Source organism: Pluralibacter gergoviae ATCC 33028 = NBRC 105706 (genome assembly GCF_001598855.1).
Classification (GTDB): Bacteria; Pseudomonadota; Gammaproteobacteria; order Enterobacterales; family Enterobacteriaceae; genus Pluralibacter; species Pluralibacter gergoviae.
In genome coordinates this window covers 1-112,012 of record NZ_BCZS01000003.1, presented here as the reverse complement: position 1 = coordinate 112,012, position 112,012 = coordinate 1, and the positions used below count along the sequence as shown (strand labels likewise).

The following is a 112,012-nucleotide window of genomic DNA, read 5'->3' as shown; positions in this document are numbered from 1 at the left end:
AAGGAGAGCGAGATGAAAGCGATTATTACCGGTGGCGGCATCGGCGGCCTGTCCGCGGCCATCGCCCTGAAGCAGTGCGGCATCGAGACCTGCGTCTATGAAGCCGTCAAAGAGATCAAGCCGGTCGGCGCCGCCATCTCAATCTGGCCCAACGGGGTGAAGTGCCTCAACTGGCTGGGGATGAAAGAAAAACTGCAGCAGCTGGGCGGGCCGATGGAGTATATGTCCTACCGCGATTTTCGCGGCAATCAGACCATGACCCGCTTCAGTCTCGATCCGCTGGTGCAGAGCGTCGGCGAGCGCCCCTATCCGGTGGCGCGCGCCGAGCTGCAGGCGATGCTGCTTGAGACATACGGCCGCGACGCGGTGCGCTTCGGTAAGCGCGTGGTAGCCGTTGAATCCCTCAGCGACGGCGTGCGCGCCACCTTTGAAGACGGCGAGGTGGCCGAGGCGGATCTGCTGATCGCCGCCGACGGCACCCACTCCGCCCTGCGCCCCTGGGTGCTGGGCCACACCACCGAGCGCCGCTACGCGGGCTACGTCAACTGGAACGGGCTGGTGACCATCGACGAAGCCATCGCTCCGGCCAATCAGTGGACCACCTGGGTCGGGGAAGGCAAGCGGGTATCGCTGATGCCGGTGTCCGGCAACCGCTTCTACTTCTTTTTCGACGTGCCGCTGCCGAAGGGGCTGGCAGAAGATCGCGACAGCGCCCGCGCCGATCTGCAGCGCTACTTCAGCGGCTGGGCCGCGCCGGTGCAGAGCCTGATTGCGCGCATCGATCCGCAGACCATCAACCGGATTGAGATCCACGATATCGATCCCTTCGACACGCTGGTGCGCGGGCGCGTCGCCCTTCTCGGCGACGCCGGGCACAGCACCACGCCGGATATCGGCCAGGGCGGCTGCGCGGCGATGGAGGATGCGGTAGTGCTGGCGATGACCCTGCAGTCGCACTCGCTGGGCATTGAGGACGCGCTGCAGCGCTACCAGGCCCGGCGGGCGTATCGGGTGAAGGATCTGGTGCTCAAGGCGCGCAAGCGCTGCGACGTGACCCACGGCGCGGATATGCAGCAAACCCGCGCGTGGTACGACGAACTGTATCAGGAGACCGGCGACCGGGTGCTGGCGGGGATGCGGGAAACTATCGTCGGCGGCCCGCTGGGGTAAAAACGGTGCGGGCGGCCTGCGCCGCCCGCGTCGCTTATTTCATTACCCTGTCGTCCACGTACTTGCGATCCGCCGGCGCCGGCGGGAAGTACTGATAGAGCCAGGTTTCGCTGATAGCGTCACCCCGGCAGCGCAGGAACATCCGCATCTCCACCGGATCGGTGGAATCATTGGTCGGATACCAGTCAAACAGGATGCGGTAGCCGTCGAACGGTTCAACGTAGAGGATCTCAACCTGTTTCGCCTCGCCGTTAGAGAGCGTGATCACCGGTTCAATACCCTTCGGCGCGGCGGCCTTCAGGTCGCCGCCGACAAAGTCGATGGCAAAGCGGCGCGCCCATTTTTCCGGGTAGTGTTCGCCCGGCGCCCAGCCTTCCGGGAAGCCGCCCATGCCGGTGCGGGTGGCCAGCACCCGGGCCATCGGCGTATGCACCGGCGCCTCGGCGGCCCAGTAAAGGCGATATTTAAAGTCCAGTTCTGTACCGGCTTTGATGGCCTTTTTCGGCTGCCAGAAGCAGACGATGTTGTCGAGGGTTTCCCCGGTGGTCGGGATCTCCATCAGGTTAACGCTGCCCTCGCCCCACTGGCTGCGCGGCTCGACCCACAGGCTCGGGCGCTTGTTGTACCAGCCCATCACGTCCTGATAGTGGGAGAAGTCGCGGTCGGTCTGCAGCAGGCCGAAGCCGCGTGGGTTCTTATCCTGGAAGGCGTTGAACTGCAGCTTCTGCGGGTTGTTGAGCGGGCGGCAGATCCACTCCCCGTTGCCGCGCCACATCGCCAGCCGGTCGGAGTCGTGGATCTGCGGATGAATGGTGTCGCACATCCGCCGCTCGTTGTTGCCGCAGCTGAACATGCTGGTCATCGGCGAGATCCCCAGCTGCTTGATATCTTTGCGGGCGTAGATGTGATTTTCGACGTCCATGATCACCTGGGTCTGCTGGCAGTTGATGGTGAACTTGTAGGCGCCGGTGACGCTCGGGCCGTCCAGCAGGGCGTAGACCGTAAACACGGTGGCGCCGGGCTTGACGGTTTCAAACCAGAAGGAGGTGAAGTCCGGGAACTCTTCCGGGGTATCGGTAAAGGTATCTACCGCCAGGCCGCGCGCCGACAGACCGTACTGGTAGGTGCTGTCCACCGCGCGGAAGTAGCTGGCGCCGAGGAAGGAGACGATATCCCGGCGCGCCAGCTCCGGTGCTTTAAAAGCGCGAAAGCCGGCGAAGCCGAGGTCGGTCTGACCTTCCAGCTGGCGGGTATCGACGCCCGCGTCGTTATACCTGAACAGCTCCGGGCGGAAGTGGATTTCGCGCGCCTGCTGGCTCTGCGGATCGAGAGAGAACATCCGCACCCGGCGGCGAAAGCCCATGCCGACGTGGAAGAACTGGATATCCAGCTGCCGGTCTTCAATATTGTTCCACAGCGAGTGCGCGGCATCGTACTGGATGCTGTTGTAGGCCTGCGGCGTCAGCTCTGCGAGGGTCTTCGGCAGATCTTTCGGCGCTCCGCCCCACGGCTGGCGGGCCAGGTCGTGGGCCATGCCCTGCAGCACCGAATAATCGAAGCGGCGGGTCTGTCCGTCGGCGATGCCGGCATCGTCCGCTAACGCGGCCTGTGAAAAGAGAGAGGCAATACCGCCGGAGGCACCGCACGCGGCGGCCACGGCCATGGAAGATTTGAGAAAGTGTCTGCGATTCATACCCGGATAAGCGTCCTTCTGTCGAAATCTGCGGCAATTAACTGACGTCGCTAAGAGCGCCCACTCTAGACAAAATTGGCTGATAATCCAATGACCGCCGGGTCAAAAAGCGCCCGAACGGGGAAATAAATTATTGCGATGGGATGTGGCTGATTCTGGCGGTAAATTTATGCGGCAAAGCTTCACGATGTACGGCCCCGCCTCTGCAGACAAAAGCGGGGCGGGAAACTATTTCACGCTGACGTCGATACCGGGAAAGTATTTCGCCGCCAGGCGGGTGATGGTGCCGTCGGCGCGCACTTTATCAATCGCCGCGTCCAGCTGCTTTTTGGTCGCCGCGTCGCCCTTGCGCAGACCGAAGCCGATACCGCTGCCGAGGATGGTATCATCCGCCACCGGCTGGCCGATAAAGCCGAAGCCCTTGCCCTGCGGCTTGCTAAGAAAGCCCGCCTGGCCGGCGGCGGACATCACCAGCGAGGCGTCTATCCGGCCGTTGAGCAGGTCTGCCCAGGCCATGTTCTGATCTCTATAAGAGACCACGGTGACGCCATGCTTTTCCCAGTGCTCTTTGGCAAAGGTTTCCTGGATCGAGCCCTGCAGCACGCCGATGGTTTTCCCCTGCAGCCCCTCCGGCGTCGCCTGCATCCCGCTGCCCGCTTTCCCCACCAGTTGGGAAGGGATGCGATAAATAGGCTGGGTGAAGTCGATGCTCTTGCGCCGCTGGTCGGTAATGTTCATCGCCGAGTTGATGGCGTCAAACTTCTTCGCCACCAGCCCCGGGATCAGCGCATCGAATGAACCCTCCACCCAGCTGCACTTGAGCTGGGCAGCTTTACAGATGGCGTTGCCGAGGTCGATATCGAAGCCCTCAAGCTGCCCCGCGCTGTTGCGGCTCTCGAACGGCGGATACTCCGCCTCCACGCCGTAGCGCAGTTCGCCGGCGGCAAACGCGGACAGCGAACCCAGCAGTCCCATCCCCAGAATCAGTGCTTTAACCTTCATTGTCACAACTCCTCAGCGTGTCTGCACGCGGCAGAGGGCCGCAGCCCCTGCCCGCAGCGTGGCCTCATCTTTGGCAAAAGAGAGGCGGATCAGTTTGTTATCGGTGCCGTCGGTATAAAACGCCGACAGCGGAATAGTGGCGACCCCGCACTCGACGATCAGCCGCTTGACCATCTCGCTGTCGGACTCGCGGCTGAAGTGGCCGTACTCCGCCAGCAGGAAAAAGGAGCCCCGGCTCGGCAGCAGGTTAAACGGCGAATCGGCGAGCAGGGACTGCAGCAGATCGCGCTTGCGCTGGTAGAACGCCGCCAGCGAGAGCCAGCTCTGCGGGTCGGCCATATAGTCTGCGAAGGCATACTGCATCGGCGTGTCGGCGGCAAACATCAGAAACTGGTGTACTTTGCAGATCTCGGCCATCAGCGCCGCAGGCGCGACGCAGTAGCCCACCCGCCAGCCGGTCACGTGGTAGGTTTTGCCGAACGAGGAGACGATGACGCTGCGCTCCGCCAGCTGCGGGTGGGTCGCCATGCCGCAGTGCGGCGCGCCGTCAAACACCACGTGTTCGTAAACCTCATCGGAGAGGATGACGATATCGGTATTGCGGGTCAGCGACGCCAGCAGCTGCAAATCATCGGCGCTGAACACCTGGCCGCTGGGGTTGTGCGGGGTATTAATGATGATCATCCGCGTGCGCGGCGTGATTGCCGCCTGCACCTCGTCCCAGTTGACGCTGAAATCGGGCACCGTCAGCTTGATGGCCACCGGCGTCGCCCCCTGCAGCCGCACGATAGGCGCGTAGCTGTCGAAGGAAGGTTCAAAATAGATAACCTCGTCGCCCGGATGCACCAGTCCGCTGATGGCGGAATAAAGCCCCTGGCTGGCGCTGGCGGTCACCAGCACCTCGCTATCGGCGTCGTAGCGGGTGCCGTACAGATCGGCAATTTTATCGGCAATGCGGGTTCTGAGCAGCGGCAGGCCGGTCATCGGCGCGTACTGGTTGTGTCCAGCCGCCATCGCCCGCGTGACGCCTGCCGCCAGCTGCGGGTCGCAGGCAAAATTCGGCGCGCCCTGAGAAAGGTTGATGGCGTTATGCCGGGCGGAAAGTTCGCCGATGACGGTAAAAATAGTGGTGCCAACGTCCGGCAGTCGGGTGCGCGGCGTTACTGAAGCATGAACAGTCATTATCAATCCTTTCGCAAAATCGGTGCATAACTATTCAAACCAAAGCGCCTTGAGGCGACAATCGAAATGTTGTCATAATAGCCATGACAAAATTGCATAGCTGGAGCCGACCATGCCGCGCCACACCCTGCCCGTTAACGCCGTTGAGGCGTTCCTTGCCGCCGCGCGCCACCTTAACCTGACCCACGCCGCCGCCGAGCTGTGCCTGACCCAGGGCGCGGTGAGCCGTAAAATCGCCACCCTCGAAGCGTGGTTTGGCTTTCCGCTGTTTCAGCGCCACGCCCGCGGCCTGCGGCTGTCGCCCCAGGGCAGCGCTCTCTATCCCGAGCTGCTCGCCGCCTTTAATCAGCTGCACGGCGCGGCGGAGCACGCCCGCCAGCAGCAGACGGTGGTGCGGCTGAAGGCGCCGACCTGCGCCATCCGCTGGCTGCTGCCGCGCCTGTCGCAGATTGAGCAGCGCTACCCGGACCTGCAGGTAGCCCTGACCACCACCACCGAGCACGCGGTCAACTTCCGCACCGAGCCGTTCGACGCCGCCGTGGTGTTCGGCGCGCACCAGCAGGCGGGCGATCTGCTGTTCGAAGAGGCGCTGACCCCGGTGGTCAGCCCGCTCGCGGCCAAAGAGCGGGCGCTGAATACCATGACCTTTCTGCATCCGACGCGGGACAAAACCGACTGGTCGCTGTGGCTGACGGCGCGGCCGGAAACCCTGGCCGACGCTATGCAAAAAAATCAACACTTCGACACCATGGACCTGGCGATCACCGCCGCCATCCAGGGCTATGGGCTGGCCATCGCCGACGAAATGCTGATTGCGGAAGACGTGCGCTGCGGGCGGCTGGCGCGCCCCTTTGCCGACAGCGTGAAGACCGGCGCCAGCTACCGGCTGCTGCTGCGCGACGGCGCCCCGCGTCCCGGCATCCAGCAGTTTCGTACCGCCCTGCTGGCCTGCTGAGACGTGCGTTGCTATGCGGTGTCCAGCCAGTCGGTAAAAAAACGGGTAAACGCGGTGACCTGCTGCGGCTGCAGCCTGCGCTGAGGGTAAACGAACTGCAGCCCGACGTTTTTATCGTCGAGGCGGCTGAAGCCGATAAAGCTGTCGGTCAGAACTTCGGTGAGCCGCCCGGCCTCAACGTCCTGCTTGACGTCCCACCACGATTTCGCGGCAATGCCCGCGCCGTTGAGCGCCCACTGGCGCAGCAGCGCGCCGTCGTCGCAGACCATCGCCGGCTCAACGCGCACGGCGTACTGCTCCTCCCGGCGGATAAAGCGCCACTCGTTCATCACCACGCCGCGCGACTCCAGCGCCAGGCAGCGGTGGCGGTGCAGATCGTCAGGCGAGGAAGGCGCGCCCGCGCGGTCGAGATAGGCCGCCGAGGCCACCAGCACCCGGCGATTGACGCGGATGCGCTTCACCACCAGGCTGCTGTCCGGCAGATTGCCGAAGCGCACGCTCATGTCCAGCCGCCGAGCAATCAGATCCTCAACGCGCTCCCCGAGGTAGAGCGAGGCCCGCACCTGCGGATGGCGGCGGCAAAAGGCCAGCAGCGCGGGGCTGAGATACTGTCTGCCGAAATCCGAGGGCGCGGCAATGCGCAGGCTCCCCGCCAGCACGCCCTCTTTCTGCTGGAGGTGCGATTCGGCGTACCTGACCTCCTCCAGCACGCGCAGCGCGGCGTGGTAGAACGCCTCCCCGGCGTGGGTCAGCGCGATGGCGCGGGTCGAGCGGTGAAACAGCTGCGTTTGATAGCGCTGCTCGATAGCCTTCACCCGCGCCGTCATGGTTGCCGGCGACAGGCCCAGGCGGCGGCCGGCGGCGGACAGCCCGCCCGCCTCGACCACTTCCACCAGCAGCGCCATATCTTCCACTTTGCCCATTTTTCAGCTTTTCCGAAAAGATATTGAGGTTTTAGCGCCATTATCAAAAATCATCGCAGGCTGTAAAGTGAATTTACCGTCGCGCAGCACCGGCGCTGCGCACAGTTTATTCACTGAGGAGTGACTATGACCCGTAAAACGCTGATTATCGGCGGCGCTTCAGGTATCGGATTTGCCGTTGCCCGGGCGCTGACCGCCCGCGGCGACAGCCTGGTGATTGCCGGGCGCAGCGCACAAAAGCTTGACGCCGCGCGGCGGTCTCTGGCGACCGGCGGAGGGAATATCGAGACCGCCGCGCTGGACATCAGCCGCGACGCGGAGGTGACGACATTCGCAGGCCGCCTCGGCGCGGTGGACAATATCATCGTCACCGCCGGCTCGCAGGCGCCGGGCGGCGCGCTGGCTGAGCTGGATCTCGATGCGGCGCGGCAGGCCTTCGACACCAAGTTCTGGGGCAGTATTAACGCCGCGCGCCGCCTCAGCGGCAATATTGCCCCGCGCGGCACCCTGACGCTGACCAGCGGCTTTCTCGCCCGCCGCGCCGTCGCCGGGACCCTCGTTAAAACCACCATGAACGCCGCCCTGGAGTCGGCGGTGAAGGTGCTGGCGAAAGAGCTGTCGCCGCTGCGGATTAACGCCGTCAGCCCCGGCCTGACCGATACCGAAGCCTACGCCGGGATGGCGCCCGCGGCGCGGGAGAAGATGCTCAATGCGGCGGCCGAAACGCTGCCGGTGCGGGCCTTTGGCCGGGCGGAGGATATTGCCCGCGGCTATCTGTTTATTATCGATAACCCGTTCGTCACCGGCAGCGTAGTGGATATTGAGGGCGGCGCGCTGCTGGGCTAAGGCCTACTCCAGGGTGACGTGGTGGCGCATCACCCGGCGAAACAGCGCCAGCCGGACGCGCATAAAGCCCTTTTCCACCTTAAAGCCGGCCCGGCGGTGGATGCCGATGCGCAGCAGGCGGTCGCGGCCCCGCACCGCCGCCGGCCACGGCACCGGGCCGTCCAGCACCGTGCTACCGGCGCTGCGGGCAAAGTTGACCCAGTAATCGGCCACCCGGGCGGAGAAAGCAAGATCGCGTTCATTAACGTAGTTTTTCGCCGGCTCCGCCAGGGTCAGCGTATCGAAGACGTAGGGCACCTCGTTGCCGTGCCAGGTGCCGTGGAGGTAGGTCGCGCGCTCCGCTTCCGCCACGTAGTCAAACCAGTAGCGCCAGCAGGGGCGGTTGACCCGCCGCTGGGCCTGCATCACCACGTAGCCCAGCGTGGTAAAGGCCATATCGCGGCACACCTCGCGCCCCAGCGCCAGGTCGCCCCTGACGCCGGGATAGAGCAGCTTAATCAGCCCGAGGCCAAGCCGCCGCTGGCGGCGCAGCTTGGCTATCTCGGCGGCCAGGTCAACGCCAAACACCGCCATGACGCTTGCCTCGTCGCTGTTGGAGCCGACCATCACCGGCATCGGATGTTGCCCGCCGCGGAAAAAAACGTCGAGCATCGGCTGCGGCAGCACCGCGTCGCCGCTGATGGGCACCGGCCCATTTTTCAGCGGCCCCTCCAGCGGCCAGAACGCCTCGGCCGGGATGGCGCGCAGCTGCTCTGCGCTGGCATTTTCAAGGTTGAAGTGGCGGGCCAGCGCCTCGCCGTTTTTCAGCGCCTGCTGCCAGGGCGTGTCCGGGAGGGTATAGCCGCTTTGAATAATCGCCTTATGAAACAGCCCCTTTGCTTTCGGCGAGGCCAGCAGCGACAGCACGCTGCGCGCCCCGGCGGACTCCCCCATCAGCGTGACGTTGCCGCTGTCGCCGCCGAAGGCGGCAATGTTCTCCTGCACCCAGCGCAGGGCGGCTATCTGGTCCAGCAGGGCAAAGTTGCCGATGCGCTCGCCCTCTTCGCCCTCCAGCGCCGGATGGGCGAAAAAGCCCAGCTGCCCCAGGCGGTAATTGACCGTCACCAGCACCACCCCGCGCCGCGCCAGGGCCGCGCCGTCGTAGGGCGGCAGGTTTCCGGCGCCGATGGTGTAGCCGCCGCCGTGCAGCCAGACCATGACCGGTAATTTGTCGCCGCGCGCAGCGGGCGCCCAGACGTTAAGGTAGAGACAATCTTCCGAGAAACTGCCGGGATTGCCGCCGCCCAGCTCAACGCAGTGATCGATATTCTGCCAGCTGGCGGCCGCAAACTCGCGGGCCGGGCGCGTCTCCTGCCAGGGCGTTACCGGCTGCGGCGAGCGCCAGCGCAGCGCCCCGACGGGCGGGGCGGCGAAGGGGATGCCGCGCCAGACGTGAATATCCTTTTCGGCGGCGCCCAGAACGGGCCCCTGGCGCGTGGCGATCGGCGGCGGTGCGGGATGTGGCATAGCGGGATTCCTGTATTCTGCAATCCCGCCAGTGTAAACAGCTCTTATAGCAGCCCGCAACGCCGTTTGCTGCGATCTTCCGCCTGCTGGTAGAGGGTGAACTCGTCGAGCACCGGGCAGCCCAGCGCCGCTTCGAAATCCGCCCGGCTGCCGCTGCCCTGGCTGCGGGCCTGCTCGTCGCTGCCGAGATTGGACTGAAAGATGCCCGCCGCGCTGACCGGCAGAAAGTCCTCATAGGTGATGGGCTGCGCCACCAGCCAGCCGCGCTCGATAAGCGGCTGCGGATCGTCGCCCCGGCCAAAGGCGTGGCGGTGCGCCTCGCCGGCGGGCGTCAGGCGGTAGCGAAAATAGGCCAGCTCCCGGCGGCGCAGAAACAGTTCGCTGTCGGGAAACGCTTTAAAGGCGTCCGCCAGCTGCTGCTGGTGCTGGAGATTGCTTTTGCCGGTGCCCGCCTCGGCCAGCAGCGCGTCGTACAGCTCGCGCCCTTTCGGCGTCAGGGCCACGCCCCGCTGCTCAATTTCGCCGAAGCGCGCGGTGTGGGTGCCCTGATGCTCGCCGGCGAACAGCACCGGCTCGTCGAGCGCCTTAAAGCTGGTCTGGCGCAGGAGGATGGGCACCTCGCGGCGGGGCGGGCCTTCAATCAGCACCTTCGGCGCAATGCCGTATTCCGGCATCAGGGCCTGAACGCGGTCAATATCCAGCGTGCGCGGCGTCAGGTGGTTAATGTGGCAGCCCGGAAAGCAGACCACGTCGGCAATCAGCCGGTGCTCGCGGTGCAGGGCCTGATAGGTGTCGGCATCGACGGTGGCGTGGCGGTGCCAGCGGAACGTTTCCAGCGCCTCGCGCACGAACTCGCGGCCCTCGGCCTCGCTGAAGGCGCCCTGCTCTTCATGCAGCGCGATCAGCGCCCGGCAGCGCGGGGTAAAGATATCGCGGCGGGCGAGGATCGCCGCCGCCGTCTCGCGCAGGCTGCGATTTTCGATAAGCTCCGGGCGCAGCAGCGAGGTAAAAATGCGGAAGGGATTGCGGGCGAGCGCGGCGTCCTCCACCGGGCGGAACGCCGTGGAGTGTACCGGCACTCCCGCCTGGGAAAGGTCGTAATAGCTCACCGGCTGCATTCCCATCACGGCAAACATGCGTCGCAGGGTCGCCAGTTCATCGGCGGTCCCGACGCGGATAGCGCCGTGGCGCTCAACGTTGAGCCGCGCCAGCTCGCCGGCGTTGGCGAGCCGCTCGTGCAGCCGGGGATTGCTCTCCAGCACCGCGAGGTTAACGTCCGCCACCAGCTCCAGCAGCGTGGCGTACTGGGGAACCTCCTGCTGATACATGGCCGACATCGCCTGCGAAAAAAGCTCCCGAATCTCATCAGCCGTGAGGGTGTTCGCCATTCTTTCATCTCTCCTGTGAATACCAGGATGAGTGTATATAAGCCTTATTACTTACGACGGGGAGAATGTCGGAAGTGTGATCGCCGCCAGTCTCGCTTTTGGTTCTGATATCTATTTTTTTAATAACTGAAGGTTATGGTAAATCGGGCATAAATTCACTTTAAATTAACATTGTATTTACACACACTGCCGGTGATGCCATCACAACAATAATTACCGACCCTGACACTGGAGCACCCTATGGCCGAAATCTGGACCCCGCGCGAGGTTGTCCATCGCGACTACAATAGCCATCCGCCCGCTCACGCCCCTGGCTATAAGACCAGCGTGCTGCGTTCGCCGCGCAATGCGCTGATATCCCTGCAAAATTCATTATCTGAAATTACCGGCCCGGTCTTCGGCAGCGACGATCTTGGTCCGCTGGATAATGACCTGATCATGAATTATGCCAAAGACGGCCTGCCCATCGGCGAACGGATCATCGTCCACGGCTATGTGCGCGACGGCTTTGGCCGGCCAATGAAAAATACCCTTGTCGAAGTGTGGCAGGCCAATGCCGGCGGCCGCTACCGGCACAAAAAAGACAAGTACCTGGCGCCTATCGATCCCAACTTCGGCGGCTGCGGCCGGGTGCTGACCGATGAAAACGGCTACTACTTTTTCCGCACCATCAAGCCCGGCCCCTATCCGTGGCGCAACCAGGCCAGCGACTGGCGTCCGGCGCATATCCACTTTTCGCTCTCCGGCGAAGCGTGGGCCCAGCGGCTGATCACCCAGATGTACTTCGAAGGGGATCCGCTCATCAAACAGTGCCCCATCGTCAAGACCATTAACAACGACGACGCCATCCGCACCCTGATTGCCGAGCTGGACACCCACGCCGCCGTGCCGCTGGACTGCCTGGCCTATCGCTTCGACCTCGTGCTGCGCGGCCACCGCGCGACGCTTTTCGAAAACCGCACCCAGGGAGCCGCCCGATGAAAAACTACTTACCGGAAACCGCCTCCCAGACCGCGGGGCCTTACGTACATATCGGCCTGGCGCCGGACGCCGCCGGTTTTCATATTTTTGAGAAGAACTTCGGGCCGGTGCTGGTCAACGACCGGACCGAAGGCGAGCGCATCGCCATCGAAGGTCGGGTGATCGACGGCTCCGGCACGCCGGTGCGCGACGTGATGATAGAGATCTGGCAGGCCAACGCCGCCGGGCGCTACAGCCATCCGGACGACCGGCAGCAGGAAAAAGCGCTGGACCCGGCCTTTCGCGGCTGGGGGCGGGCGTGCTCCGACTTTGACTCCGGCGTATGGCGTTTTGAAACCATCAAGCCCGGCGCCGTCGTCGGGCGCGACGGCCGCATTATGGCGCCGCACGTTAATCTGTGGATCGTGGCACGCGGCATCAATATCGGCCTCAACACCCGGATGTACTTCTCCGACGAGCAGGAGGCCAACCGCGACGATCCGGTGCTGAATCTCATTGAATGGGAAGTGCGCCGCCAGACGCTGATCGGCCAGCGCGAACAGCGCGGCGGAGAGACGGTCTACCGCTTCGATATTCGCCTGCAGGGCGAAGGCGAGACGGTGTTTTTTGATCTGTAGTTGATGCAGCTTCCCCGGCCGGGGAAGCTGAACTCCCCCTTAATTCCCGGCGCCTGGCTTTTGCCGGGCGGCGCTGCGCTTGCGCCGGCCTACGGTGCGCAGGCCACCGTGTTTTACGCGGCTTCATGCGCAATCAGCGCGCTTTTCTTGCCGCCCCACCACCGTAGCCAATCATGGTTACGTCCTTACCGATAACGGCGGCGAAAGAAGCGAATTTTTAGCGGCGCTTTCCGGCAAAAAGGCTCGGGAGAAGTATTAGCCATTGGCTATTACGGATATTAGACGTATTAATGTGATTACCAGGGAATACTAACGATATAATTACCAGGCGTTTGCGACCTCATACATTGCAAGGGAAATTTGACGTATCCTCATGTCTGAAAATTGCTGAATTGCGTCAAACGCCTTCATTTTTACCGACAGTTAGCATGTTGTCATGCGACTTATGTTCAAAAGGATGTGAACAATGCAAATAATGAGAATGAGTTACAACGACCTCTCGAAGGATGGCGGTGAAGCCAAACTACACGTTTACGGCGTTGGAGTTTTTCCCGTTTTTTCCGGGCAAAAACCTTATACAAACGACCCTAATTGCACATATCTTCCAAACAGCGGTATTCCGGTGGGAAGATACTGGATTGTAGATCGTCCGGAAGGCAGCCTTGCCAACCAGGTAAGAGGATGGGCTATAGATGCCTGGTACGGCTCCAACCATTCAGAATGGTTCGCGCTCTTCAATGCACAAACAATGAGTGACCATATTTTTATCAACGGTGTTGCACGCGGTGGGTTTCGCCTTCACCCTCTTCGGCCTGACGGTTCAGGGATAAGCGAGGGATGTATCACATTCTCGCGACGTGCTGATTTTTATTCAGTCAGAAATAGTCTAATCCGTCAGAAAAAAGTCCGGGTGCCCGCCTCTCGCTTCGGGCTAATGGCATACGGTTACGTTGATGTTCAGGGAGAGAGTGACTTTGCAAACTGCAAAATTCGTTAAAATAATCGCCGGCTTCATCGTCTGCTTCGTCATGGCGTTTACGTTCTCTCGCTATGGGATGCCGCTCTATCCAATAACCAGCTGGCTTGTTGACCACTTATACCAGTATTTTAGTCATTACCAGAGCGACACCTACGAAGCGGGTACCGACCCAGTAACCTTTACCTCTCTAGTGGTTGTGCTTTTAATCTGGGCGCTGATTCTTTATTTCCTGTTGCACTGGATAGTAAAAATACTCAGGCAGAGATAACCCAGGAGGAGTTCACAATAGGGCACCGGCCCGCTTTTTGCGAAGCGCTGCCTGCCATATTCGGTTTAACTCTTCTTCTTAACGGCTTCCTGATATTCGCGGTTGCCGCTATGCGCTTCGGCGCGGGGGTTCTGAATATGATCCCCGGCCCTGCTGTCGCCATCATCGCCTGTCTCGCCGCCGGATTTACCAGCAGCTGCCTGCGGTCTGCGATGCTTGCGGTTTCTCCGACGCCTGTCCCAACGGCGGAGCAACCATGTTCAGCTTACTGACGGCCTTCGGCAATGCCGGACGTAGCCTGGCGCCATGGCGGGTAGGGAGCATCAGCAAATGAAGGGAGCCGTCGCGCACCTCCCTTTTGCCGGGCGGCACTGGGCTTGCATCGGCCTACGGTACTGAGCCTGCCATGTTGTGCGAGGCTTCATGCGCAATCAGCCACGCTTTTCTCGCCACTCCGCCGCCGTAGCCGGTCATCGTTCCGTCCTTGCCGATAATGCGATGGCAGGGGATGACGATAGCGATTCGGTTTGCCCCGTTGGCTGACGCCACGGCGCGCGCGGCGCTGGGCTGGCCGATAGCGGCGGCAAGAGACTGGTAGCTCGTCGTCGCACCGTGAGGAATATCGCGCAGCGCCTGCCAGACCCTGAGCTGGAACGCGCTGCCCGGGGCGTCGAGCGCCAGGTCGAAGCTGCCGCGCGCGCCGGCAAAATACTCGCCAATCTCCTGTACGGCCTGGCGGGTGTGGGTATTCTCTCCGGCAAGAATCGGGGCGCGGAAGCTCTGCTGGAGGTCTTTGAACTCGGTCTCCAGCATTCTGCGGTCAACAAACTCCAGCAGACACACCCCGCGCGCGGTCGCGCAGACGAACATCGGCCCCAGCGGCGTAGTAAAGCGGTGGATCAGGATAACGTTGTGCTCTTCGCTCGGCGCGCTACCTGTCAGCTTCTTGCAGGTATAGCCAAAACCGCTGAGGGATTCATAGCCGCTGTCGAAAGCGACATCCGTCGCCGCCCTGCCCGCCTTCAGCTCCTGAAGCGCGACGTTCACGCGCTGCATGCGCTGAAAGGCCTGAAATGTCATACCTTGGTGCTGCAAAAACCAGCGTCTGACCCGCTCGGGGCTGATGCCCCGCTCCCGCAGGACGCCGTCGCTGATACGCTCTTTCGGTGCGGCCCGCGCCAGGCGAAGAGCATGTTCAATATATTCCGGCGCCGAAAAGGCGTTTTCCGTCGGATGGCATATTTTGCAAGGGCGGTAGCCCGCGTCCAGAGCCGATTTAATATCATCATAAAATTCGACGTTCTCACGCTTTGGCTTACGTGCCCGGCAGATGGCGATACAAAAGACGCCGGTGGTTTTGACCCCGACAAAAAATACGCCGGTATAGTCCGGTGCCCTTGCCAGCAGGGCCTGATACCAGATATCACACTGTGCAGAATCAGTGATTTTCATCGCTAAAGAGGTCCAGAAATGAGTGATGTGATTGTACCGCGTTCAGCAATTGCTTAACGCCGATCTGCGCCGCCGCGTGGAGCGCGTTTCCCATAGAGACTCGCCTGACGCCCCACTGCGCGAGCAGGTTGAAGTCGGCCAGTTCGGGTACCGCCATGATGTTCAACGGTAATGCGACACCGCGCGCCAGCGCAACAATATCCCGCTGCTCGCGCAGGCAGGGAACGAACAGCCCGTCGGCACCGCTGGCGGCGTAAAGCCTTCCGCGCAGCAGCGTCTCCTCAAGCGCGTTTTCCCTGTTAAGCAGAAAAGCATCGGTGCGCACGTTGATAAACACATCCGGGCAGGCCTTCCTGACCGCAGCAAGCCTCCGGGCAAACTGGCGGTCATCATCCAGCGTACGGTTACCCTTATGCACGCGGCTGTCCTCAATATTGATGCCGGCGATGCCTGCGTCCGTCAGGCGCTGAATGTTACTACTAATTTCGGCGGCGGTATCGCCGTATCCTGCCTCGACGTCCACGCATAAAGGAACCGTAACGGCGCTCTTAATGCGGCTGACGATGTAAAACAGCTCGTCAAAAGCGAGACCTTCGCCATCGGCGTATCCCAGCATTGCCGAGATGGCGGCGCTTGACGTCCCTAACGCGCGGTAGCCAGCTGCTTCGGCAGCCAGCCCACCCGGGACGTCCCAAACGTTAGCGAGTAATAATGGCTGATTCTGCTGATGGAGTGCCTTGAAATTCATATTTTGCTCCCGTTGTGATGAACACTCAGTGTGCGGTTACGGCAGCAATGATCACAACCGAAAAACGGACGACCATTTTTATTTTGCTTTTTTACATCAACAATCTGTTGGAGAGAATAAAGATGCAAAATAGCTTGTTAACTCAGCGGCTCACTGGCCATCTTCACCTCCTTCCATAACCAGTTGTAACGTAATTACCACCAATGTTAATAAGTTTTTGCTATCAAGTTATCAAAACTAAACAACTTATCTTGAAAGCGTCCCCGATAAGTCACTAACATCCGGTTATGGAAAAAAACGCACTCTTCAGCCAGCGCATTCGCTTGCGCCACTTACATACCTTTGTTGCCGTCGCCCAGCAGGGAACCCTGGGGCGCGCGGCGGAAACCCTTAACCTCAGCCAGCCGGCGCTGTCAAAGACGCTTAACGAACTGGAGCAGCTTATCGGCAGCCGCCTGTTCGAACGCGGGCGTCTCGGGGCGCAGCTGACCCTGATGGGCGAGCAGTTTCTTACCCACGCGGTCAAAGTGCTTGACGCCATCAACACCGCCGGCCAGGCGCTGAGCCGCAAAGAGGGGCTCGGCGGCGACGTGGTGCGCATCGGCGCCCTGCCGACGGCGGCGCTGGGGATTTTGCCGGCGGTGATCGGCCAGTTTCACAAGCAGCAAAAGGAGGTCACTCTGCAGGTGGCCACCATGAACAACACCATGCTGCTGGCGGGCCTCAAGTCTGGCGAGATCGATCTCGGCATCGGCCGGATGTCCGATCCGGAGCTGATGAGCGGCCTCAACTACGAGCTGCTGTTTCTGGAGTCGCTGAAGCTGGTGGTGCGCCCGAACCACCCGCTGCTGCATGAAACGGTGACCCTGAGCAAAGTGATGGAGTGGCCGGTGGTGGTCTCCCCGAAAGGGACAGTGCCGCGCCAGAATGCCGAAGCGCTGGTGCAGAGCCAGGGCTGCAGGATCCCCGCCAGCTGCATTGAAACCCTGTCGGCGTCGCTGTCGCGCCAGCTAACGGTGGATTATGACTACGTGTGGTTTGTGCCCTCCGGGGCGGTGAAGGACGACCTGCGGCGCGGAACCCTGACCGCCCTGCCGGTGCCGACCCAGGGCGCGGCGGAGCCGATTGGCGTGTTGACCCGCGTCGATACGCCCCTCTCCTCCGGCGCTCAGACGCTGCTGAGCGCTATCCGTAAGTCGATGCCGGGCTGAGCCCGGCATCGCCGCTGCATTATCTTTCCCGGTCAACGACCATCTCAGCTTTCTCCATTATAATAAACAGCGCACTCATCACCCCCTACAAATATATCGCACCCTACCGGAGGATATATAATGCGTGATATTTTAAGCGCTTTTATTAATATAGCAGAGTTACATCCTGAAAATACTGCCATTGTGCATAACGACATTAAAATAAGCTATCAGGAACTTAACCGCCGCAGCGATGAATTATACTGCGCACTGCGGCAGGTAGGCGTCGCGCCACAGCATCATATCCCGGTAGTGGCACAGCGCTCCGTCGAGATGATCGTTGCCATCCTCGCCATTTTAAAGACCGGCGCCAGCTATATTCCGATCGATATTCATTACCCGCAAAAGCGCATTCAGCAAATTATTTCCGGCAGCGGCGCGCCGGTAGTTGTCATCAGCCACTGCGCTTTTTTATCGGCCATCAGCGCAGCGGCGGATAATATTATTGCCGTCGATAATATGTCGCCGCAATCCGCACCGGCGCCGCAGCCGATTATTTCCGCCGCAGAGGATCCTGCCTACGTTATTTTCACCTCGGGCACGACCGGCGTACCGAAAGGCGTGGTCATCCCGCACGGCGCCCTGTACAACCTCATCAGCTGGCACAACGCCCGCTTTGGCGTCGACAGCGGGACACGCAGCAGCCTGATTGCCGGGATCGGCTTTGACGTTGCACAGTGGGAAATATGGTCGCCGCTGGTCTGCGGCGCAGTGCTGGTGCTGCCCGATAACGAAGAGATTAGGCTGCGGGCCGAGGGACTGCTGCGCTTTTTCAGCAATCGGGGCATTACCCATGGTTTTATCCCCACTGTGCTGGTGCCCGGGTTTACCGCCCTGAAGCCTCCCCCTGGCCTCGCGCTGCGCTATCTGTTCACCGCCGGCGAAAAGCTCGGCCCCGTGCGCCTCGACAATCTCCCGTATCGGCTGGTGGATTACTACGGTCCTACCGAAGCCACCATCTTTACCACCTGTAATCTTGTCGAGTGCGCGACAGCGCAGCCGCAGGCCAGTATCGGCTATCCCGTCGCGGGTGCGCAGGTTTTTATCCTTGATAACGCGCTGCGCCCGGTGGCCGACGGTGAGCCAGGTGAGCTGTTTATCGCCGGGCCGGGACTCGCGACGGGCTATCTTGCGCAACCGGCGCTGACCGCAGAGGTATTTATCTTTCCACCCTTTATGCCCGGCGTGCGGATGTACCGCAGCGGCGATAGCGCCCGCAGACTGCCCGACGGACGCATTCAGTTTCTCGGCCGCCTCGATGCCCAGATTAAGATCCGCGGCAACCGCATCGAACCGGGGGAGATTGAGAACGTACTGATGCAGGTTCCCGGCGTGAAGGCTGCCGTGGCGCTGGTTGACGAGGACGCCTCAACCGACGAAAAACGCCTCCTGGCCTTTGCGGCGGCGCACGGCGTGGGCGAAGAGACGCTGCGCCGCGCCCTGACGGAGGCGCTGCCGGACTATTTTATGCCGGCAGCGATCCGCATTGTGCCGCAGATCCCACTGACGCCCAACGGTAAAACGGACAGGCAGGCCCTGCTGGCGGGCTATCACAGTACGCACTCACCGGCGTCCACAGCTCCACTGCAGGGGCGCGAAGCGCTGCTGGCGGAGATCTGGCAATCGCTGTTAAAAAGCGGACTGCCCGGCCCCGATGATGATTTTTTCGCCCTCGGCGGCCATTCGCTTCTGGCGGCGCAGCTGGCGGCGGCCGTCGGCGCCAGGACCGGGATCCGCACCTATGTCCGCGATATCTATGAGGCCCCTACCGTGCGTTCCCTGACGCAAACCCTCAACGAGCGGCAACATGCCGGGCCGCCCGCGGCCGACAGCGAACCGCTGCGCGTCCTGCAGGATGACGTTTTCCTCGCCGAGGACCTGACGTTTTGCGCGCCGTATGACGAGGCGCAAATTACCGCCCCGCGCGCGATTTTCCTCACCGGCGCCACCGGCTTCGTCGGTTCTCATCTGCTGGCAGACCTGCTGCACACCACCGGGGCCGATATTTATTGTCTGGTGCGCAGCCCCGATAACCGGCAGGCGGGAGAAAAAATTGCCGCCACCCTGGCGCGCTACGATATTGCGCTTAGCGACGAGCAGCAGCGGCGCATCGTGCCCCTGGCGGGCGATCTGGCAGAGCCTGACTTCGCCATGGCGCGCGACGCTTACCGCGATCTGTACCAGCGAATAGACATTATTTATCACTCCGCCAGCGCGGTAAATTTCATCCAGCCCTACTCATGGATGAAGCGGGATAACGTTCATGGCCTGCGCGAGATTATTCGCTTTGCCGCGGGTAGCCGCCTCAAGCCGCTGATCCTGCTGTCAACCATCTCCGTCTACAGCTGGGGGCATCTGCATACCGGCAAGCGGAAAATGTATGAAGCCGACGACATCGACCAGAACCTGCCCGCGGTCATCACCGATATCGGCTATGTCCGCAGCAAATGGGTGATGGAGAAAATCGCCGATCTGGCAGCCGCGAAAGGCCTGCCGCTGATGACCTTCCGGCTAGGCTACGCCACCTGCCACAGCCGGACGGGCGCCAGCGCCGATTATCAGTGGTGGGGACGGCTGGTGAAAACCTGTCTGGAGAGCGGCACCGTGCCGCTGCTGCACGATCTGCGCGAGGGTCTGACAACGGTGGATTATATGACCCGGGCCATCGCCGCTATCTCCCGAAATCCCCGGGCATTGGGCCATAAATTTAATCTTATTCACGACGGCGAGAACAACCTCACCCTGGAGGCTTTCTTTGAACAGCTGGAAAAGAGCTTTGGCTTCCGCTTCCGGCGCCTGCCCTATCAGCAGTGGCTGGCGCAGTGGGAAACCGACCCCGGCGCGCCGCTCTACCCGCTGCTGAGTCTGTTTAAGGACAATATGACCGGCGGGCGCTCCACGGTGGAGCTTTATCAGGAGACCTATCTGTGGGACTGCCGGAACGTGCGGCACTTTTTGCAGGGCAGCGGCATCAGCGAGCCGCGCTTCGACCGCGAGGTGCTGGCGCGCTACCTTCAGCGATCTCTGGGCCGGGAGGATATCGCCGGGCGCCGGCACCCGGTGCTGTGATAGCGAAAATGCCGGGCTGAGCCCGGCATCACTCATTTCTTCCTCGGCATCATCCGCAGCAGCGTATTGTCTTTCCAGAGGTAATGATGCAGCAGCGCCGCCAGCGCGTGCAGGCCGACGACGTAGTAGCTCAGATTGGCCAGCAGCTTGTGATACTCCTTAAACAGATCCGCCAGCCCGAAATTCGATTCTGCCGCGTGGGGCATCACCAGCCCAAAGGCTATCCACGGATTGCCGCGGTTATACATCAGCCCGAGGCCAAGCAGCGGCAGGAGAATAAACAGCAGCGTGATGATCAGATGGCCGAGGTGCGCCATGCCGGTCATCCACGGCTTCGGCTTTGGCACGATCGGCGGCGCCGGGCGCTTCAGGCGAATAATCAGCCGCGCCATCATCAGCACCAGAATAGCAATGCCGCCGGAGACGTGAACCATGTTAAACCAGGGCCGGTACTCCCGGGGAAAGAAACCGCGCAGGTCCATGGCGCACCAGGTAACAATGACCAGCAGAAAGACGAGCCAGTGGATGGCGATCTGCAGACCGGAGTATTTATCTTTCATCGCATTTTTCCCTCAGAATTCAAGGGCCATAACATAGCGGGCCTGGGTTAAAAATTCATTAAGTTTTGCATCGGTAATTATTGATAATGATTCTCATTTACATTATGGTATTTAAACCCGTTACGGCAGTGACTGGCGTTTATCTCCATTGTGGTATCTGCGCCGCCTTCGGGCGGCTTTTTCAGGAGGGCGGTATGGTGGCAAAAAATAAGACACATTGTCGGCGCATCGGCAGCACGCTGCGCCGTTCGCGCTTTCGCGACGCGTTCAGCAGGCTCAGCGAAGAAAAAAAAGAGGCCGAATATCTGGCCGTTACCCGCCGCAGCGGCCCGCTGCTGGTCCACCTCGTTCCGGCCAGGAAAACTTAATCGCCCTGCTTCGCCGGAAAATAGCGCAGGTAACCCGCCGTACCGCCTCCGCCGTCGGAGGGATGATGAATGCCGTTTGATACCGGCACCTCGGCAAAATCAAAGGGCGATACGCCCTCCAGGCAGGCGGCGTTAACGCCGTACTGCTGCGGGTTCGAGCGCCGCTGGTGAAAGGTGTAAATGCCGCAGACGGCGCAAAAATAGTGGGCCGCCTGGCGGGTATTGAAGCGGTATTCGGTCAGTACCTCCTGCCCCTGCAGCACCTCGATGCCCGACAGCGGCGCCGAGACCACCACCGCGCCGCGCATCCGGCAAAACGAGCAGTCGCAGCGCCGGGCGGTGCGCAGACCATCCGTTAACTCGACGGTGAACTTAACCCGGCCGCAGTGGCAGCTGCCGTTGATTTTTTCTGACATCGCGCGATCCCCCTGTTGTTGAAAAACGCTTTAACCATAGCAAATCATCCGGGCCGCCCGCGCGGGCGGCGCATATCTTTTCAGTTAAATTAATGTTAAATATTTAGCTAAAGCGCCCGACAGGCCAGCGCGGTCCGCAGGCTGGCGTCGTCGCGCAGGCTGCGCCACGCCATGTCAATCTCCTCGGGGATCTCAACGTGGACGATAAAGTCCCGTCCGCGCGGGCCGTAGCCCCCGGCGTCATCCCGCAGGCGCGGCAGTTCGCCGAGCAGCAGCGACAGGTAGCGCTCAACGGACCAGGCGCCGTCGCCGGGCGGCGCGAAGGCGACGCTTTCGCCCGAACGCAGCAGTTCCGGCGCGAAGCCCGGGTGGCTCAGCCAACGGGTCGGAACCCCGCTCTCCCGCTGCGCGCGGGTAAAAGTGGCTATCGTGCGGCGCTGCATAGTTGGGTCCTGAACCACGGCTGCCGCGCCGGGCGACAGCCCGCGTTCGGCCATCAGCGCCAGGCTAAAGCGGGCGTTTTCGCCGCAGTTGGTGGAGCGGTCTTCGACCAGAATGCGGCTGCGGGGCACGCCCCAGAAGCGGTGGGCAATATCGGCAAGAATAGCCGCCTCCGGCCGCCCGGCGGTGTCGATGGCGCAGTAGCGCGGGTGGCGCGCCACCGCGTCGTACAGATACGTTGTCGAGTGGCCAATGCCGCCGCTTATCAGCAGCTCCCGGCCGTCCGCCGCCAGCCGACAGGCGGCGTCAATGGTCGGGATGACCGCGTTACCTGCCAGTATAACCAGCCCGGCTTCGGACAGGTCGCTGTCGGGATCGCGCTGGGCCAGCCACTGGCCGAGGCGGTTGGCGGCCCGCAGGGTGGTATCGGTCTGCAGAGGAGTGTTCATGGGATGATCCTTCTTCATTCTTATTGAGCGCGCACGTGGCGAGCGCCACCGGCAACGATATCCGTCACAATCATGCCATTAATCGGTCGCCGGGACGCGGTCTTCTTCGCTCAGGGGCGAGCCAAACGCGGAGAGTCGCAATGTATCAGAAGTGGTCCGAGGTCGATAACTACCTGATTGATGCGCTTATTCCGAGAGATTCACTGCTGGACCAGGTATTGCAGAACAACCGGCGCGCCGGGCTGCCGCCCATCGACGTTGCCGCCAATCAGGGGCAGCTGCTGGCCCTGCTGGTGCGCATCACCGGCGCCCGGCGGGTGCTGGAGATCGGCACTCTCGGCGGCTACAGCACGGTGTGGATGGCCCGCGAGCTGCCGGAGGACGGCAGGCTTATCACCCTCGAATACAGTCCGCACCACGCCGCCGTGGCCCGCGACAATCTGCGGCTGGCGGGCGTGGCTGAAAAGGTTGAGGTAATCGAAGGCCCGGCGCTGGACTCCCTTGCCGCGATGGACAATCCGCCGCCGTTCGATCTGGTGTTTATCGACGCCGATAAGCCCAACAATCCGCGCTATCTGGAGTGGGCCCTGCGCTACGCCCGCCCCGGCACGCTGATTATCGGCGATAACGTGGTGCGCGGCGGCGAAGTGACCGATCCCGGCAGCGGGGACCCGGCGGTTCAGGGTGTGCAGGCGTTTCTCGCCATGATGGGCAGCGATCCGCGCCTGACGGCCACGGCGCTGCAAACCGTGGGCATCAAGGGCTGGGACGGCTTTACTCTGGCGGTCGTACGTTAATAACAGATAACAATACGAGGAAAAAATGACTTCTCAGAAGGAATTGCTGCGCCAGCTGGCTGACGCATCGGGACAAAAGCAGCTGTTGACTCATCAGGACGATAAGGCCTGGTACACGCGCGGATTCCGCGTTGGCCAGGGCGAAGCGCTGGCGGTGGTCCTCCCCCTGACGCTGCAGGCGCTGTGGAAAACCCTGCAGGTCTGCGTCGCCCACGACGCCATCGTGCTGATGCAGGCCTCCAATACCGGCGTCACCGGCGGCTCAACGCCGGACGGCAGCGACTACGACCGCGATGTGATAATCATCAGCACCCGCCGGCTCAAAGGCGTGCAGGTGATTGATGACAATCGCCAGGTGATTGCCTTTCCCGGCACCACCCTCACCGAACTGGAGCAAACGCTGCAGCCGCTGGGCCGCGAGCCGCACTCGGTGATCGGCTCCTCCTGCATCGGCGCGTCGGTGGTGGGCGGCGTGTGCAATAACTCCGGCGGGTCGCTGATCCGCCGCGGCCCGGCGTTTACCGAGAAATCGCTGTTCGCCCGCATCCACGACGACGGGCGGCTGGAGATGGTGAACCATCTCGGCATCGACCTGGGCGAGACGCCGGAGGCGATGCTGGATAACCTCACCCGGCAGCAGTACCGCACCGGCGATCGCCCAGACTGGCAGGGCAAAATCTGGGCCGACGACTATGCCGACCGCCTGCGCGACGTTGACGCCGACAGCCCCGCCCGCTTCAACGGCGATCTGCGCTACCTGCACGACAGCGCCGGGAGCGCGGGCAAGGTGGTGGTCTTCGCCGTGCGCCTGCCGACCTTTGCCGCCAGCGCGGGCAGCGAGACCTTTTACATGGGCAGCAATGACGAACGGGAGCTGGTGGCCCTGCGCCGCTTTCTGCTGACCCGCATGAGCGAACTGCCCCAGCAGGCGGAGTATATCCACCGCGGCGCGTTCGATATGACGGTGCGCTACGCCAAGCATATGTATCTGGCGATCCGCCGGCTCGGTCCGCAGGCGATCCCGCGCCTGATGGCGAACAAGGCAAAGTGGGATATCCGCGTCGGCCACCTGAAGCTGCTCCCGCGCAACGCGGTGGACCGCGCGCTGCAGCTATTTAATCAGCTGACGCCCGCATTCGTCGCCCCGCGCATCATGGCGTGGCGCGATGGCTACGAACACCATCTGATGATCAAAGTCGAGTCCGCGCAGGCCGACGAACTGCAGGCCCTGCTGGCAGAGTTCTTTCGCGAACGCAGCGGCGATTTCTTCCGCTGCGACGCCCGGGAGGCGGCGGACGCCTTCCTGGTACGTTTCGGGGTCGGGGGCTGCACCATCTCCTACTGCGACGCGCTGGGCTATAACCCCAACGAACGGCTGGTGGCCTTCGACGTTGCCCTGCGCCGCAACGACGACGCCTGGCGCCTGGAACTGCCCCCGGCGCTGGCCGCCCAGGTAGAGGTGGACTCCTGCTGCGGGCACTTCTTCTGTTTCGTAAACCACCAGGACTACGTGCTGAAAGAGGGCGTGGACGCCGGAGCGTTCAAGGCGGAGGTGATGGCGTACCTGGAACAGCGCGGGGCGAAGTACCCGGCCGAGCATAACGTCGGCCACCTGTATCACGCCTCCTGCGAGCACGTGGCCCACTGGCAGCAGCTCGATCCGACCAACAGCTGCAATCCGGGCATCGGTAAGACCAGCAAGAAGAAGTTCTGGGCGTAAGGATCAGCGTCGGCGGCATTGCCCGGCGGCGCTGCGCTTGCGCGGGCCAGCACAGGGCGTCAACCGGAGCTGTAGATACTGTTATGGTATGCAACGCTACACACCCATTCTTCAGAGGATTGTGGGATCGTTCCGTTCACTCATAGCACTTTGCTTCTCTGTCAGAATATCTGCGGTGAACGTGCAAAGAGGGCTCGCCGCCGCCCTCTCTGCACTCTCGGCTCCCGGCAACAAAAATCGCCGCTGCGCGGAACCTCAGATTCTGACGTCTGGCTTTCGGGTACGGCTCGACTCGACATCCCTGTCTCGTTTCGCCTTAGCCAGCATCCATGCTGGCTGCCCCGGCCAGACGTCAGAATCTGAGGCGATTTTTAGCCGGACGTTAAACCCTCAGAGTACGCAAAAGTTGTGCGAAACATACAGCGTAGGTCGGGTAAGCGCAGCGCCACCCGACAGAGGGCTGCGCAAAGGTGTCTTGATACGATTACTCCGCCTCCTTTGCGGTAATCAGCACCCGCCAGCGCCGCCGCCGGCGGCACAGCCGCCGGTGCAGAGCCTCCACCTGCGCAAGCGTTATCCCCGCTATTGCCGCCTCGCTGACTTCCGGCAGCCCCCAGCGGCGGCGCAGAGCCTCTTCTGCCGGGAAGACGGCTTCGGCACGCAGCGCGCGGCGCGCCTCTTCCAGCGCGTCGGCGGTAAAGGTCACGTCGCGCAAAAAATCCTTACAGCAGCGGAGCAGCGTCCGCCAGCCGACGTCCGGGGACTGCACCGCCAGCAGAATGCCGTCCACGTCGGCGACGCGCAGCGCGCGGGCGGAGACGGCGTAGCCCAGCCGCTGCTCCACCCGCAGGCGCTGAAAGAAGCGCGGAGCGTAGAGATGCCCCAGCGCGCGCAGCGCCGCCAGGGCGCTGTCGTCGCCATCCGGCAGCGGGATAAAGATAACCAGCGCGTCGTCCTCTCCGGGACAGGCGATGCCGCTGACGCCCGCGCCCAGCGCCGCGGCCTGCGCATCCTCCGGTGGCGCAAGCGCGCCGAGGGCGACGGCCAGCGCCTGCCGCTGCGCGTCGTCGGCGCCGTCCCAGGCCGCCAGCCAGCGGCGATTTTCACGTCCGGCCATGAACTGCAGCGGCAGCGCGGCGATCAGGCGGCGCAGGGCGATGCTCTCGCCGCCGCCGGGCGGCGCAGGTTCAACCGGCCCGGCCAGCGCCTGCGCTATCTGCGCCACTGTCCCAATCGCGCTGCTGCTGTCGTCAGGCAAATTGAGTGCAAGCTGCCAGACGCCCTGCTGCTGGCGCCACTCGCCGCGCCCGCCCGCGTGGCGCAGCAGCGCCAGCAGCGGCCGCAGGCGGCGGTGCAGGACCTGCGCCTCGCCGTCGGGCAGCGGCTGAAAGAAGGCCGGGCGCAGCAGCAGCGTCGGCGACGGCTCGCCTGATGTGAAGGTCAGCAGCGGAAACGGCGCGCCGTCCGAAGGCGGCGGCGCGGCGGCGCCCCGGCGCGGGTAAAATGAGAAAGCGACCGGCGCGGCGTCGGCGGAAGGCGCCTGCCGCCAGTCGGCCACGGCGAGGCGGAATCCCTGCGTCTCCTTGATCTGCACCTCCCGGAGCGCGGGCCCGGTCAGCAGGCGCAGCGGCCCGGCGCGCCGAATCTGCAGGATCAGGCCGGTAAGGTCGGCGCCCTCGCCGGGCGCGGCGCCGAGCGCCCGAGCCCGCAGCTGCTCCAGCGGCGAAAGATGGCCGAACTCCGCCTGCGCCAGCCGCCGGTAGTGCTCCCGCTGCGCCGCTCCGGCGTCCATCACCGCCGCAAGGTGCTGATAAAAAAGCCGCTCGATGCGCGCCGCCCGCGCGTCGTCCAGCGCGGCGGCGCGAAAGACAATCGCCAGCCAGCCGCCCTGCGCTTCCCGCCACGGCAACTCGACGTCGAGGCTATCGCACAGCTCCTCCTCCCGAAGCTGAGCCAGCAGTCCGCCTGGGGCATCGTCGTTCCAGAAGCGGCTAAGCTGCGCGACGGCGGCGCTCAGACTCTCCCCTCCACCGCTGAGGCGGAAGGTCAGCCAGAAGCGGACGTCGCCGGGGAGGCGCAGCAGACGACTGCGCGCCTGCTGCGCCGGAGCAATCACCCCGCCGGGACGCGCCTCCCCGGCGGGCAGCAGGCTGCCGTATGTCTCCGCCAGCCGCGCCAGTTCCGCCAGCGGCTGCGGGCCCTGCAGCCACAGCGCGGCGTTGGCGGCGCCGTAGTAGCGGCGGTGAAAGGCGCGCAGCGCCGCTGCCGTCTCCGTGACGTTGTCACCAAACGAGCGCCCGCTGCCGACGCGAAATCGGCCGAGAGACGGCGGGTCGGGCAGAAGATCGAACAGCGCCGCCTCGCAGAGCGTGTCGGCATGGGTCTGCAGCAGGCGGTACTCGGCGTCAATGACCGCGATTTCCTGAGTAATTGCCCCCGGCAGGAGCAGCGGCGCGGCCAGCATATCCACCAGCCGCGCCAGGCCGACAGGCAGATCGTCGGCGCCGGCCTGAAAGAAGAAGGCGCTCTCGCCCAGCCGGGTCGACGCGTTGACCTGCCCGCCCCGCCGCTGCGCCCACGGCATCAGCCTCTCTTCACCGCGAAAATCCGCGCTGTCGGCAAACAGCAGGTGCTCCAGCAGATGCGCCAGCCCCGGCCAGCGGTCCGGCTCCTGCAGGCTGCCCGCGTCTACCTTCAGCAGCGCCGCCGCCTCCCGGGCCTGCGGCTGGTGGATCAGATGGCAGCGCAGGCCGTTGGCGAGCGTCAGGCGATCCATGTCGATCACAGGATGCGCTGTTTGTGGATCAGCTGCGAGTTGACCCGATTGCGGAACTGCAGCTGGTGGATGGCGATATCGCTGCAGTTGGCCTCCCGCCGGGCCTCGAGGATTTTGTCGTGGTGCGCCGATTTGCTGCACACCGGATCGGCGTTATCGGCATTGCCGGTGAGCATAAAGGCCTGGCAGCGGCAGCCGCCGAAGTCTTTCTCTTTCTCGCTGCAGGAGCGGCACGGCTCCGGCATCCAGTCAAAGCCGCGGTAGCGGTTAAAGCCGAAGGAGTGATACCAGATCTCTTCCAGACTGTGTTCCAGCACCGAGGGAAAGGCCACCGGCAGCTGGCGGGCGCTGTGGCACGGCAGCGCGGTGCCCTCCGGGGTGACGCTGAGGAATATGGCGCCCCAGCCGCCCATGCAGCCCTTCGGGCGCTCCTCGTAGTAGTCGGGGGTGACGAACAGCAGGTTGGTGAGGTTGCCGCTGCCCGCCATGCGCTGGCGGTAGTCGGCTACCGTCGCCTCGGCGCGGGCGATCTGCTCCCGGGTGGGCAGCAGTCCCTTGCGGTTGGCGAAGGCCCAGCCGTAGAACTGGCAGGTCGCCAGCTCCACGTCGTCCGCCTCCAGCTCGAGGCACAGGTCAATGATGCGGTCAATCTGGTCGATATTGTGCCGGTGAAGCACGAAGTTGAGCACCATCGGGTAGCCGTGGGCCTTGACCGCCCGGGCCATCTCCAGCTTCTGCGCAAAGGCCTTTTTCGACCCCGCCAGCGCGGCGTTCAGGGTCTCGTCGCTGGCCTGAAAGCTTATCTGGATATGGTCCAGCCCGGCGTCGGCAAAGGTATCGAGCTTGCTGCGGGTCAGGCCGATGCCGGAGGTGATCAGGTTGGTATAAAACCCGAGATCGCGGGCGGCCTTAATCAGCTGCGGCAGGTCTTTGCGGGTCAGCGGTTCGCCGCCGGAAAACCCGAGCTGGACGCTGCCCATCGCCCGCGCCTGGCGGAAGACCTCAATCCACTGTTCAGTGCTGAGCTCCTTCTCCTGCGCGGCAAAATCGAGCGGATTGGAGCAGTACGGGCACTGCAGCGGGCAGCGGTAGGTCAGCTCGGCCAGCAGCCACAGCGGCGGGTTTACGCCCGGCTTAATCGGCTTCACGGCAGAGTATCCATTTCTGTTCAACCGCCGCCTGCAGGAACTCTAAAACGTCGTCGCCGACGCCGCCCGCCTCGGGAAAACGTTCGTCAAGCGCGCTAATAATCGCCGCCGCATCGCGCCTGCCGTCCACCAGTTCGAGAATGGCGGTGGCGGTTTCGTTGAGTTTGGCCATCCCTTCCGGATAGAGCACCACGTGGCTCTCCTGGGCCGGCTCCCACTGCAGGCGGTAGCCCCGGCGAAACGCGGGGATCAGGGTTTCTTTCATCACAATTTATACCAGTCTGGTGGTGTGCCAGGCCGCCTTGTCGGTGACCGTGTGATAGGGAGGACGCTGCAGGCTGTAGGCCATGGTCATGGCGTCGAGCATTGTCCACAGAATGTCGAGCTTAAATTGCAGGATCTCCAGCATCCGGGCCTGCTGTTCGGCGGTGGTGAAGGTCTCCAGCGCCAGCGCCAGGCCGTGCTCTACGTCGCGGCGGGCCTGGCCGAGGCGGCTGCGGAAGTAGAAGTAGCCCTCCTCTTTGATCCACGGATAGTGCTGCGGCCAGCTGTCGAGCCGCGACTGGTGGATCTGCGGGGCAAACAGCTCGGTAAGCGAGCTGCAGGCGGCCTCGCGCCAGCCGGCGCGGCGGGCGAAGTTGACGTAGGCGTCCACCGCAAAGCGCACGCCGGGCAGGACGTGCCGCTCGGAGAGCAGTTCGTCGCGCGTCAGCCCGACCGCTTCGCCCAGCTGCAGCCAGGCCTCGATGCCGCCCTCGCCGTCGGCGCCGCCGTCGTGGTCGAGAATGCGCTGCACCCACTTGCGGCGGGTGGCCGGGTCCGGGCAGTTGGCCATGATGGCCGCGTCCTTGAGCGGGATATTGGTCTGATAGTAGAAACGGTTCGCTACCCAGCCGCGGATCTGTTCCGGCGTCGCCTCGCCGTTGTGCATGGCAACGTGGAACGGATGATAAATATGGTAGTAGTCGCCTTTGGCGCGCAGCGCCTGCTCGAATGCCGCCGGGCTCAGAGCTTCAGTCACGATGTTAACTCCTGCAGGTCAATCACCATCCCGTCTTCGCTGACCTCAATGCCCTGCTGCGTCAGGAACCGGCGCTGGGGTGAATGCTCGTCGAGGATCGGGTTGGTGTTATTAATATGGATAAGAATTTTGCGCGTTGCCGGCAGGGAAGCCAGCAGGGCTATCAGCCCCTGAGATTCGGACAGCGCCAGGTGGCCCATCGCCCGGCCGGTATTCTTGCCGACGCCGGCGGCCAGCAGCTCATCGTCCTGCCAGACGGTGCCGTCGATCAGCAGGCAGTCGGCCCTGCGCAGCCACGGCATGATAACGGCGTCCGGCTCGCCCAGCCCCGGGGCATAGAGCAGGCTCCGGCCGCTGAGGCGGTTTTCAATAAACAGCGCTACGTTGTGGCCGGGCAGCGGCCGGTCGCGGTACGGCGAGTACGGCGGCGCGTTGCTGAGGATAGGAATGGCGGTAAAGGCCAGGTCCGGGCAGGCGTCCACAACAAAGGGTTCCAGCGGCGTGACGGGCCGGTGCTGCAGGCCGCCGTTCCAGTGGCTGAGCATGGTGAAGATGGGAAAACCGCTGCTGAGATCGGCGTGGACCTCCGGCGTACACCACACCTGGTGCGGGCAGCCTTCGCGCAGACTGAGCAGGCCGGTGACGTGGTCAATCTGGCTGTCGGTCAGGATTATGCCGCCAATGTTGGTCCCGCGCAGCGCGCCTTTTTTATTCAGTTCGGGGGTATGGGCGATCTGCTGGCCGATGTCCGGCGAGGCGTTGCACAGCACCCACGCTTCGCCGCCGTCGCTGACGATAATCGAGGACTGGGTGCGGGCCTTCGCGGCAAGAGTCCCGCTGCGCAGGCCGCTGCAGTTGGCGCAGTTGCAGTTCCACTGCGGAAAGCCGCCGCCTGCGGCAGAGCCAAGAACTTTTATTAACATGAGAAGTAACCGGGGATGAAAAAGAAAATGCCCGCGCGGCGGCGGGCAGAACGCTTAGCGGTTGGAAATGTACAGCGTCACTTCCAGACCCAGGCGCAGATCGACAAACTCAGGTTTTTTCCACATGTTTTTTTCTCCCTTGATTTACTGATGCAGGATAATCCTGCGATATCGTTGCGGCAGGAGGCGCACCCCCGCCTGTACAGCATAGCCTGCTGATGGTGCGACAACGCGCCGGGCATATCAACCCCACGCAGAGAAGGGTCATTCGCTACTGGCCCCAAATCTGCTTAAGCACCCGCTGCCAGTTTTGCCAGCCGATTTTCTCCAGCAGACAGTGATCATAGCCAAACTCACGCAAATGTGCATAAAGCGCGGGCAGTCCGGCCGCATCTTTTAGCGCATCCGGGGTGGTAATACCGTCGAAATCGGAGCCGAGAGCGACGTGATCCGCACCCATGATATTCAGCAGGTAGTCGATATGCGCCGCCACAATAGCCAGCGGCGTATCGCTATCGCGCCGGCCGTCCGGGCGCAGGAAGGCGTTGCCGAAATTGACGCCCACCGCGCCGCCGCTGTCGCGGATCGCCCGCAGCTGATCGTCGGTGAGATTGCGCGGCTGCGGGCAGAGCGCGTGGGCGTTGGAGTGGGTCGCCACCAGCGGCGCGGCGGAAAGGCGCGCGGTGTCCCAAAAGGCCCGGGCGTTCATGTGCGACACGTCAATCAGCATCCCCAGCCGGTTAGCGTCGGCGATAAGCGCCTCCCCCGCCGCGGTCAGACCCGGGCCGCTGTCGGGCGAACCGGGAAAATCGCCGGTAACGCCTTCGCCGAAGATATTGGGCCGGTTCCAGAACGGGCCGATGCTGCGCACCCCCGCCTGATAAAAGGCCGCCAGGGTGTCGCCGTCGGCATCGAAGCCGCCCGCGCCTTCAATATGGGCCACCGCCGCCAGCGCGCCGTCCCGGCGGCAGGCGGCAATCTCTTGCGTATTCCGGCAGAGGCGGACGCGGCCAGCGGAGCCCGCCGCCAGCGCATTGAGGATGTCGAGCTGCTGCCAGAGGATCGCCAGCGGCGACAGGCGCTCGGCCGCCCGCGCCGGGGCGTGCTTCTCAAGGTAATCCTCCGGGGGGACAAACAGGGCGAACAGACCGCCGGTAAAGCCGCCGCGGCGCATGCGCGGGTAGTCGAGATGGCCCTTTTCAATGCCGCTGAAGAATGCCGCTACTGGGTCATCTCGGTGGTGCAGCCACAGGTTAAGCAGCAGGTCGTTGTGGCCGTCAAAAGTCAGGTGCGGCATCGGGTTTTATCTCCTCCGGTTCGGCTGGTCTGGCGTATTGAACCACGCCGGGACGGTGGATGACCATCACCGCCGTCTTTTCCTCCGCCAGCCGCGTCAGGTGGATTTTTTAGCCCCGGGCGTCGCGTCGCAATAATGGCAACAATTGCTAACTCAGTCGCACACTTTGCGCACATTATGTGCAGATAGTGACCCGCTGGCGATAAATACTGAAAGCAGAAGAGCATATGGCCTTAACCGAAAATGGGATTACCGGAGGATATGCCGATGGACAACTCGATCTATTCACTGAAGAATTTTGACTTCCTGGCGCGCACCTTCGCCATCATGCAGGTTGAGGGACACCCTGTCGATATCAACGCCGTGACCGGCAATATGGACGACGAGCACCGCCGCTGGTTCTGCGAACGCTATGCCTACTATTGCCAGAAGGAGCGCGAGGAGAAAACGCTGATCCTGAGTTAATCATTTCGCCGGGCGGTCACGCTGTCCGGCGCTACTCCCGCCTTAATGACGCCACTTTTCCCATGGTTTATTTTATCCGACGTCTGTCGTAGTCTCGCAGAGGGCGTTTACTTTTTCACCTCTGTACCAACAGCCGGCGCTCCTCGCCGCCCCGCTTTACGCTTCCCCCCCTTTTCACAGGAGATAAGCAATGAGTAAGATTGGTATCAATGGTTTTGGCCGCATCGGACGCCTGGTGCTGCGCCGCCTGCTGGAAGTCAGCAGTCCTCTTGAAGTGGTCGCCATAAACGACCTCACCTCGCCGAAAGTGCTGGCCTATCTGCTTAAGCACGACAGCAACTACGGCCCGTTTCCGTGGAGCGTGGATTTCACCGAGGATGCGCTGATCGTCGACGGTAAGAAAATTGCTGTCTACGCCGAGAAAGAGGCGAAAAACATCCCGTGGACTGCGGCGGGCGCGGCGCTTATCGTCGAATGCACCGGCTTCTACACCTCTGCGGATAAAGCGCAGGCTCACCTCGACGCCGGTGCTAAAAAGGTGCTGATTTCCGCCCCCGCCGGGGAGATGAAAACCATCGTCTACAGCGTCAACGACGATACCCTCGACGCCGACGACACCATTATCTCAGTCGCCTCCTGCACCACCAACTGCCTGGCGCCGATGGCGAAGGCGCTGCACGACGCCTTTGAGATTAAGGTCGGCACCATGACCACCGTTCACGCCTATACCGGCACCCAGGCGCTGGTGGACGGCCCGCGCGGCAAAGATCTGCGCGCCTCCCGCGCGGCGGCAGAGAACGTTATTCCGCACACCACCGGCGCGGCAAAGGCGATTGGCCTGGTGATCCCGGCGCTTAACGGCAGGCTGAAGGGCCACGCCCAGCGCGTGCCGGTGAAAACCGGCTCGGTGACCGAACTGGTGTCGATTCTGGGGAAAACGGTTACCGCCGACGAAGTGAACGCGGCGCTGAAGGCGGCGACGCAGGGCAATGAATCTTTCGGCTACACCGAGGAGGAGATCGTCTCCGGCGACGTTATCGGCAGCCATTTCGGCTCCATCTTCGACGCCACGCAGACGGAAGTCATCTCGGTGGGCGACCTGCAGCTGGTGAAAACCGTCTCCTGGTACGATAACGAGTACGGTTTTGTTACGCAGCTGGTGCGGGTACTGGATAAGTATATCGCGCTGTAGCCGCGGATTGCCGGGCGGCGGCTGCGCCTTGCCCGGCCTACATCTGACCGACATTACGCCAGCGCAGCTCATCTCAGACAGCGCTGGCGCAGCCTCACCCCTGCGACACCTGCTCCATCGCCTGCAGGATACGCTTATCGGAGATCGGATACGGCGTCCCCAGCTGCTGGGCGAAGTAGCTGACCCGCAGCTCCTCGATCATCCAGCGGATCTCCTGGACGTCGGCGTCGTCGCGGCGCGCGGGCGGCAGCTTGTTGAGCCACTGCTGCCACGCCTGCTGCACGCTCTCAACCTTCAGCATCTGGGCGCGGTCGCGGTGCGGGTCGATAGCCATCTTCTCCAGGCGCCGCTCGATGCCGTTGAGATAGCGCAGCGTATCGCCGAGGCGCTTGAAGCCGTTGCCGGTGACGAAGCCGCGATAGACCAGGCCGCTCATCTGCGATTTCACGTCCGACAGCCCCAGGGCCATGGTCATGTCCACCCGCCCCTTCAGGCGCTTGTTAATATTGAAGACGGCGGTGAGGATCTGCTCGACCTGTTTGGCTATCTCTACCACGGTGTCGTTCAGCTCCGCGCGCACCTTGTCGTGCAGTCCGGCAAAACCCTCTTCCGTCCATACCGGCCCGCCCGCTTCGTCAATCAGCTTATCAACGCCGCAGGAGATGCAGTCGTCAATCAGATCCAGCACCTTGCCGTAGGGATTAAAGTAGAGCCCGAGCTTCGCCTTATTGGGCAGCTTCTCGTGCAGGTACTTGATCGGCGACGGGATGTTGAGCAGCAGCAGGCGGCGCAGGCCGCGCCACATGGCGGTCTGCTGCTCCTGCGGGTTGTCGAACAGCTTAATCGCCACGCTGTCGCGCTCGTCCACCAGCGCCGGCCACGCCTTGACCCGGTAGTTGCCGCGCTTCTGCTCGTAGTGGTCCGGCAAGGTGCCGAAGCTCCACAGGTGCAGACCGCTCTGCTCGATGCCGTCGTCGGCCACCGCCGAGAGGGTCTCCTGCACTTTGCTTTTCAGCGCGTCCTTGAGGGCGGTCAGGTCGCGGCCTTCGTTCAGCTTACGGTGCTTATCGTCCACCACCCGGAAGGTCATTTTCAGGTAATCGGGCACCTGATCCCACTGCCAGTCGTCGCGGTCAACGGTGACGCCGGTCATCCGCCGCAGCTCGCGCTCAAGCGCGTCGAGCAGCGGCACGTCGGTATCGGTGACGCGACCTAAAAACGCCTCGGCGTAATTCGGCGCGGGCACAAAGTTGCGGCGCACGGGCTTCGGCAGAGATTTGATCAGGGCGATAACCAGCTCGCGGCGCAGGCCGGGGATCTGCCACTCGAAGCCGGCCTCGTCTACCTGGTTGAGCAGCGGCAGCGGGATGTGCACCGTCACGCCGTCGGCGTCGGTGCCCGGCTCGAACTGGTAGCTGAGGCGCAGCTTGAGGTTGCCCTGGTGCCAGAAGTTCGGGTAGTCGAGCTTGCTGACGCTCTCCGCCCCTTCCTTGATGAGCATACTCTTTTCAAAGTTGAGCAGGTCCGGCGTTTCTTTCGCGGCCTTTTTCCACCAGCTGTCAAAATGGCGGGCGGAGATAACCTCGTGGCTGATGCGCTGGTCGTAGAACTCAAACAGGGTTTCATCGTCCACCAGAATGTCGCGGCGGCGCGATTTGTGCTCCAGCTCCTCGACTTCGTTGCGCAGCTTGAGGTTGTCGCGAAAGAAAGCGTGGCGGGTCTGCCAGTCGCCTTCCACCAGCGCGTGGCGGATAAACAGTTCCCGGCACAGGGCCGGGTCAATCTGGCTGTAGTTGACCTTGCGGGCCGCGACGATCGGCAGGCCGTAGAGGGTCACTTTCTCGGTGGCCATCACCGCGCCCTGGGCGCGCTCCCAGTGCGGCTCGCTGTACGAGCGCTTAATCAGATGCTTCGCCAGCGGCTCGACCCACTCGGGATCGATGCGCGCAGCAATGCGCCCCCACAGGCGGCTGGTCTCCACCAGCTCGGCGACCATCGTCCACTTCGGCGGCTTTTTAAACAGTCCGGAGCCGGGGAAGATGGCGAAGCGCGCGTTGCGCGCGCCGGTAAACTCCTGCTTGTCGGCGTCCTTCATGCCGATGTGCGACAGCAGGCCGGTAAGCAGCGCGAGATGGATCTCGCGATATTCAGCCGGTTCGCTGTTGACCGGAATGCGCAGCTCCTTCACCACCTGGCGCAGCTGGGTGTAGATATCCTGCCACTCGCGCACCCGCAGGTAGTTGAGAAAATCGGTGCGGCACAGGCGGCGGAAGGCGTTAGACGACAGCGCCTTCTGCTGCTCGCCGAGGTAGTTCCACAGGTTGACGAAGGCGAGGAAGTCGGACTCTTTGTCGTGGAAGCGGCGGTGCTTCTCATCGGAGGCCTGCTGCTTCTCCATCGGCCGCTCGCGCGGATCCTGAATGGAGAGCGCCGAGGTGATGATCATCGCCTCGCGCACGCAGCCGTGGTGCTGCGCCTCCAGCACCATGCGGGCCAGGCGCGGATCCACCGGCAGCTGGCTGAGCTGGCGGCCCATCGGCGTCAGCTTATAGACCGTCTGCTGTTCATCGGTGGTAATGGCTCCCAGCTCCTCCAGCAGGCGCACGCCGTCCTGGATGTTGCGCTTGTCCGGCGCTTCGACGAACGGGAAGGCGCCGATATCGCCGAGACCGAGGGCGGTCATCTGCAGAATGACCGACGCCAGGTTGGTGCGCAGAATTTCCGGATCGGTAAATTCCGGGCGCGAGAGGAAGTCGTCCTCGGAATAGAGGCGGATACAGATCCCTTCCGAGACGCGGCCGCAGCGCCCTTTTCGCTGGTTGGCGGAGGCCTGCGATACCGGCTCGATCGGCAGGCGCTGTACCTTGGTGCGGTAGCTGTAGCGGCTGATGCGCGCGGTGCCGGGATCGATAACGTACTTAATGCCCGGCACGGTGAGCGAGGTTTCCGCGACGTTGGTCGCCAGCACGATGCGCCGACCGCTGTGGGACTGAAAGACGCGGTTCTGCTCGCTGTTGGAGAGCCGGGCGTAGAGCGGCAGGATCTCGGTGTGGCGCAGGTCGCGCTTGTTCAGCGCATCGGCGGTATCGCGGATTTCCCGCTCGCCGCTCATAAAGATCAGAATATCGCCCGCGCTTTCGCGTCCAAGTTCATCTACGGCGTCAAATATCGCCTGCAGCTGGTCGCGCTCGGTGTCGTCGGCCTCTTCGACGATAGGCCGGTAGCGCACTTCAACCGGATAGGTCCGGCCGGAGACCTCAATAATCGGCGCGTGGTTAAAATGCTTCGAGAAGCGCTGCGGATCGATGGTCGCCGAGGTGATGATCACCTTCAGGTCGGGACGGCGCGGCAGCAGCTCCTTGAGATAGCCGAGGAGGAAGTCGATGTTCAGGCTGCGCTCGTGGGCCTCATCGATGATGATGGTGTCGTACTGCATCAGCAGGCGGTCGGTCTGGATCTCCGCCAGCAGGATGCCGTCGGTCATCAGCTTGACCATCGTATTGTCGCTGACGTGGTCGTTAAAACGCACCTTATAGCCGATGCAGCCGCCGGGCTCGGTCTGCAGCTCTTCGGCAATGCGGTTCGCCACCGTGCGCGCCGCAAGCCGTCTTGGCTGGGTGTGGCCAATCAGCCCCTTCACGCCCCTGCCCAGCTCCATACAGATCTTCGGCAGCTGGGTGGTTTTGCCGGAGCCGGTCTCCCCGGCGACGATGACCACCTGGTTATCGCGCACCGCGTTGAGAATGTCCTGCTTCTTCTGGCTGACCGGCAGGTTTTGCGGATAGGTGATGGCCGGGCGCGCGGCTTCGCGCTGCGCGACCGTGCCTGCCGCCCCGGCAATCTCCGCCGCCATCGCCTGCATAATGGCCTGCTGAGATTCAGGATTTTTAACTTTCTTCACGCCGTGCAGGCGTTTGGCAAAGCGCTGTTTATCCCGCAGCATCAGGTCGTTGAGCCGATCGTAGAGCTGCGAAAAGGAAATTTTTACGTGTTCTGTCATAGCGTTATCGGACGGCGAACCGTCGGAAAAATGTCTCAGTTTTTGTTGCCCGTAGAATACCACATCAGGGTTTCGCTTGCCTTGTTCAATAAAATTGAACAGAGGATTCGATATATTGCGCTATCTCTGCCTCACGATTGTGAATAGAGTGTCAACAAGCAACGGGGCCTCGGCCCGTCAATCTCATAAAAGGAACACCTCATGAGCAAAGTATTAGTTCTTAAATCCAGCATTCTGGCAGGCTATTCACAGTCCAACCAGCTGACCGACTACTTCGTTGACCAGTGGGCTGCTAAGCACCCAGGCGACGAAATTACCGTTCGCGATCTGGCCGCCACCCCGGTGCCGGTACTGGACGGCGAGCTGGTCGGCGCGATGCGTCCGAGCGATGCGCCGCTGACCCCGCGTCAGCAGGAAGCGCTGGCCCTGTCCGACGAGCTGATCAATGAACTGCAGGCCCATGACGTCGTGGTTATCGCCGCGCCGATGTACAATTTCAACATCCCGACCCAGCTGAAGAACTACTTCGACCTGGTAGCCCGCGCCGGCGTCACCTTCCGCTACACTGCCGAAGGTCCGGAAGGTCTGGTGAAAGGTAAGCGTGCTATCGTGGTGTCCAGCCGCGGCGGCATCCATAAAGACACCCCGACCGACCTGCTGGTGCCTTACGTGAAGCTGTTCCTGGGCTTTATCGGCATCACCGACGTGAACTTTGTGTTCGCAGAAGGCGTGGCCTACGGTCCGGAAGTGGCCGAGAAAGCGCAGAGCGATGCGAAAGCGGCAATTGATGGGCTGGTTGCTGCGTAAGATCTTCACCTCCCGCCACCTGGCGGGAGGTTTGCTTTTTCCCCGCTAGTTGTTATCCGCCAGATGAATGCTGGCCCCTCTCTCGTCCGGCAGCCGCCGCGCTTCAAGAAAAACGTTCCGCCAGTAGGCCGCGTCCAGCGATGAGCGCGTCACGCCGCTGTGCACCGACGCGTGCAGGAAATGACGGTCGGTATCGTAAAATCCAACGTGCAGTTCGCGATGAATGCGGAAGAACACCAGATCGCCGGGCTGCAGCCGCGACGGTTCGATACGTTGCCCCATATGAATCAGCTCGCGGGTGGTGATCCGCGACATCGGCAGGTTAAACCGGTCCTTCAGGGTGCGCCAGACGAAGCCCGAGCAATCAACGCCGCGCAGCGTCGTGCCGCCGTAATGATAGGGCGCGCCCTGCCAGGTGTGCATCTGATCGTGAAGGGCGGCCAGCACCGGGATAAGATCCTGCTGCGGCCGCGCGTTTTTGCTCGACTGCAGGGGGGCGTAGCGGCGGTGTTTAACCTGGGATGAGCAGCCGGCCAGCAGGCCGAGCGTCAGGATGATTAAGACAATGTTGTGCATTAGCGGGCCAGATCCTTTCCGGTCAATGGGTTACTCAGCCCGGACTACTCTATTTTGCCGCCCGCTATTTTCAATAGGTGAAATGTTATAAAACGTGACAATCATTTAACATCGCCACCTGCCGCGAAGGCTACCTGAGCCCCTTATTTCGCCGATTTCGGCCGCAGACTCTCATCAAATGTCAGCCTCGTCCGCCCCTCCTCCACTTCCTTCAGCGGCTCTACCTGGTGCATCGTCAGCTTACAGCGCTCCACCAGCACCTGATACTCGCGGGTGCCCTGCTTTTTCCAGGCTTTTTCCTCATCGCTGAGCGCGCGGATCGCTTTCGCCGGGCTGCCGATAATCAGATGGTCGGCGGGCATGTCGGCGCGCGCTTTGACAAAGGCCGCCGCGCCGACGATGCTGTTTTCGCCGATAACCGCGCCGTCCATCACCACCGCGTTCATGCCCACCAGCGCGTTGCGGCGAATGACGCAGCCGTGGAGGATGGCGCTGTGGCCGATATGGCCGTCCTCTTCCACCACCGTGTCCTGCTCGGGGAAGCCGTGCATCACGCAGTTGTCCTGAATGTTGGCGCCGTCTTTCACCACAATGCGGCCAAAGTCGCCGCGCAGGCTGGCGTTCGGCCCGACGTAGACGCCTTTGCCGAGGATCACGTCGCCGATAAGAACCGCCGTCGGGTGGACGTAGCTCTCGTCGGGGACGACCGGGGTTAAACCATCAATTTGATAGACAGGCATTGTCACTCCTTAGCTATGTTTTCAGGCCGCCGAAGCGCTGCCAGAATGATGACGCGGGCTGCGGCAGCGGGCCGACGGAGGTTTCCCCCTTTTCGCTCACCCACGCCAGCGCGCCCGGGGCGACGCGGCGGTAGATATTTATGCACAGCTGACGCGCGCTCTGCCCCAGCCAGTGGGCGGGCAGCAGTGCCTCGGGCAGCAGCGGATCTTTGAGGATCACCCGGCGGTAGAGGTGGATCAGCAGCAGTTGAATCGCGAAGCAGCGGGCGGGCGTCAGCTCGTCCTCATCGGCCTCGCGCAGCAGCGGCAGCAGCGGCCGGAAGGTGGCGATAAAGTCTTCATACAGCTGGTTCTGCCCGGTGAGCTGCCAGCACTCCTCGACCCGCGCGCGCAGGGCGCTGACCGAGGTCGCCAGCGGCGACTGCGCTTCGAAGCAGATAACCTGTTCGGCAACGCCCGCCTCGTGCAGCAGGGCCTGCACGTCCGCCAGCCGCTGCGACGGCGACGCCAGCAGGTTCGGCGCCAGGGTGCCGAAGCCCTGCCAGAGAAGCTGTTTTTTGACGTCGGCGAGGGTATTTCTGTCGAGGCCCTCGGAGAGCAGCAGCAGCCAGTTGCCGTCCCAGGCCGGGGCCTCGGCGCGGTAGATTTTGCTCTCCGCCCGGCGCGTCAGGCGCATGCCCTTATCGCTGAGGCGATAGAAGCTGCGCCTCCCGATACGGTCCACGTCCAGCCAGCCCTCTTTGTTGAGTCGGAACAGCGAGGTGCGCACGAAGCGGTCGCCGAAGCCGAGCCCCTCCAGCAGCGCCGTCAGGCTGCCGAGCCAGATTTCGCCGCCGCGATGGGAGAGCGAATCACCGTAGAGCGAGGAGATCAGCGACGTGCCGCTGACCGGCGCGGCGCTGACCGCCTGCTGAATAAAGTGGTCGAGTTTACTCATCTGATTCATTCTGCTGTATTTTTTATGTTGTCTGAATCATAGCACAGAGTAACCGCCCGGCGGCGAGCGCCCTCAACGCGCCCGCCGCAAAAAGCCTGCAGAGAAACGGAGCGCGGAAACACGCCGCACAGTAAACAGCGTGGCGTTTCCGGTACACATTCGGCTGCTTTACCCGTTCGCCGCCATCTTGCGCAAATCAAACACCCGGCACGCCTTGCCCTCCGAGCGCGGAATGCTGCCGCAATTGACGATCATCACATCGGTGGAAATACCGACCATCGACTTAATGCGGTGGCGCAGCTGGTGACATACCTGGCAGCGCTGCTCGTGGGTCAGCGACAGGCTGGTTTCGCGCAGCTCGACCTTTACCGACAGCGAATCAAGGTGGCCCCGGCGGTTGACCTCCAGCTGATAGTGCGGCGACAGGTGTTCGAACTTAACAATCTCCTCCTCCAGCTGCGAGGGAAAGACGTTGACGCCGCGGATGATCAGCATGTCGTCGCTGCGCCCGCTGATGCGGTCCATGCGGCGCATGGTGCGCGCGGTACCGGGCAGCAGGCGGGTGAGATCCCGGGTGCGGTAGCGAATAACCGGCAGCGCCTCTTTGGTCAGCGTGGTGAACAGCAGCTCGCCCTGCTCGCCGTCGTCGAGCGGCGTGCCGTCATTGGGGTTGACGATCTCCGGGTAGAAGTGGTCTTCCCAGATGGTCGGGCCGTCGGCGGTTTCGATACACTCCATCGCCACGCCCGGGCCCATCACCTCCGACAGGCCGTAGATGTCGAGCGCGGTGATGCCGAGGCGCTGTTCGATTTCGCGGCGCATCGCCTGGGTCCAGGGCTCGGCGCCGAAAACGCCGGTGCGCAGCGAACAACGGCTGGCGTCGCCGCCCATCTGGCGCTCCAGCTCCTCGATCAGGTTCAGGCAGTAGGACGGGGTCACCATGATCATATCCGGCTGAAAATCGCGGATCAGCTGCGCCTGCTTTTCGGTCTGGCCGCCGGACATCGGGATCACCGTGGCGCCGAGCCGCTCGGCGCCGTAGTGGGCGCCGAGGCCGCCGGTAAACAGGCCGTAGCCGTAGGCGACGTGAATTTTATCTTTCGGCGTACCGCCCGCGGCCCGCAGCGAGCGGGCGACCAGATCGGCCCAGGTGTCGATATCCCGCCGGGTGTAGCCCACCACCGTCGGTTTACCGGTGGTGCCGGAGGAGGCGTGCACCCGCACCACCTGCTCCATCGGCACGGCGAAGGTATCGAACGGATAGTTGTCGCGCAGATCCTGCTTGGTGGTGCAGGGAAATTTGCGGATGTCGCTCAGGTCGCGAAAATCGTCAGGGTGGACGCCCGCCGCGTCGAACTTGCGGCGGTACATCGGCACGTTATCGTACGCATGCTTAAGGGTCCACTTCAGGCGTCGGGTCTGTAAGTCCCGCAGCTCGTCCACGGACGCGGTTTCGATGGTTTCTAATTTTATTGTCATTTTCAGGGTACTCGCAGGTTATTGCTTACACACGCTCCAGGATCAGGGCAATGCCCTGACCCACGCCAATACACATGGTGCACAGGGCATAGCGGCCGCCCCGGCGCTGCAGCTCAAGCGTTGCCGCCAGCGCCAGCCGGGCGCCGCTCATTCCCAGCGGGTGGCCTAAGGCGATGGCGCCTCCGTTGGGATTGACATGCGCGGCGTCGTCCGGCAAGCCGAGCTGGCGCAGCACGCCGAGGGCCTGGGCGGCAAACGCCTCGTTCAGTTCGATAACGTCCATATCGCCGATGCCGAGCCCGGCAAGTTCCAGAACTTTGCGGGTCGCAGGCACCGGCCCGAGTCCCATCAGCTTAGGTTCAACCCCCGCCGTCGCCATCGCGACTATCCGCGCCCTGGGCGTCAGTCCCTGCTGCGCCGCTGCGGTTTCGCTGGCGATAATCAGCGCCGCCGCGCCGTCGTTGACGCCGGAGGCGTTACCCGCCGTGATGGTGCCGCCGTGGCGAAACGGCGTCTTGAGCGCCGCCAGCTGCTCCGCCGTGGTGTCCGCTCGGGGATGCTCATCCTGCGTCACTTCCGCGACTGCGCCTTTTTTACCGACCGCGGGCACCGGCACGATCTCCTGCGCCAGAATACCGCTTGCCTGCGCCCCGGCGGTGCGCCGCTGGCTGCGCAGCGCAAAGGCATCCTGGTCCGCGCGGCTTATTTTTAACAATTCAGCTACATTCTCCGCCGTTTCCGGCATACTGTCAGTGCCGAACTGCTGCTTCATGAGCGGGTTCACAAAACGCCAGCCGATGGTGGTATCGAACAGCTCCGCCTGACGCTGAAACGGCGCGCTGGCTTTACCCATCACAAACGGCGCGCGGGACATCGACTCCACGCCGCCGGCGATCATTAGCCCGGCATCGCCAGCCCTGATCGCCCGGGCGGCAAAGCCCACGGCATCGAGCCCGGAGCCGCACAGGCGGTTAACGGTGGTGCCGGAAACCGTCTGCGGCAGGCCCGCCAGCAGCGCGGCCATGCGCGCCACGTTGCGGTTATCCTCGCCCGCCTGGTTGGCGCAGCCGTAAATCACGTCGTCGATGCGCGCCGGATCGAGCTGCGGATAGCGCGCCAGCAGCGCGCGCAGCGGCACCGCAGCCAGATCGTCGGCCCGCACGCCGGACAGCACGCCGCCGTAGCGGCCGATAGGCGTCCTGACGCCGTCGCAAATAAACGCTGCAATCATGATGGCTCTCCCGCGACGGCGCCGCCGATGCGGTGCGATTTACCGCGAAACAGCGCAACCGTTTTCTGCTGCTGGTTAACAATTTCAATATCGTATACGCCGGTCAGCTTGCCCTGATGCTTCACCCGCGCGGTGGCGGTAAGCCGGTCCCCGGCAAAGCCCGGACGTAAAAAATCGATACTGCAGCCGGAGGCCACCGCCGCCAGCCCCTGGCTGTTGCAGGCGTAGGCGAAGGCGGTGTCCGCCAGCGAAAAGAGTTGGCCGCCGTGGCAGGTTCGGTGGCCGTTGAGCATCAGCGGCGTGACGGTCATGGTCAGCACCGCGACTCCGTCATCCATCTCCACAATGTCGATGCCCAGCGCCTGCGCGCAGGCGTCGTTTTGGTACATGGCGCGGGCGTTGCGCCAGGCTTCATTATTGCTCATCGCTGTACTCCATCAGCGCCCGCTGGCGCAGCAGTGAACAGGGGCGATAGCGCTCTTCGCCGTAGTGGCGCTGCAGGTTCTCCAGCAGCCTCAGCACCCGCTGCCAGCCGAGGCGTTCGCCCCACTGCAGCGGACCTTGCGGATAGTTGACGCCAAGCCGCATGGCGGTATCGATATCCTCTTCGCTGGCGACGCCCTTCTGCAGGGCGTCCAGCGCTTCGTTGACCAGCATCGCCACCGTGCGCCACACCAGCAGGCCGGGATAATCGCTGACCATCACCACCCGCTTGCCCTGCTGCTGCAGCCAGCCGATGGCTTTTTCGGTCTCTTCCAGCCGGTTAGCGGCCGCGGCGGCAACGACCGCCAGGCTACCGTCGCTGCGGTCCATCAGTACTACCGGTCCGCCGCGGCGCCGGGCTTCGGCCTGGGCCGTTTCACCCCGTGTTTCCAGCAGCAGCACGCCATCAAGAGTGACAATGTCACCTTCCTTACTGACGCGCTGCGCCAGACGGTGAGCAGGCACCGCAGGATAGGCGTCCACCTCCGGCGCGCCCTCCGGCCAGCGGTAGACGCCGTGGCCGCTCTTCTTACCTAAGCGTCCGGCCAGCACCAGCTCCTGCTGGACCAGCGACGGCAGGAAGCGGCGCTCCTGCCAGAAAGCGTTAAACACCGAGCAGGTGACGGCGAAGTTAACGTCCTGGCCGATCAGGTCGGTGAGCGCCAGCGGCCCCATCGGAAAGCGCCCCGCCTCGCGCAGGGCCGTGTCGATGACCTCCGGGGCAGCGACCTGCTCTTCCAGCGCGCGCCACGCTTCTGCGTAGAACGGCCGCGCCACCCGGTTAACGATAAAGCCCGGCGTCGGCTGGCATTGCACCGGCTGCTTGCCCCAGGCAACCACGCACTGCGTCAACTGCGCCACCGCTTCCGGCGACGTCGCCATGCCGCTGACCACCTCCACCAGCTTCATCACCGGCGCGGGGTTGAAGAAGTGCAGCCCGGCGACCCGCTCGGGGTGCTTCACGTCGGCGGCAATCGCGGTAATCGAGATAGAGGAGGTATTGCTGGTGAGCAGCGTGCGCGGCGGGCAGATCTCGCCGAGCTGCGCAAACAGCGCCTTTTTCACTTCCAGCCGCTCGGCGGCGGCCTCGATCACCAGATCCGCCGCCGCCAGGGCGGCGATGTCGGTGACCGGCTTAATGCGCGCCAGCGCCCGGCTGACCTCGGCGTCGGTGAGTTTTCCGCGCGCCGCGCGGCCCTCAAGCCGCTGGCGCAGGCCGTCAACCGCCCGGTCCATCGCCTCTGCGGAGATGTCGTGAAGCAGCACCTGCTGGCCGGCCATCGCCGCGACTTCAGCGATCCCGGCGCCCATGGTGCCGCTGCCGATCACTGCCACGGTGTCTATTTGCTGGCTCATGGCTATTTCCCCGTAAACTGCGGCTGGCGCTTGGCAAGAAAGGCGCTGACGCCCTCCCGGTAGTCGTCGCTGCGCCCGGCGAGGCGCTGGTAGTCGCGCTCCAGATCGAGCTGGGCGTCGAGGGTATTGGTTTCGGCGGCGTTAATGGCCTGCTTAATCAGCCCCAGACCGTAGGTCGGCTGGCTGGCAAAGTGGCGCGCCATCTGCCCGGCGGTATCGGCAAGCTGCTCGTCGTCCACCACCTGCCAAATAAGGCCCCACTGCTGCGCCTGTTCGGCGCTAAGCTTGTCGCCCAGCAGCGCCAGCGCCATTGCCCTCGCCCGGCCCGCGACGCGCGGTAAAAACCAGGTGCCGCCGCAGTCCGGGACCAGCCCCAGCTTGCTGAAGGCCATCACAAAGTTCGCCGAGCGGGCGGCAATCACGATGTCGCAGCCCAGCGCCAGCGTAGCCCCCGCCCCGGCCGCCACGCCGTTAACCGCGCAGATCACCGGCTTGGGCAGCTTCGCCAGCCGCTTCACCAGCGGGTTGTAGAAGGTTTCCACCGAGTAGCCGAGATCCGGCGGCGGGCCGCTGGGATCGACATTGCGGTCGTTGAGATCCTGCCCGGCGCAGAAGCCGCGTCCGGCGCCGGTGATCAGCAGGCAGCGTACCGCGTCATCGCGCTCGGCCTGGGTCAGGCACTCGGCGAGCTGCCCGTGCATCGCGTCGTTAAAGCTGTTCAGCCGTTCGGGGCGGTTGAGGGTCAGCGTCATCACCCCGCCCTCGATATGGCTGTGAATAAAAGCATCCATGATTAACGTCCTTTGAAGTCGGGTTGGCGTTTTTCGAGGAAAGCGGCAATGCCTTCCCGGCGGTCGTCGGTAGCGCTGAGCAGCGTGAACAGCTGGCGCTCGGCGCCGAGACCTGCGCTGAGGCTCATCTCCTGGGACTGGCGCAGGGCCTGCTTGGCGGCCTGCAGCGCCAGCGGGGCGCGCTGCGCCATGCCGGCGGCCAGGTTTATGGCGTACTCGACGGTCAGCGCCGGCGGACAGATCTCGCTCACCAGCCCGGCCTGCTGCGCGCGGGCGGCGCCGATGGGTTTGCCGGTGAGCACCATCTGGGTCGCCAGCGATTTACCGACGCAGCGGATCAGGCGCTGGGTGCCGCCCGCGCCGGGAATAATGCCGAGGGTGATTTCCGGCAGGCCGAAGCTGGCGCTGTCCCCGGCCACTACCACGTCGCAGAGCAGGGCCAGCTCGCAGCCCGCGCCGAGGGCGTAGCCGTTAACGGCGGCGATCAGCGGCTTGGGAAAGGCGTCGATGCGCGCCCAGATCTGCGGGCGCGTATCATTGAGGGTGGCGGGCAGATCCTTGTTCGCCATCTCCTGCAGATCGGCCCCGGCGGCAAAAAAGCGCGCGCTGCCGGTTATCACCACTGCGCCGATGGCGGCATCGTCGCGCGCGTCGTCCAGGGTCTCGGCTATCTGCGTCAGCAGCGCGCCGTTCAGGGCATTGCGGGCCTGCGGCCGGTTGAGGGTGAGCAGCAGCACCCGGCCGTGGCGGGCAGTCAGAAGGTCGCTCATGCCATCCCCTTCGCATCAAAATCAACAATTACGTCGGGCGTCACCGGCAGCGCCTGGCAGCTCAGCACGTAGCCCGCCGCCAGTTCGTCCGGCTCGAGGCTGTAGTTGGTGGCCATCGACACTTCGCCGCGCAGCACCTTACATTTGCAGGTGGCGCACACGCCGCCCTTGCAGGCGTAGGGCAGATCCGCACCCTGGCGCAGGGCGGCATCGAGAATGCTCTCATCCTCAGCGCCGAGGATAATGGCCCGGTCGCGACCGTCCTGACGGACGGTAACCGTTTGCCCCTCCGCCCGGGTACCCGCGGCGGAGCGCGGCGCGCTGCCGGCGGTGTTGAAGCGTTCGAGGTGGATGGCGTCGGGACGCATGCCCAGCCCGGCGAGGGCCGCTTCGGCGTCATCCATCATCGGCGCCGGGCCGCAGATAAACGCCTCGTCGAACTGGCTGAAGTTAATCAGGGAATCGGCCAGGACCCGCAGCTTGTCGCCATTGATGTGGCCGTGCAGCAGCGGGCTCTCCTGCGTCTCCTGGCTAAAGATGCACAGCAGCTGAAAGCGGGTGGGATACTTATCTTTCAGGTCCGCCAGCGCCGTGCGAAACATCATCGACTGGCTGCTGCGGTTGCCGTAGATCAGAGTGAAGGCGCTCTGCGGCTCCGCCTGCAGCGTGGTTTCAATAATCGCCAGCATCGGCGTAATGCCGGATCCGGCGGCAATCGCCAGGTAGTGGCCCGCGCGCTGCGGCTGCGGCCGGTAGCCGAAGTTGCCCTGGGGGACCATCACCTCCAGGCACATGCCGGTTTTGATGCTGTCCCGGGCATAGCGCGAGAAGCGGCCGCCTTCGATGGCCTTAACCGCAACGCTGATCTCGCCGGGCACCGCGCGGCGGCAGATGGAGTAGCAGCGCCTGAGTTCCTCATCGCCGAGGCGGGTTTTCAGGGTCAGGTGCTGGCCGGGCTTAAAGGCGTAGGCCGCCTCCAGCGCCCGGGGCACGGCGAAGGTGATAGTCACCGCGTCGGCCGTTTCCGGCTCCACTTTTGCCACCGTGAGGGAATGAAACGTCGTCATGGCAACCTCAGATACATTTAAAGTAGTCAAAGGGTTCCCGGCAGCTGTCGCAGCGGTAAAGCGCCTTGCAGGCCGTGGAACCAAATTCGCTGATCATCGTGGTGTGGCGGCTTCCACAGCGCGGACAGGCCACCGTTTCCGGCAGTTCCGGAGCATGGCAGGCGTGGGCCTGCGGCGGGCTGATGCCGTACTCGCGCAGGCGCGCCCGGGCGTCGGGGGTCATCCAGTCGGTGGTCCAGGGCGGGTCGAGCTGCATGACGACGTGCACCGGCGTGAAGCCGTGTTCGCCCATCACCCGGCGGATCTCGCCCAGCAGGTGCTCCGTGGCCGGGCAGCCGGAATAGGTTGGCGTAAAGCCAATCACCCAGCCTGCGCCGTAGGGCGCGACGCTGCGCACCATTCCAAGATCGGTGATGGTCAGCACCGGCACTTCCGGGTCGGGGATCTGGCCCAGCAGGGCCCAGATCTGGCGCACCTGCGCCGGGGCGATATCTATCGTCTGCTGCATAGCGCCCTCCGCTACCACTGCTGGCCGGGATAGCTGCGCTGGAGGTACTGCATCTCCGCCAGCATCGGTCCAAGATGTTCGGTGTGCAGCCCGCGCCGGCCGCCGGTGCGGTACGACGGTACCTGCGGCACGGTAAGCTCCGCTTCGGCAAGCGCGCCTGCCATCTCCGCCAGCCAGCCCTCGCGCAGGGTGCGCGAATCGACCGCAATGCCCTGCCCGGCCAGCGCTATCTCCAGCGCGTCAGCCTCGAACAGCTCGGCGCTGAAGCGCCACAGGTTGTCGAACGCCGCCTGCATTCTGGCCGCCGACAGCGCGGTACCGCCGCCGAGACGGACGGTCCAGCCCCGGCTGTAGCGCAGGTGGTAGCGGGCTTCCTTGATGGATTTCGCGGCAATCGCCGCCAGCTGCGCGTCCCGGCTGTCCGCCAGACGGCTGAACAGCGCCACGTGCCAGGCGTCAATCATCAGCTGGCGGGCGATGGTGTCGGCGAAATTACCGTTGGGCTGCTCCGCCAGCAGCAAATTGCTGAACTGGCGCTCGTCGCGGCCAAACGCGAGGGTGTCTTCATCGCCCTCCCCCCGGCGCTCTGCGGCACAGGTGAGGAAGTTGCGGGCCTGGCCCAGCAGGTCGAGGCCGATGTTGGCCAGGGCGAGGTCAATCTCAAGCTCGGGGGCGTGGCCGCACCAGGCGCCGAGGCGCTGGGCCAGCACCAGGCAGCTATCGCCGAGGCGCAGGGCGTAGGTAGCAACCGGATCGTGGTGATTCATCGTGCGCCTCACATGTGCTCGATGCCGTCAGGCAGCGTATAAAAGGTCGGGTGGCGGTAGATTTTGCTCTCCGCCGGATCGAACAGCTCGCCCCTGTCTTCCGGCTGCGAGGCGACGATTTCGCTCGCCTTCACCACCCAGATAGAGCAGCCTTCGCTGCGGCGGGTATAGGCGTCCCGGGCGTTCTCCAGCGCCATCTGGTCATCGGCGGCGTGCAGGCTGCCGACGTGGCGGTGCGATAATCCCTGCTTGCTGCGGACAAAGACTTCATACAGCGGCCAGTAAACGTTGCTCACGGTATTCTCCTTACGCCACTTTGCGGGCGTGCTGTTTTTGCGCGTGGGCCAGGGCGGCTTCGCGCACCCATTCGCCCTCTTCCCAGGCTTTGCGCTTGGCGGCCAGACGCTCGTGGTTGCAGATGCCGCGCCCGCTGATGACCTCGTTGAACTCCTGCCAGTCAATCTCGCCGAAGCGGTAGTGGCCGCTCTCCTCGTCGAAGGTCAGATCCGGATCGGGAACGGTCATGCCGAGGATCGCCACCTGCGGGACGGTATTGTCAACGAAGCGCTGGCGCAGTTCGTCGTTGCCGAAGCGCTTGATTTTCCACGCCAGGCTCTGGGCGCTGTTCGGCGAGCTGTCGTCGTTGGGGCCAAACATCATCAGCGCCGGCCACCAGTAGCGGTTGATGGCGTCCTGCAGCATCTGGCGCTGCTCGTCGCTGCCCTGCGCCAGCGCCATGCAGGCCTCGAAGCCCTGGCGCTGGTGAAAGCTCTCCTCTTTGCAGATCTTCACCATCGCCCTGGCGTAGGGGCCGTAGGAGGTGCGGCACAGCGCCACCTGATTGACGATGGCGGCGCCGTCCACCAGCCAGCCGATCACCGGGATGTCTGCCCAGCTCAGCGTTGGGTAGTTAAAGATGGAGGAGTACTTCATCTTGCCGTCGAGCATCTTCTGGTAGATATCTTCCCGGGCGCAGCCGAGGGTTTCCGCCGCGCTGTAGAGGTAGAGGCCGTGCCCGGCTTCATCCTGCACTTTCGCCAGCAGAATCGCCTTACGGCGCAGGGTCGGCGCGCGGGTGATCCAGTTGCCTTCCGGCAGCATACCGACGATTTCGGAGTGGGCGTGCTGGCCTATCTGGCGAATCAGCGTCTTGCGGTACGCCTCCGGCATCCAGTCCTGCGGCTCAATCGCCGTCTCTTCCGCGATGCGGTGTTCAAAGCGTTGTTGTTCGGTCACATTGCACCCTTATGATTCTATTTAAATCCACACAAAGACAATTTGTGAATCATGTTTATACATTAAAGTTACATAAAGGTTAACTAAAACCCCAACAACGCTTTGTTTATTTTGTGAATGACATCGCAAATAAAATACTAAAAACTCAAAATATCAAGCACTTAGTTTGGTTGAAATGATTGATGGTGATCTCATTGTTAATAAATTATTAAATATTACGTTGATTTTTATGATTCGAAATTAAACTATACATAGCTACGATACGTAACATTTATGGAGAGAGCACATGCAGCAGTTAACCAGTTACTTATCCGGTGCCTGGCAGAGCGGCCGGGGCCGCGAGCGCGCTATCCACCACGCCATCAGCGGCGAACCCCTCTGGCAGGTGACCAGTGAAGGCCTCGATATGGCCGCGGCGCGTCGCTACGCCATCGCGCGCGGCGGCAAGGCGCTGGGCGAAATGACCTTCATCGCCCGCGCGGCGATGCTGAAGGCCGTCGCGAAGCACCTGCTCGAACATAAAGAGACCTTCTATGCCCTCTCCGCCCAGACCGGCGCTACCCGCGCGGATAGCTGGGTCGATATCGAAGGCGGGATCGGCACGCTCTTTACCTACGCCGGCCTGGGCGCGCGCGAGCTGCCGGACGACGTGCTGTGGCCGGAGGATGAGCTGATTGGGCTGTCAAAAAACGGCGGCTTCGCCGCCCGCCACGTTCTGACCTCAAAATCCGGCGTCGCGGTGCACATTAACGCCTTCAACTTTCCCTGCTGGGGTATGCTGGAAAAGCTGGCGCCGACCTGGCTTGCCGGGATGCCCGCCATCATCAAACCCGCCACCGCCAGCGCCCAGGTGACGCAGGCGATGGTGAAATGCATCGTGGAGAGCGGCCTGGTGCCGGACGGCGCCATCAGCCTTATCTGCGGCGGCGCGGGCGATCTGCTGGACCATCTCGATTTTCAGGACGTGGTGACCTTTACCGGCTCGGCGCAGACCGGCCAGTCCCTGCGGGTGCATCCCAACATTGTGAAAAACTCGATTCCCTTCACCATGGAGGCCGATTCGCTGAACTGCTGCGTGCTGGGCGAAGACGTCACCCCCGGGCAGCCCGAGTTCGCGCTGTTTATCCGCGAGGTGGTGCGCGAGATGACCGCCAAGGCGGGCCAGAAGTGTACCGCCATTCGCCGCATCATCGTCCCGCAGGCGCAGGTTGAGGCCGTAAGCGCCGCGCTGATCGCCCGGCTGGAGGGCGTGCGGATGGGCGACCCGGCGCAGGATGGCGTAAAGATGGGCGCGCTGGTCAACGCCGAACAGCGCGCCGACGTGCAGGAGAAGGTCAGCGCCCTGCTCGCCGCCGGGTGCCGGGCGCTGCTCGGTGGACAGGCGGACCCGCAGGCCGCCGGGGCGTTCTTCCCGCCGACGCTGCTGTTCTGCCCGCAGCCGGACGAAACGCCCGCCGTGCACGAAATTGAAGCCTTCGGCCCGGTGGCGACTCTGATGCCCTATCGCGACGGCGAGCACGCCCTCGCCCTGGCCCGCGCCGGTCAGGGCAGCCTGGCCGGCACGCTGGTGACGGCGGACGCCGCCGCGGCGCGCCGGTTTATTCTCGGCGCCGCCCGCGCCCACGGCCGCATTCAGATCCTTAACGAAGAGTCGTCGAAAGAGTCCACCGGCCACGGCTCGCCGCTGCCGCAGCTGCTGCACGGCGGCCCCGGCCGCGCGGGCGGCGGCGAAGAGCTGGGCGGCCTGCGGGCGGTGAAGCACTATCTGCAGCGCACCGCCGTGCAGGGCAGCCCGACCATGCTCGCCGCCGTCGGCCAGCAGTGGGTGCGCGGCGCGCAGGTGCAGGAGGACCGCGTGCATCCGTTTCGCAAATACTTCGAGGAGCTGCAGCCCGGCGACAGCCTGCTGACCCCGCGCCGCACCATGACCGAGGCGGATATCGTTAACTTCGCCTGCCTCAGCGGGGATCACTTCTACGCCCATATGGATAAGATCGCCGCCGCCGAGTCGATTTTCGGCGAACGCGTGGTGCACGGCTACTTCATTATTTCCGCCGCCGCCGGGCTGTTCGTGGACGACGGCGTCGGGCCGGTGATCGCCAACTACGGCATGGAGAACCTGCGCTTTATTGAGCCGGTGAAGCCCGGCGACACCATTCAGGTGCGCCTGACCTGCAAACGCAAAACCCTCAAGCGGCAGAAAACCGCCGAAGAGAAGCCCACCGGCGTGGTGGAGTGGTCTGTCGAGGTGTTTAACCAGCATCAGCAGGCGGTGGCGCTCTACTCTATCCTCACCCTGGTGGCCCGCCAGCAGGGCGACTTCTGAATGCCGACGCGCGCTCCTGCCGGGGCGCGCGTTATCCCATCGACAAAATGATTAACCTGGCAAATCTGACAAAGCGGCTGGCAGATGCGGACAAACGCTGCCCGCTGGCAGGGTGAGACAGTCATAAGCGCAACGTCAAAAAACACAACACTATGAGGTTAATGATGATAAAGCCTTCACGTTTTAACGCCCGTAAATCGGCCCTGGCGCTGGCCGTGGCGCTGATGTGCAGCTGGCAGTCCCCGGCGTTCGCCCACGGCGGCGAGGCCCATATGATCCCGATGGACAAAACCCTGGCCGATTTTAGCGCCGACGTACAGTGGGACGATTACGCGCAGATGTTCGTTATCACCAAAGACGGCGCCTATGTGAAGGTGAAGCCCGGTGCGGACAGCGCTATCGTCAACGGCAAGCGCCTGAAGCTGCAGGTGCCGGTGGTGATGAAAGAGAATAAGGCGTGGATCTCCGATACCTTCGTTAACGACGTTTTCCAGTCCGGGCTGGATCAGACCTTTCAGGTGGAGAAGCGCCCGCATCCGCTCAATGCCCTGAGCGCCGACGAGATCAAAACCGCCGTTGAGATTGTAAAAGCGGCGAAAGCGTTCCAGCCCAATACCCGCTTTACGCAGATTGCCCTCGCCGAGCCGGACAAGGCGAAAGTGTGGGACTTCGTGCTCAGCGGTAAGGCGGTGGACGGCCCGCGGCTTGCCAACGTCACCCTGCTCGACGGCAAGCACGTCATTGAGAGCGTGGTAGATTTGCAGAATAAGAGAGTGGTCAGTTGGACGCCGGTGAAAGACGCCCACGGCATGATCCTGCTCGACGATTTTGTCACCGTGCAGAAGGTAATTAACGACAGTACGGAATTTACCGAAGCGCTTAAAAAGCACGGCATCACCGACCCGAGTAAAGTGGTGACCACGCCGCTGACCGTTGGCTACTTCGACGGCAAGGACGGTCTGACCCAGGACAAGCGCCTGCTGAAGGCCATCAGCTATCTCGACGTCGGCGACGGCAACTACTGGGCGCATCCGATTGAGAACCTGGTAGCGGTGGTCGATCTGGAGCAGAAAAAAATCATCAAGATTGAAGAAGGCCCGGTGGTGCCCGTACAGATGACGCCGCGCGCCTACGACGGCCGCGACCGCCTGCCGCTGGCGCGCAAGCCGCTGCAGATTATCGAGCCGGAAGGCAAAAACTACACCATCACCGGCGATACCCTCCACTGGCAGAACTGGGACTTCCACCTGCGGCTGGACTCCCGCGTCGGGCCGATTATCTCTACCGTGACCTATAACGACAACGGCACCAGGCGCAAGGTGATGTACGAAGGATCCCTCGGCGGGATGATCGTCCCCTACGGCGATCCGGACGTTGGCTGGTACTTTAAGGCCTATCTCGACTCCGGCGACTACGGCATGGGCACCCTCACCTCCTCCATCGCGCCGGGCAAAGACGCGCCGTCCAACGCGGTGATGCTCAACGAGACCATCGCCGACTACAGCGGCAAGCCGATTACCATTCCGCGCGCCATTGCGGTGTTCGAACGCTACGCCGGCCCGGAATATAAGCACCAGGAGCTGGGTCAGCCCAACGTCAGCGCTGAGGGCCGCGAGCTGGTGGTGCGCTGGATAAGTACCGTCGGTAACTATGACTATATTTTCGACTGGATCTTCCACGAGAACGGCACCCTCGGCATTGACGTCGGGGCCACCGGCATCGAGGCGGTGAAAGGCGTGCAGAGCAAAACCATGCACGACGCCACCGCCAAAGCGGACACCCGCTACGGAACGCTGATCGACCACAACATCGTCGGCACGACCCACCAGCATATCTACAACTTCCGCCTCGATCTCGACGTGGACGGCGAGAACAACCGGCTGGTGGCAATGGACCCTGAGGTAAAACCCAACGCGGCAGGCGGACCGCGCACCAGCACCATGCAGGTTAATCAGTACAACATCGACAGCGAGCAGCAGGCGGCGCAGAAGTTCGATCCGGCCACCATCCGCCTACTGAGCAACACCACCAAAGAGAACCGGATGGGCAACCCCGTCTCGTACCAGATAATCCCCTACGCGGGCGGCACCCACCCGGTGGCGACCGGCGCCAACTTCGCTAAAGATGAGTGGATTTACCACCGCCTGAGCTTTATGGACAAGCAGCTGTGGGTCACCCGCTATCATCCCAACGAGCGCTACCCGGAGGGGCAGTATCCGAACCGCTCGACTCATGATACCGGGCTGGGACAGTTTACGAAGGACGACGAAAAGCTGGATAACCAGGATCTGGTGGTGTGGATCACCACCGGCACCACCCACGTAGCGCGCGCGGAAGAGTGGCCGATGATGCCGACCGAGTGGGTTCATGTGCTGATGAAGCCGTGGAACTATTTTAATGAGACGCCGACGCTGGGGGCGGTGAAGAAGTAGCTGCTTTAAGACCAGAGCGCGGCTGAATGGCCGCGCTCGGTTTGTAGCGCTCTTTGCGCTTCAGGCCCCCTTCACTCTGCTTATGCAAGAACAAATGTCACAAGGGTCAGGGCCAGTATCAGCGTCAAAATATGTCCAATACTGACGACAAAAAACTGATACCTGAACGACTGTTTTAATGACAATTTTGCCAGCGTGTTAAACGTAATACACAGGCCGGTATAAGGCATAATCCCAAAAGAAGCAGAGGCAATGGTGGTGATGCGGTGGATGATTTGAGGATCGATACCCATTGCGACATAGTCTGCCGCAAATGATTGCATAACGATACCCACGGTTCCGGCAGCCGACCCGGTAATACAGCTCAGAATTGCAGTGGAAATGGACAGACTAATTAAAGGATTTCCCGGGATCGTCATGATTAAACTTTTGATTACTTCAAATGCAGATGAACTGGCAAGCACCGTACCAAATGCGACCGTACTCGAGGTACTGAAAACAGGAATAACTGAATCTAAAGCGCCCTGATTTAGTATTTTTACATGATCATTGGCTTGCTTTCTGAATAATAATGCACAGAGTAATATTGATGCCGTAAGCGCAATCAAAATAATATTATTCACATCCCTGAAGATAATAATAATAAGTAACAGTGTTATCATCGGCAGGATTGATGGAAGAAAGTTAGGCAACATGCCTTGTGCAATTGACACATCCTCTTTCACGTCAACAAAGGTAGAGTATGTCTCGCCGCGTTTCTGGCTTTTTTTCAGTTCATAATACATATAAATTAAGCTGTAAGCGACGATAAATATCGAGCATATAATACCTAAGATCGGTGCGGCAGTTAAAGTGGTATGCAGCGCATTGGCCGGTATGACGTTAACAATTGACGGTGATCCCGGTAGCATGCTCATGGTATAGGTCGCCATACCGGCAAAAAGAGGTATGGTTACTAAATTCCATGCAATATTTAACTCCTTGAATAGGGGTTTTGCCATGGGTATCAATGCAAAGCACACCACAAAAAAACTAACACCGCCCATGGTAATAATTGAACTAATAATGAAAATAGCCAACAGTACAGAATAGGGACGATCGGTATGAGTATAGTACAGTATTTTATTGGCAATTGATTGTGTGGCACCGCTCTTTTCCATATATTTAGCAAGTACCGCGCCCAATAAAAATATCGAAAAATTTGCTAATATAAAATTCGCTAACGCAGAGACATATGAATCTTTCTGACCAAACAGTGAATCCATAACATGCATTTTGTTAAATACAATAATGATAATAGTAACAATTGGCGCGCCTATTATCGTATTTACTCCTTTTATTGTAACATATACAAAAGCCAGTAACGCGATGATGATGCCTGCAATACCAATAAACTCATAAGCGTTCATTATACATCTCCTTGCCGATCCTCATTCCGATAACGAGAGACCGTTTGTCCATTGCGGTTCAGCGGCAATATGATTTTATTTGCTTCGCGAAGTTTCCCGGCACTAAGTTTGCTACGCTGCCGTCTTTTATTCTACAAATGGCATTACTCCGATGACTTGCGCTGACAGAATAAGGGTGAATGACCTTTAAACGCCAGATGGCGCTTCTGCTGCATCGGTGCGGACCGTTCTATACCGGAAAAAACGATGCTTTTCGCCAATATCAAACTTCCCGCCCTGCAATAACCATCCATTTTTTAGCATGTTAAAACAATTTATTTATTCGTATTTTGGTAAAGCATCCCTGATTGCTGGCGACTTCCGATAATGTCGGACACTATCCGACAATATATTACATAGCAATTTGTAGATTCTATGCAGATTGGTTGTCAATCACTACTATAATCTTTTGTGATGCGGATCGACATTGAAAATACTTTATACCCTGAGGTCACCAGACGGCATCTCTGAATTCTAATAGTTAAGCAAAGCAATTATTACCAGGAAGTATTACTGTAAGCGGATGCGCTATGAAATTGATACTCCATATGAGTCAGCTAATTGTGGCGTTATGTAAAAATGATATAAGATGATTACTCTGGGATCGGAGGGGATATATTGAAATGAGTAAGCGAATCTTATCAGTGGATAAAGCGGTCAGCATCCTGGGATGTTTCTCTCAACATGAAGAATTAGGTATAACAGACATAGTAAATCTGTCTGGCCTGCAAAAAAGCACAGTCTACGATCTGGTTAATACTCTGCACCTAAACGGTATGCTTGAACAAAATCTTAAAACGAAAAAATACCAGCTCGGTATTAAACTCTTTGAGTTCGGCTGCCTGTATGGCAAAAGAAACACGCTAAAGAAAAGAGCAGAAAGCGAGTGCCTGACGTTAGCGCAATATTATACGGCTACCGTACACCTTGCCACGCATGATAGCGGAGAGGTTATTTATATTGATAAGTATGAAGACCCGCAGGCAAAAGTCAGTTACTCTCACATTGGCAAGCGAGCCCCGATGACCTGTACCGGCGTAGGCAAAGCCATGCTTGCCTTTCTTGGGACAGAGTATCTGGAAAAATACATTTATAGTCAGCCTTTTCCCCGCGAAACTGAAAAATCCATTTTGTCAAAACATGAACTTGAGGAAAGTATCAAACAAATAAAATCACGAGGCTACGCTACAGACTATGAGGAAATAATTCCGGGGGTCCATTGTGTGGCAGCCCCCATATTCAACATTGCTGGCAATGTCATCGCCTCTATCAGTATTTCATGTTTCGCTCAGTTTATTACTCTGCAAAATGAAGAGCAGATTGGAGCTGTGGTAAAACAGGCAGCACACAATATATCCAGAGGATTGACCTGATTATCCCAAAAAAACCATAACCTCTGCACTGCCGCCCCGTCAAAGGCGATCGCTTAGATCGTCAACGGGCCTGATAAACCGCTTTACGCGCCGGTCCGGCTGCCGGGAGCAGATTACGTTTCCTGATGACCGCCAGGTAACGCTGTGCGCTGATTCGACAGCGCGTGTTCACGCAGACCGTTCACAATAATGGAACCAGCCCCGCGCCGGGAGCGTTCGCCGATGCAGGTAGCCTTTCCCCGACAGTAAATACCGGATGGCTTACCGCGCCGCCGCAGTTGACTATTCCATAACCAACGCAGGCTACCGCAATCGCCATTACCTGCCGACCATCGGGGCGGAAATCCTTTCTGAAAGCAGGTGAAAAAACAGTATGATCCTATCTCTCACAATAACAACACAAATGATATGGTTATTAATTCTACTTTTGCCTGCTATAATTAGACACTTAGCTGTAATCTCATGGGCCAAGTTTTGGTAATGAAGAAAATAAAAATTGCCACACAAGTAATCATTATTATTACTAGCACTTTACTTTTCTCCGGTTTACTTTATCGGGAGTATCTGTCTCTACAAAGTTATATGGGCTATGTTGCCGAAAACGGCAAATCCGCGCTGTTTCACGAACAATACATAAATCAGCGTATTGCCTTTCGACTTTCAACTCTGTTCTCTCGCCCACCGGCACCCATTGCAGGCGTGGGCGATGCGAGGACGCTCTGCGGTCGTCTGGAACACGTCAACGATATGTATGGTTTTAATCTGATCGCGAGCCGTTTCCCTGCGCTGGAAGGGACGCTGCAAACTCAGAATGCCGACTGCCAGAGCTGGGTCTATGACATCGGCGCAATTCTGGCCATTGATGACGGAATTTTCACCACCTCCACCCGATACATTTTTTCAAACTACGGTGACTATATTTTCGATAATATTCGTTATTATCTCGATCTGGAAAATAGCTATATCTATTCCAGCAGCCGTATCAATATTCACCAGCATCCGTTTCCCTACTGGCAAAATGAAAATAGCAGCCGTATCGATCTGCAGGCATTTGCCCGCGGGATAAGTATTAATACCCGCGAGTTAGCAGACTTTTTTCATGGTAACAGTATAACTTCGCACATTCATATCGATCAGATCCTCGGCGGAAAAGCGTTCAGCATGATCTGCCCCGTATTTAATGCGGGGAAAATTAAGGGGATGATAGTTACTCAAATTAATGCCGATGATTTATCCACTGCCTTTCGCACGGCCTCCCGCCCGACGCTGTGGTCCGCAATGAAGCTCTACGTTAGCGATACCACCTCCGGCTACGGCATTGTGTTTCATACGCCATCGCTCAGCGTTGCGCCGGTGCTGAACGTCAGCCAGCGGCTGACCGATGCGTTAACGCTGCACATTTCCGTCGATATCTGGTACTTCATGCTCAGCAACCTCTGGCTGCTTGCGCTCTATCTTGCCACCACCCTTCTGATACTGCGCTACTCGAGCTACCAGTTCCGGCGCCACGCGACGCTATTTTATGACAATGTCACCGATGCGCTGACCGGACTCTATAACCGTAAACTGCTTACCGAAAGGCTGAGGAATAAAATCGCAGCGCTTCTGGAGAGGAAGATAGCGATTACCGTTATCGCTATAGATTGCGATGGTCTGAAGCAGATTAACGATATTCTGGGCCATCATGCCGGCGATCGGGCGATTACCCTGCTGGGTAACGCGATCGGCCGCTCGGTGCGTAAAAGCGACTACGGCATTCGCATCGGCGGGGACGAGTTTATCCTGATCCTTATTGACGCCGACGAGGCTAAAGCCAGGGAAGTGGTCCGCCGGGTGACGGATAAGCTGCTGGAAACGGACGGTGAAAGGCTGGTGGCCTTTTCCTGGGGAGGATATCAGATGCGCGAAGGCGACTCGCTGGAAAAGGCGTTCATCGCTGCGGATAAGCGCCTCTATCAGCAAAAGCAGGCAAAAAAGGCCTCGCCTGCTCCTCGCCAGCAGGATCAGTAGCGCACGCAAACCGCTTGGGTTCCGCACCAGCCGTCCTGCCAATTAATACCTAAGTTACGTCCGGCTCCGGACTGCCTCATGCCGCCCAAAGGGCAGCGTCGGATCAATCATTGCATCTGCCTGCGAGTGATATCATCGAAAAATCAACGTTCAGGGTCAGCAGTGATGAAGAAGAAAAACACCTCGCCGACGCCGCATGATGCGGCCTTCAGGCAGTTTCTGACGCAGCCGGAGATTGCCCGCGATTTTATGGATATCCACCTTCCGGCGGAGCTACGCGCTATCTGCGATCTCGGTACCCTGAAGCTTGAATCAGGTTCATTTGTTGAAGACGATCTTCGCCAGTATTTCAGCGACGTGCTTTATAGCCTGGAAACGGCCGCAGGGACCGGATATGTGCATGTGTTGATTGAACACCAGAGCTCGCCTGATGTTCACATGGCCTTCCGCATGACCCGATATGCCGTTGCCGCGATGCAGCGCCATCTTGAGGCCGGTCATAAAAAACTGCCGCTGGTGATACCGATGCTGTTTTATGTCGGTAAACGTAGTCCCTATCCCTACTCTACCCGCTGGCTGGATGAATTTGATCACCCGCAGCTGGCAGGTAAAGTCTACGGCGGCGCTTATCCACTGATTGATGTCACCGTCATTCCGGATGATGAAATAATGGGCCACCGCAGCATGGCGGCGCTGACGTTGTTGCAAAAGCATATCCATCAGCGTGATATCGCAACCCTGGCCGATCGGCTGGCCACGCTACTGATGGCAGATTATCTCTCTTCACCCCAGGTGATTGCGCTGATACACTATCTACTGCAGGCGGGTGAGTCAGCTGACTCTGAAGCCTTCGTTCGCGAACTGGCACAGCGTGTGCCGCAACACGGAGACGCACTCATGACCATTGCACAACAGCTGGAACAAAAAGGCATTGAGAAAGGGCGCCTTGAAGGTATCCGAATCGGCGAAGAGAAAGGCCGCAATGAAGGCAAAGTAGAAGGTAAACTCGAAGTTGCTCGCACCATGCTGCAAAACGGCCTTGACCGCGGCACCGTTATGAAAATGACCGGCCTGGCTGCTGAGGATGTGGATCAAATCTGCCATTAATTTACCTGTTCTCCCGGCAACAAAAGCAGGTAAAAAGCGTAACCAGGAATCCACTCATGCTGCGGCACATCCAATCATCTGGTCGCCTGCATAGCGCCACCCCCCCTTATCCCTGCATCCACTGATAACGTTATCAATAGTGCAATTAAAGGCTTTTTTGCCCGTACAGCTTGCCGTTGATAAAGATAGCCACACAGGGAAGACTGCGAAGCCATGAAATTGGGGCAGCGCCAGAGGGCCGCCGGCAATGTGCTGGAAGAGGCGCTTACCGCTGCCGACCGCAGCCTCTACCAGCACAAGTGCGGTAAAAAACCCCGCGCTAATAGCGCACGCAAACCGATTTGGTTTCACACCAGCCGTCCAGCCAGTCGGTACCGAAGTCGCGCCCGGTGCCGGACTGCTTCATGCCGCCGAAGGGCAGATTGGGGTCAATCAGGGTGTGGGTATTGACCCACACTGTGCCCGCCTGCAGGCGCTCGCTGTAGCCCAGCGCCTGCGAGAGGTCCTTCGTCCAGACGCTTGCGGTCAGCCCGTATTCAGTATCGTTGGCCAGCCGCAGCGCCTCTTCGCCGTCCGCGACCCGCACCAGGTTGACCACCGGGCCAAAGACCTCTTCGCGGGTCAGGCGCAGGGCGGCGTCGGGATTGACCACCAGCGTTGGCTGAATATAGTAGCCGCTGCCCTCCGGCACCGCGCCGCCGCGAATAAGCTCGGCGCGGCTCTGCTCCGCCTCGTGCAGAAATCCCGCCACTTTCTCGCAGTGCGCCCGCGAGGCCAGGGCGTTGATCTGCGCGCGCTCCGACATGCCCGGCCCGACGGTCAGGGACTTAAGCGCCTGCTCAAAGCCCGCCACCAGGGTGTCGAAAATCGGCGCTTCGATATAGAGCCGGGAGCTGGCCGCGCACACCTGGCCCTGGTTGAGGAAGCTGCCCGCCATCAGCCCCTCGATGACCCACTGCGGATCGGCATCTTTCAGCACGATGGCCGGGTTTTTGCCGCCCAGCTCAAGGGTCACGCGAGTCAGCCTGTCGGCCGCGGTGCGGGCAATATGCTTGCCGGTCAAGGTCGAGCCGGTAAAGCTCACTTTTGCTACCTGAGGATGCGAGGTCAGCGCCGCGCCGCAGACGGCGCCGCTGCCGGTTATCACGTTGAAGGTACCTTCCGGTACGCCCGCCTCGACGGCCAGCTCGGCGAGGCGCAGCGCGGTCAGCGGCGTGGTCTCTGAGGGTTTGATAACGATGGAGCAGCCTGCCGCGAGGGCGGGCATGATCTTCCACAGGGCAATCATCAGCGGGAAGTTCCACGGCACGATGCCCGCCACCACGCCGACGGGCTCTTTGCGGGTCCACGCCTGGTAGCGCGCGCCCGGCGGCATCGGAATGGAGACATCGAGGGTCTGACCGGCAATTTTGGTGGTCAGCCCGGCGGTGTAGCGCATCCAGTTCACGGCGCTGCCGACCTCCACCGCCCGGGAAATATTGATCGATTTACCCTGCTCCAGGGTTTCGAGCTGGGCCAGCTCTTCGCCGTGCTGCTCCACCAGATCGGCAAAGCGCAGCAGGATCCGCTCCCGCTCGGCGGGCAGGCGCCCGGACCAGCGCCTGTCGACGAAGGCGCGCCAGGCGGAGGCGACGGCGCTATCCACATCCTCCCGGCTGGCGTCGGCGGTGGTGGCGATGGCCCGGCCGGTCGCCGGATCCCAGACAGTCAGCCGCTGCTCGCCGGAAGAGGCCTGCTGCCTGCCGTCAATAAAGTTACCGTGTTCGCGGGTAAGAAACTGCTCCACGCTGGCGAGTCGCGCAACCTGTGTATCTGACATCTGTTCTCTCCCGATAGCCTCTGAATAATATTCTCCCAGTGTGCCCTGTCGGAACGCCGCGCGCCTTTTGTCTGTTTGCCATTTGCTGTGCTGTCCGTGACATTTCGCGCAGGGCGGCAGGGGCAGAAGCGCGTTATGTGAACGGCATCGTTCGTTTTTACAACCGAATGCGCTAATTTGTGTAACATACATGCAACCATCACTGTGCGGTCGCCGGGAAGGATCTATGAATAACGCAGGTTTTCAGCAGTGGCTATCGACGATCAACGCCGAGTGCGGGCGGTTTGCCGCCCGTCGCCTGGCGGGCGATTTTGTCGGCGAGATCGAGTCCGGCTATGCCAGCGGCCTCAAGCTGAGCACCGTGACCGCCGCTAACGTCAATCTGTACCGCACCGAACGCGAGATCCGCAGCGGCAATGACGTCTGGTTTTACACCGTCTTCCAGCTCGCCGGCGAGGCGACCATTGAACAGGGCACGCGCCAGACCACGCTGTCGCCCGGGGATATTACCGTGGTGGACGCCTCGCGCCCCTGCTCTATCTTCTGGACGGCGCGCGCGCGTCAGGTATCGCTACTGCTGCCCCGCCATCTGCTGGAGCATCAGCTGGCGGCAGGCGCAGCGGAGTATGTTCCAAGGCTCGATAAGACGCAGCCGGTAGTGCAGCTCAGCCACCGGCTGCTGCAGGAGAGCATGAACAGTCTGGCGATGTCGGAAAGCGAAAGCGGCGCGGCGCTGGAGGCCATCGCCTGCCTGCTGCGCCCGGCGCTGCGCCAGCGGGAAGCGCAGCCCAGCAGGCGCGACAGGCTGTTTGAAAAAGTGACGGCGATGATTGATGAGCACATCCAGTCCGACAGCCTGCGTCCGGCCTGGCTGGCAAAAGAGATGGGTATGTCGCTGCGCAGTCTGTACCGGCTGTTTGCCGATCGCGGTCTGGTGGTCGCCCAGTATATCAGGCACCGGCGGCTGGACCTTTGCGCCAGCGCCCTGCGCAGCGCCGCGGATGAGGAGAAGCTGGCGGGGATTGGCTATAGCTGGGGCTTTGGCGATCACAGCCACTTCTCAACCGCTTTTCGCCAGCGCTTCGGCGTCAGCCCGGGGGAGTACCGGCGGCGCTATCGATAGCGTCACCGGTTGGTTAATAAGCTAAAAACGGTCTCAGATCCAGATATCGTTCTCAGCGGTACGTTCACCGCCTTCATGGCCGGTGTTCAGAACACCACAGGGCTCAATCATCATCATTTTCACCTCCTTTTCAGCAGAGGTTTTATGCTCAACGCCCTTTGCCACAACGTACATTTCGCCGGGGCGAACATGTATATAATGGTCGCGAAAATCAATCCGTAAAACGCCTTCGATAACAATAAATGCCTCATCGGTTTCGGGATGAGTATGCCAAATGAAATCACCGCATATTTTGACGATTTTAAACTGATAGTCATTCATCTGCGCGATAACTTTTGGCTGCCAAAACTCATCGAAAAGCGAAAATTTCTCTTCTAAATTAACTGGATAATACATTGTGACTCTCTCCCTTCATTAAGAAGGCGACACAATAGAACAGCGCAGTGGGGCCAGTATTGAACGTTTGTGCAGAAAGGCTCCTTATTTTTGATTGATTTTTTTCCAGTGCCCCGGCGAAAGACCCAGCGTTTTTATGAACTGGCGCGTCATATGGCTTTGATCCGAAAATCCTGCTTCAGCGGCTGCCTCTGCCAGAGAGGAGCCAGCAAGGATCAGGCGGCGGCAATATTCAAGACGGCGCATCGTCACATACCGGTAAGGACTCGTACCATAAAGAGTTCGAAAATCCCGGCTCAGACTCCAGCGGTCCATCCCACTCGCCGCAGACAACTCCTCCAGGGTGATACACTTATTAAACTCAGCATGGATGTATTCACGCGCTCTCTCCACGGAGGGATAATCAGCGATGCGCTTCAGAAAACGCTGGCCTCCAACAATGGCCAACGTTTGAGCCAGCTCATAAAGAGAATCGTCTTCTTCGAGCGTCTCAATTCGTTCATCCACACTTTTCAGAAGCGATTCTGTTGCAGCAAAAAGGCGGGGATCGGAGGAGATTCCGCCGGGAATAAACGGCAGCGATCTTCCGCCGAGAATAGTCTGGATGAGTGCCGGAGCAATATATAACATCCGGTACTGAAACCCATCTTGCGTGCCCGCTTCACCATCATGTATTTCATCGGGATGCAAGACCATGGTCCCGCCGGGCAAACTGTGTCGTTTACTGCCACGATAATGAAAGCGCTGTACACCCGATAATGTTCTGCCTATTGCGTAGGTATCGTGACGGTGAGGTTCGTAACCGTGTCCGCTGAAATAAGCCTCAATACGCTCTATTTTTCCAGCGCCTGGGGCTAATTTAACCCAGTCTTTACTGTCTTTTTCTCTCGACATGTTTCATGGGTTCCGCGGAAATAGGCTTTTGCAGCCAGTTTATTTTTGATGCGTTCGATTCACCCTGGGCGTCACTACAATCACAAAAGTAAACTACCTGTTAAGCAGAAGGCAATATTTCCGCACAGTCCCCACACAACGTCACTCTTTTTTCAGCCACTGCCCGTTCAGGCCGCGCACGTACTCCCCGGGCTGCGCCCGCGCCACCAGCTTCTGCCCTGCCATCTTCGCGACCTCATTCACCGGCACGTTATTCTGGCTGGCCAACTGCTTGTAGCTGGCGCTGCGGGCGGCGTTAATGCGGGCGACCAGCGCCTGCGTATCGGCATCCTGCGCTACCGGCGCCAGATAGCCGCTGAGGGTTTCCCCTACCCGTCCTTCGGCCCGCGCCTGTTCCAGCGTCAGCGCCTGAGCGCTCTGGCAGACCAGCGCCAGCAGGGCGGCAATCGCGATTCGTTTCATAGGCACCTCAGAAGAGATCGCTGCGCGACTTGAGCAGGTTTTCCACGTCTTTATCGACCTTAATGTGGATCTCATGCTCTATCTTGACGTTCATATTGATGGTGATCGGCGCTTCGGGGGCCGCCACCTCAATGCGCGGCGTGCAGCCGCTGAGGGTGATTGCGGCAAGCAGGCCCGCCGCGGCATTTCTTATACTCATTACTGCTCCTTACATGCCTTGCCCGATCGGCAGGGGGCGGGTAGATGCGCGTTCTGCTCAAGCCACGCCTGAAGATTGTCACCAAAGCGCAGGCTGCGCCACAGCTCAAAGACATTTTCCTGGTGGGTGTAGTTGAGATTCACCCGCGCGGATTTGCCATCCGTCCGGCTGGTACCGGAGATGGAGGACTTCAGCTGCAGCATACCGAGGTTATCGAGGCTGACGCTGGTCCAGGAGCGGGTGATCTCCAGGTAGCGCAGCCAGTTGATCGCCGACCCGGCGGCCATGTTGTCGCGCACGACCGCATCCGCCGTGTCCTTATCCAGGCGCAGGGTAAGCGGGCCGGGGTTGGTCAGCCAGCCGTCTTTGATTATCCACTTCTCGTTATTAAGCCACAGCGGCAGCGCGCCGTTTACGCGTCCCGACATGGTGAACTGCTTCGGATTGATGGCGCCGATAAGCTCGCTGGTGGAGATGTTCTGCACCCGCAGCAGGGCCGCGTCGCGCTGCGGCATTCGCAGCTGCAGCATCGAGACCTTGCCGCCCAGCACGTCAACGCTGACGTTGGAGAGCAGCAGCGGATCCTGCTCGCTCCACGGATAGCTGCCCTCAAGATCGGCGGTGATATTGCGGGCGGTGACCTGATTGACCACTTCACCAATGCGCAGGGAGACCGGGCGGCGGTGGCCAAGATGCCAGGTACTCTGGCTGAAGCGGAACGGCAGAATAAAATCGACGCCGTTAATCTGGTTGTCCGGCATCCACAGGCTGCCGTTTTTCAGCACGCCGTGGCCGCCGGCCTCGAAGCCCTGATCCGCCGCGGCGGAAAACGCCACCTGCGCGTAAAGGGTGCCATCGCGCAGCGTCATTTTGGCCTCCGGCGGCAGCAGCGGCTGGAAGACCTTGAGGGACTGCTTCGGCCACCAGGCGTTGCCGCGCAGGCGCAGGCCGTCCCAGCGCCCGCTGACCCGCACCGGGCCAATCTCGCCGGCGTGCAGGTCACCCTTAAAATTAAACCAGGTCGGGTCGCGGCCGTCGACGCTGAATTTGAGCGTTGACGGCGGCAGGACGCTGCCGCTGGTAAAGCGGGTTTCCCCGGCGTCGAGCGACAGCGCGCCGGTCAGCGACGGGTGCTGCGCACTGCGCCGCCAGCGCACCGGGGCATCGAGCACCAGCCGGGGCTGGCTGATGGTCATCGCGCCGTACTGCAGCCGGTCAAAACCGGTCGAGAGGCTGTTGAGCACAATGTCACCGTCGCGCCACTCGCCGTCGCCCTTGACGTCCCAGCTGGCGTTCATCGGCGGGAAGTGGCCGTCGCCCCAGTAGCGCCAGCGCCAGCTGCCGCGCTCCGGCAGAAAGTCGCTGGCCTTACCGTCGAGGTGCAGCACAAAGTCGCCGGTTTGGTCCTCATGGGCGCGAAGAATGGCCTGCAGGCGGCCGTCCACGCCCCGGCTGCTGAGGCGCACGCCGGCCAGCGGCCAGCGGATCTGATCGATATTAAGCGAGTCGATAATCTGTCCCTTCGAGCGCAGCAGCGCGCCGGGGGCAAAGGTCAGCTCGGGGTCGTTAAGCGGCCCGGTTAAGGTGGCCGGCAGCATGGCGTAGAGGATCAGGTCGTTATACTTGGCCTCGCCCGCCACCTGCAGCGGCATCTCGCTGCTGTCCATGCTCAGGCGCCCCGGCCCGAAGTTGAGCACCGCGTTGCCCTTGCCCGCCGCGCCTTGGGTCAGGATGTTCAGGCGCCCGGCGATCTGCATTTTGTCGAGGCCCTGCTGCCAGTTGTCGAGGCGCAGGCCGACGCGGCCGCTGACCGGCACGCCCTCCAGCCACGGCCAGTTCCAGCGGCCGTCGCTGATGGTCAGGCGCTCCGGGGTCAGTGTCCAGGGAAGGTCGAGCAGCGGATCGCCGACGCCGCGGGCCATCACGACCAGCTGGCCCTGATTTTCCCGCCACTCCAGCTCGGCATCCACCAGCCCCTGCTGGCCGGGAACCTCGAAGGACGATTCGACGTGGCCGTTGACCGGCACGCCGGCGGGGACCAGCGGCATCGTGAGCTCGCCCACCAGCTTGATCGGCGGGCGGTCGTCGAGCACTTTGGCGGTAAATTCGCTGACCTGCAGCGCCTGCCCCTTCAGGGCCGCGCGCAGCGTCACCGAATCGCCGTCGTAGTGGAGGATCTGCTGAGCGGGGGTTAAAGAGAGCGCTAATTTGCCCTGCCACTTCTCCCACGGCGAGAAGCGCAGGCGATCTATCGTCAGCCAGCTGTTGGGCAGCATCGACTGCCATTCGGCCAGCGTGCGCGGGGCGGCGGGAGAAGGTTCGCTCTGCGGGAGCTTGCTCAGGCAGGCGGAATTGATGTTCAGTTCGCCGACGTGGAGCCGCCAGCGGCTGGGATGGGACAGCTCGGCGTCGCGCAGCTGCGCCAGCTGGCAGTCGCCCACCAGATAGCGCAGTTCGGGCAGCAGAAGCCTGCCGTTATGCCACGACGGGCTCTCTTTAAGCGCAATGCGCGTTCCTGACGGCAGCCAGATCCCGGCAAGGGTCGGCACCCAGTGGGTCAGCGTCAGCAGCAGCGTCAGCGGTATAAGTATCAGCAGCAGCAGGATGGCGATCGCTGCTTTCCATGTACCCTTCATGGGCGATTAACATCCTGATTAATTGTCATTAAAAGGCCGAACAGGCCCGTATTGTGGCACGTAAAGCCCCCCTGTTAAAGCCGCGGTGGTCCCGCCGGGGCGAACCGCGCCACTGCTAAGCATAGATGCTTCCTTTTGCGCCCGATGCGCAAACGCGCAATTCTCCGGCTCAGAGCGTACGGTTATGCACTACACTAACGGGATAACTCCATGATTAAATTATATTTTAATAATTGTCAGATTATTTTAAATATGTTACCGTAGCGGTACTATCTGATGGAGAAAAGTCTTATGAAAATCGCGGTTTACAGCACGAAGCAGTACGATAAAAAGTATTTGCAAAATGTAAATGAGGCTTTTGGCTATGAACTTGAATTTTTCGACTTCCTTTTAACGGAAAAAACCGCGAAAACCGCCATCGGCTGCGATGCCGTGTGCATCTTTGTCAACGACGACGGCAGCCGCCCGGTGCTTGAAGAGCTGAAAAAACACGGCCTGAAGTATATCGCCCTGCGCTGCGCCGGCTTCAACAATGTCGATCTCGACGCGGCGAAAGAACTGGGCCTGCAGGTGGTCCGCGTGCCCGCCTACTCGCCGGAAGCGGTGGCGGAACACGCCGTCGGCCTGATGATGTCGCTCAACCGCCGTATCCACCGCGCCTATCAGCGCACCCGCGATGCCAACTTCTCGCTGGAGGGGCTGTGCGGCTTCACCATGCACGGTAAGACCGCAGGCGTCATCGGCACCGGAAAAATCGGCGTCGCCGCGCTGCGCATTCTCAACGGCTTCGGCATGAAGCTGCTGGCGTACGATCCTTATCCCAGCCAGGCGGCGCTGGAGCTGGGCGTCGAGTACGTGGATCTGCCGACGCTGTTCTCGCGCGCGGACGTTATCTCCCTGCACTGCCCCCTGACGCCGGATAACTACCACCTGCTGAACCGCGCCGCGTTTGACCAGATGAAAGACGGGGTGATGATCATTAATACCAGCCGCGGCGGTCTGGTGGACTCGCAGGCGGCGATCGACGCGCTGAAAACGCAGAAAATTGGCGCCCTGGGCATGGACGTGTATGAGAACGAGCGGGATCTGTTCTTTGAAGATAAATCCAACGACGTGATTCAGGATGACGTGTTCCGCCGCCTCTCCGCCTGCCACAACGTGCTGTTCACCGGCCACCAGGCGTTTCTCACCGCCGAGGCGCTGACCAGCATTTCTGAAACCACGCTGTACAATCTGCGCCAGGTCGCCGGCGGCGAACCCTGCCCGAACGCGCTGGTTTAACCTTTGCTGCTGCCGCCCCTGCGGCAGCATTTTCGGACAATACTCAGTGACCCGGCATGCCCCACAGTGGCATGCTGCAGTGAATTATTTTTGTAGGTAACTCCGTGATGAATAACAAAAAATTAACTTTATGTTTACTGGCCGCGACCATGATGCTTGCCGGCTGCGTTTCCTCTGGAACCCAAAAAGTCACCGTTCAGGAAGAGCAGCTGGTGCACCACCGCTTCGTGCTGGAGACCGTCAACGGTCAGGATGTGCCGCCGGGCGTGAAGGCGCCGGAGCTGAGCTTTAATGAGGATATGCATATTTCCGGCAGCATGTGTAATCAGTTTACCGGTAAGGGCAGCCTTTCCGAAGGCGTGCTGAAGGCGAAGAAGGTGGCGATGACCAAAAAGCTGTGTACCGACCCGCAGCTTAATCAACTCGACGCCACCCTCAGCAAAATGCTGCACAATGGCGCCCAGGTTGATCTGACCGCAGATCAGCTAACGCTGGCGGACGACAGCGATTCGCTTATCTTTAAGCTGGCCGATCTGGTTCAGTAGTTTCCGCATGACCCGGTGGCAAGCGAAGCCTCGCTGCATCGCTTGCCGTTGGGCAGTGCGCACATACCGATGGTTGAGCCGTCAAGCTGGCGCGCAACCGAAAGTGAGCCGCCAATCATCGCGCAGTTGGCCTGACCGCCGCTGGACATTGCCGCCCGCATTCCCGGCGAAACGTGAGCCGCCGTCGCCTGCTGTTCCGGTTCGCTGCTGCAAGCAGACAGCAGTAAGGCTGCGCACCCAACCCAAAAAGCTGCTTTCATTCTCATTGTCCCCTGTCAAAACGTTAGCAAAACCTGTTCATAATAGGCACGGCGCGGCCTGGCGTCGAGTGAGCAAAAGCAGATTTCGGGGCTGTGAAACATTTTCTGGCAATTTTTCGCGCCCAACGTTGATCTGAACGGCGTTCAGACAACGTCGCTGGACACAAAAGCGAAAATTCCCGCCACCCCGCTTTGCTAAAATAAACCCATAATTACCAAGGATGCTGCGGCTTGCGCGCGTCCTCTTTTTGAGCAATGTAAGGGTTTACGTATGATTACGACTGACGGTAATGGCGCGGTCGCCTCGGTGGCGTTCCGCGCCAGCGAAGTTATCGCCATCTATCCCATCACGCCCAGTTCAACCATGGCAGAGCAGGCCGACGCCTGGGCGGGCAATGGCCTGAAGAATGTCTGGGGCGACACGCCGCGCGTGGTCGAGATGCAGTCTGAGGCCGGGGCCATTGCCGCCGTGCACGGCGCGCTGCAGACCGGCGCCCTGTCAACGTCATTTACCTCCTCGCAGGGCCTGCTGCTGATGATCCCGACGCTGTACAAGCTGGCGGGGCAGCTGACGCCCTTCGTGCTGCACGTCGCGGCGCGCACGGTGGCCACGCACGCGCTCTCCATTTTTGGCGATCACTCCGACGTGATGGCGGTCCGCCAGACCGGCTGCGCGCTGCTCGCCGCCGGCAGCGTACAGGAGGCCCAGGACTTTGCGCTCATATCGCATATGGCGACGCTGAAAAGCCGGGTGCCGTTTATCCACTTCTTCGACGGCTTCCGCACCTCGCACGAAATCAATAAAATCACGCCTATCGCCGACGATACGCTGTTAAACCTGCTGCCGCAGGCGGATATCGACGCCCACCGGGCGCGGGCGCTCAACCCCGAACATCCGGCGATCCGCGGCACCTCGGCCAATCCCGACACCTACTTCCAGTCCCGGGAAGCGACCAATCCGTGGTATGACGCGGTGTACAGCCACGTCGAACAGGCCATGGACGACTTCGCCGCCGCCACCGGCCGCCGTTACCGGCCGTTTGAGTACTACGGCCATCCGCAGGCGGAGCGGGTGATCGTCCTGATGGGCTCGGCTATCGGCACCTGCGAGGAGGTCGTGGATGAGTTGCTGATCCGCGGAGAGAAGGTCGGCGTGCTGAAGGTGCGCCTCTATCGTCCGTTCTCGGCGGCGCACCTGCTGCAGGCCCTGCCGGCGTCGGCGAAAAGCGTGGCGGTACTTGACCGCACCAAAGAGCCGGGGGCGCTGGCCGAGCCGCTGTACCTCGACGTAATGACCGCCCTGGCGGAAGCCGTCAGCCGCGGCGAGCGGGATGCGCTGCCGAAAGTCATCGGCGGCCGCTACGGCCTGTCGTCGAAAGAGTTTGGCCCGGAGTGCGCGCTGGCGGTGTTTAAAGAACTCGCCGCCGCGCAGCCGAAGCCGCGCTTCACGGTCGGCATCTACGATGACGTCACCCACCTCTCCCTTCCGCTGCCAGAGAATACCCTGCCCTCCACCGCCCGGCTGGAGGCGCTGTTTTACGGCCTCGGCAGCGACGGCAGCGTGTCGGCCACCAAGAACAATATCAAGATCATCGGCAACGCCACGCCGTGGTACGCCCAGGGCTATTTCGTCTATGACTCGAAGAAGGCGGGCGGGCTGACCGTCTCCCATCTGCGGGTCTCGGAGCAGCCGATCCGCTCCGCCTATCTGGTCTCGCAGGCGGACTTTGTCGGCTGCCACCAGCTGCAGTTTATCGACAAGTATCAGATGGCCGAGCGCCTGAAGCCCGGCGGCACCTTCCTGCTCAACACGCCCTACAGCGCCGACGAGGTGTGGTCGCGGCTGCCGCAGGAGGTGCAGGCGACGCTCAACCAGAAGCAGGCGCGCTTCTTCGTGGTTAATGCCGCAAAAATCGCCCGCGAGTGCGGGCTGGGCGCGCGCATCAATACCGTGATGCAGATGGCGTTCTTCGAGCTGACCCAGGTACTGCCCGACGGCTCGGCGCTGACCGCGCTGCAGAATGCCATCGCCAACAGCTACAGCAGTAAAGGCCAGGAACTGGTAGAGCGCAACTGGCAGGCGCTGGCCCTGGCGCGCGAGTCGCTGGCGGAGGTCGCCCTGCGCCCGGTTGACGTCGCCAGCCACCCGCGGCCGCCGATCGTCTCCGACGCCGCGCCGGATTTCGTGAAAACCGTCACCGCCGCGATGCTCGCCGGGCTCGGCGATGCGCTGCCGGTCTCGGCCCTGCCGCCGGACGGCACCTGGCCGGTGGGCACCACCCGCTGGGAGAAGCGCAACATCGCCGAGGCGATCCCGGTGTGGAAAGAGGCGCTCTGCACCCAGTGCAACCACTGCGTGGCCGCCTGCCCGCACTCGGCGATCCGCGCCAAGGTGGTGGCGCCGGAGGCGATGGCCGACGCGCCCGCCAGCCTGCACGCTCTGGACGTAAAGTCCCGCGATATGCGCGGCCAGAAGTACGTCCTGCAGGTGGCCCCGGAAGACTGCACCGGCTGCAACCTCTGCGTCGAGGTCTGCCCGGCGAAAGACCGCCAGAACCCGGATATTAAGGCCATCAACATGCTCTCCCGCCTTGAGCACGTTGAAGAAGAGAAGGTCAACTACGACTACTTCCTCGCCCTGCCGGAAATGGAACGCAGCGCGCTGGAGCGCATTGATATCCGCACCTCCCAGCTGCTGACGCCGCTGTTTGAGTACTCCGGCGCCTGCTCCGGCTGCGGCGAGACGCCGTACATCAAGCTGCTGACCCAGCTGTACGGCGATCGGATGCTGATTGCCAACGCCACCGGCTGTTCGTCGATCTACGGCGGCAACCTGCCCTCAACGCCCTACACCACCGATGCCAGCGGACGCGGCCCGGCGTGGGCCAATTCGCTGTTCGAGGACAACGCCGAGTTCGGCCTCGGCTTCCGCCTGTCGGTGGATCAGCACCGCCGCCGCGCGATGCGCCTGCTGGAGCGGTTCGCCGAACGCCTGCCGGCTGAACTGAACGATGCCCTGCGCGCCGAAGCGACGCCGGAGCTGCGCCGCGAACAGGTTGCCGCCCTGCGCCAGCATCTGGCGGGCGTGGAGGGCGCGGAGGAGCTGCTGACCGATGCCGACGCGCTGGTGGAGAAATCCATCTGGCTTATCGGCGGCGACGGCTGGGCCTACGACATCGGCTTCGGCGGGCTGGATCACGTGATGAGCCTGACGGAAAACGTCAATATCCTGGTGCTCGACACTCAGTGTTACTCCAACACCGGCGGCCAGGCCTCGAAGGCGACGCCGCTCGGGGCGGTCACCAAGTTTGGCGAGCACGGCAAGCGCAAGGCGCGTAAAGATCTGGGCGTCAGCATGATGATGTACGGCCACGTCTACGTGGCGCAGATTTCGCTGGGGGCGCAGCTTAACCAGACGGTGAAGGCGATTCAGGAGGCCGAAGCCTATCCCGGCCCGTCGCTGATCATCGCCTACAGCCCCTGCGAGGAGCACGGCTACGACCTGGCGCTGAGCCACGATCAGATGCGCCAGCTGACCGCCACCGGCTTCTGGCCGCTGTTCCGCTTCGATCCGCGCCGCGAAGAAGAGGGAAAAGTGCCGATGGTGCTGGATTCGCGCCCGCCGTCCGACGCGCTGGCCGATACGCTGATGAAAGAGCAGCGATTCCGCCGCCTGAACGCCCAGCAGCCGGAGGTGGCCGAGCAGCTGTGGAAGGACGCCGCGCAAGATCTGCAGAAGCGCTATGACTTCCTGGCCCTGCTGGCGGGTAAAGCGGAGAAAGCGGCGGCGGATTAACCGCCGCAGAGCAAACGGCCCGGCATGGCGCCGGGCCGTTTTTCACCTCAGGCGGCAGCAATCCTGCGTAGCTGGAAGCTATAGCCGAGGGTCGCCGTCAGGCACAGCATGTAGCCGTACATTTCACACCCCTCTTCAACGGCGTTTTTCGCCTCCCGCACGAAGCCGTCCTGCAGAATAAAGTTCCACAGCTCGCCCATGCCCAGCAGGCGCGAGAAGACGAGGATCGTCATCAGCCCCGCCAGCATCATGCCGTAGCCGGGGGTCTGCGCATACTGCTCAAGCTGCGCGACGGTTGTTTTCCACTTCGCGACGGGCCAGATAAGCGCAATAACCGACGTTGTTAAGGCAAACCAGACCCAGCAGCCGTGCGAAATCGTATCAAAGACGGCATCAAGTTCGCGGATAAGCATAGCGAGGAACAGGCCACCAATCAGAATATTGCACAGGCGCAGCGGGACGTACTTTTTGGCCAGAACAAAATGGATAACCATAACGGCAGCCAGAACCAGCTCCTGGACAATTTCAGTCACCGAGATTTCAGTAACCGTATCGCGGAAGAAATTAAGATCCAGCCACAGGCAAAATACGGTGAGAACCGGCCCGAAACAGGCCACGACAAAAAAAAGAAAGTGTTTAAATAGCGACATTACAACCACGTGAATCATACAAAATCAGCATTATAGTGGCTGACTCAGACTTCCTTATTCACTTTGTGCTTGTTACGGCAATAGCGGCGAATTTCAGCGATTTATCGTACAACTCGTAAGATGGAATAATGGTCCGAAGCCGGAGTTTAGCGCGGGGTTATTATCAGGCATACTCATGCCGGGTATTTTGAAGAGGCAAAAGATGATGAGAGTAATTTTTATCGCAGCGCTGCTGCAAATAGCAGGCTGCGCGGGAACCAGCGTTGGCGCGTCCGGCGGTTCATCAAGCGGGCACGTCGGGGTCAGCACCGGCATCGGTTTTTAAGCGGGCCCTGACGCGGGGTCAGGGCCCTTTATTGACTCAGGCGGGGAAGTATTTCTCCACCAGCGCATAGAGAATGGCGGCCGTCTCTATATCGACCGCGCCGTCATACTTCTGCTGGCGGAAGTGGAGCTGAAAAGCGCGCACCAGCGCCCGATAGCCCTCATCTGTACCGGCCTCCGCAGTGCTGTAGCCGTAGGTGCCGAGCCTGGCGACAATATCTGCTTTTTCAGGAATACCGCCGCCGCTGAACTGCTTGCAGTATTTATCACGGGTCTCTTCGTCATACCACGCCCCGATGCCCAGATCGTAGAACTCCTTCCACGGGAACGCCGCGCCGGGATCGCTTTTGCGCCCCGGCGAGATGTCCGAGTGGGCCACAATATTGACCGGCGTCATATCCGGATAGCGCTGCACGATATTCAGCGCCAGCTGCTTGACGGCGGCAATCTGCTCCTCGTTAAACGGCGGAAAGACGAACTCCCCGGTTTCATCCGAGGCGAGATTAACAATCTCGATGCCGATGGCGGTATCGTTAAGATTGCTGCGGCCTGCCCAGCTGCTGACGCCCGCGTGCCACGCGCGCTCGCTTTCATCAACCAGATTAAAAATGCGCAGATCGTTAAAACCGGCATCAATATAGGTCTGGTCCGTCGGGTCGGGCACCAGGTAGTGGGCGCTGGCGCCGCCGTCGCCGGAGAGCAGGCGCGCGGAGGTGGCAAAATCCACCGCCGTGTAGTGCATCACGAGAAACCGCACCCGGCGGCTGTAGCCCTTCACGGAACGGTAAGAGTTGTAATCAATCTGGTACATAACGCTTCTCCTTGATCGGTCCCGCGCCGCTGGCGGAGGCGGGGCCGGTGATTTTTTCCACAGCGATTGTGCAACAGGTTACGGAGGTTAAAAACCGGAGCACGCTGTGGGTATTGAATGTCGATACAATGAGAGTAAGCGGAGAGCGACACAGGAAGGAGTGGTGGGCTGTGAGGGGTTCGAACCCGCGACCAATTGATTAAGAGTCAACTGCTCTACCAGCTGAGCTAACAGCCCACGCCGTTTGTGCGACAAGGACTTTACGCCTGCCGGCACGTCGGCGCAAGATCGTTCTGGCATAAGCCAGGCTCCCTCATAGCCCAGGGGCATAAAAACCCCTTTCCGCCGCTATTCCGCCTGTTCTCTGTTCAGGTCACGCCTTCTGGCGCAGCGCAATCACGTAGCCGCCGGTAAATTCCAGCACCGCGCGGGGATGGCGCGAGTGGCCTGCCTCTGGCGGCACCAGTACCGACACCTGACTGGCTTGCGCCAGGGCGATGACTTTCGCCAGATCGTCAACCACGAAGTCGGTTTTTATATCGCGCCACGGCGAGGCCAGGCGCGCCCGCTGGGCGTCGCTGAGAATAATGACGTTGAACAGTCCCGCCGATGAAGCGAGCCACACCCGGTGGAACGACTCACCCGGCAGGCCCACCTCCTCACCCGCATGGCGCGCATCACCAACGATCCGACCGCCGGTCACCGCCAGGAAGGTTTTAATGAACCTTTCGGCCGCGCGGGGCGTGAGATAATAGCGGGTATTCGACACCGACTCGCGAACGGCGATCTCGGGCGGCGTGCCGGCATAGGCGTAAAACTGAATGCGCAGGCCGTCCAGCCACTCGGTCATCGCCTCCTGGTTGCCCATTACCTCCCAGCGGGCGAGGATCTTCACTCCGTGCTCCTCGGCAACCCGCACCGCGTTGTCCATATCCCGCACCGCCACGCCGACGCTCTCCTGCCCCATTGGGTACGGCGGTTTACCGTCCTTATAGGCCTGGGCCGAAAAGGCGCCGATGGCGGTGTAAATATCGCTGAACTGCATCTCGGCCGGCACCGCCGCCAGATTGATATCGCTTATCGGATCTGCCGTGCCGTCAAAGACGGCCGTCATCTGGTTAATAAAGGTCTGCAGCTGATCGGGATTAACAAATACGTGCGGCAGGGCGTACTGCTTGCCGTCGCCAAATATCGCTTTTTGCCCATGATGAATACACATAGAAATATCCTCTTTGACGGAATAAAAAAGCCCCGCGAATGCGGGGCATGATGACTGCACAATTAAAACGTCGTAATGGTCTTTGCACCTCCTCTAATTCCCCTATTTATTATCCGGATCCTGCCCCGCGCCCAGACGCCTGCTGAGATAATGCGAAAGCCAGGCCCTGATTGTTTTAACGCCAATAAAGCCAATCAGCCCGCCGATGGCGACCGTCAGCATTTTCGGCACGTGCAGATAATCAATGGCGGAATAGGCGCACAGTGCCAGCGCAGCGCACAGCAGGCCTTCCAGAACGATATCCCGCCGCCGGTGGCCAAAATAGCTCATACGCAGTACGGCCATTGCCGCCGCCATAATCACGCCGCCGGCGGGTACCTCGCCGCGCCACCAGCAGGCCGCCGTCTCCCTGACGGCGTCCCAGACGGGCGCAATGGCTAAAGAGATCATCTTTCTCCTCCGGGTTTAATCATGTTGATTGTGAGAGAAAGGCGCTGTGCCGCTGCGGATAAGCAGAATGAGCGGGTTCAGAAAAGCAAAAACCCGCGCGGTGGCGGGTTTTAAGATTCATCACCCCGCGATACAGCTTTGCGAAGGATAGAGTGATTACAGCAGATACTGGATAAATATACAATAGTTTTTTGGTGAAAAATTTACGCGTCGCCGTCGCCCAGGCGAAGCGGATCGAGGCCAAACGCCGCGCACAGCGGGCGGTAGAGCAGATATTCTGCCGTCGCCAGCCAGCTGTCAATGCGGTTTCTGCAGGTTGGCAGGCTCCACTCCGGGTGGCGCAGATGCAGCGCCTGGGCCATCGCGCGCTTGCTTTTGCCCCTGCCGCAGTAGCGCTGCTGCAGCAGCGCGATCAGCGCCGGGCTGCCGCGCAGCGTCTCGGCCACCGTGCGATCGACCAGCAGCCCTTCGCTATCGCTGCAGTGGGCGAGCGGACTTTTATAGCGCCCGCGGGCCATCTCGCCGAGAAAGGCCTCCAGTTCCGCCTCGCTGACGCCGGCGTCCAGCAGACGCTGCAGAACCTCTCCGATGGATTTACGGGTCAGCGGGCCGGACCTCAGCAGCTGGTTAAAAATGTTGCCGGTATGGCCGCCGCCAATGTACGACCAGCGGCCCCACATTTTTAACCGGCCCTGGACCATGGCGCTTTCGAGCGGCCCTAGGCGGGCGGCGCTGGCCCTCTCTTTACTGGCGGTCGGATAGATCATTGTTGCTACCTCCATGCAATTAGCTGTACATATATACAGTATACTTGCGGCATAAAATGATCAATGTCATAACATTATCCGGGCGGCTTATCGGATTAACCTGCCGTCAGAAGATGAAAACGGCAACGCCGGGAATTGAAAAGCCCGCGCGGTGGGCCGGCGGGCTTCAGATACGTACCGTGCGGCTTATCGGAGGGCAGAACTCAGGGGAACCTCAGCGTCCGGCTCGCGGGTGATCCTGTTGCGCAAGTCGCGGCGAATGATCTCGATGGACCAGAACCAGACCAGGTGGCCCACTATCTCAGAGACGTTCTCATACCACGGCAGTTCGAAAAGCGGCGGCGTGAGGCCCATCAGCGGGAATGAAATCATGTGGACAAAAAGCTGCGCCAGCGCGCCGGCAAGCAGCCCCTGCCAGAGCTTGATCTTCGGGAAAATTTCGGCAACCACGCAATAGCCCACGGCGAAGACGACGGAGAAGACGATATGCGTTACGCCAACCCAGTTGAACACGTGCCCGGCGAAGGTATAGACCGCAGCGTTCGGGTCTGCTAATCCCAGCCAGTCCCGCAGAAAAATGTAGGGCGGATTGAGGAAATTCCGCGAGCAGTCGATCTGCCCGGCGGCGCGGATCAGGGCTTCCGGCCCGCATGCGCCGGTGAAGATGTCCACCGGGCTGCGCGGCGGCAGCGGGACCTCGGCGCCCCACTTCACAAAGGCCGAAACGATACCGGACACGAGCCCAACGAATAGCGCGACGCCGTAGTGCCGCCTGTGCGGCTCCGTCTGTACAAAAAAGTCTTTTAACGCCATAAAAAACCACCACTTAGAAGAATATTTACAGTTCCTTAATATTCCTTAAGTTGGATGATTATCATTTTGATTTAGATCACTATTAGCATTTGTCGGATGCGGAAATTTTTTCAACTGGATTTGCTAGGTGAGAAGGATGATATGCCCTGCGGACGCGCGGTCTGCTTCCTGTGGACATAAAAGGCCAACTGCAGAAGGCACTGATCATTTATCAGGATGTGAAGTCCTGGTGACCAGAGTAGGCTGTATTTACCACAGTAAAAAGGAGGTTTTATGTCTGGTCTGATAAATCCAAAAGATGTTCCGGAAGATGCTGCTTACGCGCTGATCATTGAGTTAGTCAGGGCTCAGCGTGTTCCGGTCTACTCTTCCAGTATCTCTGAGCTGATGTCCTTGTACGACGAAGCCGTCAAGCATTTTAAGAAAGATGAAGAAGCGTGAGAGTTCGCAGGTCACTCAGCAAAAAATCGCGAACGGATACAGTAATAGCCATTAACGCAAAAACCCGCCGGGGCGGGTTTTACGATAGAACTACCCTCTTCTATCACCGGGAATACGTTAAGACCGAACGGCAGGGGCTGCGCTTTGTTTTTATACCCGGAGCGCGCAAAGCATTCCAAAACCCTATTACAGCGCGTCGGGCATCGCCGCCAGATGCCCCCTGACGTAAAACGTGCTGGCATTCGCCGCCGGAATCCGTACCATACGCGGCATACTTTACCGGCCGGCGCGCGGCGCCCGCGCGGAACACCCTTTATCGCCAACCGGGCGAAAGGCGGCAACGCGCTGCCGCGCTCGTAGTCGCGCGGTGTCAGAGATAGCGAATAATGCAAGAAAATCAGCAAGCTACCCAATTTTTCAGCCTCGTCATCTCCGATAACGCGCCTGATATTATCCTTATACTCAGCATCTGATACTATTATCGGGGCATTCGCAAGGTAGGCGTTTTTCCAGTACGCTGACGCTGTTCCCAGCGACGTATTACCAGTAACAACATCCGGGCCTAGTACGACACCATCAGAGCTGGCGGTGAGCTGTATTTTCGCATTGGTATAATTATTAGGGAACTGGAATGTAAATTTATTTGTGTAGTTTACGACCCCGCCAAGAATGAACGACACCCGAATTGTGGTGTCAGAATTAGATACCACATCAAGGGAGCCTGTACACCATTCTGTGTAAATGCCTTTTCTCAGAAGTGACCGTCCAGGCGGACACCGAACTCGATGATAAATGGGTTCAGGCCTCCGGGCTGGATTAACAACAGCACACGTCGATGATTGTTCCCGGGGCCTGAAAATAGAAAGGCCCGCCGAAGCGAGCCTGTAAGATTTATAAATCAGAGTTATTTATAATAGTAATTGCGGTGTCCGCTATACCAAACAATTGGGCTCTTCCGATAATTAGGATCATAAGCAGTGATCATTATACATTGCTCTGCATTCCCTTCATCCCCATAGCTACAACTTATTTTTTGCCAGAATGCGTACTTAGACGATGAAAAGGCGACATCCCAATCCAGAAATTGCTCACTTGGTTGTGGATAATGGTATCGACGTTCTTTATTATCTTTATAGTTTTTATAACGTATCGGAAATTGTCCGTGACCATATTCATACCGCTCCTTGAGAACCCCATTACGCCGATCCGTCACTGTTTCTAACAAACCACGAACGTTATAACTCAGGAGGTATGATCCTGTATCATCATTCAACTCGGTAATTTCACACCTACTATTAACTTTGCCAGTTATATTTAACGTTTTCTCTTTCGAGTCTTTTTTCTTAACTGAACTTATTACGCCATTTTTGTTTTCAATATGGATTCCTTCACTGCTCACTTTTTTACTAATATCAATGCTCGTGAAACACCCATTTCGATCGTAGGTAATGTCGACAACGGCTATTAACGAACCGTCACTACTTCTAATCCATTGCAGGCTACTTTTAACATCACCGAGAACGGGGTCATAATTAAATAAAAGCGAGGCATTAAGCACCGCAGGCTTGAATTGCACAACTGCCGCCGCATGGGCTGATAAAAAGAAGCAAGAAATGGCGGAGAATAAAATTAATGGCTTCATACTGTTCCCTCAGATTCGTCTGGTATTTAACCATTTTATGACTCTTCGAAGGATAGTTCTACTGTCAAAAGCAAAAACCCACACTGCCGAGTGTTATTTATAGCTGGCTAACTCAAAGTGATTCAAAGTGATGATACGCTTTCAGTAACTCATCTTCCGTGCGTGGGCATTCCAAGTTAATGCCAGTGTCATTCTCGATTTTAATCATAAGTGCTTCTCTCGTCATGCCAACGCGATTGGCTACATGGTTGACGCAACTTCTTGCATGCGAAGCCCGGGAGGTAAGTGGTAGAGTCGAGTCCAGTACCTTTTTTCTTGATGATGAGTGGGACATATGGCCCTTACGAAGAGTAAAAACCCTGCCGGACGGCAGGGTTTTTAGTTAGTTTCATTTGGATGCAAGTATCCATGATTAGAATCATACAGGGCAATTTTATGCAAAGTCAACACGAACATGCAAAAAATGTCGCTATATGATCCGATATTTTCAGTAAGAGGTCGCTTTCTCAAATTCCGCTGCTGCTTGCCTCTCACCCTTGTGAAGCGTATCCACCAGCCCCTCATAGAACGGCTTCCAGTTGCGTGACCAGGATGACTGGTGCAATCCTGGTACGCGGCCCTGTACAGCCCGATGAACGTTTGCCGATTTGATCGAGGTGAAGCCGCCGCCAGAGCAACGCTCGCAGGTTTTGAAAACAGGGGCCCCCGTCTCTTTCGTAGCCTTGCGATCGAGCACCTCCCCCCTGCCACCGCAACGGCAGCGTGCGGTGATTATCCCCTTCCCGTCGCAGGTTTCGCATTTTGCCGGTACTGTCTGCTCAACTTCCCTCCAGTGTTCCCAGTCAGAAGGGCGAGCAACGCGGGATTTGCTGGCCCAGTATGGAGGGCGGCCCCACGGATAAAAGACTTTTCTCACTATCTGCACTTTCGTTATCTATCTTGGCCTGTTCGATGATGCCGAATATCGCAAAGACAACGCGACCGCATTTGTCCTTTCAAATGCGTCGGATAGAGCCGGAGATATCATTCGCATTCGCAAAGAACTGGATGAGCGAATCGAACGCAATCTTGAGGTTATTCGCACTGCGGTAACACCAAATGAGGCTAAAGGTGTTTACAGCACCATCACCCGAGAGGTTGACGTATACCGCAAGGACGCTAAGGCAAAAGCCGACGTCGAGTTTGACGAGTATCTGAAAAAACGGCTCCTGGCCCTACATCGCGCCGTAGAGCAGAGAGTGAGTGAGCTTGATAAAACATCCGAACAGGAGCAATCAGCATGAGCCAGAACACTACCGCAATCGCCATCGCCGCCAACATGAACAAGCTGCTGGCGCTCGTTGAGGCCGGGGAATTTTCCCCGGAGGACATCGCCGACACCATCGAGGGAGAGGAGTTGGCGCTGGGCGACAAGTTCGACGGCATCATGTCACTGGTGCGTAACCTTGAGGGCCAGGCAAAAACCGTAGCAGAAGAAGCAGCGCGCCTTAGCGACCGCAAAAAGTCATTTGAGGGTCAGGCCAAAAACCTCAAGGGCTACATCCTGAAGTGCATGCAGGCTGCCGAACTGAAGTCATTTAAAACTGAGCGCAACACGCTCACCGTCCGCGAGGGATCGCTGTCGGTGATTATTGACGACGAGAATCAACGCCCCGACGAGTTGGTAAGCGTAGTGACCGTCGTAGCCCCGGATAAGAATACAATTAAAGCGGCGATCGAGGCCGGCACTGAAGTTAAGGGCGCGCACCTTGAAGTTGGCGCCGAAACTCTTCAGGTCAGATAAGGGGGATCGGGTATGGCTAAAAATTCCGTAGAAGCTTATGGCGCCAGCGGGAAAAGCAATGTGCTTTTTTTTGAGCCGGACGCGCTTCACCTTGTCGATGATCGCCAGAAAAGAGGCCCTGATTGTCGATCAGGAAAAGCGAGGTCTATGGCGCCGGGCACTGACAGAGCTTGGATTCCTCGCCGGGATGCAGAAGACAGCCATCGGCGTTGGCCTGATCGCTCAGCGGCGCATCATGTGCATGCGGAAGCTGGCAAAGTGAATTTTGGTAATCAGTTTATTGCGGGAGGTGTACTGATAATTCCTCCCGCTAAGAGGTGAATATGTCTCAAGTTCATTTCAACGTTGAGTGGGTAGTTGAGCAGGGTCTCACTACATTGACAGGGCTCGGGCCGCGGCAGATTGAGAACTACCGGCTGGAGTGCTGGGTGGAGGGAGTTCACTTCAAGAGGGTTTCTTCCAAGGGTAACTCAGCCAGTAAGCGGGGTACCACCTGGTGTAACTACCCAAAGATCAATAAATTTATTCAGGATTCATAGTTATGGCATCACTACCAACAGGTGTTGAAATAAGAGGTAAAAGCATCTGTATCTGGTTTATGTACCGCGGTAAGAGATGTCGTGAGATCCTCAAGGGCTGGCTGATAACGCCAGCCAATATCAAAAAGGCTGGCAATCTCCGCGCGCTGATCCTCAGTGAAATAAACCTGGGCGAATTCGACTATCAGCAGCGCTTCCCGGAATCAAAAAAAGGGACAAAGGTAGTCACAACCACATCGGTGCGGACTTTTGAAGATCTGTGCACTCTTTGGTTGAAAGTGAAGGAGACTGAGTTAGCAGCCAACACGCTGCGCAAGACAGGCTTTCAGATAGGAACACTCAAGCTTATCGTGAACTCTAACACCCCAATCGCAAGTATTCGGCACAGCGATATTCTTAATTATCGCAACGAATTGCTGAGTGGTGAAACCAATTACCGGAATGCCAGCAGGGGCAATAAAGTCGGGAGAACCGTGCGCACCGTAGAGAATTATATTTCGCTGCTGTGCACTATGTTACGGTTCGCGCATCACTCAGGATACATCAGAAACACGCCGTTCGAAGGCGTTCGCAAGCTGCAGAAGACAAGAGCAAAGCCAGATCCGCTGACCAAAAATGAGTTTCAGGAGCTAATGAACAGCGAGAAAGGTCAAAGCCAGAATTTGTGGAAATTTGCCATTTACTCCGGCCTGCGTCATGGTGAACTGGCCGCGCTGGCATGGGAAGATGTCAATTTTGAGGAAGGCACCGTCGAGGTCAGACGTAATCTGACGGGGATCGGAACGTTCGGGCCGCCAAAAACGGATGCCGGCATAAGGAAAATAAAGCTTCTTGAGCCGGCGCTGGAAGCACTTAAGGCGCAGCGGGAGCTGACAGCCCTGCAACCCAGGAGCGAAATCCTCTTCCATCACCGGGAGTACGGTAAAACCGAACGGCAGAGGTTGCGCTTTGTTTTTATTCCCCGGGTGCGTAAAGGAGTTCAGAAACCCTATTATAACGTATCCAGTATAGGTGACAGGTGGAACGCCGCGGTAAAACGTGCTGGCATTCGCCGCCGGAATCCGTACCATACGCGGCATACTTTTGCCTGCTGGCTGCTGTCGGCCGGCGCAAACCCCTCTTTTATTGCAAGCCAGATGGGGCATGAGAACGCGCAAATGGTCTATGAGGTCTATGGCGCATGGATTGAAGAGCTTAACGGCGATCAGGTGTCGATGCTGAACAATAAGCTGGCGCTCTGACAAAAGTTTGCCCCTTATATGCCCCTTTTGGTTTTTGAGATAGTGAATAATGCAAGAAAATCAGCAAGTTAACAAAAAAGAGCAGTACAACATCAATAAACTCCAGAAGCGCCTGCGCCGCAACGTCGGCGAGGCGATTGCCGACTTCAATATGATTGAAGAGGGCGACCGCATTATGGTCTGCCTCTCCGGCGGGAAAGACAGCTACACCATGCTGGAGATTTTACGCAATCTGCAGCAGAGCGCGCCGGTTAACTTCAGCCTGGTGGCGGTGAATCTCGATCAGAAGCAGCCGGGCTTCCCGGAGCACATTCTGCCGGCGTACCTGGACGCGCTGGGCGTCGAGTACAAAATCGTCGAAGAGAATACCTACGGCATCGTAAAAGAGAAGATCCCGGAGGGGAAAACCACCTGCTCGCTCTGCTCCCGCCTGCGCCGCGGCATTCTCTACCGCACTGCCACCGAGCTTGGCGCCACCAAGATTGCGCTGGGGCACCACCGGGACGATATTTTGCAGACGCTGTTCCTCAATATGTTCTACGGCGGAAAAATGAAGGGGATGCCGCCGAAGCTGATGAGCGATGACGGCAAGCACATCGTTATTCGTCCGCTGGCCTACTGCCGCGAGAAGGACATTGAGCGCTTCGCTCAGGCGAAGGCGTTCCCTATTATTCCGTGCAATCTCTGCGGGTCGCAGCCGAACCTGCAGCGCCAGGTGATTGGCGATATGCTGCGCGACTGGGATAAGCGCTATCCGGGGCGCATCGAAACCATGTTCAGCGCCATGCAAAACGTCGTCCCGTCGCACCTGTGCGATACAGAACTGTTTGATTTTAAAGGGCTACACCACGGGTCGGAAGTGGTAAACGGCGGTGACCTGGCCTTTGACCGCGAAGAGATCCCGCTCAATCCCGTCGGCTGGCAGCCGGAAGAGGACGAGCACGATCCTGCTGCACACCGTCTTGATGTGCTCGAGATTAAGTAAGCCGCCGTCCGGCGAGAGCCCTCCGCACGGAGGGCTTTTTTTGCCTGCCGTTAGCGGTGCGGCGGCGGGTCGATGATCGGATGCGGATCGGGATCGGCCGGCGGGTCCGGTATCGGCTGGGGCCTTGGTATCGGGTCTGGTACCGGCACCGGATCGGTGGGAAGATCGCTCATTTGCCGTACATTAACTGCTGTCATCGCTGCCTCCACGCTTGCGGGTATCTCCCTTAAGGGTAGAAGCTGGACAAAAAAAAGCCGACTTAGTTAAGTCGGCGTCGTACGAATCAATTGTGCTATGCAGTAATTCAAAAAAGGAAGTAAGACAATATGGAGCGCAACGCCCATCGCTTGACGTTGCATTCACCTGCGAGAGAGATATTGCCCTGAATGGGTAGAAGGTTTCTTGATTTTGCTCAATTATTGCCGCATTTCATTCGTAATCCCGCACCTGAAAGTGATTTTTTTACAACCATTTACTGCGGTGTAACCACCAGATAACACCAACAATCAGTACCACTAACCCAAAGCAGAACAGCGAGAAGCCAAACCGCCACGCGCCGCCGGGAATGCCGCCGAGGTTGACGCCGAACAGTCCGGTCAGGAAAGTGCTGGGCAGAAATACCATTGCCATCAGCGACATGGTGTAGCTCCTGCGGGTCAGCGACTCCTGCATCAGCTGCGCGACTTCGTCCGCCATCACGTCCGTTCTGGCAATGCAGGCGTCTATTTCGTCCAGCCCGCGTCCGAGACGGTCGGCGATATCCTGCATCCGCCGGCGCTGGTCGTCATTCATCCACGGCAGCCTTTCGCTGGAGATGCGGGCGTAGACGTCGCGCTGCGGCGCCATATAGCGGCGCATCACGATAAGCTGCTTGCGCAGCAGCGCCAGCAGGCCGCGCTGGGGCACCTGCTGGTCCAGCAGATTGTCCTCCAGATCGATAATCTTGTCGTGCAGCTCTTCAATAAACTCGCTGGCGTGGTCGGTCAGCGCATCGCAGACGTCCACCAGCCAGCCGCCGATGTCGGTGGGCCCGGTGCCCTCTTCCAGATCCTTAACGATATCATCGAGGGCGAGCACCTTACGCTGGCGGGTGGAGACAATAAGCCGCTCGTCGACGTAGACCCGCATGGCAACCAGCTGGTCCGGCCGCTCATCGGTGCTGCCGTTGATGCAGCGCAGCGTAATCAGCGTCCCGTCGCCCATGCGCGTAACCCGGGGACGCAGGCTGTCGCCGGCCAGCGCATCGCGCACGGTGTTGGGCAGCAGCGGAGTACTCTCCAGCCAGCGGGCGCTGTCGGGATGGGTGTAGTTCAGATGCAGCCAGCACGGATTATCTTTATCAATAACATCGCTGTCCTGAAGCGGTTTTACCCCGCCCTTACCGTCCAGCAGCCACGCGAACACGGCGTCCGGCACATTGACATCGCTCCCTTTAATGGCTTCCACGGTGCCTCCATAAACGTTGAGTTACGCAATACGCCCAGGCTGATCGGATCGGTGAGCAGCAGCCATGGGGGTCATCACGCTGAATTTATTGATTATAGTCACATTATCAGCAGGCGCCGCCAGGGGCACAATGGAAAAATCGTTAACGGCAGTTAACGATAACCGGCCCGCGCTGGCGGCGGGTCCGGCGGCAGGTAATCAGGCATCAAGCGGCTGTCGCGTCACCAGACGCCTTTCGCCACGCGCCGCTGCGGGTGAATCAGCGGCCAGCCGGAAGCCTGCGGTCCGCTGCTGTAGACTCAGCACCTGATTTTTAAGCGTGGCGGAGGATCCGGCCAGCGCATCAACCATCGTCACGTTGCTCTGGGTCACGCGCTCCAGCTCACCCAGCGCCAGGGTTATCTGCGAAATACCCCGCTCCTGCTGGAGCGTTGCGCAGGCAACTTCCTCCATCAGCGCGCTCAACTGCTGCGAGCCTGCGACAATCTGCCGCATATTCTCTTCGGCCCGGGCCACGACCTCTGCGCCTTCGGTGACATTCGTCTGCGTCACGGTAATAAGCTGCTTAATATTTTTCGCCGCTTCAGCGCTGCGATGCGCCAGCGTGCGGACTTCCCCCGCCACCACCGAGAAGCCTTTTCCCTGCTCACCCGCCCTCGCCGCTTCGACGGCGGCGTTCAGTGCCAGGATGTTGGTCTGAAAGGCGATGCTGTCGATAAGCGAGATGATCTCGGCCATCTGCCGGGCGCTGTCGGTGATCGACTGCATGTTGGCGGCAACGTTATTCATCAGCTGCCCGCCGCGGCTGGCGCAGGCGGTCGCCTCGCCGGCCCGCGCGGTGGCAAGGCGGGTATTGTCGGCGCTGTTTTTGGTCCCTGCCGCTATCTCCTCCATGCTGGCGGCGGTCTCGATAAGGGTAGCGGACTGCTGCTCACTTTTTACCGCCAGATCGGCGCTTTGACTCGCCAGCAGCCCCGACAGCGCCATCGCCTCGCCGGAGGTGTCGCGGATTTCGCCAACCAGCATAGAGATGCTGCGCGCCAGCGCATTAATGCCCGGGATTAGCTTACCGGCGCAGTTATTGCCAAAGTGCGGGATTGAAACGGTAAGGTTACCGCGGTTAACCTCATCAATACTCTCTTTAACCGCATTGATGGGCCGCACCAGGTAGCGGGTTAAATAGATCCACAGCAGCGTCAGCACAATTAGCCAGGCAGTGTTAAGCATAATCAGCAGCGCGGCATCGGCAGACACGATCAGGCAGGCAATATCAATGGCGGCGAATGCGCAGGCCAGGTAGGCAATCATCAAAGTACGGACACTCATATCCCGAAGCATTTTTTTACTCGCAGATACATATGCAGATTACAGGGTTATAGCAGCCGTTAGCGCCTTTGCAATTGGCAGACGGCGAGAAAAAGAGATTCACCCTATCCGCGCGGCAGTTTTATTTTAGAAAGCAGGAAATACTTTTTCACCGCGCGCTGCCTGCAGCAAAAATGAGCGGCAATAGCCGCGCTTTGAGTGGTATCTTTCCCAGGTCATCTGTTACATTAGCGCAACAAAATTTTACCAATGTGGATGACTTAATGCTGTACGTCTCCTGGGATCCGGTACTCATTGGCATATCGATTTTAGTGTCGTTTGTGGCTTCCTTTGTGGCCCTCGACAGCGCAGCCAGAATGGTTTCCGCCGGCTTACGGGCGGCCCTTTTCTGGCGCCTGGCCGGCGGCGTTACCCTCGGGCTGGGTATCTGGTCGATGCACTTCATCGGCATGCTGGCGATGAAGATGCCGATGGTGATGCATTACGATCTGCCGATCACCGTCTTCTCGCTGCTGGTGGCCATGTTCGCGTCCACCCTTTCCATCAACATCGCCATGCAGGGCGAACGGCTGTCGGCCCGCCGCCTGATGCTGGCGACCGCTATCCTCAGCAGCGGCGTGGTCACTATGCACTACGTAGGCATGTCGGCGCTGATGATCCACGACGGTATCCGCTGGAATTATGCCCTGATTGCGCTCTCGGCGCTGATTGCCGTTGCGGCCTCCGGCGCAGGCCTGTGGCTCGCCTTCAGCCTGCGTCGCCAGAGTAAGCGGATCATCGTCAACCGGCTGCTGGCGGCCGTGGTCATGGGATGCGCCATTGCCGCAATGCACTATACCGGCATGAGCGCTGCCACCTTCACCGGCAGTATGCATACGGCGGTCAGCGGCATCAGCGAAGCCGGCCTCTCCATCTGGGTGTCGGCCGTGACCCTTGCCATCCTCGGCATCATGCTGATCATCTCGATGATCGATTCGCAGCAGCGCACCAGCCGCCTGACGGATAACCTGCTCCAGCTTAACCAGCAGCTGGAGCAGCAGGCGCGCTTCGACGGCCTGACCGGCCTTGCGAACCGCAGCCATATCGACAGGTGCATGGAAGAGTGTCTCCAGCAGGCGCAGAGCACCCGACGCACCTTTGCGGTAGTGTTTATGGATCTGGATCGCTTCAAGCTGGTGAACGACGCCTGGGGGCACCACGTCGGCGACCAGCTGCTGGTGGCGGTAACGACGCGCCTTCGCGCCTGCCTGCGCCCCGGAATGACTCTGGCGCGGCTGGGCGGCGACGAGTTTATTCTGCTGGTACCGGAAACCGATGCAGGTGAAATGGAGGATCTGGCCGCCCGCATGGTAGATACCATTCGCCGCCCGTTCTATGAAGGCCGCCAGCTTTTGCAGGTCTCCCTGAGCGTCGGAATAAGCCTCTGGCCCGAGCACGGCGCAACGCTGCAGGCGCTAAAGCTCAAGGCCGATACCGCGATGTATAACGTTAAGCAGCAGGGGCGCAACGGCTGGATGTTTTACCATCCCGATATGATGAACAAGATACACAATGCCGCCGGCTTTCTTCAGGACCTTACTCTGGCGCTGGAGAGAGAGCAGTTTGAACTCTGGTATCAGCCCGTGTACCGCGCCGGCAGTGCAGAAATAAGCGGCTTTGAAGCCCTGCTGCGCTGGCGCCACCCTACCCGCGGTCTTTTGCTGCCGGAGCTGTTTCTTGAAACCCTCGAAAGTACCGGACTTATCATTCCCGTCGGCAGCTGGATCATCGACCGCGCCTGTATGCAGCTTCGCCAGTGGCAGGCGGAGGGCTACGGTAGCTGGAGCCTCTCCATCAACCTTTCCGCCACGCAGTTTGAGCAGCACGATATCTACGCTATCGTCTCCGGCGCGCTGTCGCACTATGCCGTTGCGCCGTCGCGGCTCATCATCGAACTCACCGAAAGCACCGCCCTGAGGGATATCGCCCACAGCATCAGCGTGATGAATGCCTTTAATCAGCTCGGCGTGAGGATTTCCATTGATGATTTCGGCACCGGCTTCTCCAATATGCTCTCTCTGAGAAACCTCCCGGCCCGGGAGTTAAAAATTGATAAAAGCTTCGTCCGCGACCTGCGCGAAAGCGGTAAGAACGTCAAGATTGTCTCGACGATTATCGACATTGCGCAGTCCATGAATATGCGCGTTGTCGCTGAAGGGGTTGAAACGGAGGAGCAGCGCCAGCTGATGACTCAACTTGGCTGCGGGTATCTCCAGGGATTCCTGTTTGCCGAGCCGATGCCTGCCGGCGAGATCCCCCAGCTGCTGGCACAACTGCGTGCCGAAAAAGGCCAATAAAGGCTCCGGGCGACGGCGAATGTTTAGAAAACATATTTTTGCATGAAAAGTTAAATATTTTTAACTCGCGCAAACAACTTTATTCTTTTTTATTCTACAATTGCCATTGCTAAGGCAAAAAACTCTCGTCAACCTAACAAGGATGCTCTTAAATGAAAAAATTAGTCCTGGCAACTTCTCTGCTGGCGTCAGTGTTCTCTTTTGGCGCGATTGCCGCACAGCAAATCTCGCAGCAGGAAGTCGATCACTTTAAACTGGTTAAATTGGGCACGGTATCAGTATCTCAAACGGGCGGGGCCGTCTCTTCACCGAGCGATCTGCATGACGCGCTGTCTAAAAAAGCCGATGAAAAAGGCGGAACTTACTACCGCGTTATCGCCGGCCGCCAGCACGGTCCTAATTTCGAGGCAATTGCTGAAGTCTATAAAGACGCCAACAAATAATCACTACCGCAAATATTTAAAAACCACGCAAATGCGTGGTTTTTTATTTAGCGTGCTAATTAACTGCCGGCTTAATGTTTAATTATGTACATCGTCCGGCTATAAGCGACATCTTCCGGATTGTCGATCGGGTAGCCCTTCAGATAGGGTTTAATCAGCCGGCCGTTAGTGTACTGGTAAATCGGCGCAATCGGCGCTTCGGTCGCAATAATCTTCTCCGCCTCGTTGTAGTCGGCGTTGCGGGCCTGCTCCGTGGATTCCAGCGTGGCCTGGTTGATCACCTTATCGTAAGCCGGATTGCTGAAGCGCGAAATGTTGCCGCTGTGGGTCGAGGTCAGCAGCGACAGGAAGGTTGACGGCTCATTGTAATCGCCGACCCACGAAGCGCGGATCACGTCGAAATTGCCGGTGTTGCGGCTGTCGATATAGGTTTTCCACTCCTGGTTCTGCAGCTTGACGTCAACGCCGAGGTTCTTCTTCCACATTGAGGCCACGGCAATGGCGATTTTCTGATGGTTCTCAGAGGTGTTGTACAGCAGCGTCAGCTTCAGCGGACGGTTGGGACCGTAGCCCGCGGCCTGCAGCAGCGTTTTGGCCTGCGCATTCAGCTCATCCTGGCTCATGCCCTCCATCGGCGACGGCTGCGGGGTAAAGCCCGCGGTGACGTCCGGCGTAAAGCGCCACGCCGGTTTCTCGCCGGTGCCGAGCACCTTCTCCGCCATGATGCGCCGATCGATCGTCATGCTCAGCGCCAGGCGCACGCGGGCATCGGCGGTCGGCCCTTTGCGGGTGTTGAACGCGTAATAGTAGGTGCCGAGCTGCGGCGGCGTGAACACCTGCCCCGGCAGCTGCTTGAGCAGTTGATGATACTGATTTTTCGGGAAGGATTCGGTAATGTCGATATCTCCCGCCAGGTAGCGCTTGGTGGCCGTTGACTCCTGGTTGATCGGCACAAAGGTCACCTGCTTAATCACCGTTTTAGCGTTATCCCAGTAGGAGGCATTCAGCACGGCGACCAGCTTTTCGTTAACCACCCGCTCTTTCAGCACGTAGGCGCCGTTGCCCACCAGCTTGCCGGGGCGGGTCCAGTTCGCGTCGCTCTCGACGTTGGCCTTCTGCACAGGAAACAGCGAGAAGTTAGCGGTCAGATTGACAAACCACGGCAGCGGCTTATCGAGCTGAACCCGCAGGGTGCGGGCATCGACCGCCGTCACGCCGAGGGTATCGGGCGCGGCTTTGCCGTCGATGATATTTTGCGCGTTGCTGATGCCCGCCAGCGCCGCAAACCAGGCAAACGGCGAGGTGGTTTTCGGATCCACCAGCCGCCGCCAGCTGTAGACGAAGTCCTGCGCCGTGACCGGCGTGCCGTCGGACCATTTGGCGTCGCTGCGCAGGGTGAAGATCCAGATGCGGTTATCGTTGCTTTGCCAGCGGGTGGCGACGCCCGGAATAATATTGCCCTTGCTGTCCTGATTGACCAGCCCCTCAAACAGATCGCGGATCACCTCTATTTCCGGCAGGCCGACCGCTTTGGCCGGATCGAGCGATGCGGGTTCGTCTTTAATATGGCGGACCAGCACCTGCTGCTGCGCCAGCGCGGTGCCGGGCGGCACGTCCGCCGCCAGCGCGAGCGGAGAAAGGCCGCCCAGCGCCAGCGCGCAGCAAATCGGTAAAACAGATAACTTCATGCGATCTCCTTGATTTCAGAGGAACCCAGCCGGATGCGTGGAATGATTATTTGTTTGCCCAGGTCTAAATGCAAATGACTTCTGGTAAAAACTTGATGTCCCATCGGCCCGGGCGTAAAAAAATGACCGCGCCGGAAACCATTTGATTCCCGGCGGGTTTTGCACAACACTGCCTGCAACGACTCCCTGTTCAGGAAATGGCTATGTCCATCACCCGTCCCCGCACGCAGCGCGGCGCATTTCCGCCGGGCACGCAGCACTACGGCAGCTCCCTGCTGGGCGCGCCGCTTATCTGGTTCCCCGCCCCGCAGGCAAGCCGCGACAGCGGCCTGATCATTGCGGGCACCCACGGCGATGAAAATTCATCCGTGGTCACCCTCTCCTGCGCCCTGCGCACCCTGTCGCCCGAACTGCGCCGCCACCACGTGGTGCTGGCGGTGAATCCGGACGGCTGTCAGCTGGGGCTGCGGGCGAATGCCAACGGCGTCGATCTGAACCGCAACTTCCCGGCCGCCAACTGGAAGGCGGGTGAGACGGTTTATCGCTGGAACAGTGCGGCAGAAAGCCGCGATGTGGTACTGCTGACCGGCGATGCGCCCGGCTCGGAACCGGAAACCCGGGCCCTGTGCCAGCTGATCCACAAGACGCATCCGGCCTGGGTGGTCTCCTTTCACGATCCGCTGGCCTGCATTGAAGACCCTGAGCAGAGCCCGCTCGGCCAGTGGCTGGCCGACGCGTTTTCGCTGCCGCTGGTGACCAGCGTCGGCTACGCCACGCCGGGCTCTTTCGGCAGCTGGTGTGCCGACATCGGCCTGCACTGCATTACGGCGGAGTTTCCGCCTATCTCCTCAGACGAAGCCAGCGAGAGCTACCTTGCCGCGATGATCGGGCTGCTGCGCTGGCGCCCGGAGAATTAGAGATGCAGCGTGCCGCCGTCAAACTGCAGGGCGGGTTCGGCGTCTACCGCAAGCCAGGTCGGGCCATCGAGATCGGCGAAGCGCACGCCCGGCGTCAGCGGCAGCGCGGCGCGAATGGCGCGCGACGTGCAGAGCATACAGCCCAGCATCCGGCTGAACCCCTGCGCCTGCGCCTCAGACGCCAGCGCCAGCGCTTCGGTCAGGCCGCCGGTTTTATCCAGCTTGATGTTGACCATTTCGTAGCGCCCCTGCAGTCCGGCAAGATCCGCCCGGGTGTGGCAGCTCTCGTCGGCGCAGATTGGCAGCGGATGAATAAAGTGGCCGAGAGCCGCATCTTCGCCTACCGGCAGGGGCTGCTCAAGCATCGCCACGCCCAGGTCGGCCAGCAGCTGGCAGCGGGAGGCCAGCCCTTCGCCGCGCCAAGATTCGTTGGCATCGACGATAAGCGTCGCCTCCGGCACCGCGCTGCGGATGGCCACCATCCGCTCGCTGATAAGATGATCGTCGAGTTTGACCTTCAGCAGGCGGGAGCCGCGGTCCCACAGCGCGCTGGCGCTGCAGGCCATCTGCTCCGGCGTGCCGATAACCACCGTCTGCGCGGTGGTCAGCGACGGAGCCAGCGCCGCGCCGGTCAGCGCTGCCAGCGTCAGCCCTCTTCTGCGGGCTTCCAGATCCCACAGCGCGCAGTCCACGGCATTGCGCGCGGCCCCGGCGGGCAGCAGCATCTGCAGCTGCGCACGGTCGGCGCCCGCCTCCAGCTGTTCGCCGATGCTCATTATCTGGGCCATCACCGAGGCGATCGTTTCGCCGTAGCGCAGATAGGGCGTGCACTCGCCGACGCCCTTGATACCGTCATCGTCCAGCTCAACGACGACGACCTTCGCCTCGCTCCGGCTGCCGCGGGCGATGACGAACGGCGAATGCAGCGGCCAGGCCTCTTCGAACACTCTTACACTTCTCATTCCCGGCTCCTTAAGACAGACGCTAAAAGCATTTGCCGTGTTTGTGGTTGATGTCTTACACTAGCCACGACGTTAACTATATGTAAACAGGAAGATAATCATGTCACAAACTGTGCATTTTCAGGGCAACCCCGTACCCGTACAGGGCGCCATCCCTCAGTCAGGCGATAAAGCACCGGCCTTTACGCTGGTGGCTAAAGATCTCTCCGACGTCGCGCTGAGCCAGTTCGCTGGTAAACGTAAAGTATTGAACATTTTCCCGAGTATCGATACCGGCGTTTGCGCCGCTTCCGTGCGCAAATTCAATCAGCTGGCTAACGATATCGATAATAGCGTAGTGCTGTGCATCTCCGCCGACCTGCCGTTCGCCCAGTCCCGCTTCTGCGGCGCTGAAGGCCTGAGCAACGTCGTCACCCTCTCTACCCTGCGCGCGCCGGAGTTCCTGAGCCAGTACGGCGTAGGCATTGCCGACGGTGCCCTGAAGGGCCTTACCGCCCGTGCGGTGGTAGTGGTTGATGAGAATGACCAGGTGGTTTACAGCCAGCTGGTCGATGAAATTACCAACGAGCCGGATTACGACGCTGCGCTGGCCGCGCTGAAGGCGTAATCATCACTGTCCTGGCCACCGGTCAGGACAGCTTTTCCCGACACCCGCCCGGTGCGGCATAGCGCGAAATAAAGCGCGCCAGCAGCGGTCCCGCCAGCAATATGCTGAACAGCCTCAGCGTCTGCATCGCCATAATAAACGACATATCCGCCCGACTGCCCGCCGCAATAATCGCCACCGTATCGATGCCGCCGGGGCTGGTCGCCAGATAGGCCGTCATGTAGTCCATTCCCAGCGCGTACGTCAGGCCCCACGCCATCAGGGCGCAGAGCAGGATCATGCCGACGATAGACAGGACAATCTGCGGCAGCGTTTTCAGGGCAAGAAGAAAGATGGGCCTGCTGAAGCGCAGCCCGACGCTCCAGCCGATGGCCAGATAGGCCAGGGCCAGCAGCCACTCGGGCAGCGCAATCTGCATCCAGCCGCCGCTCTGCAGCGCCGCGCCGGCGAGCATGGGCAGCAGCATCACCCCGGAAGGAAAGCGGCTCACTTTGCCCAGCGCGCCCGCGGCGGCGATCAGCAGCAGCGTCAGCGCGAAATTGCCGTTCAGGGAAGGAAACCAGACGATATGCGCAGCGGCGCTCTGCGTCCCGCCGCCGAGGGTAAGGCCCACCACCAGCGCCGCGGAGCCGGCCACGAACAGCACCCGCAGGTACTGCATAAAGGCCACCAGCCGCACGTCGGCGCCGTAGTCCTCGGCCATCGCCACCATTGCCGACGCGCCGCCGGGCGAGGTGCCCCAGGCCCCGGTGGCGCCCGGCAGCGCGCTGTAGCGCACCAGCAGCCAGCCGGCGAGACCGCTGGCCCCGAGAGTCGCCAGCAGCACGCCGAGCACCACCGGCCAGTCCGCCAGCAGGACGCCGAACACCGAAGGCGACAGCGTCCCGGCAATCATCGCCCCGATAACCGCCTGGGCGGCAAGAAAGCAGGGCCGCGGCACGCGCAGGCTGGCGCCGCACAGGCTGCAGATAATGCCGGCAATCATCGGCCCGAGCAGCAGCGCCGCCGGAAGATGGCACCAGAGCAGCGCCGCCGATATCCCCGCCGTCAGCAGCAGCAGACGCCCCCACTGCGCCGGCGCCTTACTCATCGCTCTTTTTCTGATTCAGCCCGTACTCGCGCAGCTTGTTGGCAATGGCGGTGTGCGAGACGCCCAGCCGCTTCGCCAGCTTGCGGGTACTCGGAAAACTGCGGTAGAGCTGGGTCAGCACCGAGCGCTCGAAGCGGCGGGTGATGTCGTCCAGCGACCCCTCCATAGCGTCCTCGCCCACCGCCATCGAAGCGGTATCGTAGTCCGGCAGCAGAATGTCCTGCGCCCGCAGTTCGTAACCCTCAAGCTGGGTCAGCGCCCGGTAAACCGCGTTTTTCAGCTGCCGCACGTTGCCCGGCCAGCCGTAGCGGGTCAGCACCATATTCAGATCGGCCGAGAGCTTCGGCCTGGCAATCCCCTGCTCGTCGGCAAAGCGGGCGATAAACAGTTCGGTCAGCGGCATGATGTCCTGCGGGCGATCGCGCAGCGGCGGCAGGTTCAGCGTCAGCACGTTGAGGCGATAATAGAGGTCTTCGCGAAACAGCCCCTTCTGCACCAGCTCGACCAGGTTCTTCTGGGTGGCGCAGATCACCCGCACGTCCACGTGAACCTCGTGCTCCTCGCCGACCCGGCGGAAAGTGCCGTCGTTGAGAAAGCGCAGCAGCTTGGTCTGCATGCCCGGCGACATTTCGCCGATTTCGTCCAGCAGCACCGAGCCGCCGTTGGCCTCCTCAAAAAAGCCCTTTTTACCCGACGGCGCGTGGCCGAACAGCTCGCTCTCTACCGCGTCTTCCGGAATAGAGGCGCAGTTGAGGGCCATCCACGGCTTCGCGGCCCGGGGACTGGCGAGGTGGCAGGCGTGGGCCAGCTGGTCCTTGCCGGTGCCGGTCTCGCCGACGATCAGCAGCGGCGCGTTAAGCAGCGCCAGCTTGCGGGCCTGGTCAATGACGTGGCGCATACGCGGGCTGACGGCGACTATCTGGCTGAAGGCGCTGACATCCTGGCTGGTCATGGTCTGCAGCTGGCGGCCCATGCGCAGCGTGGAGCGCAGCATCACCACCGCGCCCATAAACACCCGGGCGGCGCCCTCGCCCTCCAGCGCCACCGGTGTGAGATCCATCAGGAAATTCTGCCCGTTAATCACCACGTGCTCGCTGTGCGGCGCGCTGGGCGCATCCTCCAGCCAGCGCTGAAAATTGAATCCGCCGATCAGCTGACCGGCCGTGTGGCTGAGCAGCCGGCTCTGGCTCTGGCCGAACAGCTGGCAGCTGGCGGGATTAGCCACTTCGACTTTGCTGCGGGTATCGAGGGAGAGCACCGGCTCCGGCATCGCTTCCAGCAGCGCGCTAAGCGCCAGGTGTTCGCGCTCGGAGGGCATCCACGGCACGGTGCGTACGTCGGTAACGCCGGCAATGCGGCGGATTTCCGCCATCAGGGAGCTGAAGATGGTGAAGTCCAGCTCGGCAAAATTAAGGTAGATTCGGCCAACGGGATCGATATCGATGCCGCGCAGATCGATGCCGCGCAGGACCAGCAAATCGAGTAATTCACGGGTCAGACCAAGGCGGTCCTCACAAAACACTTCAAGACGCATGGGAAATATCACCCTTAAGAGCCAAAGACGAGGTGGATGATAAGACAGTTCCCGGGAGACGGGAAGATAACTGTCAACAATTATTGACAGTATGGCGGAAAATCAGGCGCTTTGCCGTAAAGAAGCGCCTTCAGAGCACAAAGCGTTCACGCCGGCGGCCCGGCGCGACGGTTATGACGATTTTTTATTCAGCGTCTCTTTCAGCTGGCCGATAAGCTCCCGGCGGAAATCCCCGAGCTTCGGCTTATCGCCGTCGATCCACGGCAGCGGGCGGCACACCTCCATGGCCTTAATGCCAAGCCTGGCAGTCAGCAGACCGGCGCCGATGCCCTGCGCGGCGCGGGCGGAGAGTCTGGCGGCCAGGTCCTGCGACATCCAGTCCATGCCCACCTCGCGCACCAGTTCGCTGGCGCCGGCGAAGGCGATGTTGAGCAGCACCAGCCGGAACAGGCGCAGGCGGCTGTAGTAGCCAAGTTCGATACCGTAGAGGGCGGCAATGCGATTAATCAGGCGCAGGTTGCGCCAGGCGATAAACGCCATGTCCACCAGCGCCAGCGGGCTGACGGCGATCATCAGCGTCGATTCCGCCGCCGAGCGGCTGATTTCGCGCCGCGCCTGGGCGTCCATCACCGGCTGTACCAGGTGGGCGTAGAGGGAGACCACCTCCCGATCGCTCTGGGTTTCATGAATAGCCGCGTACCAGCGCTGCAGCGCCGGATGGGACTGGTCCAGCCCCGCCTGCGCCGCCAGCTGTTCGCAAAACGCCCGCCCCTTCCCGGCGCCGTGACTATGCAGCAGATCTCGCGCTTCGTCCCGCTCATGCGCGCGCTGGCGCAGCCGCCACAGCCGCCGCCACTCGGTCGCCACCGAACCGACCCCGGCGCCGATAATCAGCGCGCCGGCGGCGCAGCCGCCGAGGCCGATCCAGTCCTGGGTCTGCCAGGCGTGCGCCGTCCACTGCACGCCCTGCGCCACGACGCTTGCGCCAAACAGCGCCAGCCCGGCGCCGACCATCCTGCGCCACAGGCTGCGCTTCGGGCGCAGGGCCGCCTCGACCACCGCCTCGGCGGGGCCTTCGTCGTCCAGCGGCGAGCCTACTACTGCCGGGGCAAAAGCGTCGGCGTCGGTAAAGGCCCGCGCCGCCTTAAACTGTTCGAGGGTTTCCGCTTCCAGCGGGCCGGCAAAATCAATGCGCGGCTTAATCGGCTCGCTCATCGCAGCTTGTCTCCTATTAAAAATTCCAGCGCGCTGTCGAGGCGAATGTGCGGCAGCGGCTTATCGACGTCCATCGCCCGCGGGCGGAACGCCTCAAACTGAAAGCCCTGCTGCTCCCAGAACGCCTGGCCCGGCAGGCGCGCCGGGACTTCGCCCGGATAGACCGTCAGCGGCTCGCCGTCGCGCAGACGGTTGCCGCGCAGGGCGGGTATTTTCTCGCCGTTAACGTCAATCAGCCCGCTTTCGGTGGCCTGCACCGAGGCCAGCCCCAGGCAGTCCATGCTGATGCCTTCAAAGGCGGCGTTCTGCCACGCGTCCTGAATCAGCTGCTGCAGGAGCGACACCATATTGGCGTGCTGATCGACGGTCACGTGATCGGCTTTGGTCGCGGCAAACAGCAGCTTGTCGATCACCGGCGAAAACAGGCGGCGGAACAGCGTCCTCTGGCCGTAGTGAAAGCTTTGCATCAGTTGGGTCAGCGCGAGGCGCATATCGTTAAACGCCTGCGGCCCGCTGTTGAGGGGCTGCAGGCAGTCCACCAGCACAATCTGGCGATCGAAGCGCAGGAAGTGGTTCTTATAAAAGCCCTTAACCACGTGCTCGCAGTAGTAGTTAAAGCGGGCCCTGAGCATCCCGGCGTTGGTGTTCTTTTCCGCCTGCGCTAGCCGCGCCTCGCCCGCCGCGTCGACATCGGGCCAGGGGAAGAACTGCAGCGCCGGGGCGCCCGCCATGTCCCCCGGCAGCACGAAGCGGCCCGGCTGGATAAAGTGCAGGCCCTCTTTCTTGCAGGTGTGCAGATAGTCGGTCCAGGCCTGGGCTATCTCCGCCAGCCGGTTCTCGTCGGCGGGAGCCAGCGGATCCAGCCCCGCGCACAGCTGCCGCCAGCGCGCGGACCACTCGCCGCGCTGCCCCTTCAGCAGGCCGGTCATCTGCCGCGACCAGCTGAGATAGTCCTGAGCCAGCATCGGCAGATCCAGCAGCCATTCGCCGGGGTAATCGACAATCTCCAGATAGAGCGTCGAGGTCTCCTTAAAGTAGCGCAGCAGGGAGTCATTCGAGCGGTAGCGCAGGGCGAGACGGATTTCGCTGACGCCGCGGGTCGGCGTCGGCCAGGCGGGCGGTTCGCCGTAGAGCTGCGCCAGCCCTTCGTCATAGGTAAAGCGCGGGATGCCAAAATCGCGCTGCGGCACGCGCTTGACGCCCAGCAGCCGCTCTTCGCGCACAGCCCCGAGCAGCGGCAGCCGCGCCCCGGCGTGCAGGTTGAGCAACTGATTGACCATCGAGGTGATAAACGCCGTTTTGCCGCTGCGGCTCAGCCCGGTGACCGCCAGGCGCAGATGTCGATCCACGCCGCGGTTCACCAGAGCATTAAATTCGCTTTTAAGTCGCTTCATCGCCATCCGGTTGCGCCCTGAAGTGTTTAGTAATGAAAGGATTATAACATGGGGTCAGTCTGCAAGGTTGCAAGGCATCAGGCACAGCCTCCGGCTGCGCCCCGGTGTTATTTCATGCCGCGCGCCAGCCGGTTGGCCAGCTTCGCGAGCAGCGGCTCCAGCGCCACCGCCAGCAGCATTTTCAGCGGCCGGCGGGCCACCGATTTGATTGCCCAGCCGGCAACGCCCGCCGGGCCGTAGCGTAAAGCGCTTAGCAGGGCCAGTCGGCCCGCCCACTTCAGGCCGGGCTTCACTTTTTGCCCGGCGCGCTGCCATTTCTGGTTCATTGCCTCTCCTCGGATTGATTAAAGCTGGCGAAAACGGCTGCGCAGCGAGAAGGTATCGGAGGTCACGTAGCGCTCCATCTCACGCAGGCGCTGTTCGCCGGCGGCCAGTTCGGCGTCCACCGCGTCCAGCAGCTCGCCGCTGGTGGGGTTTTTGTCACCGTACAGCTCGCTCTGCGGGATCGGATCCAGCGCAAACGTCAGCACGATGTAGGCGGCAAGCACCACAAAAAACAGACCGCAGACGGCCGCCAGCACGGTGGCGATGCGCACCAGCTTAACCGGGACGCCCAGCCAGTCGGCGATGCCCGCGCAGACGCCCTTCACCATGCCCTTCTGCGGGATGCGCCAGAGTTTTTTGCTGAAATCGAGTATCGCCATTATTTTTCTCTCCAGTTCGGATGCTCCGCGTCAAGAATGTCTTCCAGGGTCTGAATGCGATCGCGCATCCGCTTTGCGTCGTCATTCAGCTGCTGCAGGCGGAGCTGGTCGCTCTGCGACAGTTCGCCGCCGGAGCGGTTGCTGTAGTGCAGCCACAGCCATACCGGCAAAACGAACAGCACGAACAGCGTCAGCGGTATGGCTAAAAAAAGCGCGCTCATAGGGTCTCCTTACGGGTGATGAGCGGCGGCACGTAGCGTGCCGCCCGGCGTTATTATTGGTTATCCTGCTTCATTTTAGCCTTCAGCGCCGCCAGCTGAGCGGCAATCTCATCGTCGGCCTTAAGGTCGGCAAACTGCTGATCCAGCGACCTCTGCTTGCCGAAGTTGTGGCTTTCGGCTTCGGCTTCCATCTGGTCGATGCGGCGCTCGAAGGACTCAAAGCGGGCCATCGCTTCGTCCAGCTTGCCGCTGTCGAGCTGGCGGCGCACGTCGCGGGACGAGTTCGCGGCCTGGTGGCGCAGGGTCAGCGCCTGCTGACGGGCGCGGGTTTCGCTGAGCTTGTTCTCCAGCTCGGCGATCTCTTTTTTCATCCGGTCCAGGGTTTCGCCCACCAGGGTGATTTCATTTTCCAGGGTGGTGATGACGTCGGTCAGCTTCTGCTTTTCAATCAGCGCGGCGCGGGCCAGATCGTCTTTATCTTTACGCAGGGCCAGCTCGGCTTTCTCCTGCCACTCGGCCTGCTGCGCGGTCGCCTGTTCGATCCGGCGGGTGAGCTGCTTCTTCTCGGCCAGCGCGCGGGCGGAGGTGGAGCGCACCTCAACCAGCGTATCTTCCATCTCCTGAATCATCAGGCGGACCAGCTTCTGCGGATCCTCCGCCTTCTCCAGCAGGGAGTTGATGTTGGCGTTCACGATATCGGCAAAGCGAGAAAAAATTCCCATAATCACATCCTCATTCGGTCAGTTCTGTTATCGGGCGTGGCCCTTGCTCAATGAATAATACAAATGGCGTGCCAACTTTTTATCTTATTGATTTATCTGATTATGATTGAAAATAAGGCGGCTATTGGCTACAGTGATATGGCGAATATCACTAACATATGGTGAATTTCATCATGGCTGAATACAAAGATAACCTCCTCGGCGAGGCCAACAGCTTTCTTGAGGTGCTGGAGCAGGTCTCGCGGCTGGCGCCGCTCGATAAGCCGGTGCTGGTGGTAGGCGAGCGCGGCACCGGCAAGGAGCTTATCGCCAACCGCCTGCACTTCCTCTCTTCCCGCTGGCAGGGGCCGTTCATTTCGCTCAACTGCGCGGCGCTTAACGAGAACCTGCTCGACTCCGAGCTGTTCGGCCACGAGGCCGGCGCCTTTACCGGCGCGCAGAAGCGCCATCCCGGCCGCTTCGAGCGGGCCGACGGCGGGACGCTGTTTCTCGACGAGCTGGCGACGGCGCCGATGCTGGTGCAGGAGAAGCTGCTGCGGGTTATCGAGTACGGCGAGCTGGAGCGCGTCGGCGGCAGCCAGCCGCTGCAGGTCAACGTCCGGCTGGTGTGCGCCACCAACGCCGATCTACCGCAGATGGTCAGCGAGGGCAGCTTCCGCGCCGACCTGCTGGACCGGCTGGCCTTCGACGTGGTGCAGCTGCCGCCCCTGCGCGAGCGTCAGAGCGACATCTTATTAATGGCGGACCACTTCGCCATTCAGATGTGCCGCGAGCTGGGGCTGCCGCTGTTCCCCGGCTTTACCGAAGCCGCCCGCGAAACGCTGCTCGGCTATGCGTGGCCGGGCAATATCCGCGAGCTGAAAAACGTCGTCGAGCGCTCGGTCTACCGCCACGGCAGCAGCGAGGCGCCGCTGGATGATATCGTCATCGACCCGTTCCGCCGCGCGCGGGCCCCGGACGCCAACCCTGAGGTAAAAGAGAGCGCCGCCGCCCTGCCGCTGGACCTGCGGGAGTTTCAGTTGGCGCAGGAGAAAGACCTGCTGCAGAAGGCGCTGGAGCAGGCCCGGTTTAATCAGAAGAAAGCGGCGGATCTGCTGGGGCTGACCTATCACCAGCTGCGGGCGCTGGTGAAGAAGCATCAGCTCTGAGGAGACGCGGGCAGCAGGCGCCAGGTGACCAGCGTCGAACAGAGGCAGATGGCGCAGTTAACCAGCAGAGCATACTGGGCCGCACTGGCCATCCCCAGCGGTAAAAACAGCGCAAAAAGTGACGATGTCACGGCAATGCCCATCGCGCCCCCCAGCGAACTTCCCATCTTGTAGATGCCCGACGCCACGCCGACCTTGTTCGCCGGGGCGTGGAGCACCGCCGTATCCGTGGAGGGGGTTGCGTAGCAGCCGAGCCCCAGCCCGAACAGAACATTGCCGATAAGCACGGTGATAATATAGGTCTCTTTAGCCAGAAAGGTGCAGGAGATAAGCAGGATGGCAAGCACCGTAATCACCGGGCCGAACATCATCGGCAGGCGGGCCCCGTAGCGCTGCAGCAGCTTCTCTCCGACGCGGATCATGCTCAGGACCGCCACCAGATAGCCCAGCGTCATCATTCCGGTCTGCAGCGGCGAAAGATGATGCCCTCTCTGGAGCCAGATGCTGGCAATCATCATCGTGCCAATGCAGCCGTTGAGCAGAAAATTCGACAACACCGCCGCGCTGTAGGCGCGATTGCGGAACAAACCAAAGTCAATCAGCGCCGCCTCGCCCTTGCGCAGCCCGGAAACCACGAACCACGCCATCGCCAGTCCCGCCCCGGCCAGCATCAGCAGCGTCGTTGCGCTGCCCCAGCCCCAGACGTGTCCTTTGGTAATAAACAGGTTCAGCAGCACCAGACCGATGACCAGGCTCAGCAATCCGCTGAGGTCCAGCCGGTGCTCCGCCGCGCCTTCGCTGCGGCTCTCCGGCGTTCCGCGGATCAGCGCCATCGCCGCCAGCGCGGTGGCGATGGAAAAGATGAAGATCCACCGCCAGCCCAGCCCGGTGGCAATCGCCCCGCCGACAAAGGAGCACAGGCCGCTGCCGCCCCAGGAGCCGATGACCCAAAAGCTCACCGCCCGCTGGCGGGCTTTGCCGTCGTACCAGGTTTTAATCAGCGACAGCGTCGCGGGCATAATGCAGGCGGCGGAGAGCCCCTGCAGGGCGCGCCCGGCCAGAAACAGCGCCGGTCCGTCGGCGAACACCAGCAGCGCGCTGCCGATGATACTGAGCGAGAGCCCGGCGAGCGTCATGCGCACGCGTCCAAACCGATCGGCAAGCCCGCCGCTGGCCACAATAAAGCAGCCGCTGAACAGCGCGCTGAGGCTCACGGCAAGCGTCAGCGTCTCAAGCGAAATCGCCAGGCTGCTTTTCATCGCCGGCACGACGTTGATCACCGATTGGGCGAAAAGCCAGAAAGTAAGTACGCTCAGCACAATGCCCACCAGCAGACGATCATTTCCGGTGAAGGGGCGGGTTTCAGTCAGGGGAACGGTACTCATGCAGCACTCCTCCTCGCGACGCCGTTAGCGCAGGACGCCGTTAGCGCAAATAGTATTCCGTAAGGCCGGCCCAGATAGCGGCCCCGGTTTTCAGGATCTGGTCATTAAAGTCGTAGCCGGGATTGTGCACCATGCAGCGATCCGGTTCGTCGCCGGCGCCGATGGTGAAGTAGCAGCCGTTGGGGTTTCTTTCGAGCATAAAAGCGAAGTCTTCACTGCCCATAAAGGGCGGGATTTCCGCCGTCGCATCCTGACCGAAAAGATCGGTTGCTACGGCACGCACCATCTCAACGGCCTGCGGGTCGTTATTCAGCACCGGACTGCCGTGAATATGGCTAATGGTTGCCGTGGCGCCAAAGCTCTGCGCCTGGGCGGTGGCGATATCGTGCACCCGCTGCAGCACCTTCTCGCGCACCGCCTCGTTCAGGGTGCGTACCGTCAGCTTCATCAGCACTTTTTCATTGATGATATTGGGCGCGTGCCCGGCCTGAATACTGCCCACCGTGACCACCGCAGGCGCAAACGGCGTAATGTTTCGCGAAACGATGGACTGCAGCGCCAGGGTGATGTGGCAGGCAACCAGGGTCGCATCAACGGTATGCTCCGGCACGGCGCCGTGACCGCCAACGCCGTTAACCTCAATGTGCAGCGTATCAGCGGACGCCATCATCGGGCCCGCGCGCAGCCCGATTTTGCCCAGTTTTTGCCCCGGCATGTTGTGCAGGCCGAAGATATGGTCGCAGGGAAAGCGGTCGAACAGTCCATCCTCCAGCATCACGCGTCCGCCGTACAGCAGCTCTTCCGCCGGCTGGAAGATAAGGTGCAGCGTGCCGTTAAAATGACGCTTTCGCGCCAGATACTCAGCGGCGTACAGCAGCGTCGTGGTGTGCCCGTCGTGACCGCAGCCGTGAAATTTACCGTCGGTGGCGCTGGCCCAGGCTTTGCCGCTCATCTCCTGCATCGGCAGCGCGTCCATATCGGCCCGCAGGCCCAGACGCTTACCGCCGCTGCCGACTTTCAGCGTGCCCACCACGCCGGTGCCCGCCAGTCCGCGATTGACCTCATACCCCCATTCCGCCAGCAGCTCAGCCACGCGATCGCTGGTGAGGTGCTCTTCAAAACCGAGCTCCGGGTGCTGGTGAAAGTGGTGGCGTAATGCGATGAACCGCTCTTCACTGTCCTGTAGTGCAGAAACAATTGAATGTGTCATTTTTGTTAATCTCAGGTTACTTACAGGGATTAAGCACGAGTCTAAGCCGACATACGGGTATGATTGAGCTGTTTTTTAATGTGAAATAACGCATTATTGATGATTGTTTTTCATACAATTCAGTTATGACAAAAAATAACCGCAGTTTTTTGTCTTCAGGGGGTACGGGATGGCGCAGAGCGATAGCGAGTTTTCGGTAGATGTCGGGGAGATCATCTCTCTCAGCGAGGAAGGTAAAAGCGCCCTGACGCTGCTGTGGGTCCTTGAGGGGACGCAAACGCTGGAGGTGGAAGGCGAAAGCCGCCGACTCGACCAAAACGCTCTGCATATTATTAACGGCCACCAGCGCTGGACGCTTTCCGGCTCGCCTGACAACGTCACCCTGCGGCTTGTCCTCTCTGCCGCCTGGCTTTGTCAGCTCTACCCCGAATTTTTCGGCCACGCGTATGCGGTTCCTGACGAAAGCGATGGCCGCCTGCCGCACTGCGACGCGCTGCGCCATCTGCTGCACCAGCTGCTGGCGGGCACGCTGCTCAATCACTCGCCCCGCTACCGGCTGGAGGCGACCCGCTGGATCAGCGAGATCCTGCTGCTGCTCACCGGCCGTTTTCAGCAGCCGCCCGCTCTGCGGGTTCGTCAACAAAATCCCGGATGGAGCCGCCGGATTAGCCATGTCGTTGAGCGCATAAACGCCGGCTACACCCGCCGCATTACGCTGGCGGAAATTGCCCGCGCGGAGTTCGTGTCTGAACCCTGGCTCTCCCGCCTGTTCCATAAAGAAGTCGGCATCAGCTTTATGCAGTACATCACCCGCCTGCGGCTGGAAAAAGCCGCCGCGGCCCTGCGCAGCAGCAATCAACCCCTGCACCAGATAGCCCAGGCGCACGGATTCGCCAGCACCCGAATGATGAGCGACCTTTTTCGACGCCACTACGCGATGACGCCGGGCAAATTTCGCCGGCAAAAGCCTCCTGCTGAAAACATCGCGCGTCCGCGCGGGAAGCGTGAAAACCTTCGCCCTGTCGCCCCTGACCGCCTTTTTCACCTGCTCAATACGCCAGAGCCGCAGGGGTGGGAAAACTATGCGAATACGCTAAACCAGGTCCATGAAAGGCGTATCGAACTGGATCACCTCTCCGGGCAGGGCGTCCGGCTCGCCCGCAGCGGTGTTGTCGTCACGCTGCGGGAGCTGGACGATTTACTCCGCGGCGACGTTCGGCGGGATCTGGATGCCCTGCGGGCGGAAATTAGCATCAGCGGAATAGATATTGCCGAGCCCTTTCTCAGCAGCCGGCTCTTTGCCCACGGCTGGGACGATCCGCAGATGATGGGCTACGCAAGCTGGTACAATCTGCATCAGATTTTCACCTGGCTTGCAGAAAGAGAGCTTTCGGTTCTGCTCCACACCAGCCAGACCACCCGCAGCGATCTGCTGCAGCGCTTCATCGAGTGCGCGTGCGGCCATTTTCCGCCGACGGTCACCCGCCAGTGGGATTTTGTTTTTCACTGGTCACCGCAGGCCGAGGATGCGCCGCGGCAGGCGGCATGGCAGAGCCAGCGCGCCATGCTGAAGAACATGCTGCCCGGGTCCAGAGTGGGGATATGGCACCGCTTTGCGCCCGATGCCTTTTCTGAAAAGGATGTTGCGCTATTGAGGCAGCTCCCGCGGCTGCAGGCTGATTTTCTTGCCTGCTCCGCCGACAGCAATGAGCTGCTTAATTTTGCGCAACTCCGCCATGCCCACCTCGCGGCGGCAGAAAATTATCCCGTGAAGCGCGTCGAGCAGATTCAGAATGCGCTTCGCGAAGAGGGGCGGCCTCTCCCCCTCTGGCTTCTCTCCTGGAATACGCTCACCGGCGAGACCCGCACGACCAACGGCAGCTTTTTCCGCGGCGCGCTGCTGATGCAAAACCTGCTGGGCCTTTCGACAAAGGTCGCCGTGACCGGCTTCTGGCTCAATTCAAGCCTGCAGGGAGAGACCCGCAGCAGCGGCACTATCGATACCTCAAGCCTCGCCCTGCAGTACAATCACGGCCTGCCGCGGCCGATTTTCTGGGTGCTCTGGCTGTGGCAGCGCCTGCGCGGAGAGATCATTCTGCAGGATCGGCACCTGCTCTTTCTCCGCCACCAGCGGGGGTATCAGCTGCTGGTGCACAATGCCGCCATCTTCAATCCCTGGCTATCCGGCGAAGAGGCGTTCCTGCAGCGCTTTCGCCAGCAGTATCTGATCCGGATAGCGGGCATTCAGGGGCGGTGGCGCGTAAAGAGCCATCTTTTCGATCTGCGAAACGGCGCGCTTTTCCCACTGCTGCAGGCATTCCAGGCGCAAAGCGGGCCAGATGAAGAGGTGCTGAACTGGGTCTTTCACAAAGCGCGGCCGACGCTCTCGGTTCACGATGAACAGCTGCAGGCGGGCTGGCAGGCTTCGGGCGCCCTTGAGAGCAATGCGCTGATGCTCTATGAGCTGACGCCCGTCGCTCAAAGCGCCGAGATCGCTTCGACTTCGTGCTGAAACACGTAGGGATCGGACAGCAGACGATATTTATCATCTTCGGGGTAGGTTACCGCAATATGGTAGTTCTCTCCGGCAAATGCTTTTACGGACGCCAGGCTGTCCCACCAGGTGGCGAGAAAAAAGTGCGCCCAATCGCCCTGCGTTTCTCGCCTGACGCTGGCGCCGAGGTTTCCCTCAATACTTTCAGAGTGCCTGACGCCAGTAACCTGCAGGTGCGCGGCGAACCCTTCGGCAAATTCGCGGGGTACGCAGCCATGCCATGTTCTTACAATCATCTTCGCTCCATCGTCGTTAATTTAACTCATTGATATTGGTCTGTGTCAGCTAACAATAATTCTGCTGACTTTTCCACCATTCAATCTCAGACTTTTGTACCTCCCTGCCCCAAGTGCGATACACTTTGCAGATCGGTCCGAACAATGAATCCATTATGCACCTGAAATTAACATCCCTCCTCGCAGCGATGGGGCTGCTGTGCGGCGCTGCCGCAGCGGCAACGCCGCCTGCACAGCTGGCCCACGGCGATATCCGCAGCAGCGGCTTCGTCTACTGCGTTAGCGGGCAGGTTAATACCTTTAATCCGCAGAAAGCGGGCAGCGGCCTGATTGTCGATACCCTGGCGGCGCAGCTCTACGATCGCCTGCTGGATGTCGATCCCTATACTTACCGGCTGGTACCGGAGCTGGCGGAGAGCTGGGAGGTGCTGGACAACGGCGCCACTTACCGCTTTCATCTGCGCAGCGGCGTGCAGTTTCAGAGCACGCCGTGGTTTAAGCCCAGCCGCGCGCTGAATGCCGACGACGTAGTGTTTACCTTCGAGCGCATCTTTAACCGCCATCATCCTTGGCACAATATCAACGGCGACAGCTTTCCCTATTTTGACAGCCTGCAGTTTGCCGACAGCGTCGACAGCGTGCGCAAGCTTGATAACCGCACGGTCGAGTTTCGCCTGAAGAAGCCGGACGCCTCGTTTCTCTGGCACCTGGCGACCCACTACGCGTCGGTAATGTCGGCGGAGTACGCCGCCGACCTGACCAAAACCGATCGCCAGGAGCAGCTGGACCGCCAGCCGGTGGGCACCGGCCCGTATCAGCTCTCGGAGTACCACGCCGGGCAGTATATCCGCCTGCAGCGCCATCCCGGCTACTGGCGCGGTACGCCGCTGATGCCGCAGGTGGTGGTCGATCTTGGCTCCGGCGGTACCGGGCGGCTTTCCAAACTGTTGACCGGAGAGTGCGATGTGCTGGCCTGGCCCGCCGCCAGCCAGCTCACTATCCTGCGCGACGATCCGCGCCTGCGCCTGACCCTGCGCCCGGGAATGAACATTGCCTATCTGGCGTTCAATACCGATAAACCACCGCTGAATAATCCCGAAGTGCGCCACGCCCTGGCGCTGTCGATCAATAACCAGCGGCTGATGCAGTCCATCTATTACGGCACGGCGGAAACGGCGGCTTCAATTCTGCCCCGCGCGTCGTGGGCCTACGATAATGAGGCGAAGATCACCGAGTACAATCCGCAGAAGTCCCGCGACCTGCTGAAGAAGCTGGGCATCGAGAACCTGACCCTGCACCTGTGGGTGCCGAGCAGCTCCCAGGCGTGGAACCCCAGCCCGCTGAAAACCGCCGAGCTGCTGCAGGCGGATCTGGCCCAGGTCGGGGTGAAGGTGGTGATTGTGCCGGTAGAGGGCCGCTTCCAGGAGGCGCGGCTCAACGCCATGAACCACGACCTGACCCTCACCGGATGGGCAACGGACAGTAACGATCCGGACAGCTTCTTCCGCCCGCTGCTGAGCTGCGCCGCCATCGGGTCCCAGACCAACTACGCCCACTGGTGTAACCGCGATTTCGACGCGGTGCTGCAAAAGGCGCTGGCCTCCCAGCAGCTGTCGTCACGGGTCGATGCCTACAGCGAGGCCCAGCACATTCTCGCCCGCGAGCTGCCGGTGCTGCCGCTGGCCTCCTCGCTGCGGCTGCAGGCCTACCGCTATGATATTAAGGGGCTGGTGCTGAGCCCCTTCGGCAACTCCTCCTTTGCGGGCGTGTCGCGCGAAGGCACCGAAGAGGTGAAAAAACCATGATTATTTTTACTCTTCGCCGCCTGCTGCTGCTGGTGGTGACGCTCTTTTTTCTGACCTTCGTCGCCTTTAGTCTGAGCTACTTCACGCCCCACGCGCCGCTGCAGGGCGCGTCGGTGTTCAACGCCTGGCTGTTCTGGTTCGAAGGGCTGCTGCACTGGGACTTCGGCGTGTCGAGCATCAACGGGCAGCTGATCTCCGAACAGCTGAAAGAGGTGTTTCCCGCCACGATGGAGCTGTGCTTTCTCGCCTTTGGCTTTGCGCTGCTGGTCGGCATTCCGGTGGGGATGCTGGCGGGCATCATGCGCTACAAGTGGCAGGACAAGTTCATCAGCGCCCTCGCCCTGCTCGGTTTTTCAATGCCGGTGTTCTGGCTGGCGCTGCTGCTGACGCTGTTCTTCTCCCTGACCCTCGGCTGGCTGCCGGTGTCCGGGCGCTACGACCTGCTCTATGAGGTGAAAAGCGTCACCGGCTTTGCGCTGATCGACACCTGGCTGTCGGATTCGCCGTGGCGCCACGAGATGTTTATCAGCGCCTTAACCCACATGGTGCTGCCGGTGCTGACGCTGTCGGTGGCGCCGACGATGGAAGTGATCCGCCTGATGCGCCTCAGCACGATCGACGTGTACGACACTAACTACATCAAGGCCGCCGCGACCCGCGGCATTTCCCGTCTGACTATCTTGCGCCGCCACGTGCTGCACAACGCCCTGCCGCCGGTGATCCCGCGTCTGGGCCTGCAGTTCTCCACCATGCTGACGCTGGCGATGATCACCGAGATGGTGTTCAGCTGGCCGGGCCTGGGGCGCTGGGTGATTAATGCCATTCGCCAGCAGGACTACGCCGCCATTTCGGCAGGCGTGATGGTGATCGGCGCGCTGGTGATTATTGTGAACGTGATCTCTGACATTCTGGGCGCCATGGCCAACCCATTGAAACATAAGGAATGG

Annotated in this window: 102 protein-coding genes, 1 tRNA gene and 2 pseudogenes; 39 read left to right on the top strand and 66 right to left on the bottom strand. The window is 60.6% G+C overall.

The genetic code is table 11. The annotated features are described in order from the left end of the window. Positions 1–12 precede the first annotated feature (12 nt). The gene (gene hpxO, locus ENGE1_RS04735; protein WP_048252625.1) at positions 13–1,170 is read left to right on the top strand and encodes an FAD-dependent urate hydroxylase HpxO; all 1,158 of its coding nucleotides are present in this window, start codon (positions 13–15) and stop codon (positions 1,168–1,170) included. 34 nt (positions 1,171–1,204) lie between these two features. Here the strand turns inward: hpxO and ENGE1_RS04730 are convergent, their stop codons facing one another. The 3 genes from ENGE1_RS04730 to ENGE1_RS04720 all read right to left on the bottom strand — a co-directional run bounded on the left by ENGE1_RS04730 (position 1,205) and on the right by ENGE1_RS04720 (position 5,047). Continuing rightward, positions 1,205–2,863 (bottom strand): glucan biosynthesis protein D, encoded by a 1,659-nt coding sequence (locus tag ENGE1_RS04730; RefSeq protein ID WP_048252624.1) that lies wholly within the window; start codon positions 2,861–2,863, stop codon positions 1,205–1,207. Between the two features lie 228 nt (positions 2,864–3,091). Then, entirely contained in the window at positions 3,092–3,865 is a 774-nt protein-coding gene (locus ENGE1_RS04725) for a transporter substrate-binding domain-containing protein (protein ID WP_048252623.1), read from the bottom strand. A 12-nt stretch (positions 3,866–3,877) separates the two neighbouring features. Beyond that, positions 3,878–5,047 carry a methionine aminotransferase gene (locus ENGE1_RS04720; RefSeq protein WP_048252622.1) on the bottom strand — a complete coding sequence of 390 codons (1,170 nt, stop codon included), beginning with the start codon at positions 5,045–5,047 and terminating at the stop codon, positions 3,878–3,880. A 112-nt stretch (positions 5,048–5,159) separates the two neighbouring features. Between ENGE1_RS04720 and ENGE1_RS04715 the strand changes: the two genes are divergently transcribed. Next, positions 5,160–6,002: a LysR family transcriptional regulator gene (locus tag ENGE1_RS04715; protein WP_043084190.1), complete on the top strand. Its 843-nt coding sequence runs from the start codon at positions 5,160–5,162 to the stop codon at positions 6,000–6,002. 11 nt (positions 6,003–6,013) lie between these two features. On the opposite strand, the gene ENGE1_RS04710 is transcribed toward ENGE1_RS04715, so the two are convergent. Next, positions 6,014–6,925: a LysR family transcriptional regulator gene (locus ENGE1_RS04710; RefSeq protein ID WP_048252621.1), complete on the bottom strand. Its 912-nt coding sequence runs from the start codon at positions 6,923–6,925 to the stop codon at positions 6,014–6,016. A 126-nt stretch (positions 6,926–7,051) separates the two neighbouring features. Between ENGE1_RS04710 and ENGE1_RS04705 the strand changes: the two genes are divergently transcribed. Further along, positions 7,052–7,771 (top strand): SDR family oxidoreductase, encoded by a 720-nt coding sequence (locus ENGE1_RS04705; RefSeq protein ID WP_080964492.1) that lies wholly within the window; start codon positions 7,052–7,054, stop codon positions 7,769–7,771. Between the two features lie 3 nt (positions 7,772–7,774). Here the strand turns inward: ENGE1_RS04705 and ENGE1_RS04700 are convergent, their stop codons facing one another. Both ENGE1_RS04700 and hglS read right to left on the bottom strand, forming a co-directional pair. After that, a complete protein-coding gene (locus ENGE1_RS04700) occupies positions 7,775–9,277 on the bottom strand; it encodes a carboxylesterase/lipase family protein (protein WP_043084193.1) in 1,503 nt (500 codons plus the stop codon). 44 nt (positions 9,278–9,321) lie between these two features. Continuing rightward, positions 9,322–10,665 carry a 2-oxoadipate dioxygenase/decarboxylase HglS gene (gene hglS / locus ENGE1_RS04695; protein WP_048252618.1) on the bottom strand — a complete coding sequence of 448 codons (1,344 nt, stop codon included), beginning with the start codon at positions 10,663–10,665 and terminating at the stop codon, positions 9,322–9,324. Between the two features lie 240 nt (positions 10,666–10,905). Between hglS and pcaH the strand changes: the two genes are divergently transcribed. From pcaH to ENGE1_RS26745, 3 genes are all read left to right on the top strand, one after another. Next, the gene (pcaH, locus tag ENGE1_RS04690) at positions 10,906–11,646 is read left to right on the top strand and encodes a protocatechuate 3,4-dioxygenase subunit beta (RefSeq protein ID WP_043084195.1); all 741 of its coding nucleotides are present in this window, start codon (positions 10,906–10,908) and stop codon (positions 11,644–11,646) included. After that, positions 11,643–12,263 carry a protocatechuate 3,4-dioxygenase subunit alpha gene (pcaG, locus tag ENGE1_RS04685; protein WP_045287734.1) on the top strand — a complete coding sequence of 207 codons (621 nt, stop codon included), beginning with the start codon at positions 11,643–11,645 and terminating at the stop codon, positions 12,261–12,263. Before pcaH ends, pcaG begins: the two co-directional genes overlap by 4 nt. 466 nt (positions 12,264–12,729) lie before the next feature. Beyond that, positions 12,730–13,260: a DUF2778 domain-containing protein gene (locus ENGE1_RS26745; protein WP_072065256.1), complete on the top strand. Its 531-nt coding sequence runs from the start codon at positions 12,730–12,732 to the stop codon at positions 13,258–13,260. Positions 13,261–13,897: 637 nt separating this feature from the next. Here the strand turns inward: ENGE1_RS26745 and ENGE1_RS04675 are convergent. Next, positions 13,898–14,962, bottom strand: coding sequence for a bifunctional transcriptional activator/DNA repair enzyme AdaA (locus ENGE1_RS04675; protein WP_048252616.1), 1,065 nt, complete (start codon positions 14,960–14,962; stop codon positions 13,898–13,900). Continuing rightward, positions 14,949–15,710, bottom strand: a complete 762-nt coding sequence (locus ENGE1_RS04670; RefSeq protein WP_048252614.1) for an isocitrate lyase/PEP mutase family protein — start codon at positions 15,708–15,710, stop codon at positions 14,949–14,951. Before ENGE1_RS04670 ends, ENGE1_RS04675 begins: the two co-directional genes overlap by 14 nt. A 287-nt stretch (positions 15,711–15,997) precedes the next feature. Between ENGE1_RS04670 and ENGE1_RS04665 the strand changes: the two genes are divergently transcribed. Further along, positions 15,998–16,921 carry a LysR substrate-binding domain-containing protein gene (locus ENGE1_RS04665; protein WP_048252613.1) on the top strand — a complete coding sequence of 308 codons (924 nt, stop codon included), beginning with the start codon at positions 15,998–16,000 and terminating at the stop codon, positions 16,919–16,921. Between the two features lie 120 nt (positions 16,922–17,041). Continuing rightward, positions 17,042–20,029 carry an amino acid adenylation domain-containing protein gene (locus ENGE1_RS04660; protein WP_064360555.1) on the top strand — a complete coding sequence of 996 codons (2,988 nt, stop codon included), beginning with the start codon at positions 17,042–17,044 and terminating at the stop codon, positions 20,027–20,029. 32 nt (positions 20,030–20,061) lie between these two features. On the opposite strand, the gene cybB is transcribed toward ENGE1_RS04660, so the two are convergent. Next, positions 20,062–20,589, bottom strand: coding sequence for a cytochrome b561 (cybB, locus tag ENGE1_RS04655; RefSeq protein ID WP_043084198.1), 528 nt, complete (start codon positions 20,587–20,589; stop codon positions 20,062–20,064). A 194-nt stretch (positions 20,590–20,783) separates the two neighbouring features. Between cybB and ENGE1_RS28340 the strand changes: the two genes are divergently transcribed. Further along, the gene (locus tag ENGE1_RS28340; RefSeq protein WP_155409061.1) at positions 20,784–20,957 is read left to right on the top strand and encodes a hypothetical protein; all 174 of its coding nucleotides are present in this window, start codon (positions 20,784–20,786) and stop codon (positions 20,955–20,957) included. Here the strand turns inward: ENGE1_RS28340 and ENGE1_RS04650 are convergent. After that, positions 20,954–21,373 carry a GFA family protein gene (locus ENGE1_RS04650; RefSeq protein ID WP_045287731.1) on the bottom strand — a complete coding sequence of 140 codons (420 nt, stop codon included), beginning with the start codon at positions 21,371–21,373 and terminating at the stop codon, positions 20,954–20,956. The genes ENGE1_RS28340 and ENGE1_RS04650 overlap by 4 nt on opposite strands. Positions 21,374–21,480: 107 nt before the next feature. After that, on the bottom strand, positions 21,481–22,263 hold the full coding sequence (locus ENGE1_RS04645; protein ID WP_106912857.1) for a YdcF family protein: 783 nt from the start codon (positions 22,261–22,263) through the stop codon (positions 21,481–21,483). A gap of 140 nt (positions 22,264–22,403) precedes the next feature. Between ENGE1_RS04645 and ENGE1_RS04640 the strand changes: the two genes are divergently transcribed. After that, positions 22,404–23,060 carry an O-methyltransferase gene (locus ENGE1_RS04640; RefSeq protein ID WP_048252608.1) on the top strand — a complete coding sequence of 219 codons (657 nt, stop codon included), beginning with the start codon at positions 22,404–22,406 and terminating at the stop codon, positions 23,058–23,060. Positions 23,061–23,085: 25 nt separating this feature from the next. Then, on the top strand, positions 23,086–24,780 hold the full coding sequence (gene dld / locus ENGE1_RS04635; protein WP_048252606.1) for a D-lactate dehydrogenase: 1,695 nt from the start codon (positions 23,086–23,088) through the stop codon (positions 24,778–24,780). Between the two features lie 484 nt (positions 24,781–25,264). Here the strand turns inward: dld and pqqF are convergent, their stop codons facing one another. The 7 genes from pqqF to ENGE1_RS04600 form a co-directional block, all read right to left on the bottom strand. Beyond that, complete coding sequence (pqqF, locus tag ENGE1_RS04630; protein WP_048252605.1) at positions 25,265–27,556, bottom strand: pyrroloquinoline quinone biosynthesis protein PqqF; 2,292 nt, start codon at positions 27,554–27,556, stop codon at positions 25,265–25,267. Positions 27,557–27,561: 5 nt separating this feature from the next. Beyond that, positions 27,562–28,704: a pyrroloquinoline quinone biosynthesis protein PqqE gene (gene pqqE, locus ENGE1_RS04625; protein ID WP_043084203.1), complete on the bottom strand. Its 1,143-nt coding sequence runs from the start codon at positions 28,702–28,704 to the stop codon at positions 27,562–27,564. Further along, positions 28,691–28,969, bottom strand: a complete 279-nt coding sequence (pqqD, locus tag ENGE1_RS04620) for a pyrroloquinoline quinone biosynthesis peptide chaperone PqqD (RefSeq protein ID WP_048252604.1) — start codon at positions 28,967–28,969, stop codon at positions 28,691–28,693. Before pqqD ends, pqqE begins: the two co-directional genes overlap by 14 nt. Positions 28,970–28,975: 6 nt before the next feature. Then, positions 28,976–29,728 carry a pyrroloquinoline-quinone synthase PqqC gene (pqqC, locus tag ENGE1_RS04615; protein WP_225823565.1) on the bottom strand — a complete coding sequence of 251 codons (753 nt, stop codon included), beginning with the start codon at positions 29,726–29,728 and terminating at the stop codon, positions 28,976–28,978. Continuing rightward, positions 29,722–30,648 (bottom strand): pyrroloquinoline quinone biosynthesis protein PqqB, encoded by a 927-nt coding sequence (gene pqqB / locus ENGE1_RS04610; RefSeq protein ID WP_045287725.1) that lies wholly within the window; start codon positions 30,646–30,648, stop codon positions 29,722–29,724. The genes pqqC and pqqB overlap by 7 nt, the downstream gene beginning before the upstream one ends. Before the next feature lie 54 nt (positions 30,649–30,702). Beyond that, complete coding sequence (gene pqqA, locus ENGE1_RS26740) at positions 30,703–30,774, bottom strand: pyrroloquinoline quinone precursor peptide PqqA (protein ID WP_010617686.1); 72 nt, start codon at positions 30,772–30,774, stop codon at positions 30,703–30,705. Between the two features lie 145 nt (positions 30,775–30,919). Beyond that, the gene (locus tag ENGE1_RS04600) at positions 30,920–31,945 is read right to left on the bottom strand and encodes a dipeptidase (RefSeq protein ID WP_048252602.1); all 1,026 of its coding nucleotides are present in this window, start codon (positions 31,943–31,945) and stop codon (positions 30,920–30,922) included. Positions 31,946–32,212: 267 nt separating this feature from the next. Between ENGE1_RS04600 and glgS the strand changes: the two genes are divergently transcribed. Together glgS and gap are read left to right on the top strand one after the other, a co-directional pair. Beyond that, positions 32,213–32,410, top strand: coding sequence for a cell surface composition regulator GlgS (gene glgS, locus ENGE1_RS04595; RefSeq protein ID WP_043084212.1), 198 nt, complete (start codon positions 32,213–32,215; stop codon positions 32,408–32,410). Between the two features lie 190 nt (positions 32,411–32,600). Beyond that, positions 32,601–33,602 carry a type I glyceraldehyde-3-phosphate dehydrogenase gene (gap, locus tag ENGE1_RS04590; RefSeq protein ID WP_048252601.1) on the top strand — a complete coding sequence of 334 codons (1,002 nt, stop codon included), beginning with the start codon at positions 32,601–32,603 and terminating at the stop codon, positions 33,600–33,602. A gap of 94 nt (positions 33,603–33,696) precedes the next feature. On the opposite strand, the gene hrpA is transcribed toward gap, so the two are convergent. Then, positions 33,697–37,602, bottom strand: coding sequence for an ATP-dependent RNA helicase HrpA (hrpA, locus tag ENGE1_RS04585; RefSeq protein ID WP_048252600.1), 3,906 nt, complete (start codon positions 37,600–37,602; stop codon positions 33,697–33,699). A gap of 201 nt (positions 37,603–37,803) precedes the next feature. Here hrpA and azoR point away from each other — a divergent pair, with 201 nt between their 5' ends. After that, a complete protein-coding gene (azoR, locus tag ENGE1_RS04580) occupies positions 37,804–38,409 on the top strand; it encodes an FMN-dependent NADH-azoreductase (protein WP_048252599.1) in 606 nt (201 codons plus the stop codon). Between the two features lie 45 nt (positions 38,410–38,454). Here azoR and ENGE1_RS04575 read toward each other — a convergent pair whose 3' ends face one another. From ENGE1_RS04575 to paaA, 14 genes are all read right to left on the bottom strand, one after another. Then, the gene (locus ENGE1_RS04575) at positions 38,455–38,985 is read right to left on the bottom strand and encodes a C40 family peptidase (RefSeq protein ID WP_043084219.1); all 531 of its coding nucleotides are present in this window, start codon (positions 38,983–38,985) and stop codon (positions 38,455–38,457) included. A 143-nt stretch (positions 38,986–39,128) separates the two neighbouring features. After that, a complete protein-coding gene (paaY, locus tag ENGE1_RS04570) occupies positions 39,129–39,725 on the bottom strand; it encodes a phenylacetic acid degradation protein PaaY (protein WP_048252598.1) in 597 nt (198 codons plus the stop codon). Positions 39,726–39,738: 13 nt separating this feature from the next. Continuing rightward, the gene (gene paaX / locus ENGE1_RS04565) at positions 39,739–40,671 is read right to left on the bottom strand and encodes a phenylacetic acid degradation operon negative regulatory protein PaaX (protein ID WP_048252596.1); all 933 of its coding nucleotides are present in this window, start codon (positions 40,669–40,671) and stop codon (positions 39,739–39,741) included. 159 nt (positions 40,672–40,830) lie between these two features. Next, complete coding sequence (paaK, locus tag ENGE1_RS04560) at positions 40,831–42,141, bottom strand: phenylacetate--CoA ligase PaaK (protein WP_048252595.1); 1,311 nt, start codon at positions 42,139–42,141, stop codon at positions 40,831–40,833. 25 nt (positions 42,142–42,166) lie between these two features. Next, entirely contained in the window at positions 42,167–43,372 is a 1,206-nt protein-coding gene (gene pcaF / locus ENGE1_RS04555; protein WP_048252594.1) for a 3-oxoadipyl-CoA thiolase, read from the bottom strand. After that, positions 43,369–43,797: a hydroxyphenylacetyl-CoA thioesterase PaaI gene (gene paaI, locus ENGE1_RS04550; protein ID WP_045290720.1), complete on the bottom strand. Its 429-nt coding sequence runs from the start codon at positions 43,795–43,797 to the stop codon at positions 43,369–43,371. Before paaI ends, pcaF begins: the two co-directional genes overlap by 4 nt. After that, positions 43,787–45,211: a 3-hydroxyacyl-CoA dehydrogenase gene (locus ENGE1_RS04545; RefSeq protein WP_048272974.1), complete on the bottom strand. Its 1,425-nt coding sequence runs from the start codon at positions 45,209–45,211 to the stop codon at positions 43,787–43,789. Before ENGE1_RS04545 ends, paaI begins: the two co-directional genes overlap by 11 nt. Positions 45,212–45,213: 2 nt before the next feature. After that, on the bottom strand, positions 45,214–46,002 hold the full coding sequence (gene paaG, locus ENGE1_RS04540; protein WP_048252592.1) for a 2-(1,2-epoxy-1,2-dihydrophenyl)acetyl-CoA isomerase PaaG: 789 nt from the start codon (positions 46,000–46,002) through the stop codon (positions 45,214–45,216). A 2-nt stretch (positions 46,003–46,004) separates the two neighbouring features. After that, the gene (paaF, locus tag ENGE1_RS04535) at positions 46,005–46,772 is read right to left on the bottom strand and encodes a 2,3-dehydroadipyl-CoA hydratase PaaF (protein ID WP_048252591.1); all 768 of its coding nucleotides are present in this window, start codon (positions 46,770–46,772) and stop codon (positions 46,005–46,007) included. Beyond that, a complete protein-coding gene (gene paaE / locus ENGE1_RS04530; protein ID WP_043084235.1) occupies positions 46,769–47,839 on the bottom strand; it encodes a 1,2-phenylacetyl-CoA epoxidase subunit PaaE in 1,071 nt (356 codons plus the stop codon). Before paaE ends, paaF begins: the two co-directional genes overlap by 4 nt. Positions 47,840–47,846: 7 nt before the next feature. Then, positions 47,847–48,347, bottom strand: coding sequence for a 1,2-phenylacetyl-CoA epoxidase subunit PaaD (gene paaD / locus ENGE1_RS04525; protein ID WP_048252588.1), 501 nt, complete (start codon positions 48,345–48,347; stop codon positions 47,847–47,849). An 11-nt stretch (positions 48,348–48,358) separates the two neighbouring features. Then, the gene (paaC, locus tag ENGE1_RS04520; RefSeq protein WP_048252587.1) at positions 48,359–49,114 is read right to left on the bottom strand and encodes a 1,2-phenylacetyl-CoA epoxidase subunit PaaC; all 756 of its coding nucleotides are present in this window, start codon (positions 49,112–49,114) and stop codon (positions 48,359–48,361) included. Positions 49,115–49,122: 8 nt separating this feature from the next. After that, positions 49,123–49,410: a 1,2-phenylacetyl-CoA epoxidase subunit PaaB gene (gene paaB, locus ENGE1_RS04515; protein WP_043084241.1), complete on the bottom strand. Its 288-nt coding sequence runs from the start codon at positions 49,408–49,410 to the stop codon at positions 49,123–49,125. 10 nt (positions 49,411–49,420) lie between these two features. Beyond that, complete coding sequence (paaA, locus tag ENGE1_RS04510; protein ID WP_043084242.1) at positions 49,421–50,350, bottom strand: 1,2-phenylacetyl-CoA epoxidase subunit PaaA; 930 nt, start codon at positions 50,348–50,350, stop codon at positions 49,421–49,423. A 286-nt stretch (positions 50,351–50,636) separates the two neighbouring features. On the opposite strand from paaA, the gene paaZ reads away from it, so the two are divergent. Together paaZ and tynA are read left to right on the top strand one after the other, a co-directional pair. Further along, the gene (gene paaZ / locus ENGE1_RS04505) at positions 50,637–52,676 is read left to right on the top strand and encodes a phenylacetic acid degradation bifunctional protein PaaZ (protein WP_048252584.1); all 2,040 of its coding nucleotides are present in this window, start codon (positions 50,637–50,639) and stop codon (positions 52,674–52,676) included. Positions 52,677–52,840: 164 nt separating this feature from the next. After that, positions 52,841–55,108, top strand: coding sequence for a primary-amine oxidase (tynA, locus tag ENGE1_RS04500; protein ID WP_048252583.1), 2,268 nt, complete (start codon positions 52,841–52,843; stop codon positions 55,106–55,108). Between the two features lie 80 nt (positions 55,109–55,188). Here tynA and ENGE1_RS04495 read toward each other — a convergent pair whose 3' ends face one another. Further along, positions 55,189–56,517: a GntP family permease gene (locus ENGE1_RS04495; RefSeq protein ID WP_043084245.1), complete on the bottom strand. Its 1,329-nt coding sequence runs from the start codon at positions 56,515–56,517 to the stop codon at positions 55,189–55,191. Positions 56,518–57,179: 662 nt separating this feature from the next. On the opposite strand from ENGE1_RS04495, the gene ENGE1_RS04490 reads away from it, so the two are divergent. The 3 genes from ENGE1_RS04490 (at position 57,180) to ENGE1_RS04480 (ending at position 61,046) form a co-directional block, all read left to right on the top strand. After that, positions 57,180–57,929 (top strand): IclR family transcriptional regulator, encoded by a 750-nt coding sequence (locus tag ENGE1_RS04490; protein ID WP_048252582.1) that lies wholly within the window; start codon positions 57,180–57,182, stop codon positions 57,927–57,929. Positions 57,930–58,391: 462 nt separating this feature from the next. Further along, entirely contained in the window at positions 58,392–59,939 is a 1,548-nt protein-coding gene (dgcJ, locus tag ENGE1_RS04485; protein ID WP_080964491.1) for a diguanylate cyclase DgcJ, read from the top strand. Between the two features lie 165 nt (positions 59,940–60,104). Further along, the gene (locus ENGE1_RS04480; protein WP_048252578.1) at positions 60,105–61,046 is read left to right on the top strand and encodes an Rpn family recombination-promoting nuclease/putative transposase; all 942 of its coding nucleotides are present in this window, start codon (positions 60,105–60,107) and stop codon (positions 61,044–61,046) included. A 319-nt stretch (positions 61,047–61,365) separates the two neighbouring features. Here the strand turns inward: ENGE1_RS04480 and ENGE1_RS04475 are convergent, their stop codons facing one another. After that, positions 61,366–62,865, bottom strand: coding sequence for an aldehyde dehydrogenase family protein (locus ENGE1_RS04475; protein WP_048252577.1), 1,500 nt, complete (start codon positions 62,863–62,865; stop codon positions 61,366–61,368). Positions 62,866–63,091: 226 nt separating this feature from the next. On the opposite strand from ENGE1_RS04475, the gene feaR reads away from it, so the two are divergent. Continuing rightward, the gene (gene feaR, locus ENGE1_RS04470) at positions 63,092–63,988 is read left to right on the top strand and encodes a transcriptional regulator FeaR (protein WP_048252575.1); all 897 of its coding nucleotides are present in this window, start codon (positions 63,092–63,094) and stop codon (positions 63,986–63,988) included. A 33-nt stretch (positions 63,989–64,021) separates the two neighbouring features. On the opposite strand, the gene ENGE1_RS04465 is transcribed toward feaR, so the two are convergent. The 5 genes from ENGE1_RS04465 to ENGE1_RS04445 form a co-directional block, all read right to left on the bottom strand. After that, entirely contained in the window at positions 64,022–64,384 is a 363-nt protein-coding gene (locus tag ENGE1_RS04465; protein WP_048252574.1) for a cupin domain-containing protein, read from the bottom strand. Between the two features lie 84 nt (positions 64,385–64,468). Then, complete coding sequence (locus ENGE1_RS04460; protein ID WP_048252573.1) at positions 64,469–65,278, bottom strand: AraC family transcriptional regulator; 810 nt, start codon at positions 65,276–65,278, stop codon at positions 64,469–64,471. A gap of 141 nt (positions 65,279–65,419) precedes the next feature. Further along, positions 65,420–65,740, bottom strand: coding sequence for a YdbL family probable chaperone protein (locus ENGE1_RS04455; protein ID WP_048252572.1), 321 nt, complete (start codon positions 65,738–65,740; stop codon positions 65,420–65,422). A 7-nt stretch (positions 65,741–65,747) separates the two neighbouring features. Continuing rightward, positions 65,748–65,939 carry a YnbE family lipoprotein gene (locus tag ENGE1_RS04450; RefSeq protein WP_043084254.1) on the bottom strand — a complete coding sequence of 64 codons (192 nt, stop codon included), beginning with the start codon at positions 65,937–65,939 and terminating at the stop codon, positions 65,748–65,750. Next, entirely contained in the window at positions 65,939–68,575 is a 2,637-nt protein-coding gene (locus ENGE1_RS04445) for a YdbH family protein (RefSeq protein ID WP_048252570.1), read from the bottom strand. The genes ENGE1_RS04450 and ENGE1_RS04445 overlap by 1 nt, the downstream gene beginning before the upstream one ends. 291 nt (positions 68,576–68,866) lie before the next feature. On the opposite strand from ENGE1_RS04445, the gene ENGE1_RS04440 reads away from it, so the two are divergent. Together ENGE1_RS04440 and hslJ are read left to right on the top strand one after the other, a co-directional pair. Further along, positions 68,867–69,856, top strand: coding sequence for a 2-hydroxyacid dehydrogenase (locus tag ENGE1_RS04440; protein ID WP_048252569.1), 990 nt, complete (start codon positions 68,867–68,869; stop codon positions 69,854–69,856). A gap of 107 nt (positions 69,857–69,963) precedes the next feature. Then, positions 69,964–70,401 carry a heat shock protein HslJ gene (hslJ, locus tag ENGE1_RS04435; protein ID WP_048252568.1) on the top strand — a complete coding sequence of 146 codons (438 nt, stop codon included), beginning with the start codon at positions 69,964–69,966 and terminating at the stop codon, positions 70,399–70,401. Here hslJ and ENGE1_RS04430 read toward each other — a convergent pair. Next, entirely contained in the window at positions 70,395–70,661 is a 267-nt protein-coding gene (locus tag ENGE1_RS04430) for a putative hemolysin (protein ID WP_043084258.1), read from the bottom strand. The two genes, hslJ and ENGE1_RS04430, sit on opposite strands and share 7 nt — an antisense overlap. Positions 70,662–70,932: 271 nt before the next feature. On the opposite strand from ENGE1_RS04430, the gene nifJ reads away from it, so the two are divergent. Continuing rightward, on the top strand, positions 70,933–74,457 hold the full coding sequence (gene nifJ, locus ENGE1_RS04425; protein WP_048252567.1) for a pyruvate:ferredoxin (flavodoxin) oxidoreductase: 3,525 nt from the start codon (positions 70,933–70,935) through the stop codon (positions 74,455–74,457). A gap of 47 nt (positions 74,458–74,504) precedes the next feature. Here nifJ and ENGE1_RS04420 read toward each other — a convergent pair whose 3' ends face one another. Beyond that, a complete protein-coding gene (locus tag ENGE1_RS04420) occupies positions 74,505–75,107 on the bottom strand; it encodes a hypothetical protein (RefSeq protein WP_048252749.1) in 603 nt (200 codons plus the stop codon). 202 nt (positions 75,108–75,309) lie between these two features. Here ENGE1_RS04420 and ENGE1_RS29160 point away from each other — a divergent pair, with 202 nt between their 5' ends. After that, a complete protein-coding gene (locus tag ENGE1_RS29160) occupies positions 75,310–75,432 on the top strand; it encodes a hypothetical protein (RefSeq protein ID WP_255265516.1) in 123 nt (40 codons plus the stop codon). 36 nt (positions 75,433–75,468) lie between these two features. On the opposite strand, the gene ENGE1_RS04415 is transcribed toward ENGE1_RS29160, so the two are convergent. From ENGE1_RS04415 to ENGE1_RS04390, 6 genes are all read right to left on the bottom strand, one after another. Continuing rightward, positions 75,469–76,242, bottom strand: coding sequence for an N-acetylmuramoyl-L-alanine amidase (locus ENGE1_RS04415; protein WP_043084260.1), 774 nt, complete (start codon positions 76,240–76,242; stop codon positions 75,469–75,471). Between the two features lie 161 nt (positions 76,243–76,403). Beyond that, positions 76,404–76,479, bottom strand: a tRNA-Lys gene (locus ENGE1_RS04410). A 136-nt stretch (positions 76,480–76,615) separates the two neighbouring features. Next, on the bottom strand, positions 76,616–77,461 hold the full coding sequence (locus tag ENGE1_RS04405) for a hypothetical protein (RefSeq protein ID WP_048252566.1): 846 nt from the start codon (positions 77,459–77,461) through the stop codon (positions 76,616–76,618). 102 nt (positions 77,462–77,563) lie between these two features. Then, positions 77,564–77,911, bottom strand: coding sequence for a phage holin, lambda family (locus tag ENGE1_RS04400; RefSeq protein ID WP_048252565.1), 348 nt, complete (start codon positions 77,909–77,911; stop codon positions 77,564–77,566). A 203-nt stretch (positions 77,912–78,114) separates the two neighbouring features. Continuing rightward, positions 78,115–78,678, bottom strand: coding sequence for a DUF1133 family protein (locus ENGE1_RS04395; protein WP_043084263.1), 564 nt, complete (start codon positions 78,676–78,678; stop codon positions 78,115–78,117). A gap of 186 nt (positions 78,679–78,864) precedes the next feature. Further along, positions 78,865–79,491: a YagU family protein gene (locus tag ENGE1_RS04390; RefSeq protein WP_048252564.1), complete on the bottom strand. Its 627-nt coding sequence runs from the start codon at positions 79,489–79,491 to the stop codon at positions 78,865–78,867. 273 nt (positions 79,492–79,764) lie between these two features. On the opposite strand from ENGE1_RS04390, the gene ENGE1_RS04385 reads away from it, so the two are divergent. Both ENGE1_RS04385 and ENGE1_RS29475 read left to right on the top strand, forming a co-directional pair. Further along, positions 79,765–79,932, top strand: a complete 168-nt coding sequence (locus tag ENGE1_RS04385) for a hypothetical protein (RefSeq protein WP_043084265.1) — start codon at positions 79,765–79,767, stop codon at positions 79,930–79,932. Positions 79,933–80,030: 98 nt separating this feature from the next. Then, positions 80,031–80,223: pseudogene (locus ENGE1_RS29475) on the top strand (site-specific integrase); the annotation flags it as partial. A gap of 613 nt (positions 80,224–80,836) precedes the next feature. Here the strand turns inward: ENGE1_RS29475 and ENGE1_RS26735 are convergent. Together ENGE1_RS26735 and ENGE1_RS26725 are read right to left on the bottom strand one after the other, a co-directional pair. Beyond that, complete coding sequence (locus tag ENGE1_RS26735; protein WP_072065255.1) at positions 80,837–81,574, bottom strand: YnfC family lipoprotein; 738 nt, start codon at positions 81,572–81,574, stop codon at positions 80,837–80,839. 487 nt (positions 81,575–82,061) lie between these two features. Then, positions 82,062–82,505: pseudogene (locus tag ENGE1_RS26725) on the bottom strand (antitermination protein Q); the annotation flags it as partial. Positions 82,506–82,853: 348 nt separating this feature from the next. On the opposite strand from ENGE1_RS26725, the gene ENGE1_RS04380 reads away from it, so the two are divergent. The 5 genes from ENGE1_RS04380 (at position 82,854) to ttcA (ending at position 86,122) form a co-directional block, all read left to right on the top strand. Next, the gene (locus tag ENGE1_RS04380) at positions 82,854–83,357 is read left to right on the top strand and encodes a siphovirus Gp157 family protein (RefSeq protein WP_043084266.1); all 504 of its coding nucleotides are present in this window, start codon (positions 82,854–82,856) and stop codon (positions 83,355–83,357) included. A 58-nt stretch (positions 83,358–83,415) separates the two neighbouring features. After that, complete coding sequence (locus ENGE1_RS04375; protein WP_043084268.1) at positions 83,416–83,619, top strand: hypothetical protein; 204 nt, start codon at positions 83,416–83,418, stop codon at positions 83,617–83,619. Between the two features lie 61 nt (positions 83,620–83,680). Then, entirely contained in the window at positions 83,681–83,896 is a 216-nt protein-coding gene (gene xisR, locus ENGE1_RS04370) for an excisionase family protein (RefSeq protein ID WP_043084270.1), read from the top strand. 2 nt (positions 83,897–83,898) lie between these two features. After that, positions 83,899–85,137 carry a tyrosine-type recombinase/integrase gene (locus ENGE1_RS04365; RefSeq protein ID WP_048252563.1) on the top strand — a complete coding sequence of 413 codons (1,239 nt, stop codon included), beginning with the start codon at positions 83,899–83,901 and terminating at the stop codon, positions 85,135–85,137. 49 nt (positions 85,138–85,186) lie between these two features. Beyond that, the gene (gene ttcA, locus ENGE1_RS04360) at positions 85,187–86,122 is read left to right on the top strand and encodes a tRNA 2-thiocytidine(32) synthetase TtcA (protein ID WP_048252562.1); all 936 of its coding nucleotides are present in this window, start codon (positions 85,187–85,189) and stop codon (positions 86,120–86,122) included. A 50-nt stretch (positions 86,123–86,172) separates the two neighbouring features. Here ttcA and ynaL read toward each other — a convergent pair whose 3' ends face one another. The 3 genes from ynaL to ENGE1_RS29555 all read right to left on the bottom strand — a co-directional run bounded on the left by ynaL (position 86,173) and on the right by ENGE1_RS29555 (position 88,462). Then, entirely contained in the window at positions 86,173–86,319 is a 147-nt protein-coding gene (ynaL, locus tag ENGE1_RS28330) for a proline-rich small protein YnaL (RefSeq protein WP_155407593.1), read from the bottom strand. A 265-nt stretch (positions 86,320–86,584) separates the two neighbouring features. After that, positions 86,585–87,568, bottom strand: a complete 984-nt coding sequence (gene zntB, locus ENGE1_RS04355) for a zinc transporter ZntB (RefSeq protein WP_043084276.1) — start codon at positions 87,566–87,568, stop codon at positions 86,585–86,587. Between the two features lie 198 nt (positions 87,569–87,766). Further along, positions 87,767–88,462, bottom strand: coding sequence for a methyl-accepting chemotaxis protein (locus ENGE1_RS29555; RefSeq protein ID WP_437247583.1), 696 nt, complete (start codon positions 88,460–88,462; stop codon positions 87,767–87,769). 695 nt (positions 88,463–89,157) lie between these two features. Between ENGE1_RS29555 and ENGE1_RS04345 the strand changes: the two genes are divergently transcribed. Together ENGE1_RS04345 and ENGE1_RS04340 are read left to right on the top strand one after the other, a co-directional pair. Further along, positions 89,158–91,230 (top strand): putative bifunctional diguanylate cyclase/phosphodiesterase, encoded by a 2,073-nt coding sequence (locus ENGE1_RS04345; RefSeq protein ID WP_048252560.1) that lies wholly within the window; start codon positions 89,158–89,160, stop codon positions 91,228–91,230. Positions 91,231–91,382: 152 nt separating this feature from the next. Further along, complete coding sequence (locus ENGE1_RS04340) at positions 91,383–91,673, top strand: YdgH/BhsA/McbA family protein (protein WP_043084281.1); 291 nt, start codon at positions 91,383–91,385, stop codon at positions 91,671–91,673. 71 nt (positions 91,674–91,744) lie between these two features. Here the strand turns inward: ENGE1_RS04340 and ENGE1_RS04335 are convergent, their stop codons facing one another. After that, on the bottom strand, positions 91,745–93,361 hold the full coding sequence (locus ENGE1_RS04335; RefSeq protein WP_048252559.1) for a peptide ABC transporter substrate-binding protein: 1,617 nt from the start codon (positions 93,359–93,361) through the stop codon (positions 91,745–91,747). Between the two features lie 203 nt (positions 93,362–93,564). Here ENGE1_RS04335 and mpaA point away from each other — a divergent pair, with 203 nt between their 5' ends. Then, on the top strand, positions 93,565–94,278 hold the full coding sequence (mpaA, locus tag ENGE1_RS04330; protein WP_043084285.1) for a murein tripeptide amidase MpaA: 714 nt from the start codon (positions 93,565–93,567) through the stop codon (positions 94,276–94,278). Here the strand turns inward: mpaA and ycjG are convergent. After that, positions 94,275–95,240 carry an L-Ala-D/L-Glu epimerase gene (gene ycjG, locus ENGE1_RS04325; RefSeq protein WP_048252558.1) on the bottom strand — a complete coding sequence of 322 codons (966 nt, stop codon included), beginning with the start codon at positions 95,238–95,240 and terminating at the stop codon, positions 94,275–94,277. The genes mpaA and ycjG overlap by 4 nt on opposite strands. A gap of 100 nt (positions 95,241–95,340) precedes the next feature. Between ycjG and tpx the strand changes: the two genes are divergently transcribed. Continuing rightward, on the top strand, positions 95,341–95,847 hold the full coding sequence (tpx, locus tag ENGE1_RS04320; RefSeq protein ID WP_043084287.1) for a thiol peroxidase: 507 nt from the start codon (positions 95,341–95,343) through the stop codon (positions 95,845–95,847). A 22-nt stretch (positions 95,848–95,869) separates the two neighbouring features. On the opposite strand, the gene ENGE1_RS04315 is transcribed toward tpx, so the two are convergent. From ENGE1_RS04315 to pspA, 8 genes are all read right to left on the bottom strand, one after another. Further along, the gene (locus ENGE1_RS04315) at positions 95,870–96,937 is read right to left on the bottom strand and encodes an AbrB family transcriptional regulator (RefSeq protein WP_048252557.1); all 1,068 of its coding nucleotides are present in this window, start codon (positions 96,935–96,937) and stop codon (positions 95,870–95,872) included. After that, positions 96,930–98,471: a transcriptional regulator TyrR gene (tyrR, locus tag ENGE1_RS04310; protein ID WP_045288952.1), complete on the bottom strand. Its 1,542-nt coding sequence runs from the start codon at positions 98,469–98,471 to the stop codon at positions 96,930–96,932. The genes ENGE1_RS04315 and tyrR overlap by 8 nt, the downstream gene beginning before the upstream one ends. Positions 98,472–98,642: 171 nt before the next feature. Beyond that, a complete protein-coding gene (locus tag ENGE1_RS04305) occupies positions 98,643–99,686 on the bottom strand; it encodes a YcjF family protein (RefSeq protein WP_048252556.1) in 1,044 nt (347 codons plus the stop codon). After that, positions 99,683–101,080: a YcjX family GTP-binding protein gene (locus tag ENGE1_RS04300; protein ID WP_048252748.1), complete on the bottom strand. Its 1,398-nt coding sequence runs from the start codon at positions 101,078–101,080 to the stop codon at positions 99,683–99,685. The genes ENGE1_RS04305 and ENGE1_RS04300 overlap by 4 nt, the downstream gene beginning before the upstream one ends. A gap of 107 nt (positions 101,081–101,187) precedes the next feature. After that, on the bottom strand, positions 101,188–101,406 hold the full coding sequence (gene pspD / locus ENGE1_RS04295; protein WP_043084297.1) for a phage shock protein PspD: 219 nt from the start codon (positions 101,404–101,406) through the stop codon (positions 101,188–101,190). A gap of 18 nt (positions 101,407–101,424) precedes the next feature. Next, the gene (gene pspC / locus ENGE1_RS04290) at positions 101,425–101,784 is read right to left on the bottom strand and encodes an envelope stress response membrane protein PspC (protein ID WP_045288954.1); all 360 of its coding nucleotides are present in this window, start codon (positions 101,782–101,784) and stop codon (positions 101,425–101,427) included. Next, the gene (gene pspB / locus ENGE1_RS04285; RefSeq protein ID WP_043084301.1) at positions 101,784–102,005 is read right to left on the bottom strand and encodes an envelope stress response membrane protein PspB; all 222 of its coding nucleotides are present in this window, start codon (positions 102,003–102,005) and stop codon (positions 101,784–101,786) included. Before pspB ends, pspC begins: the two co-directional genes overlap by 1 nt. Before the next feature lie 53 nt (positions 102,006–102,058). Further along, positions 102,059–102,727, bottom strand: coding sequence for a phage shock protein PspA (pspA, locus tag ENGE1_RS04280; RefSeq protein WP_048252555.1), 669 nt, complete (start codon positions 102,725–102,727; stop codon positions 102,059–102,061). 158 nt (positions 102,728–102,885) lie between these two features. Here pspA and pspF point away from each other — a divergent pair, with 158 nt between their 5' ends. Beyond that, entirely contained in the window at positions 102,886–103,875 is a 990-nt protein-coding gene (gene pspF, locus ENGE1_RS04275) for a phage shock protein operon transcriptional activator (RefSeq protein WP_162268882.1), read from the top strand. Here pspF and ENGE1_RS04270 read toward each other — a convergent pair. Both ENGE1_RS04270 and ENGE1_RS04265 read right to left on the bottom strand, forming a co-directional pair. Next, positions 103,866–105,260 carry an MFS transporter gene (locus ENGE1_RS04270; protein ID WP_045288955.1) on the bottom strand — a complete coding sequence of 465 codons (1,395 nt, stop codon included), beginning with the start codon at positions 105,258–105,260 and terminating at the stop codon, positions 103,866–103,868. The genes pspF and ENGE1_RS04270 overlap by 10 nt on opposite strands. A gap of 40 nt (positions 105,261–105,300) precedes the next feature. Next, complete coding sequence (locus ENGE1_RS04265) at positions 105,301–106,470, bottom strand: M20 aminoacylase family protein (protein ID WP_048252554.1); 1,170 nt, start codon at positions 106,468–106,470, stop codon at positions 105,301–105,303. 169 nt (positions 106,471–106,639) lie between these two features. Between ENGE1_RS04265 and ENGE1_RS04260 the strand changes: the two genes are divergently transcribed. Continuing rightward, positions 106,640–108,982: a helix-turn-helix transcriptional regulator gene (locus ENGE1_RS04260; protein ID WP_043084308.1), complete on the top strand. Its 2,343-nt coding sequence runs from the start codon at positions 106,640–106,642 to the stop codon at positions 108,980–108,982. Here ENGE1_RS04260 and ENGE1_RS04255 read toward each other — a convergent pair. Then, positions 108,949–109,260, bottom strand: coding sequence for a hypothetical protein (locus ENGE1_RS04255; protein WP_048252553.1), 312 nt, complete (start codon positions 109,258–109,260; stop codon positions 108,949–108,951). The genes ENGE1_RS04260 and ENGE1_RS04255 overlap by 34 nt on opposite strands. Before the next feature lie 155 nt (positions 109,261–109,415). Here ENGE1_RS04255 and sapA point away from each other — a divergent pair, with 155 nt between their 5' ends. Together sapA and sapB are read left to right on the top strand one after the other, a co-directional pair. Beyond that, on the top strand, positions 109,416–111,065 hold the full coding sequence (gene sapA, locus ENGE1_RS04250) for an ABC transporter substrate-binding protein SapA (protein ID WP_043084311.1): 1,650 nt from the start codon (positions 109,416–109,418) through the stop codon (positions 111,063–111,065). Further along, positions 111,062–112,012 (top strand): putrescine export ABC transporter permease SapB (gene sapB, locus ENGE1_RS04245; RefSeq protein ID WP_064360554.1); only part of this gene is annotated, 951 nt, incomplete at its 3' end. The genes sapA and sapB, both read left to right, overlap by 4 nt.

What these genes read in the sequence shown, in the direction of transcription:
- ENGE1_RS04430 (WP_043084258.1), bottom strand. Translation starts at nt 70,661, where the DNA reads ATGAAAGCAGCTTTTTGGGTTGGGTGCGCAGCCTTACTGCTGTCTGCT.
- ENGE1_RS04705 (WP_080964492.1), top strand. Translation starts at nt 7,052, where the DNA reads ATGACCCGTAAAACGCTGATTATCGGCGGCGCTTCAGGTATCGGATTT.
- ENGE1_RS04465 (WP_048252574.1), bottom strand. Translation starts at nt 64,384, where the DNA reads ATGTATTATCCAGTTAATTTAGAAGAGAAATTTTCGCTTTTCGATGAG.
- dgcJ (WP_080964491.1), top strand. Translation starts at nt 58,392, where the DNA reads ATGGGCCAAGTTTTGGTAATGAAGAAAATAAAAATTGCCACACAAGTA.
- ENGE1_RS04400 (WP_048252565.1), bottom strand. Translation starts at nt 77,911, where the DNA reads ATGATCTCTTTAGCCATTGCGCCCGTCTGGGACGCCGTCAGGGAGACG.
- sapA (WP_043084311.1), top strand. Translation starts at nt 109,416, where the DNA reads ATGCACCTGAAATTAACATCCCTCCTCGCAGCGATGGGGCTGCTGTGC.
- paaC (WP_048252587.1), bottom strand. Translation starts at nt 49,114, where the DNA reads ATGAATCACCACGATCCGGTTGCTACCTACGCCCTGCGCCTCGGCGAT.
- pspF (WP_162268882.1), top strand. Translation starts at nt 102,886, where the DNA reads ATGGTGAATTTCATCATGGCTGAATACAAAGATAACCTCCTCGGCGAG.
- ENGE1_RS04720 (WP_048252622.1), bottom strand. Translation starts at nt 5,047, where the DNA reads ATGACTGTTCATGCTTCAGTAACGCCGCGCACCCGACTGCCGGACGTT.
- ENGE1_RS04660 (WP_064360555.1), top strand. Translation starts at nt 17,042, where the DNA reads ATGCGTGATATTTTAAGCGCTTTTATTAATATAGCAGAGTTACATCCT.
- tpx (WP_043084287.1), top strand. Translation starts at nt 95,341, where the DNA reads ATGTCACAAACTGTGCATTTTCAGGGCAACCCCGTACCCGTACAGGGC.
- ENGE1_RS04480 (WP_048252578.1), top strand. Translation starts at nt 60,105, where the DNA reads ATGAAGAAGAAAAACACCTCGCCGACGCCGCATGATGCGGCCTTCAGG.
- paaX (WP_048252596.1), bottom strand. Translation starts at nt 40,671, where the DNA reads ATGAATCAGATGAGTAAACTCGACCACTTTATTCAGCAGGCGGTCAGC.
- xisR (WP_043084270.1), top strand. Translation starts at nt 83,681, where the DNA reads ATGTCTCAAGTTCATTTCAACGTTGAGTGGGTAGTTGAGCAGGGTCTC.
- ENGE1_RS04405 (WP_048252566.1), bottom strand. Translation starts at nt 77,461, where the DNA reads ATGTGTATTCATCATGGGCAAAAAGCGATATTTGGCGACGGCAAGCAG.
- ENGE1_RS04445 (WP_048252570.1), bottom strand. Translation starts at nt 68,575, where the DNA reads ATGAAGGGTACATGGAAAGCAGCGATCGCCATCCTGCTGCTGCTGATA.
- paaF (WP_048252591.1), bottom strand. Translation starts at nt 46,772, where the DNA reads ATGAGCGACCTTCTGACTGCCCGCCACGGCCGGGTGCTGCTGCTCACC.
- ENGE1_RS04670 (WP_048252614.1), bottom strand. Translation starts at nt 15,710, where the DNA reads ATGAATTTCAAGGCACTCCATCAGCAGAATCAGCCATTATTACTCGCT.
- ENGE1_RS04440 (WP_048252569.1), top strand. Translation starts at nt 68,867, where the DNA reads ATGAAAATCGCGGTTTACAGCACGAAGCAGTACGATAAAAAGTATTTG.
- hrpA (WP_048252600.1), bottom strand. Translation starts at nt 37,602, where the DNA reads ATGACAGAACACGTAAAAATTTCCTTTTCGCAGCTCTACGATCGGCTC.
- ENGE1_RS04395 (WP_043084263.1), bottom strand. Translation starts at nt 78,678, where the DNA reads ATGATCTATCCGACCGCCAGTAAAGAGAGGGCCAGCGCCGCCCGCCTA.
- ENGE1_RS04650 (WP_045287731.1), bottom strand. Translation starts at nt 21,373, where the DNA reads ATGTCAGAAAAAATCAACGGCAGCTGCCACTGCGGCCGGGTTAAGTTC.
- hslJ (WP_048252568.1), top strand. Translation starts at nt 69,964, where the DNA reads ATGAATAACAAAAAATTAACTTTATGTTTACTGGCCGCGACCATGATG.
- pcaG (WP_045287734.1), top strand. Translation starts at nt 11,643, where the DNA reads ATGAAAAACTACTTACCGGAAACCGCCTCCCAGACCGCGGGGCCTTAC.
- feaR (WP_048252575.1), top strand. Translation starts at nt 63,092, where the DNA reads ATGAATAACGCAGGTTTTCAGCAGTGGCTATCGACGATCAACGCCGAG.
- ENGE1_RS26745 (WP_072065256.1), top strand. Translation starts at nt 12,730, where the DNA reads ATGCAAATAATGAGAATGAGTTACAACGACCTCTCGAAGGATGGCGGT.
- paaE (WP_043084235.1), bottom strand. Translation starts at nt 47,839, where the DNA reads ATGACGACGTTTCATTCCCTCACGGTGGCAAAAGTGGAGCCGGAAACG.
- ENGE1_RS04675 (WP_048252616.1), bottom strand. Translation starts at nt 14,962, where the DNA reads ATGAAAATCACTGATTCTGCACAGTGTGATATCTGGTATCAGGCCCTG.
- ENGE1_RS04575 (WP_043084219.1), bottom strand. Translation starts at nt 38,985, where the DNA reads ATGCACAACATTGTCTTAATCATCCTGACGCTCGGCCTGCTGGCCGGC.
- ENGE1_RS04260 (WP_043084308.1), top strand. Translation starts at nt 106,640, where the DNA reads ATGGCGCAGAGCGATAGCGAGTTTTCGGTAGATGTCGGGGAGATCATC.
- dld (WP_048252606.1), top strand. Translation starts at nt 23,086, where the DNA reads ATGACTTCTCAGAAGGAATTGCTGCGCCAGCTGGCTGACGCATCGGGA.
- ENGE1_RS04730 (WP_048252624.1), bottom strand. Translation starts at nt 2,863, where the DNA reads ATGAATCGCAGACACTTTCTCAAATCTTCCATGGCCGTGGCCGCCGCG.
- paaG (WP_048252592.1), bottom strand. Translation starts at nt 46,002, where the DNA reads ATGGATGCTTTTATTCACAGCCATATCGAGGGCGGGGTGATGACGCTG.
- ENGE1_RS04340 (WP_043084281.1), top strand. Translation starts at nt 91,383, where the DNA reads ATGAAAAAATTAGTCCTGGCAACTTCTCTGCTGGCGTCAGTGTTCTCT.
- ENGE1_RS04270 (WP_045288955.1), bottom strand. Translation starts at nt 105,260, where the DNA reads ATGAGTACCGTTCCCCTGACTGAAACCCGCCCCTTCACCGGAAATGAT.
- ENGE1_RS04300 (WP_048252748.1), bottom strand. Translation starts at nt 101,080, where the DNA reads ATGAAGCGACTTAAAAGCGAATTTAATGCTCTGGTGAACCGCGGCGTG.
- ENGE1_RS04315 (WP_048252557.1), bottom strand. Translation starts at nt 96,937, where the DNA reads ATGAGTAAGGCGCCGGCGCAGTGGGGGCGTCTGCTGCTGCTGACGGCG.
- azoR (WP_048252599.1), top strand. Translation starts at nt 37,804, where the DNA reads ATGAGCAAAGTATTAGTTCTTAAATCCAGCATTCTGGCAGGCTATTCA.
- ENGE1_RS04475 (WP_048252577.1), bottom strand. Translation starts at nt 62,865, where the DNA reads ATGTCAGATACACAGGTTGCGCGACTCGCCAGCGTGGAGCAGTTTCTT.
- ENGE1_RS04700 (WP_043084193.1), bottom strand. Translation starts at nt 9,277, where the DNA reads ATGCCACATCCCGCACCGCCGCCGATCGCCACGCGCCAGGGGCCCGTT.
- ENGE1_RS04710 (WP_048252621.1), bottom strand. Translation starts at nt 6,925, where the DNA reads ATGGGCAAAGTGGAAGATATGGCGCTGCTGGTGGAAGTGGTCGAGGCG.
- ttcA (WP_048252562.1), top strand. Translation starts at nt 85,187, where the DNA reads ATGCAAGAAAATCAGCAAGTTAACAAAAAAGAGCAGTACAACATCAAT.
- ENGE1_RS04385 (WP_043084265.1), top strand. Translation starts at nt 79,765, where the DNA reads ATGTCTGGTCTGATAAATCCAAAAGATGTTCCGGAAGATGCTGCTTAC.
- ENGE1_RS29160 (WP_255265516.1), top strand. Translation starts at nt 75,310, where the DNA reads ATGATGAGAGTAATTTTTATCGCAGCGCTGCTGCAAATAGCAGGCTGC.
- pcaF (WP_048252594.1), bottom strand. Translation starts at nt 43,372, where the DNA reads ATGATTGCAGCGTTTATTTGCGACGGCGTCAGGACGCCTATCGGCCGC.
- ENGE1_RS04495 (WP_043084245.1), bottom strand. Translation starts at nt 56,517, where the DNA reads ATGAACGCTTATGAGTTTATTGGTATTGCAGGCATCATCATCGCGTTA.
- tyrR (WP_045288952.1), bottom strand. Translation starts at nt 98,471, where the DNA reads ATGCGTCTTGAAGTGTTTTGTGAGGACCGCCTTGGTCTGACCCGTGAA.
- ENGE1_RS04490 (WP_048252582.1), top strand. Translation starts at nt 57,180, where the DNA reads ATGAGTAAGCGAATCTTATCAGTGGATAAAGCGGTCAGCATCCTGGGA.
- ENGE1_RS04335 (WP_048252559.1), bottom strand. Translation starts at nt 93,361, where the DNA reads ATGAAGTTATCTGTTTTACCGATTTGCTGCGCGCTGGCGCTGGGCGGC.
- glgS (WP_043084212.1), top strand. Translation starts at nt 32,213, where the DNA reads ATGGACAACTCGATCTATTCACTGAAGAATTTTGACTTCCTGGCGCGC.
- cybB (WP_043084198.1), bottom strand. Translation starts at nt 20,589, where the DNA reads ATGAAAGATAAATACTCCGGTCTGCAGATCGCCATCCACTGGCTCGTC.
- ENGE1_RS04665 (WP_048252613.1), top strand. Translation starts at nt 15,998, where the DNA reads ATGGAAAAAAACGCACTCTTCAGCCAGCGCATTCGCTTGCGCCACTTA.
- ENGE1_RS04415 (WP_043084260.1), bottom strand. Translation starts at nt 76,242, where the DNA reads ATGTACCAGATTGATTACAACTCTTACCGTTCCGTGAAGGGCTACAGC.
- ENGE1_RS04450 (WP_043084254.1), bottom strand. Translation starts at nt 65,939, where the DNA reads ATGAGTATAAGAAATGCCGCGGCGGGCCTGCTTGCCGCAATCACCCTC.
- ENGE1_RS28340 (WP_155409061.1), top strand. Translation starts at nt 20,784, where the DNA reads ATGGTGGCAAAAAATAAGACACATTGTCGGCGCATCGGCAGCACGCTG.
- ENGE1_RS29555 (WP_437247583.1), bottom strand. Translation starts at nt 88,462, where the DNA reads ATGGAGGAGATAGCGGCAGGGACCAAAAACAGCGCCGACAATACCCGC.
- ENGE1_RS04345 (WP_048252560.1), top strand. Translation starts at nt 89,158, where the DNA reads ATGCTGTACGTCTCCTGGGATCCGGTACTCATTGGCATATCGATTTTA.
- ENGE1_RS04545 (WP_048272974.1), bottom strand. Translation starts at nt 45,211, where the DNA reads ATGAGCCAGCAAATAGACACCGTGGCAGTGATCGGCAGCGGCACCATG.
- ENGE1_RS04455 (WP_048252572.1), bottom strand. Translation starts at nt 65,740, where the DNA reads ATGAAACGAATCGCGATTGCCGCCCTGCTGGCGCTGGTCTGCCAGAGC.
- ENGE1_RS04305 (WP_048252556.1), bottom strand. Translation starts at nt 99,686, where the DNA reads ATGAGCGAGCCGATTAAGCCGCGCATTGATTTTGCCGGCCCGCTGGAA.
- ENGE1_RS04640 (WP_048252608.1), top strand. Translation starts at nt 22,404, where the DNA reads ATGTATCAGAAGTGGTCCGAGGTCGATAACTACCTGATTGATGCGCTT.
- pqqB (WP_045287725.1), bottom strand. Translation starts at nt 30,648, where the DNA reads ATGTTAATAAAAGTTCTTGGCTCTGCCGCAGGCGGCGGCTTTCCGCAG.
- ENGE1_RS04645 (WP_106912857.1), bottom strand. Translation starts at nt 22,263, where the DNA reads ATGAACACTCCTCTGCAGACCGATACCACCCTGCGGGCCGCCAACCGC.
- paaI (WP_045290720.1), bottom strand. Translation starts at nt 43,797, where the DNA reads ATGAGCAATAATGAAGCCTGGCGCAACGCCCGCGCCATGTACCAAAAC.
- ENGE1_RS04375 (WP_043084268.1), top strand. Translation starts at nt 83,416, where the DNA reads ATGTGCTTTTTTTTGAGCCGGACGCGCTTCACCTTGTCGATGATCGCC.
- ENGE1_RS04715 (WP_043084190.1), top strand. Translation starts at nt 5,160, where the DNA reads ATGCCGCGCCACACCCTGCCCGTTAACGCCGTTGAGGCGTTCCTTGCC.
- ynaL (WP_155407593.1), bottom strand. Translation starts at nt 86,319, where the DNA reads ATGACAGCAGTTAATGTACGGCAAATGAGCGATCTTCCCACCGATCCG.
- ENGE1_RS04390 (WP_048252564.1), bottom strand. Translation starts at nt 79,491, where the DNA reads ATGGCGTTAAAAGACTTTTTTGTACAGACGGAGCCGCACAGGCGGCAC.
- ENGE1_RS04255 (WP_048252553.1), bottom strand. Translation starts at nt 109,260, where the DNA reads ATGATTGTAAGAACATGGCATGGCTGCGTACCCCGCGAATTTGCCGAA.
- tynA (WP_048252583.1), top strand. Translation starts at nt 52,841, where the DNA reads ATGATAAAGCCTTCACGTTTTAACGCCCGTAAATCGGCCCTGGCGCTG.
- ENGE1_RS04265 (WP_048252554.1), bottom strand. Translation starts at nt 106,470, where the DNA reads ATGACACATTCAATTGTTTCTGCACTACAGGACAGTGAAGAGCGGTTC.
- paaK (WP_048252595.1), bottom strand. Translation starts at nt 42,141, where the DNA reads ATGACAATAAAATTAGAAACCATCGAAACCGCGTCCGTGGACGAGCTG.
- ENGE1_RS26735 (WP_072065255.1), bottom strand. Translation starts at nt 81,574, where the DNA reads ATGAAGCCATTAATTTTATTCTCCGCCATTTCTTGCTTCTTTTTATCA.
- hpxO (WP_048252625.1), top strand. Translation starts at nt 13, where the DNA reads ATGAAAGCGATTATTACCGGTGGCGGCATCGGCGGCCTGTCCGCGGCC.
- mpaA (WP_043084285.1), top strand. Translation starts at nt 93,565, where the DNA reads ATGTCCATCACCCGTCCCCGCACGCAGCGCGGCGCATTTCCGCCGGGC.
- ENGE1_RS04420 (WP_048252749.1), bottom strand. Translation starts at nt 75,107, where the DNA reads ATGTCGCTATTTAAACACTTTCTTTTTTTTGTCGTGGCCTGTTTCGGG.
- pspA (WP_048252555.1), bottom strand. Translation starts at nt 102,727, where the DNA reads ATGGGAATTTTTTCTCGCTTTGCCGATATCGTGAACGCCAACATCAAC.
- ENGE1_RS04600 (WP_048252602.1), bottom strand. Translation starts at nt 31,945, where the DNA reads ATGCCGCACCTGACTTTTGACGGCCACAACGACCTGCTGCTTAACCTG.
- pspC (WP_045288954.1), bottom strand. Translation starts at nt 101,784, where the DNA reads ATGGCGATACTCGATTTCAGCAAAAAACTCTGGCGCATCCCGCAGAAG.
- pspD (WP_043084297.1), bottom strand. Translation starts at nt 101,406, where the DNA reads ATGAACCAGAAATGGCAGCGCGCCGGGCAAAAAGTGAAGCCCGGCCTG.
- pqqF (WP_048252605.1), bottom strand. Translation starts at nt 27,556, where the DNA reads ATGGATCGCCTGACGCTCGCCAACGGCCTGCGCTGCCATCTGATCCAC.
- ycjG (WP_048252558.1), bottom strand. Translation starts at nt 95,240, where the DNA reads ATGAGAAGTGTAAGAGTGTTCGAAGAGGCCTGGCCGCTGCATTCGCCG.
- pcaH (WP_043084195.1), top strand. Translation starts at nt 10,906, where the DNA reads ATGGCCGAAATCTGGACCCCGCGCGAGGTTGTCCATCGCGACTACAAT.
- ENGE1_RS04365 (WP_048252563.1), top strand. Translation starts at nt 83,899, where the DNA reads ATGGCATCACTACCAACAGGTGTTGAAATAAGAGGTAAAAGCATCTGT.
- gap (WP_048252601.1), top strand. Translation starts at nt 32,601, where the DNA reads ATGAGTAAGATTGGTATCAATGGTTTTGGCCGCATCGGACGCCTGGTG.
- hglS (WP_048252618.1), bottom strand. Translation starts at nt 10,665, where the DNA reads ATGGCGAACACCCTCACGGCTGATGAGATTCGGGAGCTTTTTTCGCAG.
- ENGE1_RS04460 (WP_048252573.1), bottom strand. Translation starts at nt 65,278, where the DNA reads ATGTCGAGAGAAAAAGACAGTAAAGACTGGGTTAAATTAGCCCCAGGC.
- paaZ (WP_048252584.1), top strand. Translation starts at nt 50,637, where the DNA reads ATGCAGCAGTTAACCAGTTACTTATCCGGTGCCTGGCAGAGCGGCCGG.
- ENGE1_RS04725 (WP_048252623.1), bottom strand. Translation starts at nt 3,865, where the DNA reads ATGAAGGTTAAAGCACTGATTCTGGGGATGGGACTGCTGGGTTCGCTG.
- paaD (WP_048252588.1), bottom strand. Translation starts at nt 48,347, where the DNA reads ATGCAGCAGACGATAGATATCGCCCCGGCGCAGGTGCGCCAGATCTGG.
- paaY (WP_048252598.1), bottom strand. Translation starts at nt 39,725, where the DNA reads ATGCCTGTCTATCAAATTGATGGTTTAACCCCGGTCGTCCCCGACGAG.
- pqqD (WP_048252604.1), bottom strand. Translation starts at nt 28,969, where the DNA reads ATGAAAGAAACCCTGATCCCCGCGTTTCGCCGGGGCTACCGCCTGCAG.
- ENGE1_RS04380 (WP_043084266.1), top strand. Translation starts at nt 82,854, where the DNA reads ATGAGCCAGAACACTACCGCAATCGCCATCGCCGCCAACATGAACAAG.
- nifJ (WP_048252567.1), top strand. Translation starts at nt 70,933, where the DNA reads ATGATTACGACTGACGGTAATGGCGCGGTCGCCTCGGTGGCGTTCCGC.
- pspB (WP_043084301.1), bottom strand. Translation starts at nt 102,005, where the DNA reads ATGAGCGCGCTTTTTTTAGCCATACCGCTGACGCTGTTCGTGCTGTTC.